106 protein-coding genes, 1 rRNA gene and 2 riboswitches (1 of these 109 running past the window's edge) are annotated in these 115,343 nt (G+C 38.6%); of the genes, 97 read left to right on the plus strand and 10 right to left on the minus strand.

Translation table 11 applies throughout. The features are described from left to right. The 47 genes from rrf to AC1ECF_RS08230 all read left to right on the plus strand — a co-directional run. Positions 1-76: ribosomal RNA gene (gene rrf / locus AC1ECF_RS08000) — 5S ribosomal RNA — on the plus strand; the annotation flags it as partial. 283 nt (positions 77-359) lie between these two features. Further along, the gene (locus AC1ECF_RS08005) at positions 360-908 is read left to right on the plus strand and encodes a histidine phosphatase family protein (RefSeq protein WP_480388882.1); all 549 of its coding nucleotides are present in this window, start codon (positions 360-362) and stop codon (positions 906-908) included. A 443-nt stretch (positions 909-1,351) separates the two neighbouring features. Then, entirely contained in the window at positions 1,352-1,897 is a 546-nt protein-coding gene (locus tag AC1ECF_RS08010) for a DUF2179 domain-containing protein (protein WP_480388883.1), read from the plus strand. Next, the gene (locus AC1ECF_RS08015; protein ID WP_480388884.1) at positions 1,894-2,085 is read left to right on the plus strand and encodes an NETI motif-containing protein; all 192 of its coding nucleotides are present in this window, start codon (positions 1,894-1,896) and stop codon (positions 2,083-2,085) included. The genes AC1ECF_RS08010 and AC1ECF_RS08015 overlap by 4 nt, the downstream gene beginning before the upstream one ends. 94 nt (positions 2,086-2,179) lie before the next feature. Continuing rightward, positions 2,180-2,280: riboswitch (purine riboswitch) on the plus strand. A 137-nt stretch (positions 2,281-2,417) separates the two neighbouring features. Beyond that, positions 2,418-2,909, plus strand: coding sequence for a 5-(carboxyamino)imidazole ribonucleotide mutase (purE, locus tag AC1ECF_RS08020; RefSeq protein WP_480388885.1), 492 nt, complete (start codon positions 2,418-2,420; stop codon positions 2,907-2,909). Continuing rightward, on the plus strand, positions 2,906-4,027 hold the full coding sequence (gene purK, locus AC1ECF_RS08025) for a 5-(carboxyamino)imidazole ribonucleotide synthase (protein ID WP_480388886.1): 1,122 nt from the start codon (positions 2,906-2,908) through the stop codon (positions 4,025-4,027). The genes purE and purK overlap by 4 nt, the downstream gene beginning before the upstream one ends. 16 nt (positions 4,028-4,043) lie before the next feature. Next, the gene (purB, locus tag AC1ECF_RS08030; protein ID WP_480388887.1) at positions 4,044-5,339 is read left to right on the plus strand and encodes an adenylosuccinate lyase; all 1,296 of its coding nucleotides are present in this window, start codon (positions 4,044-4,046) and stop codon (positions 5,337-5,339) included. A 72-nt stretch (positions 5,340-5,411) separates the two neighbouring features. Continuing rightward, positions 5,412-6,128 (plus strand): phosphoribosylaminoimidazolesuccinocarboxamide synthase, encoded by a 717-nt coding sequence (gene purC / locus AC1ECF_RS08035; protein ID WP_480388888.1) that lies wholly within the window; start codon positions 5,412-5,414, stop codon positions 6,126-6,128. Beyond that, the gene (gene purS / locus AC1ECF_RS08040) at positions 6,125-6,379 is read left to right on the plus strand and encodes a phosphoribosylformylglycinamidine synthase subunit PurS (RefSeq protein ID WP_480388889.1); all 255 of its coding nucleotides are present in this window, start codon (positions 6,125-6,127) and stop codon (positions 6,377-6,379) included. The genes purC and purS overlap by 4 nt, the downstream gene beginning before the upstream one ends. After that, the gene (gene purQ / locus AC1ECF_RS08045; RefSeq protein WP_480388890.1) at positions 6,376-7,059 is read left to right on the plus strand and encodes a phosphoribosylformylglycinamidine synthase subunit PurQ; all 684 of its coding nucleotides are present in this window, start codon (positions 6,376-6,378) and stop codon (positions 7,057-7,059) included. The genes purS and purQ overlap by 4 nt, the downstream gene beginning before the upstream one ends. Then, positions 7,043-9,274 carry a phosphoribosylformylglycinamidine synthase subunit PurL gene (gene purL / locus AC1ECF_RS08050; RefSeq protein ID WP_480388891.1) on the plus strand — a complete coding sequence of 744 codons (2,232 nt, stop codon included), beginning with the start codon at positions 7,043-7,045 and terminating at the stop codon, positions 9,272-9,274. The genes purQ and purL overlap by 17 nt, the downstream gene beginning before the upstream one ends. Next, positions 9,250-10,671, plus strand: a complete 1,422-nt coding sequence (gene purF, locus AC1ECF_RS08055) for an amidophosphoribosyltransferase (protein ID WP_480388892.1) — start codon at positions 9,250-9,252, stop codon at positions 10,669-10,671. Before purL ends, purF begins: the two co-directional genes overlap by 25 nt. A gap of 11 nt (positions 10,672-10,682) precedes the next feature. After that, positions 10,683-11,741 carry a phosphoribosylformylglycinamidine cyclo-ligase gene (gene purM / locus AC1ECF_RS08060; protein ID WP_480388893.1) on the plus strand — a complete coding sequence of 353 codons (1,059 nt, stop codon included), beginning with the start codon at positions 10,683-10,685 and terminating at the stop codon, positions 11,739-11,741. After that, positions 11,738-12,310: a phosphoribosylglycinamide formyltransferase gene (gene purN / locus AC1ECF_RS08065; protein ID WP_480388894.1), complete on the plus strand. Its 573-nt coding sequence runs from the start codon at positions 11,738-11,740 to the stop codon at positions 12,308-12,310. Before purM ends, purN begins: the two co-directional genes overlap by 4 nt. A gap of 115 nt (positions 12,311-12,425) precedes the next feature. Further along, a complete protein-coding gene (gene purH, locus AC1ECF_RS08070) occupies positions 12,426-13,961 on the plus strand; it encodes a bifunctional phosphoribosylaminoimidazolecarboxamide formyltransferase/IMP cyclohydrolase (protein WP_480388895.1) in 1,536 nt (511 codons plus the stop codon). 12 nt (positions 13,962-13,973) lie between these two features. Next, positions 13,974-15,227, plus strand: coding sequence for a phosphoribosylamine--glycine ligase (purD, locus tag AC1ECF_RS08075; protein ID WP_480388896.1), 1,254 nt, complete (start codon positions 13,974-13,976; stop codon positions 15,225-15,227). Between the two features lie 483 nt (positions 15,228-15,710). Then, entirely contained in the window at positions 15,711-16,469 is a 759-nt protein-coding gene (locus AC1ECF_RS08080) for a GNAT family N-acetyltransferase (protein ID WP_480388897.1), read from the plus strand. 172 nt (positions 16,470-16,641) lie between these two features. Next, the gene (locus AC1ECF_RS08085; RefSeq protein WP_480388898.1) at positions 16,642-18,372 is read left to right on the plus strand and encodes an adenine deaminase C-terminal domain-containing protein; all 1,731 of its coding nucleotides are present in this window, start codon (positions 16,642-16,644) and stop codon (positions 18,370-18,372) included. An 11-nt stretch (positions 18,373-18,383) separates the two neighbouring features. Continuing rightward, positions 18,384-19,433, plus strand: a complete 1,050-nt coding sequence (locus tag AC1ECF_RS08090; RefSeq protein WP_480388899.1) for a DUF3048 domain-containing protein — start codon at positions 18,384-18,386, stop codon at positions 19,431-19,433. A 15-nt stretch (positions 19,434-19,448) separates the two neighbouring features. Next, the gene (locus AC1ECF_RS08095) at positions 19,449-19,781 is read left to right on the plus strand and encodes a YerC/YecD family TrpR-related protein (RefSeq protein ID WP_480388900.1); all 333 of its coding nucleotides are present in this window, start codon (positions 19,449-19,451) and stop codon (positions 19,779-19,781) included. 82 nt (positions 19,782-19,863) lie between these two features. Continuing rightward, positions 19,864-20,547 (plus strand): heptaprenylglyceryl phosphate synthase, encoded by a 684-nt coding sequence (gene pcrB / locus AC1ECF_RS08100; RefSeq protein WP_480388901.1) that lies wholly within the window; start codon positions 19,864-19,866, stop codon positions 20,545-20,547. 65 nt (positions 20,548-20,612) lie between these two features. After that, complete coding sequence (pcrA, locus tag AC1ECF_RS08105) at positions 20,613-22,844, plus strand: DNA helicase PcrA (RefSeq protein ID WP_480388902.1); 2,232 nt, start codon at positions 20,613-20,615, stop codon at positions 22,842-22,844. Positions 22,845-22,874: 30 nt separating this feature from the next. Continuing rightward, positions 22,875-24,875 (plus strand): NAD-dependent DNA ligase LigA, encoded by a 2,001-nt coding sequence (ligA, locus tag AC1ECF_RS08110; RefSeq protein WP_480389067.1) that lies wholly within the window; start codon positions 22,875-22,877, stop codon positions 24,873-24,875. Positions 24,876-24,889: 14 nt separating this feature from the next. Continuing rightward, the gene (locus tag AC1ECF_RS08115; RefSeq protein WP_480388903.1) at positions 24,890-26,020 is read left to right on the plus strand and encodes a CamS family sex pheromone protein; all 1,131 of its coding nucleotides are present in this window, start codon (positions 24,890-24,892) and stop codon (positions 26,018-26,020) included. Between the two features lie 82 nt (positions 26,021-26,102). Next, positions 26,103-26,393 carry an Asp-tRNA(Asn)/Glu-tRNA(Gln) amidotransferase subunit GatC gene (gatC, locus tag AC1ECF_RS08120; protein ID WP_480388904.1) on the plus strand — a complete coding sequence of 97 codons (291 nt, stop codon included), beginning with the start codon at positions 26,103-26,105 and terminating at the stop codon, positions 26,391-26,393. A gap of 20 nt (positions 26,394-26,413) precedes the next feature. Then, positions 26,414-27,880 (plus strand): Asp-tRNA(Asn)/Glu-tRNA(Gln) amidotransferase subunit GatA, encoded by a 1,467-nt coding sequence (gene gatA, locus AC1ECF_RS08125; protein ID WP_480388905.1) that lies wholly within the window; start codon positions 26,414-26,416, stop codon positions 27,878-27,880. Further along, positions 27,877-29,307 carry an Asp-tRNA(Asn)/Glu-tRNA(Gln) amidotransferase subunit GatB gene (gene gatB, locus AC1ECF_RS08130; protein ID WP_480388906.1) on the plus strand — a complete coding sequence of 477 codons (1,431 nt, stop codon included), beginning with the start codon at positions 27,877-27,879 and terminating at the stop codon, positions 29,305-29,307. The genes gatA and gatB overlap by 4 nt, the downstream gene beginning before the upstream one ends. 1,130 nt (positions 29,308-30,437) lie before the next feature. Continuing rightward, positions 30,438-31,457 carry a TRAP transporter substrate-binding protein gene (locus AC1ECF_RS08135; RefSeq protein WP_480388907.1) on the plus strand — a complete coding sequence of 340 codons (1,020 nt, stop codon included), beginning with the start codon at positions 30,438-30,440 and terminating at the stop codon, positions 31,455-31,457. Positions 31,458-31,543: 86 nt separating this feature from the next. After that, entirely contained in the window at positions 31,544-32,056 is a 513-nt protein-coding gene (locus AC1ECF_RS08140) for a TRAP transporter small permease (RefSeq protein ID WP_480388908.1), read from the plus strand. Positions 32,057-32,067: 11 nt separating this feature from the next. Further along, positions 32,068-33,336 carry a TRAP transporter large permease gene (locus AC1ECF_RS08145; protein WP_480388909.1) on the plus strand — a complete coding sequence of 423 codons (1,269 nt, stop codon included), beginning with the start codon at positions 32,068-32,070 and terminating at the stop codon, positions 33,334-33,336. A gap of 16 nt (positions 33,337-33,352) precedes the next feature. After that, positions 33,353-35,506 (plus strand): dihydroxy-acid dehydratase domain-containing protein, encoded by a 2,154-nt coding sequence (locus tag AC1ECF_RS08150; protein ID WP_480388910.1) that lies wholly within the window; start codon positions 33,353-33,355, stop codon positions 35,504-35,506. A 30-nt stretch (positions 35,507-35,536) separates the two neighbouring features. Next, positions 35,537-36,310, plus strand: a complete 774-nt coding sequence (locus tag AC1ECF_RS08155; RefSeq protein WP_480388911.1) for an IclR family transcriptional regulator — start codon at positions 35,537-35,539, stop codon at positions 36,308-36,310. Then, positions 36,310-37,185, plus strand: a complete 876-nt coding sequence (locus tag AC1ECF_RS08160) for a fumarylacetoacetate hydrolase family protein (RefSeq protein ID WP_480388912.1) — start codon at positions 36,310-36,312, stop codon at positions 37,183-37,185. Before AC1ECF_RS08155 ends, AC1ECF_RS08160 begins: the two co-directional genes overlap by 1 nt. Positions 37,186-37,199: 14 nt before the next feature. Then, positions 37,200-38,645 (plus strand): alpha-ketoglutaric semialdehyde dehydrogenase GucD, encoded by a 1,446-nt coding sequence (gene gucD, locus AC1ECF_RS08165; protein WP_480388913.1) that lies wholly within the window; start codon positions 37,200-37,202, stop codon positions 38,643-38,645. Between the two features lie 11 nt (positions 38,646-38,656). After that, the gene (locus tag AC1ECF_RS08170; RefSeq protein WP_480388914.1) at positions 38,657-39,562 is read left to right on the plus strand and encodes a dihydrodipicolinate synthase family protein; all 906 of its coding nucleotides are present in this window, start codon (positions 38,657-38,659) and stop codon (positions 39,560-39,562) included. Next, positions 39,559-40,491, plus strand: coding sequence for a U32 family peptidase (locus tag AC1ECF_RS08175; RefSeq protein WP_480388915.1), 933 nt, complete (start codon positions 39,559-39,561; stop codon positions 40,489-40,491). The genes AC1ECF_RS08170 and AC1ECF_RS08175 overlap by 4 nt, the downstream gene beginning before the upstream one ends. A 12-nt stretch (positions 40,492-40,503) precedes the next feature. Then, positions 40,504-41,466, plus strand: coding sequence for a C-terminal binding protein (locus tag AC1ECF_RS08180; RefSeq protein ID WP_480388916.1), 963 nt, complete (start codon positions 40,504-40,506; stop codon positions 41,464-41,466). Between the two features lie 220 nt (positions 41,467-41,686). Beyond that, positions 41,687-42,250: a thioredoxin family protein gene (locus AC1ECF_RS08185; protein WP_480388917.1), complete on the plus strand. Its 564-nt coding sequence runs from the start codon at positions 41,687-41,689 to the stop codon at positions 42,248-42,250. Between the two features lie 100 nt (positions 42,251-42,350). After that, positions 42,351-43,262 (plus strand): diacylglycerol kinase, encoded by a 912-nt coding sequence (locus tag AC1ECF_RS08190; protein WP_480388918.1) that lies wholly within the window; start codon positions 42,351-42,353, stop codon positions 43,260-43,262. Positions 43,263-43,487: 225 nt separating this feature from the next. Then, a complete protein-coding gene (locus AC1ECF_RS08195) occupies positions 43,488-43,682 on the plus strand; it encodes a hypothetical protein (RefSeq protein WP_480388919.1) in 195 nt (64 codons plus the stop codon). Between the two features lie 95 nt (positions 43,683-43,777). After that, a complete protein-coding gene (gene rlmD, locus AC1ECF_RS08200) occupies positions 43,778-45,142 on the plus strand; it encodes a 23S rRNA (uracil(1939)-C(5))-methyltransferase RlmD (RefSeq protein WP_480388920.1) in 1,365 nt (454 codons plus the stop codon). Between the two features lie 68 nt (positions 45,143-45,210). After that, positions 45,211-45,501 carry a hypothetical protein gene (locus AC1ECF_RS08205; RefSeq protein ID WP_480388921.1) on the plus strand — a complete coding sequence of 97 codons (291 nt, stop codon included), beginning with the start codon at positions 45,211-45,213 and terminating at the stop codon, positions 45,499-45,501. A gap of 322 nt (positions 45,502-45,823) precedes the next feature. Continuing rightward, entirely contained in the window at positions 45,824-47,077 is a 1,254-nt protein-coding gene (locus tag AC1ECF_RS08210) for an S-layer homology domain-containing protein (RefSeq protein WP_480388922.1), read from the plus strand. Between the two features lie 447 nt (positions 47,078-47,524). Then, positions 47,525-47,626, plus strand: a riboswitch (purine riboswitch). 117 nt (positions 47,627-47,743) lie between these two features. Then, entirely contained in the window at positions 47,744-48,883 is a 1,140-nt protein-coding gene (locus AC1ECF_RS08215; RefSeq protein ID WP_480388923.1) for a BMP family lipoprotein, read from the plus strand. 114 nt (positions 48,884-48,997) lie between these two features. Beyond that, positions 48,998-50,530, plus strand: coding sequence for an ABC transporter ATP-binding protein (locus tag AC1ECF_RS08220; RefSeq protein WP_480388924.1), 1,533 nt, complete (start codon positions 48,998-49,000; stop codon positions 50,528-50,530). Continuing rightward, positions 50,523-51,674, plus strand: a complete 1,152-nt coding sequence (locus AC1ECF_RS08225) for an ABC transporter permease (protein ID WP_480388925.1) — start codon at positions 50,523-50,525, stop codon at positions 51,672-51,674. The genes AC1ECF_RS08220 and AC1ECF_RS08225 overlap by 8 nt, the downstream gene beginning before the upstream one ends. Beyond that, positions 51,671-52,633 (plus strand): ABC transporter permease, encoded by a 963-nt coding sequence (locus AC1ECF_RS08230; protein ID WP_480388926.1) that lies wholly within the window; start codon positions 51,671-51,673, stop codon positions 52,631-52,633. The genes AC1ECF_RS08225 and AC1ECF_RS08230 overlap by 4 nt, the downstream gene beginning before the upstream one ends. A gap of 124 nt (positions 52,634-52,757) precedes the next feature. On the opposite strand, the gene AC1ECF_RS08235 is transcribed toward AC1ECF_RS08230, so the two are convergent. Next, complete coding sequence (locus AC1ECF_RS08235) at positions 52,758-53,003, minus strand: hypothetical protein (protein WP_480388927.1); 246 nt, start codon at positions 53,001-53,003, stop codon at positions 52,758-52,760. Positions 53,004-53,157: 154 nt separating this feature from the next. Here AC1ECF_RS08235 and bsh point away from each other — a divergent pair, with 154 nt between their 5' ends. Next, positions 53,158-54,147, plus strand: a complete 990-nt coding sequence (gene bsh, locus AC1ECF_RS08240; protein WP_480389068.1) for a choloylglycine hydrolase — start codon at positions 53,158-53,160, stop codon at positions 54,145-54,147. Between the two features lie 85 nt (positions 54,148-54,232). Here bsh and AC1ECF_RS08245 read toward each other — a convergent pair whose 3' ends face one another. Continuing rightward, entirely contained in the window at positions 54,233-54,931 is a 699-nt protein-coding gene (locus AC1ECF_RS08245) for a GTP pyrophosphokinase (protein ID WP_480388928.1), read from the minus strand. Positions 54,932-55,215: 284 nt separating this feature from the next. Between AC1ECF_RS08245 and AC1ECF_RS08250 the strand changes: the two genes are divergently transcribed. Continuing rightward, on the plus strand, positions 55,216-57,336 hold the full coding sequence (locus AC1ECF_RS08250; protein ID WP_480388929.1) for a leucine-rich repeat domain-containing protein: 2,121 nt from the start codon (positions 55,216-55,218) through the stop codon (positions 57,334-57,336). A 136-nt stretch (positions 57,337-57,472) separates the two neighbouring features. Here the strand turns inward: AC1ECF_RS08250 and AC1ECF_RS08255 are convergent, their stop codons facing one another. Next, positions 57,473-57,892, minus strand: a complete 420-nt coding sequence (locus tag AC1ECF_RS08255; RefSeq protein WP_480388930.1) for a hypothetical protein — start codon at positions 57,890-57,892, stop codon at positions 57,473-57,475. A 67-nt stretch (positions 57,893-57,959) separates the two neighbouring features. Here AC1ECF_RS08255 and AC1ECF_RS08260 point away from each other — a divergent pair, with 67 nt between their 5' ends. The 17 genes from AC1ECF_RS08260 to AC1ECF_RS08340 all read left to right on the plus strand — a co-directional run bounded on the left by AC1ECF_RS08260 (position 57,960) and on the right by AC1ECF_RS08340 (position 72,007). Next, on the plus strand, positions 57,960-58,115 hold the full coding sequence (locus AC1ECF_RS08260; RefSeq protein ID WP_480388931.1) for a hypothetical protein: 156 nt from the start codon (positions 57,960-57,962) through the stop codon (positions 58,113-58,115). A 409-nt stretch (positions 58,116-58,524) separates the two neighbouring features. Then, a complete protein-coding gene (locus tag AC1ECF_RS08265; RefSeq protein ID WP_480388932.1) occupies positions 58,525-59,499 on the plus strand; it encodes a tRNA dihydrouridine synthase in 975 nt (324 codons plus the stop codon). Between the two features lie 770 nt (positions 59,500-60,269). Further along, positions 60,270-61,964: an FAD-dependent oxidoreductase gene (locus tag AC1ECF_RS08270; RefSeq protein ID WP_480388933.1), complete on the plus strand. Its 1,695-nt coding sequence runs from the start codon at positions 60,270-60,272 to the stop codon at positions 61,962-61,964. Positions 61,965-62,004: 40 nt separating this feature from the next. Then, entirely contained in the window at positions 62,005-63,048 is a 1,044-nt protein-coding gene (locus AC1ECF_RS08275; RefSeq protein WP_480388934.1) for a TlpA family protein disulfide reductase, read from the plus strand. A 510-nt stretch (positions 63,049-63,558) separates the two neighbouring features. Beyond that, a complete protein-coding gene (locus AC1ECF_RS08280; protein WP_480388935.1) occupies positions 63,559-63,819 on the plus strand; it encodes a metal-sensitive transcriptional regulator in 261 nt (86 codons plus the stop codon). 50 nt (positions 63,820-63,869) lie between these two features. Continuing rightward, a complete protein-coding gene (locus tag AC1ECF_RS08285) occupies positions 63,870-64,346 on the plus strand; it encodes a DsrE/DsrF/DrsH-like family protein (protein ID WP_480388936.1) in 477 nt (158 codons plus the stop codon). Positions 64,347-64,356: 10 nt separating this feature from the next. Beyond that, positions 64,357-64,698, plus strand: a complete 342-nt coding sequence (locus AC1ECF_RS08290) for a rhodanese-like domain-containing protein (protein WP_480388937.1) — start codon at positions 64,357-64,359, stop codon at positions 64,696-64,698. A gap of 12 nt (positions 64,699-64,710) precedes the next feature. Further along, positions 64,711-65,007, plus strand: a complete 297-nt coding sequence (locus AC1ECF_RS08295; protein ID WP_480388938.1) for a rhodanese-like domain-containing protein — start codon at positions 64,711-64,713, stop codon at positions 65,005-65,007. Positions 65,008-65,055: 48 nt separating this feature from the next. After that, complete coding sequence (locus tag AC1ECF_RS08300) at positions 65,056-65,613, plus strand: sulfurtransferase TusA family protein (RefSeq protein WP_480388939.1); 558 nt, start codon at positions 65,056-65,058, stop codon at positions 65,611-65,613. A gap of 89 nt (positions 65,614-65,702) precedes the next feature. Next, positions 65,703-66,830, plus strand: coding sequence for an MBL fold metallo-hydrolase (locus AC1ECF_RS08305; protein ID WP_480388940.1), 1,128 nt, complete (start codon positions 65,703-65,705; stop codon positions 66,828-66,830). Between the two features lie 68 nt (positions 66,831-66,898). Then, complete coding sequence (locus AC1ECF_RS08310) at positions 66,899-67,126, plus strand: sulfurtransferase TusA family protein (RefSeq protein WP_480388941.1); 228 nt, start codon at positions 66,899-66,901, stop codon at positions 67,124-67,126. 63 nt (positions 67,127-67,189) lie between these two features. Further along, positions 67,190-67,969, plus strand: a complete 780-nt coding sequence (locus tag AC1ECF_RS08315; RefSeq protein WP_480388942.1) for a sulfite exporter TauE/SafE family protein — start codon at positions 67,190-67,192, stop codon at positions 67,967-67,969. 118 nt (positions 67,970-68,087) lie between these two features. Further along, positions 68,088-68,717, plus strand: a complete 630-nt coding sequence (locus AC1ECF_RS08320; RefSeq protein ID WP_480388943.1) for a nitrous oxide reductase accessory protein NosL — start codon at positions 68,088-68,090, stop codon at positions 68,715-68,717. A gap of 8 nt (positions 68,718-68,725) precedes the next feature. Continuing rightward, positions 68,726-70,060: a right-handed parallel beta-helix repeat-containing protein gene (locus AC1ECF_RS08325; RefSeq protein WP_480388944.1), complete on the plus strand. Its 1,335-nt coding sequence runs from the start codon at positions 68,726-68,728 to the stop codon at positions 70,058-70,060. Continuing rightward, positions 70,057-70,512 (plus strand): nitrous oxide reductase accessory protein NosL, encoded by a 456-nt coding sequence (locus AC1ECF_RS08330; RefSeq protein ID WP_480388945.1) that lies wholly within the window; start codon positions 70,057-70,059, stop codon positions 70,510-70,512. The genes AC1ECF_RS08325 and AC1ECF_RS08330 overlap by 4 nt, the downstream gene beginning before the upstream one ends. Beyond that, entirely contained in the window at positions 70,512-71,324 is an 813-nt protein-coding gene (locus tag AC1ECF_RS08335) for an ABC transporter permease (RefSeq protein WP_480388946.1), read from the plus strand. Before AC1ECF_RS08330 ends, AC1ECF_RS08335 begins: the two co-directional genes overlap by 1 nt. Continuing rightward, entirely contained in the window at positions 71,321-72,007 is a 687-nt protein-coding gene (locus tag AC1ECF_RS08340; RefSeq protein ID WP_480388947.1) for an ABC transporter ATP-binding protein, read from the plus strand. Before AC1ECF_RS08335 ends, AC1ECF_RS08340 begins: the two co-directional genes overlap by 4 nt. 49 nt (positions 72,008-72,056) lie before the next feature. Here the strand turns inward: AC1ECF_RS08340 and AC1ECF_RS08345 are convergent, their stop codons facing one another. Further along, positions 72,057-74,126 (minus strand): S9 family peptidase, encoded by a 2,070-nt coding sequence (locus tag AC1ECF_RS08345; RefSeq protein ID WP_480388948.1) that lies wholly within the window; start codon positions 74,124-74,126, stop codon positions 72,057-72,059. Positions 74,127-74,382: 256 nt separating this feature from the next. Between AC1ECF_RS08345 and AC1ECF_RS08350 the strand changes: the two genes are divergently transcribed. The 14 genes from AC1ECF_RS08350 (at position 74,383) to AC1ECF_RS08415 (ending at position 91,546) form a co-directional block, all read left to right on the plus strand. After that, complete coding sequence (locus AC1ECF_RS08350) at positions 74,383-75,234, plus strand: DegV family protein (RefSeq protein WP_480388949.1); 852 nt, start codon at positions 74,383-74,385, stop codon at positions 75,232-75,234. 156 nt (positions 75,235-75,390) lie between these two features. Next, complete coding sequence (locus AC1ECF_RS08355; RefSeq protein ID WP_480388950.1) at positions 75,391-77,325, plus strand: sigma-70 family RNA polymerase sigma factor; 1,935 nt, start codon at positions 75,391-75,393, stop codon at positions 77,323-77,325. Positions 77,326-77,415: 90 nt separating this feature from the next. Continuing rightward, positions 77,416-77,565 carry a YpzG family protein gene (locus AC1ECF_RS08360; protein ID WP_480388951.1) on the plus strand — a complete coding sequence of 50 codons (150 nt, stop codon included), beginning with the start codon at positions 77,416-77,418 and terminating at the stop codon, positions 77,563-77,565. A 513-nt stretch (positions 77,566-78,078) separates the two neighbouring features. Continuing rightward, on the plus strand, positions 78,079-78,369 hold the full coding sequence (locus AC1ECF_RS08365) for a DNA-binding protein (protein WP_480388952.1): 291 nt from the start codon (positions 78,079-78,081) through the stop codon (positions 78,367-78,369). Positions 78,370-78,490: 121 nt separating this feature from the next. Next, complete coding sequence (locus AC1ECF_RS08370; protein ID WP_480388953.1) at positions 78,491-79,147, plus strand: DUF6944 family repetitive protein; 657 nt, start codon at positions 78,491-78,493, stop codon at positions 79,145-79,147. Between the two features lie 362 nt (positions 79,148-79,509). Next, positions 79,510-82,113 carry a cation-translocating P-type ATPase gene (locus AC1ECF_RS08375; RefSeq protein ID WP_480388954.1) on the plus strand — a complete coding sequence of 868 codons (2,604 nt, stop codon included), beginning with the start codon at positions 79,510-79,512 and terminating at the stop codon, positions 82,111-82,113. A gap of 239 nt (positions 82,114-82,352) precedes the next feature. Next, positions 82,353-83,807, plus strand: a complete 1,455-nt coding sequence (gene yfmT, locus AC1ECF_RS08380) for a benzaldehyde dehydrogenase (protein WP_480388955.1) — start codon at positions 82,353-82,355, stop codon at positions 83,805-83,807. A 21-nt stretch (positions 83,808-83,828) separates the two neighbouring features. After that, positions 83,829-84,677: a methyl-accepting chemotaxis protein gene (locus AC1ECF_RS08385; RefSeq protein ID WP_480388956.1), complete on the plus strand. Its 849-nt coding sequence runs from the start codon at positions 83,829-83,831 to the stop codon at positions 84,675-84,677. 105 nt (positions 84,678-84,782) lie between these two features. Then, the gene (gene tlp, locus AC1ECF_RS08390; protein WP_480388957.1) at positions 84,783-84,998 is read left to right on the plus strand and encodes a small acid-soluble spore protein Tlp; all 216 of its coding nucleotides are present in this window, start codon (positions 84,783-84,785) and stop codon (positions 84,996-84,998) included. A 109-nt stretch (positions 84,999-85,107) separates the two neighbouring features. Then, on the plus strand, positions 85,108-86,454 hold the full coding sequence (locus AC1ECF_RS08395) for a methyltransferase domain-containing protein (protein ID WP_480388958.1): 1,347 nt from the start codon (positions 85,108-85,110) through the stop codon (positions 86,452-86,454). Continuing rightward, positions 86,454-89,045 (plus strand): polynucleotide kinase-phosphatase, encoded by a 2,592-nt coding sequence (locus AC1ECF_RS08400; RefSeq protein ID WP_480388959.1) that lies wholly within the window; start codon positions 86,454-86,456, stop codon positions 89,043-89,045. The genes AC1ECF_RS08395 and AC1ECF_RS08400 overlap by 1 nt, the downstream gene beginning before the upstream one ends. Positions 89,046-89,188: 143 nt before the next feature. Further along, the gene (locus AC1ECF_RS08405; RefSeq protein WP_480388960.1) at positions 89,189-89,851 is read left to right on the plus strand and encodes a hypothetical protein; all 663 of its coding nucleotides are present in this window, start codon (positions 89,189-89,191) and stop codon (positions 89,849-89,851) included. Positions 89,852-89,921: 70 nt separating this feature from the next. Then, entirely contained in the window at positions 89,922-90,707 is a 786-nt protein-coding gene (locus AC1ECF_RS08410) for an SDR family oxidoreductase (RefSeq protein ID WP_480388961.1), read from the plus strand. Between the two features lie 143 nt (positions 90,708-90,850). Further along, positions 90,851-91,546: a YwaF family protein gene (locus AC1ECF_RS08415; protein ID WP_480388962.1), complete on the plus strand. Its 696-nt coding sequence runs from the start codon at positions 90,851-90,853 to the stop codon at positions 91,544-91,546. A gap of 8 nt (positions 91,547-91,554) precedes the next feature. Here AC1ECF_RS08415 and AC1ECF_RS08420 read toward each other — a convergent pair whose 3' ends face one another. Both AC1ECF_RS08420 and AC1ECF_RS08425 read right to left on the minus strand, forming a co-directional pair. Then, positions 91,555-92,085 (minus strand): DUF2812 domain-containing protein, encoded by a 531-nt coding sequence (locus AC1ECF_RS08420; RefSeq protein ID WP_480388963.1) that lies wholly within the window; start codon positions 92,083-92,085, stop codon positions 91,555-91,557. Beyond that, positions 92,082-92,411: a PadR family transcriptional regulator gene (locus AC1ECF_RS08425; protein WP_480388964.1), complete on the minus strand. Its 330-nt coding sequence runs from the start codon at positions 92,409-92,411 to the stop codon at positions 92,082-92,084. Before AC1ECF_RS08425 ends, AC1ECF_RS08420 begins: the two co-directional genes overlap by 4 nt. A gap of 184 nt (positions 92,412-92,595) precedes the next feature. Between AC1ECF_RS08425 and AC1ECF_RS08430 the strand changes: the two genes are divergently transcribed. Continuing rightward, complete coding sequence (locus tag AC1ECF_RS08430; protein WP_480388965.1) at positions 92,596-93,069, plus strand: hypothetical protein; 474 nt, start codon at positions 92,596-92,598, stop codon at positions 93,067-93,069. A gap of 529 nt (positions 93,070-93,598) precedes the next feature. On the opposite strand, the gene AC1ECF_RS08435 is transcribed toward AC1ECF_RS08430, so the two are convergent. Continuing rightward, positions 93,599-94,792: an MFS transporter gene (locus AC1ECF_RS08435; RefSeq protein WP_480388966.1), complete on the minus strand. Its 1,194-nt coding sequence runs from the start codon at positions 94,790-94,792 to the stop codon at positions 93,599-93,601. Positions 94,793-94,848: 56 nt separating this feature from the next. Further along, positions 94,849-95,292, minus strand: coding sequence for a MarR family winged helix-turn-helix transcriptional regulator (locus AC1ECF_RS08440; RefSeq protein ID WP_480388967.1), 444 nt, complete (start codon positions 95,290-95,292; stop codon positions 94,849-94,851). 490 nt (positions 95,293-95,782) lie between these two features. Here AC1ECF_RS08440 and AC1ECF_RS08445 point away from each other — a divergent pair, with 490 nt between their 5' ends. From AC1ECF_RS08445 to AC1ECF_RS08480, 8 genes are all read left to right on the plus strand, one after another. Then, complete coding sequence (locus tag AC1ECF_RS08445) at positions 95,783-96,769, plus strand: LacI family DNA-binding transcriptional regulator (RefSeq protein ID WP_480388968.1); 987 nt, start codon at positions 95,783-95,785, stop codon at positions 96,767-96,769. Next, entirely contained in the window at positions 96,766-97,653 is an 888-nt protein-coding gene (gene rbsK, locus AC1ECF_RS08450; protein WP_480388969.1) for a ribokinase, read from the plus strand. Before AC1ECF_RS08445 ends, rbsK begins: the two co-directional genes overlap by 4 nt. Further along, positions 97,650-98,039, plus strand: coding sequence for a D-ribose pyranase (rbsD, locus tag AC1ECF_RS08455; RefSeq protein WP_480388970.1), 390 nt, complete (start codon positions 97,650-97,652; stop codon positions 98,037-98,039). Before rbsK ends, rbsD begins: the two co-directional genes overlap by 4 nt. Before the next feature lie 15 nt (positions 98,040-98,054). Further along, positions 98,055-99,551, plus strand: a complete 1,497-nt coding sequence (locus AC1ECF_RS08460; RefSeq protein WP_480388971.1) for a sugar ABC transporter ATP-binding protein — start codon at positions 98,055-98,057, stop codon at positions 99,549-99,551. Next, complete coding sequence (gene rbsC, locus AC1ECF_RS08465) at positions 99,538-100,479, plus strand: ribose ABC transporter permease (RefSeq protein WP_480388972.1); 942 nt, start codon at positions 99,538-99,540, stop codon at positions 100,477-100,479. The genes AC1ECF_RS08460 and rbsC overlap by 14 nt, the downstream gene beginning before the upstream one ends. A 14-nt stretch (positions 100,480-100,493) precedes the next feature. After that, the gene (gene rbsB, locus AC1ECF_RS08470; RefSeq protein ID WP_480388973.1) at positions 100,494-101,408 is read left to right on the plus strand and encodes a ribose ABC transporter substrate-binding protein RbsB; all 915 of its coding nucleotides are present in this window, start codon (positions 100,494-100,496) and stop codon (positions 101,406-101,408) included. 237 nt (positions 101,409-101,645) lie between these two features. Continuing rightward, the gene (locus tag AC1ECF_RS08475) at positions 101,646-104,414 is read left to right on the plus strand and encodes an ATP-binding protein (protein WP_480388974.1); all 2,769 of its coding nucleotides are present in this window, start codon (positions 101,646-101,648) and stop codon (positions 104,412-104,414) included. Between the two features lie 12 nt (positions 104,415-104,426). Then, positions 104,427-105,296 carry a CheR family methyltransferase gene (locus AC1ECF_RS08480; protein ID WP_480388975.1) on the plus strand — a complete coding sequence of 290 codons (870 nt, stop codon included), beginning with the start codon at positions 104,427-104,429 and terminating at the stop codon, positions 105,294-105,296. A gap of 220 nt (positions 105,297-105,516) precedes the next feature. Here AC1ECF_RS08480 and AC1ECF_RS08485 read toward each other — a convergent pair whose 3' ends face one another. Next, positions 105,517-106,656, minus strand: coding sequence for a SpoIIE family protein phosphatase (locus tag AC1ECF_RS08485; RefSeq protein WP_480388976.1), 1,140 nt, complete (start codon positions 106,654-106,656; stop codon positions 105,517-105,519). A 262-nt stretch (positions 106,657-106,918) separates the two neighbouring features. Between AC1ECF_RS08485 and AC1ECF_RS08490 the strand changes: the two genes are divergently transcribed. Further along, positions 106,919-107,074: a DUF1540 domain-containing protein gene (locus AC1ECF_RS08490; protein ID WP_480388977.1), complete on the plus strand. Its 156-nt coding sequence runs from the start codon at positions 106,919-106,921 to the stop codon at positions 107,072-107,074. A gap of 288 nt (positions 107,075-107,362) precedes the next feature. Here the strand turns inward: AC1ECF_RS08490 and AC1ECF_RS08495 are convergent, their stop codons facing one another. Beyond that, positions 107,363-108,817: a phospholipase D family protein gene (locus AC1ECF_RS08495; protein WP_480388978.1), complete on the minus strand. Its 1,455-nt coding sequence runs from the start codon at positions 108,815-108,817 to the stop codon at positions 107,363-107,365. 212 nt (positions 108,818-109,029) lie between these two features. Between AC1ECF_RS08495 and AC1ECF_RS08500 the strand changes: the two genes are divergently transcribed. The 7 genes from AC1ECF_RS08500 to AC1ECF_RS08530 form a co-directional block, all read left to right on the plus strand. Then, the gene (locus tag AC1ECF_RS08500; RefSeq protein WP_480388979.1) at positions 109,030-109,998 is read left to right on the plus strand and encodes an ABC transporter substrate-binding protein; all 969 of its coding nucleotides are present in this window, start codon (positions 109,030-109,032) and stop codon (positions 109,996-109,998) included. 12 nt (positions 109,999-110,010) lie between these two features. After that, positions 110,011-111,018 (plus strand): FecCD family ABC transporter permease, encoded by a 1,008-nt coding sequence (locus AC1ECF_RS08505; RefSeq protein WP_480388980.1) that lies wholly within the window; start codon positions 110,011-110,013, stop codon positions 111,016-111,018. Beyond that, positions 111,011-112,030 carry a FecCD family ABC transporter permease gene (locus tag AC1ECF_RS08510; protein WP_480388981.1) on the plus strand — a complete coding sequence of 340 codons (1,020 nt, stop codon included), beginning with the start codon at positions 111,011-111,013 and terminating at the stop codon, positions 112,028-112,030. The genes AC1ECF_RS08505 and AC1ECF_RS08510 overlap by 8 nt, the downstream gene beginning before the upstream one ends. 12 nt (positions 112,031-112,042) lie before the next feature. Further along, positions 112,043-112,843, plus strand: coding sequence for an ABC transporter ATP-binding protein (locus tag AC1ECF_RS08515; RefSeq protein WP_480388982.1), 801 nt, complete (start codon positions 112,043-112,045; stop codon positions 112,841-112,843). After that, complete coding sequence (locus AC1ECF_RS08520; protein ID WP_480388983.1) at positions 112,844-113,611, plus strand: alpha/beta hydrolase; 768 nt, start codon at positions 112,844-112,846, stop codon at positions 113,609-113,611. It abuts the gene before it with no gap. A gap of 115 nt (positions 113,612-113,726) precedes the next feature. Then, entirely contained in the window at positions 113,727-114,011 is a 285-nt protein-coding gene (locus tag AC1ECF_RS08525; protein ID WP_480388984.1) for a hypothetical protein, read from the plus strand. A gap of 146 nt (positions 114,012-114,157) precedes the next feature. Beyond that, positions 114,158-115,343: the 5' portion of a long-chain-fatty-acid--CoA ligase gene (locus tag AC1ECF_RS08530; protein ID WP_480389069.1), read on the plus strand. It continues 404 nt past the right edge of the window; 1,186 of the gene's 1,590 nt are visible here — the first part of the coding sequence; the start codon lies at positions 114,158-114,160; the stop codon falls past the right edge of the window.

Below are 115,343 nucleotides of genomic sequence, written 5' to 3' on the forward strand. Positions count from 1 at the left end.
CGAACACGGAAGTTAAGCTCTTCAGCGCCGATGGTAGTTGGGGGTCTCCCCCTGTGAGAGTAGGACGTCGCTAGGCACTAAGTCGTCACCGATTTAATCGGTGGCGGCTTTGTTTTTTTCTAAAATAAAACTTATATGACTCGGCAATTACTTTAAAGACTGTAAATTTGCTTAATCATTTATTCTAAATAAAATATCTATTTCCAGTAAAGAGAACTCTTTTATAAAGGGTTCTCTTTTTTATTATCCGAAATATTGTTACTACTAGGTGTTCAACTAGAACACTTGTAGTATACCTCTATTTAGTCTTATAATTACATAATACATTCCATATTTAGGAATCTAGAGGAGGCTCGCTAATGATTTATGTAATTAGGCATGGTCAAACTGACTTAAATAAAGAGAGAAGAATGCAAGGTAGAATGGGTTTGCCTTTAAATGAACATGGATTAAAACAAGCATTCGCATTAAAAAATGAACTCGAAGGTATAAGCTTTGATTACATATTTTCTTCTCCTCAAGAGAGAGCTATCCAAACTGCCGAAATTGTATCTGGAGATAAACCTAACATTGATGAAAGGCTTGATGTATATGATCTAGGCGAAGCTGATCGAGTACTTATAAGCGATATAAAAATGTCAGGTATCCTTCCAGATAAGGAGATATATGCGGGTGTTGAAGAGCCAAGTAGTTTTATTCGAAGAGTCTTTGAGTTTATGAAGGAATTAGAAAATAATTTTCAAAATCAAGAGGTCCATATTCTGATATCTGGACATAGGTGTACAACCGGGTGTATTGGGGCATATTTCGAAGGAGTACCTACTGACGGAAACATTTTAAAATTCTCATCCGAAACTGGATCTTATAAAACGTATCATTTTACATCTAAAGAAGGGGCTTCCAAATGAAGTACTTTCTTTTTTATCCTTATTTTCTTTTGGTAGATAAATTTAATTACTCTAGTATTCGCTTATAAAACTAATTAGGTTAATCCAGAAATAATTCACCAAGTATCAAGTTCATTTAGGATAGGGTACCCCGATTTTAATTAGGAACCGCTTTCGCATAATCTTTAGAATTCAAAAGTGCTACAATCAGGGTCATTTTTGCTACAATCAAGCTCATTTTTACTACAATCCCTCCTCACACTATCTCTAGAATCTCAACTGCTATAATCAGCGTCACTCTTACTTCAATCCCCTCAACTAATCCCACTTCCTTACAACCACACTTTTTCCCTTCAGCGATATGATTGATTCCATTCATATCGGGTATACATTTACTATCGATTTAATAACCTATCCATTGATGATCAACAGGATTATACAACTAAAAGTAAGGAGCTGGTACTATGCTAGAAAATGCATTTCTCATGGTAGCAATTATATTTGCTATTAACATCGTGTATGTAACACTTTCCACTACTAGGATGATTCTTACCTTAAAAGGGTATCGATATGTTGCGGCATTCATGAGTATAATAGAAACAACTGTTTATATAGTTGGGCTTGGTCTGGTATTAGATAATTTAGGCTCGATTCAAAATCTAATTGCCTATGCACTTGGATTCGGGACTGGTATTATTGTTGGTTCCAAGCTTGAAGAGAAGCTTTCCCTTGGGTATATTATGGTTAACGCCATCTCCCAGCAAAGTGATGTAAATAACCTGTCTAAGGTATTGCGTCATGAAGGTTATGGTGTGACCGATTGGACCGCCAATGGACTAGAAGGACATCGACAAGCGTTACAGATTCTGACACCAAGGAAGCATGAGCTAAAGCTATATAATCGATTAAAAGAGCTAGACCCTGGAATTTTTATCATTGCATACGAGCCTAAGACAATTCATGGTGGATTCTGGGAGAAGCGAGTCAGAAAGGGTAAATTATTTTCATGAAGAAAGAGACGAAATGGTTTGAAGTACAGGAAGATGAAAGTATCGCCACCTGTATGGAAAGAATGGCTGGGTTAGGCTATCAGGTAATGGGAAGAAAGGAAGAGCCCATATTTACGGAGATTGACGGAAAGCCTGTACCAACTAGACAATTAATCCTGTTAAAAGGAATAAAAGAAGTAGATAAGTAATAATATCATTTAAAACACGAACAATTTATTTGTTCGAAAAAAATATCGTTCGTTTTTTTGCGTTGACGTTACATAGTTAACTTGTTAAAATGAAGCTAGTACTAAACAATATCCCCATATATGCTAAAGAATGGGCTTTAGCGTCTCTACCAAGTCACCGTAAATGACAGGACTATGAGGGAAAGCAACTTTTGGATAATGCTAATAGGACGTGTTTTGATATGAGTAATACATGCACTTCCTATTAAGTAAGCTATTCCTTGAGTAAATTGCTTTTCTTCCGTAGAGAGCAGTTTATTCGGGGAATTTTTTTGTTTAAAGGAGCGGAAGATATGGAGAACAAGAAAATTGGTGTCATTATGGGGAGTGCCAGTGACTGGGATACAATGAAATATAGCTGTGAAATATTAGATGAATTACATATTCCGTATGAAAAACAGGTGGTATCTGCGCATCGTACACCAGATTTAATGTTCTCTTATGCAGAGCAGGCTAGAAGTAGAGGTATACAGGTGATTATAGCTGGAGCTGGAGGAGCTGCCCACTTGCCCGGGATGATTGCAGCGAAAACAACTATACCTGTCATCGGGGTTCCTGTTCAATCAAAGGCATTGAATGGGTTAGATTCTCTCTTGTCTATTGTACAAATGCCAGGAGGAGTACCAGTAGCTACAGTAGCAATAGGAAAAGCAGGTGCAACAAATGCTGGCCTTTTGGCTGCTCAAATATTATCAATTGAAGATGAGGGAATTGCAAATCGTCTCGAGAAAAGAAGGAAAGAAATAGAGAAACAGGTATTAGAAAGCAGTGGTGAATTGCAATGAGTAAAGTTATTTATCCAGGTCAAACAATCGGTATAATTGGTGGGGGACAGCTAGGTAGAATGATGGCACTTGCAGCTAAGGAAGCTGGATTTAAGATAGCTGTATTAGAGCCGACAATGCTTTCACCTTGTGGGCAGGTAGCAGACATTCAAATTGTTGCTCCCTATGATGATGAGGCGGCGCTAGAAGAACTTGCAGAGGTTAGTGACGTAATTACATATGAATTTGAAAATATAGATTATGCAGGGTTAAAGAGACTAACGGAGATTGCCTATGTCCCACAGGGCGCAGAGCTTGTGAGAATCACGCAGGATCGCATCTTAGAAAAGCGGGAGATTCAAGCAGCAGGTGTACCGGTCGCAAAGTTCGTTGAAGCACAAAGCTATGAAGAATTAGAGCTTCAAATGGAGCAGATAGGATATCCATGTGTAGTAAAAACGACTAGAGGCGGCTATGATGGTAAGGGACAACAAATTATTCGTACAAGGGAAGAGATACTATTAGCTAAGCCATTATTTAAACATTCTCCCTGTATCATAGAAGCGTTTGTTCCTTTCACAAAAGAAATATCGGTCATTGTGCAAAGAAATGCAGACGGCCAGTCATATTGCTTGCCCATTGGGGAAAACATACATGTAAATCATATTTTGCATGAAACGATTGTACCTGCTAGAATAAGCAAGTCTTTGGAAAACAAAGCGGTTAAGGCTGCTAAACAAATTGCGGTTCATTTAAACCTTGTTGGTACACTTGCAGTAGAGATGTTCGTACTAAATGACCAGAATATTGTAATCAATGAATTGGCTCCTAGGCCTCATAACTCAGGTCACTATTCTATCGAGGCTTGCAATATTTCTCAATTTCACCAGCATATAAGAGCAATCTGTGGTTGGCCCCTAAGAGAGCCAAAGCTTTGGTCAAATGCTGTGATGGTCAATATTCTAGGACAGCATGTAGCACCCGTAATAAATTCTATTAGCAAGTATCCAGATTGGTCTGTGCATCTATATGGAAAAGCAGAGGCCAAGGAAAACCGTAAAATGGGCCATGTCACGATGTTAACCAAAGGGATAGAAAAAACCTTAGAAGAAATAGAAAGATCAAATATCTGGTCTTAAGATGGAGGAATAAAACATGATTGAACGCTATACACGCCCAGAAATGGGAGCAATTTGGACAGAACAAAACAAATACAATGCTTGGCTAGAGGTAGAGATTCTAGCATGTGAGGCTTGGGCAGAAATTGGAGATATACCGAAGGAAGATGTATTGGCACTTCGTAAAAATGCCTCCTTCTCCGTTGATCGTATTTTAGAAATTGAACAGGAAACAAGACATGATGTAGTAGCATTTACTCGTGCGGTATCCGAAACACTAGGAGAAGAGCGTAAATGGGTACATTATGGACTGACCTCTACAGACGTAGTAGATACAGCACTTTCTTATTTAATTAAGCAAGCGAACGTTATTCTTCGTAAGGATTTACACAACTTCATCGAAATTCTAGAGAACAAAGCGAAGGAGCATAAATATACGGTCATGATGGGGCGTACCCATGGTGTGCATGCAGAGCCTACCACCTTTGGTTTGAAGCTAGCGCTTTGGACAGAGGAAATGAAGCGTAATCTGGAACGCTTTGAAGCAGCTGCTAAAACGATTGAAACAGGAAAAATGTCTGGAGCAGTAGGAACCTATGCAAACATTGATCCTTTCGTAGAGAAATATGTATGTGAAAAGCTTGGGCTTGCAGCGTCACCAATTTCTACACAAACGTTACAGCGTGATCGTCATGCGCAATATATGAGCACATTAGCTTTAATTGCTACCTCCATCGAGAAATTTGCAACAGAGATTCGTGGACTTCAAAAATCAGAAACTCGTGAAGTCGAGGAGTTCTTTGCGAAAGGACAGAAGGGATCCTCTGCAATGCCTCATAAGCGTAACCCAATTGGATCTGAGAACATGGCGGGTCTTGCTCGTTTGATCCGTGGATATATGATGACGAGTTATGAAAATGTTTCCCTTTGGCATGAAAGAGATATCTCTCATTCATCCGCAGAGCGTGTAATCTTACCAGATGCAACGATTGTATTGAACTACATGTTAAATCGTTTCGGGAACATCGTGAAAAACCTAACTGTGTTCCCAGAGAATATGAAACGCAACATGGATTCTACGCTAGGCTTGATTTATTCACAGCGTGTCTTGCTGGCTCTAATCGATAAAGGACTTGCACGTGAAGAAGCGTATGATACAGTGCAACCGCTTGCGATGAAGGCTTGGGAAACACAAACTGCTTTCCGTAACTTTGTTGAAAGTGAAGAGAAGATTACTTCTTTATTAACAAAAGAAGAGCTTGATGATTGCTTTGATTATAACTATCACATTCAGCATGTGGACATGATTTTTGAACGCTTAGGATTGAACTAAATATTTCTTTGAATTGTGGCAGTCTAACTGGCTGCCCTATTCAAAGGTCTATCTGATTTGGGGGAATTCATTGTGGAAAAAGGTCGTCTATTATACGAGGGCAAGGCAAAGCAATTATTCGAAACAGCGGATGAGAACCTATTATTTGTTTCCTATAAGGATAGCGCAACAGCGTTCAATGGAGAGAAAAAAGAAGAGGTAGATGGTAAGGGAATTTTAAATAATAAAATTACTACGATTCTTTTTGAACAATTAAAGAAGCAAGGCATCAACTCTCATTTTGTGAAGCAATTATCAGAGAACGAGCAGCTGGTCCGCAAGGTGGACATTATTCCTTTAGAGGTTGTCGTTCGCAATATAGCAGCTGGCAGTCTATCAAAGAGATTAGGTTTGGAGGAAGGAACTCCGTTAAAGCATCCAATTGTGGAATTCTACTATAAGGATGATAAATTGGGAGATCCACTGCTGACAAATGCTCATCTTGCACTATTAGATATTGCCTCTCCTAAGGAATTAGCGACCTTAGAAGCAATGGGCCTAGAAATCAATCAAGTACTTCAACCAATCTTTCAAGAGATTGGTGTCACATTAGTAGATTTTAAACTGGAGTTTGGAAAAACGGCAGAGGGAGATATCATTCTTGCAGATGAAATTTCTCCTGATACTTGTCGATTATGGGATAGCGAGACAAACAAGAAGCTAGATAAAGACGTATTTCGCCGCAATTTAGGTAGCCTGACAGAAGTTTATGAAATCATACTTGCCCGCCTAGGAGGACTTACTCAATGAAAAAAGTAAAAGTTTATGTGACTCTTCGTGAGAGTGTACTTGACCCACAAGGATCCGCTGTGATGGGAGCTCTTCATTCCATGAATTACAACGAAGTGAAGGATGTTCGTATCGGAAAATATTTAGAGCTTCAGGTAGAGGAAGAATCTCGTGACTTAGATATAGTAGTAAGAGAAATGTGTGAAAAGCTTTTAGCCAATACGGTTATTGAAGACTACCGTTATGAGGTGGAGGAGGTTACCTTCCAATGAAGTTTGCGGTAATCGTTTTTCCAGGCTCTAACTGTGATTTAGATATGTATCATGCGATCAAGGATGAGCTTGGAGAAGAAGTGGAGTATGTATGGCATGATGAGAAGGACTTAAGCGACTATGATGCAATTTTACTCCCGGGCGGGTTCTCTTATGGTGATTATTTACGTTGTGGGGCTATTTCAAGGTTTTCAAATGTAATGTCGGAGGTAGTGAAGGCTGCAGAAGCAGGGATTCCGATTCTAGGTGTTTGTAATGGGTTTCAGGTTTTAACTGAGGCAGGGCTTCTACCTGGGGCATTGCTTCGGAACAAAAATCTTAAATTTATGTGCCGTACTGTTGGTCTGAAGGTAGCAAACAATGAAACGATCTTCACTGCTGGCTATGAAAAGGAGCAAGTAATCCAAATTCCAATAGCTCACGGAGAAGGAAATTACTACTGTGATGAAGAAACATTAGCGTCTTTGAAGGCAAACAATCAAATTGTATTTACTTATGCGGATAACCCGAATGGTAGTGTGGAAAATATCGCAGGTATTGTGAATGAAAGAGGAAATGTCCTTGGTATGATGCCTCACCCGGAGCGAGCGGTAAACGAATTGATGGGTGGAAATGATGGCTTAGCGTTATTTAAATCAATCGTCAAACAGTGGAGGGAATCTCATGTCAATCTTGCTTGAACCGAATCCGGAGCAAATAAAGGAACAAAAACTATATGCTCAAATGGGGATGTCTGATGCAGAATTTGAACTGGTAGAAAAAATTCTAGGCAGACTTCCAAATTACACGGAAACAGGATTATTTTCTGTGATGTGGTCCGAGCATTGCTCCTATAAAAATTCAAAGCCTGTTTTACGTAAGTTTCCAACAAAGGGTCCTCAGGTTCTACAAGGTCCTGGTGAAGGAGCAGGAATTGTTGATATTGGAGATGGTCAAGCGGTTGTTTTTAAAATGGAATCTCATAACCATCCCTCTGCTATCGAACCTTACCAAGGAGCAGCTACTGGAGTAGGAGGAATTATCCGAGATGTATTTTCCATGGGTGCTCGTCCTATTGCATTGTTGAACTCTCTGCGTTTTGGAGAGCTGAAAACTCCTAGAGTAAAGTATTTGTTTGAAGAGGTTGTCGCGGGAATTGCTGGCTATGGGAACTGTATAGGTATTCCTACGGTGGGTGGAGAAATTCAGTTTGATGACTGCTATGAAGGCAATCCATTGGTCAATGCTATGTGTGTTGGGTTGATCAATCATGAGGATATCCAAAGAGGCATAGCAACCGGTGAAGGGAATATCGTCATGTATGCTGGCGCGAAAACTGGTCGTGATGGAATTCATGGAGCAACATTTGCTTCTGAGGAATTAAATGAAGACTCCGAGCAAAAGCGTCCTGCTGTCCAAGTTGGAGACCCTTTTATGGAAAAGCTTTTATTAGAAGCCTGCCTAGAAGTAATTAAATCAGATGCTATTATTGGTATCCAGGATATGGGTGCTGCTGGTCTTACTTCCTCTTCAGCAGAAATGGCCTCAAAGGCTGGTTATGGAGTAGAGATGAATCTGGATCTGGTTCCACAGCGTGAAACTGGGATGACGCCATATGAAATGATGCTCTCTGAATCTCAGGAGCGTATGCTAATCGTCGTTAAAAAGGGACGTGAAGCTGAAATAGTCGAAATCTTTGAAAAGTACGGACTTGACTGTGTTGCAGTAGGGAAAGTAACAAACGATAAAATGCTTCGACTTTTTCATAAAGGAGATATTGTGGCAGAGGTACCAGCTGATGCCCTTGCTGAAGAGGCACCTGTTTACAACAAGCCAACGAAGGTACCAGCTTACTTTGAAGAATTCCAAGCGATGGAGAATGAAGAGCCTAAGGTCTCTAATTACAAAGAAGCATTACTACAGCTTCTTCAGCAGCCGACCATTGCATCAAAGGAATGGGTTTACGATCAATATGACTATCAAGTAAGAACTAGTACGGTAGTAACTCCAGGCTCTGATGCCGCAGTAGTACGTGTACGAGGTACAAATAAAGGCTTGGCTATGACAACAGACTGTAATTCTCGTTATATCTATTTAGACCCAGTAACTGGAGGAAAGATAGCAGTTGCTGAGGCCGCTCGTAACGTTGTCTGCTCTGGGGCAAAACCACTTGCTATCACTGATTGCTTAAACTTCGGGAACCCTGAGAATCCTGAAATCTTTTGGCAGTTAGATCAATCTGCAGAAGGAATTTCAGCAGCTTGTCTTGCTTTGGAGTCACCAGTAATCGGAGGAAATGTTTCCTTATACAATGAGCGAAGTGGCAGTGCCGTGTATCCAACTCCAACGATAGGTATGGTTGGACTTGTGGAGGATCTTGCTCATGTTACGACTCAAGTAGTTAAACAGCCTGGAGACGTTATCTACTTAGTTGGGGAAACCAAAACAGAATTCGGCGGCTCAGAGCTACAAAAGCTTCTGGAGAAAAGAATTTACGGAAAAGCTCCTTCCATCGATTTAGAGGTAGAGGCAGCTCGTCAACAAGCTATATTAAAAGCGATTCAAGCAGGAATCGTCCAGTCTGCTCATGACGTAGCAGAAGGTGGACTTGCTGTTGCCCTTGCCGAGAAAACGTTCGGGGCAAAAGGGCTTGGATTAGAAGTGACACTAGAGGGATCAGTAGTTACAGCTTTATTTAGTGAATCCCAATCTCGGTTCTTACTAACCGTGAAGCCGGAAGAGGCTATATTATTTGAAGAAATGGTGACGGATGCGGTGAAAATTGGTAGTGTCACTAATACGAGCGAGCTTGTTATTTCTACAACGGACGGGGCTGAATGGATACGTGGTTCTGTAGAAGAATTCCATGCTGCTTGGAAGGGAGCAATACCATGCTTGCTGAAATCAGAGGCTTAAATGAGGAATGTGGCGTTTTCGGTATTTGGGGACACCCCCAGCCTGGTGCCATGAGCTATTATGCATTACACGCTTTACAGCATAGAGGGCAAGAGGGTGCTGGTATTGTCGTGACAGATGGAAAGTACCTTCGTGCAGTAAAAGGAGAAGGGCTGGTCAATGATGTATTTTCTAATGGGAAGCTAGAGTTATTGGACGGCCATGCAGCTATTGCACATGTTCGTTATGCAACAGCAGGTGGTTCTGGTATAGAAAACGTACAGCCACTATTATTCAATTCAACTACCGGAAGCTTGGCGATTGCTCATAATGGCAATATCGTGAATGCTACACGCTTAAAGCGAAACCTAGAGCAACAGGGCAGTATTTTTCAAACGACCTCCGATACAGAGGTGTTAGCTCATTTATTAAAAAAGAGCAGACTGCCATCCTTTGAGGAACGTGCGAAGCAGGCACTTCGATTAATTGAAGGAGCATTTGCTTTCTTGATTCTCACAGAGGACGGCATGCTCGTTGCACAGGATCCACAAGGGATGAGACCGTTGTCGCTTGGCAAGCTGGGTGCTGCTTGGGTAGTAGCTTCTGAAACAAGCGCCTTCGATTTAATTGGTGCAGAGCTGATTCGCTCCATTGAACCTGGTGAACTACTAATTATCAATGATGAAGGTTGTCGCTCAGAGCGATATGTTGAGAAAAGGGATCGTGCAATTTGTACGATGGAATATGTCTATTTCTCACGACCAGATTCCGATATCGATGGAATCAATATTCATATGGCTAGAAAGCGTCTGGGAAAACAGCTTGCTAAGGAAATCCACATAGAAGCAGATGTCGTTACTGGAGTACCGGATTCCAGTATCTCAGCAGCCATTGGTTTCTCGGAGGCAACTGGCATTCCGTATGAATTAGGGTTAATTAAAAACCGCTATGTTGGTAGAACATTTATACAGCCTTCTCAGGATTTGCGTGAGAGAGGAGTAAAAATGAAGCTATCGCCAGTTCGTCAGGTAGTAAAAGGGAAGCGAGTGGTAATGGTCGATGACTCGATTGTTCGTGGTACTACTTCCAAACGTATAGTGAACATGCTGAAGGAAGCTGGAGCGAAGGAAGTTCATGTAGTCATAAGCTCGCCGCCTCTTAAAAACCCTTGCTTCTATGGTATCGACATTAGTACAGACTCTGAGTTAATCGCAGCAAACCATAATATTGAGGAAATGTGCGAGTTAATAGGAGCAGACTCTCTTTCCTTTCTTTCTGTAGAAGGAATGGTGGAGGCAATCGGAAGACCACAGGGAGAACGAAACTGTGGACATTGCTTGGCATGCTTCACGGGAGAGTATCCGACAGATATATTTCCAGATACAAAATTACCGCATGAAAAAGAGCTTGTTCGATAGGAGGAAGTACGGTGTCAAAGGCATATGAAAAGGCTGGAGTTAACATCGAGGCTGGCTATGAAGCAGTAGAAAGAATGAAAGTGCATGTCGAACGTACGGCAAGAAAAGGAATCATGGGGGCTTTCGGAGGCTTCGGAGGAATGTTTGATTTGTCCTCATTGAATTTTAAAGAACCTGTGTTGATTTCTGGGACAGACGGGGTTGGAACAAAGCTGAAGCTGGCCTTTATGACGGATAAGCATGATACGATAGGCATTGATTGTGTAGCGATGTGTGTGAACGATATTGTTGCCCAAGGAGCAGAGCCTTTATTCTTCTTAGACTATGTGGCAGTTGGGAAGGCTGTCCCTGCACGTATTGAACAAATCGTCAAAGGAGTTGCTGATGGCTGTGTACAATCGGGTGCTGCTTTGATTGGTGGAGAAACAGCTGAAATGCCAGGTCTTTATGAGGAAGATGAGTATGATTTAGCTGGTTTTGCAGTTGGCGCTTGTGAAAAATCAAATATCGTAACAGGTGACCGTATTCAAAAAGGAGATGTCTTGATAGGCCTAGCCTCTAGTGGCATTCACTCCAACGGTTATTCATTGGTTCGCAAAATAGTATTTGAAGAAAATGGCTTAGAAGTAAATTCCATAGTGGATGGATATGAAACATTAGGGGAAATTGGTCAAGCTTTATTAACCCCAACCAAGATCTATGCAAAGCCTGTCATGGCCATGCACCAGGAGCTAGATATACATGGGATGGCACATATCACCGGCGGAGGATTCTATGAAAACCTACCTCGTATGATGCCGGACGGCTTAGCGGTAGAAATAGAGCTAGGATCATGGGATGTACTACAGATTTTTCAGTTCTTAAAGGATAAGGGACAGCTGGCGGATAAAGACTTATATAATGTTTTTAATATGGGAATTGGCTTTGTAGTCGCTTTACCAGAAAAAGATGTAGAACGTGCATTAGCAATAGCAGAAGCTCATGGAGAAAAAGCCTATGAAATCGGTCGAGTGGTAGCTGGTAAGGGTGTATTGTTTAACGGCTCTCATGATGGGAGCTTAGTGAAATGAGTCAGGGACCAAGGTTTGCGGTGTTTGCCTCTGGGAGTGGCAGTAACTTTCAAGCAATAATAGAGGCCATGAATAAGGGAGAGCTAAGTGGGGAGCTAGTACTAGTAGTTTCTGATAAACCAGATGCCTATGTACTGGAACGGGCAAAAACGACTGGAGTAGAAGCGATAGCGATATCTCCGTCCTCCTTTCCTTCCAAGGAAGCATATGAGCAAGGTATCTTAGAACAGCTTCTCGAAAGGGACATTGAGTGGATTGTGCTCGCAGGGTACATGCGATTAATAGGGGAGGTTTTATTAACCACCTATGAAAATCGCATCGTCAATATCCATCCATCCTTGCTACCGGCTTTCCCTGGGAAGGATGCAATTGACCAAGCGCTGAAGCATGGAGTAAAGGTTACTGGGGTTACCGTTCATTTAGTGGATAGCGGGATGGATACAGGACCTATCTTAGCCCAGCAAGCTGTTGAGGTTGTGTTGGATAATAAAGAAGCAACAGAGAAAAGAATTCATGCGGTGGAGCATGAACTGTACGCAAAGACATTACAACATTTGTGGGGTCGTTAGAAAGAGAACATTCATGAGGGACTATGAGGACAAGTGTGTCTCATCTTTTCCCTTTTTTCATTCTTGACCATGTATATGTATTTTGTGTATTTCTAAATTAAAGGAGGAAACAATGGTGTCTAAACGTGCATTGGTTAGTGTGTCAGATAAATCAGGGATTCTTGAGTTTGCAAAAGAGCTGGAGACGCTTGGTTACGAAATATTATCTACAGGTGGGACTGCTTCTTATCTAGAACAGAATGGAGTAGCAATCACCCCTGTTGACCAGGTAACAAATTTTCCAGAGATTTTGGATGGTCGAGTAAAAACATTACACCCAATGATTCATGGGGGCTTACTTGCCAAGCATGGTGATCCGTCTCACCAGCAACAGCTTACGGAGCATAGCATCACTCCGATTCAACTTGTTTGTGTAAATTTATATCCTTTCCGTGAAACTATTTCAAAGCCAGGAGTTACCGTAGATGATGCAATCGAAAATATAGATATTGGTGGACCTTCTATGCTTCGCTCAGCTGCTAAAAATCATCAATACGTGACAGTTCTTACGGATAGTAAGGATTACGAGGAAGTTATTGCTCAACTAAAGGAAACAGGGGAAACAACCTTTGAAACTCGACGTAGACTAGCAGCAAAGGTTTTTAGACATACAGCCTCTTATGATGCACTCATAGCAGATTATATGAACAATTTGACTGGGGAAGACTTCCCGGAGCTTTTAACACTTACATATGAACGCAAGCAAGCACTACGCTATGGAGAAAACCCACATCAGCAGGCGGCATTCTACCAAAAGCCACTTGGCTCCGATTTTTCAATTGCCTCTGCTAAGCAGTTGCATGGGAAGGAGCTCTCCTATAACAATATTCAAGATGCAAACGCCGCTATTCAAATGGTGAAGGAATTTGAGTTACCTGCAGCCGTTGCGGTGAAGCATATGAATCCATGTGGAGTAGGGACAGGAGATTCCATCTCTGCCGCTTTCCAAAAGGCATACGAGGCTGACTCCACTTCTATTTTCGGAGGCATTGTGGCACTAAATCGAGAGGTTGATGCTTCAACAGCGAAACAATTAGCGGGCATCTTTTTAGAAATCATTATTGCTCCTTCCTTCTCAGACGAAGCAATTGCCATTCTTACTGCAAAGAAAAATATTCGTTTATTGACTATCTCTTACGAACAGTCCAAAAAGGATAAATGGAATACTGTTTCTGTGGAAGGTGGCCTGCTTATTCAATCTCCTGATAGTTATGGATTGCAGGAAGCTGAGCTTAAAGTGGTAACAGACCGTGAACCGACAGAGGAAGAGTGGAAAGCAATGACACTGGGATGGAATGTTGTAAAACACGTGAAATCTAATGCCATTGTGGTAGCGACAGAGGATATGACAATTGGCATTGGTGCGGGTCAGATGAACCGAGTTGGCTCTGCAAAGATTGCACTGGAGCAAGCTGGAGAGAAAGCAAAGGGAGCGGCACTAGCTTCAGATGCATTTTTCCCAATGAATGATACCGTAGAAGCAGCTGCAAAGGCAGGTATTACGGCAATTATTCAAACTGGTGGCTCTGTGAAGGATCAAGATTCTATCGACAAAGCAAATGAATATGGAATTGCAATGGTATTTACTGGGGTACGTCATTTTAAACACTAAGGGGGCAAATGTATGAAAGTGCTTGTAGTTGGTAGTGGTGGTCGTGAGCATGCGATTGCTAGGCAATTTAAACATGCTCCTTCTGTAACGGATGTCTATGTTGCCCCAGGAAATATAGGGATGAGGGATGTTGCAAATCTTGTGCCAATCGATGCATTGGCTTTTACAGAGCTAGCAGCCTTTGTGAAGGAGCATGCAATTGATATAACCTTTGTTGGTCCCGAGCAGCCGCTAGCGGAGGGCATTGTGGATTATTTTCAATCTCAGGGATTGACTATCTTTGGCCCAACAAAGGCTGCAGCACAAATTGAAGGCAGTAAATCCTTTGCGAAGGAACTAATGAAGAAATACGGTATACCAACAGCCTCCTACGAAACCTTTTCAGAGGTGGCAGTAGCCAAAGCATACATCGAACAGATCGGAGCACCAATAGTAATCAAGGCCGATGGATTAGCTGCTGGAAAGGGAGTGGTAGTTGCCACGACCAAAGAAGAGGCTTTCCATGCGGTAGACGAGATGATTGGTAATCAGCTATTTGGAAAATCCTCCTCTCGAGTGGTAATCGAAGAATTCTTAGACGGGGAAGAATTCTCTTATATGTCTTTCGTGCATCAAGGACAGATTTATCCAATGGTCATCGCACAAGACCACAAGCGCGCATACGACGGGGATTTAGGACCGAATACTGGGGGGATGGGAGCTTACTCCCCAGTGCCTCAAATTTCAGATGAAGTGGTGAAAGAAGCTTACGAAACGATTGTAGTCCCTTCTGTCCGAGCTATGGAGGAAGAAGGAATTCCATTCACGGGAATATTGTACGCAGGACTGATTCTAACTTCCGAGGGTCCTAAGGTTATTGAATTTAATGCTCGCTTTGGGGATCCTGAAACGCAAGTAGTATTGCCGCGTATGACAAGTGATTTTGGAGAGTTTATGAAAGCTCTCATGAACGGTGATTCCTTTCGACTTGAGTGGTCAGAGGAAGCAATGCTGGGAGTTGTAATTGCTGCAGAAGGCTATCCGCTGAACCCTAAGAAGGGAGCAGCTCTCCCTGATTTAAGCGGGCTAGACGAGCTAGACATTTTCCATGCAGGGACACAGCTCCAAGGTGAGCAATATATTGCCGACGGGGGGCGTGTCATTCTAGTTGCCGCAAAAAGTAAAACTCTACTAGAAGCGCAGCAACAAGTATATAAAGGCTTGACTACATTAAAATGGGATGGCCTTTTCTATCGTAAAGATATTGGCTGGCGAACGTTTCAATAATAGATTTAAAAAAGGCATCAGCGGTGATGCCTTTTTATATGGATACATAGATATTTCAAGCGGACCTAGGCTATGCCCTTCCACCAATTTGAATGAGAGTAAGATCTGGCTAACCGAGAATAAATATGGGCCGAACGAGAGTAAACCGGCTATTTGAGAGTAAATCCCGTCCGAACGAGAGTAAGTTCCCGTCGAACGAGAGTAAAGGAAAGCCAACCGAGAGTAATGCCACAACCGATTCAAAGCGGACCTAGGCCATGCCCTTTCACCAATTTAACCGAGAGTAAAGTTGGGCTATCCGAGAATAAAACCCAGCCGACCGAGAGTAAGTTCCCGTCGAACGAGAGTAACAGAAAGACAACCGAGAGTAACGCCAAAACCAAATTCAAACCTAGACCGATATACTTCGGAATGAGCACTTCTATACCCATATAATCATGTATAATAAATTTAGTGAATATTCTATAAGAGGTGAAAAGTATCGTGCTGGTTACAGACTTAGTTGAGCTAGAAGAATCCGGAGTAGACGGCAATGGTTGTTACTGCCTTCGCAGTAAAGCAAAATCTGTTGGATACCAAAACAAAAATAATTGGGTAAAAAGAATGTTTCAGGATGGCCTTAAATATGTAAAACTAATGGAAGATGGAAAACCTCTAGGTTTCATAGAATACATCCCTATTGAGCATTCCACCAGAGTGGTATTTGGAGAGAATTATATAGTTATCCATTGTCTTTGGGTGCAAGTAACAGGAAAAGGACATGCATCCAGACTGATTCAAAAATGTATTCAGGATGCAAAGGAACAAAAGAAGAATGGAATCGTTGTGGTAACAAATTCTACTACCTCTTGGACACCGAGTAAGGAAATTTTCCTGAAAAATGGGTTTCATCAAATAGACCATGCTCCTAGTGATTTTGAGCTGCTAATATATAAGTTCGGGGAGTCTGAAGATCCCTACTTTCCGACGGATTGGAAAGAGAGATTGCGTCGCTTTGAGGAATTGACGATTTTAAGGACACCGCAGTGCCCATTTTTAGACATAGCAACTGACAATGTCTTAGAAGGGGCTAAAAAACTAGGGATAACAGCGAGAATCATAGAGATAGAAGATAGAGAGGAATTGCTTAAGCTGTCTCCTACACCGTATGGAGTTTACGGAGTGATTTTTAAGAATAATCTCCTGACCTACCATCGATTAACGATTCACTCTGCCATGAAAAAGTTAAAGTTGCTGCTGTAAACCTTCGCGCTTTCCGTACAGAATAGTACTATCTAACAATTTTACAAATTTGTACATCTTTTGTCTGGTATTTTATCAGAATTTACTAAAAATACAATTCAGTGCTTTGCTTTGCTAAAGTACTATGCTACTATTATTTTTATGAATAATAGTAGAAAGGAGTAGAAGCCATATGCATTACCCGCTTTGGAAAATCGAAGAGATTCGAGACCAGCTTGAAGTTATCAATAAAACAAAAGCTCCGGATATCCTCATTAAAAATGCTACATACCTGCATAGCCATTTAAAAAAATGGATAAATGGAAACATATGGATTAAAAAGGATCGTATTGTATATGCAGGCTTAGAAATGCCACTTATAACCGAGCATACAGAAGTATATGATGCGGCAGGACAAAAGGTTGTACCTGGCTATATCGATCCTCATGTACACCCCTTTCAATTGTATAATCCACAAACTTTTTCTGACTATGCAGCTCAGTTAGGCACGACGACGTTTATTGCTGATAATTTATTTTTATTCTTAATGCTTGAAAACAAGAAAGCGTTTTCAATTATGGATCAGCTTCAACGGTTACCCTTTTCTTTTTACTGGTGGGCTCGCTTTGATTCCCAAACAGAGCTGGAGAACGAGGAACAGCTTTTTAACTCCAAGACAGTTGGAGACTGGATTGAGCGTCCTGATGTGATAATGGGGGGAGAACTGACAGGGTGGCCAAGGCTTCTTTCTGGTGATGACCAGATGCTTTATTGGATGCAACAGGCTAAGAGAAATGGCATGAAAATTGAAGGGCATTTTCCAGGTGCATCTGAAAAAACATTGGCAAAGATGAGATTACTTGGAGCTGATGGTGACCATGAATCGATGACAATCGAGGAAGTAGAAAGAAGAATTTTGCATGGATATGCTGTGACTCTTCGCCACTCTTCTATCAGACCAGATTTACCTAATCTATTGAAAGATATTTTAGAGAAGGATTTACGCATCTTCGATCATGTCATGATGACAACGGATGGTTCTACTCCTTCCTTCCATCAAGATGGCTTGATGGATAAGTGTATCCAAGTTGCATTAGATGCAGGGGTATCTCCAATAGATGCTTATTTGATGGCTTCCTTCAATCCTGCGAAGTATTATAATATATCTAATTTACACGGGGTAATAGCGACTGGTCGATTTGCTAATCTAAATTTCTTGGAAGATGAAAACAATCCTGTTCCAGTTAGTGTGTTGTCTAAAGGAGTTTGGGTAAGGAAGGACGGTAAGAAGCTGAAGTGCTTTGATGAAATAGATTGGTCACATATCCCAAGCTTAAATTTAGACTTTAGCCTAACAGAGGACGATTTTCAGTTTTCTATGCCGTTTGGAATTGAGATGGTGAATGACGTGATTACCAAACCATATTCCATAAACGTAGATACAACGGACAATGAATTATCTACTAATCATGATGAAAGCTTCCTGCTTTTAATAGATAGAAATGGGAAGTGGAAGGTTTCTACATTGATTAAGGGCTTTGCGACCTCCCTTCAAGGCTTTGCATCCTCTTATTCTAATACTGGTGATATATTGCTCATCGGAAAAAATAAGAAGTGTATGCTACATGCATTTGAAAAGATGAAAGAAATGCAAGGTGGAATTGTCATTGTGGAGAACGAACATGTTGTTTGCTCTATTAATCTGCCAATCGGGGGAAGCTTATCGGACAAGTCTATGGAAGATCTCATGCAACAAGAGCTAATATTAAAGAGAGAATTAGCTGCAAGAGGCTTTAAGCATGGAGATGCAATTTATACGCTGCTATTTTTACAATCGACGCACTTGCCATATGTCCGTATTACACAAAGAGGAATATTTGATGTAATGAAGAAACAAGTATTGTTTCCAGCAGTAATGAGGTAGGAGGAAAACCTGTGTTAAAAAAATGGGGAATTGTGTTTGCTGTGAGTCTGCTTTTAGTAGGCTGTTCAAAAGATAAAATAGAAGAAGAAGCTGTGGAAGATGAGTTGGAAGAAGAAATAATAGAAGAGATAGAGGAAGAGAAGCCAGTTGTTTTGCCATACACTGCTCCATTCACTGGGGAAGGCTCAGAGGTTAAATTAACCCTGCGTCCAATTTTAGTGACCATTAATAACCATCCATTGGCGCGTCCTCAATCAGGATTGGAAGAAGCAGATATCATTTATGAGATGCTGGCAGAAGGGAATGTCACTAGATTTCTAGCCCTTTACCAAAGTGAGCTTCCTGCAGAGATTGGTCCTGTAAGGAGTGCTAGAGATTATTTTATTAATATTGCAAAAGGTCTAGATGCCTTTTATGTAGCACATGGGTATAGTCCTGATGCAAAAAGCATGTTAGAGTCTCGTGTAGTTGATCATATAAATGGAATGCAATATGATGGTATTCTATTTAAGCGGTCCTCTGAACGAAAAGCTCCACATAATTCCTATATTACAGGGGAGGATGTACTGGCTGGTGCAGAAAAAGTAGGAGCTTCTATGGAAATCGATAAGATTCCTTCTCTTTCCTTCTATGAATCGCCAGAGGGAGCGAAAATTGGCACTCCTGCTTCTAGTGTGACCATTCGCTATGGTTCTGGTACAAGCTTTGAAAATGAATATATCTATCAAGAAAATGAAGGAATATACCAACGAAAGTCTAATGGTGTTGTAACGGCTGATAAGGATTCTGAAACGCCATTAAAAATATCGAATGTCATTTTTATGGAAATGCCTCATCGGGTAATTGATAATGCAGGAAGACAAGATGTTACCTTAACAGGAGAAGGAAAGGCTTATCTATTCCAAGCAGGTATTATGAAGGAAATTGAGTGGAAAAATATCGATGGTGTATTAATACCGATGGAAAATGGCGTACCAGCTAAGCTGGTGCAGGGGCAAACTTGGATAAGCTTCGTTCCAACCAGTCCTGGCCTTTCCACCATGGTTAAGTATTTGCCATAGAAAGGGATGAAAGAAATGCAGATTGATAAAATAAAGGGGCCTCAAACAGACCAGCTATTTAAAGCAATACTACAACTGAAGGATATAGATGAATGCTACAGATTCTTTGATGATCTCTGTACAATTAGCGAGATTCAATCATTAGCACAACGGTTAGAAGTTGCACACTTGCTTCGTTTGAAAAAAACGTATGAGTCTATAAAAAAAGAAACAGGAGCAAGTACCGCTACCATTTCTCGTGTTAGAAGAGCATTCGACTACGGAAACGAAGGCTATGATGAAATGTTAAGTCGTCTTTATCCAGAAGAGCAAACCTTCCTGTCTAATAAGGAAGAGGAAAGAAAATAATAGCAACTTACTGAACAGCCATGTCTGTTCAGTTTTTTTGTTATAATAAAGTGATATTACAATACTAGACGTAGGTGAAAAAATGGACTATAAAGAATGGCGACATATATTTAAGCTAGACCCAGCAAAGGATATATCTGCGGATGACTTAGAGAAGGTATGTGAATCAGGTACCGATGCCATTATAATTGGTGGCTCTGACGGAGTAACATTAGACAATGTCATTGAGCTACTTATGAGAATTAGACGATATGCAGTGCCGATTGCACTGGAGGTTTCTACAATAGAAAGTCTTACACCAGGTTTTGATTACTATTTTATTCCAAGTGTATTGAACAGCAATGATACAAATTGGGTGAAGGATCTGCATCATGAGGCGATGAAAGAATACGGCGAGCTGATGAACTGGGAGGAAATTATTCCAGAGGGTTATTGCATATTAAATCCTGCATGTAAAGCAGCGGCTTTAACAAGTGCTCAGCCTGTAAATGCTGTGGAAGACATTGTTGCGTATGCCCAAATGGTAGAGCATATGTTCAAATTTCCTATTTTTTATATGGAGTATAGCGGGAAATATGGGGACGTGGAAGCAGTGAAGGAAGTAAGGAAGCACCTGCAGCATACGAAGCTGTTTTATGGCGGAGGAATCTGTACAGAGGCACAGGCAAAAGAGATGGCAAAGTATGCAGATACGATCGTTGTAGGAAATCATGTTTATGATAACCTAACAGAGGCACTAAGAACAGTGCAAGCAGTAAAAGGATAATTGAGTTAGAAGCCATAGAGAGTTATAATGTTAAGAACAAATGTTCTGTAAAAGGAAGTGTTCGTATGGAGATAATTACCAAAAATCTCTTGCAAGGGATGAATCCGGAGCAAGAAAAGGCAATAAAGACAACAGATGGACCATTATTGATTATGGCTGGAGCAGGCTCTGGTAAAACAAGAGTCCTTACTCATCGGATTGCTTATTTGCTTGTTGAAAAGGAAGTTTATCCGTCTAAAATTTTAGCGATAACTTTTACTAACAAGGCTGCACGAGAGATGAGGGAGCGTATAGATAAAATCTTAGGTCCTGGCACGGGTGAAAGTATGTGGGTGTCTACCTTCCACTCTATGTGTGTTCGGATATTAAGAAGAGATATCGACCGCCTTGGTTTTTCTCGCAGCTTTTCTATTTTAGATACTTCAGATCAGCTAACGGTGATAAAAAATATATTAAAAGAACAAAATATAGACCCAAAACGCTATGATCCACGTTCTATGCTAAATGCTATCAGCAGCGCGAAGAACATTTGTATAGACGAGGAAACATATGAAGCCCAAATGAATGAGCATAATCCTTTTGAAAAGACTGTGGCTCAAGTATACAAGGCTTACCAAAAGCGTTTGCGTAAAAATCAATCGTTGGATTTCGACGATTTAATTATGACCACTCTTACTTTGTTTAAGCGTGTCCCAGATGTTTTAGAATACTATCAAAATCGTTTTCAGTACATTCATGTGGATGAGTATCAGGATACGAATAAGGCGCAGTATGAGCTAGTTCAACTATTGGCACAAAAGTTTAAAAACATTTGTGTAGTGGGTGATTCTGACCAATCGATCTATCGATGGCGTGGAGCAGACATTCAAAACATTCTTTCTTTTGAAAAGGATTATCCAGAGGCTGAGGTCATCATGCTAGAGCAAAATTACCGTTCCTCTCAGCGGATACTTCAAGCAGCAAATGATGTCATTTCAAACAACCAAAGTAGATACCCAAAGGTTCTGCGGACTGAAAATATGGAAGGCGAAAAGGTTGAGTTATTTAGAGCGACAGACGAGCAGCAAGAGGCTCAATTTGTAGTTCAAAAAATACAGGAACTAATGGAATTAGAGAATAGAACATTAAATGATTTTGCCATTCTCTATCGCACGAATGCCCAATCGCGTGTGATGGAGGAGGTATTGGTAAAATCTAATATTGCCTATACGATTGTAGGAGGCACGAAGTTCTATGATCGAAAGGAAATTAAGGATTTATTAGCATATCTTCGTTTAATCGCTAACAACGACGATGATCTTTCGCTATCCAGAATTATTAATGAACCTAAGAGAAATATCGGTGCTACATCCTTTGAGCGAATGGCAGTATATGCCTTGGAGCAGGATCGCTCTATATTAGATGCATTGAATGAAGTTGATTTTATGGGCTTGCCTCCAAGGGCTGTTAAATCAGTGGTAGAATTTCATTCTCTTATTAGAAATCTCACACAGATGCAGGAGTTTCTATCTGTAACAGAGATTGTGGAACAGGTGCTGGATAAAACGGGATATCGTGCAATGCTAAAAAATGAGAATACAATTGAAGCGGAAAGTCGATTAGAGAACATTGAGGAGTTTTTATCCGTTACCAAGGCCTTTGAAGAGAAGAGCGAGGATAAATCGCTTGTTGCCTTTTTAACCGACTTGGCTTTAATTTCGGACATCGATAAGCTTGATGAAGACCAGGATGTATCGCAAGGAAACATTATCCTAATGACGATGCATGCTGCTAAGGGTCTAGAATTCCCAGTAGTTTTTATTATCGGAATGGAGGAAAACATTTTCCCGCATTCACGCTCCATTGGAGACAACGAGGAAATGGAAGAGGAAAGACGACTTGCTTACGTGGGAATCACGAGAGCCGAGGAAAGATTATTCCTTACATGCGCACAAGCTCGTACTATCTTCGGGCGAGGAAGCTATAACAGTCCTTCCCGTTTTATAGGTGAAATTTCAGATGACATTATAGAAGTGGTTGGCTGGACAAGAGACTTCCGCAAAAACAAAACGAGAGAGGTCGAATCAGTTTCACCTACTACCTTAAGACGTGCAGTCTCTAGACCTGCTTATCAAACAACTGGTGGCGAGAAGATGGGCTGGAAGGTTGGAGACAAGGCGAAGCACAAGACTTGGGGAGAAGGTATGGTTGTTAGCGTTCGTGGGGAAGGTGAGAATACAGAAGTAGATATCGCTTTTCCGAGCCCTACTGGAATTAAGCGCCTGCTTGCTAAATTTGCACCAATTGAAAAAGTATAATCTTACTTAGCGGAGGAAAGCCCAATGGAGATGAATAAAATAGAACGTGTGAAGGAGCTTCACAAAATACTTCATGAATATGGATATGCTTATTACGTATTAGATGCACCTATCGTGCCTGATGCGGTGTATGACCAATATCTGCAAGAGCTTATTGCTTTAGAAAAGGAAAATCCTGATTTAATTTTCCCAGATTCTCCTACCCAGCGAGTAGGCTTGACCGTAAGTGAGGGTTTTAAAAAAGTAACCCACGCATATCCCATGCTAAGCCTAGCAAATGCCTTTGATGAGGAAGACCTCCGTGACTTTGATAAGCGAATTCACAATATAATTGGTAGGACTCCTACTTATATTTGTGAGCTGAAAATAGATGGCTTGGCTGTTTCTCTTCTTTATGAAAATGGACAGCTTATAAGAGGGGCAACTCGTGGAGATGGAACTACAGGAGAAGATATTACTAGTAATATTAAAACCATTCGAGCTGTTCCTTTACGATTGAAAGATGAGGTCACCATTGAGGCTAGAGGAGAGGCCTACATGCCAAAATCCTCTTTCCTCAAGCTCAATGAGGCTCGTGCAGAACGGGGAGAAGAGCTTTTTGCCAATCCTCGAAATGCAGCTGCTGGTTCCTTAAGACAGCTAGATCCAAAGATTGCTGCAAGCCGGAATCTTTCTGTCTTTATATACGGACTTGGTGGCAATGGAGAAGAGCTAGGCTTAGAAACACACCTAGAGGCTCTAGAATTTATGAAGACGTTAGGTCTACCAACTAATAAAGAAACGAGAAAATGTGAAACAATCGAAGAAGTTTTAGCGTTTATTGAAGAGTGGACTGAAAAGAGAAATGATATCCCGTATGAAATTGATGGTATCGTTATAAAGGTTAATAACTATGCGGAGCAGGAGGAGCTCGGCTTCACAGCGAAGAGCCCACGTTTTGCAATTGCCTATAAGTTTCCGGCTGAAGAAGTTGTCACAACTATATTAGGAGTAGATTTGACAGTAGGTAGAACTGGTGTGGTTACTCCTACTGCACTACTTGAGCCTGCGCAGGTGGCAGGAACTACCGTTCAGCGTGCATCCTTGCATAACGAGGATTACATTAAAGAAAAAGATATCCGGATAGGAGATCGTGTGGTTATTCGAAAGGCTGGCGATATAATTCCAGAGGTTGTGGAGGTTATCACTCAAGAACGTAAGGGCCATGAAGAGCCGTACATTATGCCGACACATTGTCCAGTCTGTGACAGTGAACTTGTCCGCATTGAGGAGGAAGTTGCATTACGCTGTGTGAATCCTCAATGTCCTGCTCAAATAACAGAGGGTATTTACCACTTTGCTTCACGTAATGCAATGAATATTGAAGGTCTGGGTGGAAAGGTCGTAGAGCAATTATATAGAGCGGAGCTTGTGAAGGATGTTTCTGATTTATATAAGCTGACGGTAGAAGATCTTATTCAATTAGAGCGAATGGGTACAAAATCTGCAACAAATCTTGTTACGGCAATTCAAGGATCAAAAGAAAACTCGATGGAGCGAGTATTGTTTGGTCTTGGGATTAGACACATTGGAGAAAAGGCAGCGAAAATTCTTGCTGAAAAGTTTCATAGCTTCGATGCTTTGATGGCTGCTAATCGGGAAGAAATTACGGCAATCCATGAAATCGGAGAGAAGATGGCAGATTCTTTAGTGACTTATTTTGAGCAGGAGGAGGTTCGGGAGTTAATAGAACGTCTAAAAGCTGCAGGATTACCATTAAGATACACAGGAAAAATTATTGATGTATCCGCATTAGAAAATAGCCCATTCGCCGGTAAGACAGTAGTGCTAACTGGAAAGCTGACTCAGCTGACGCGAAACGAGGCAAAGGAAAAAATAGAATCATTAGGTGGCAAGGTAGCGGGAAGTGTAAGTAAAAAGACAGATTTAGTAATTGCAGGAGAAGACGCTGGTTCAAAGCTTGAGAAAGCCACTAGCCTTGGAATTGAAATCTGGGATGAACAAAAGCTGCTTGACCACTTAGAGGAATAAAAGGAGTTTTTGACATGGTCAAAAAATTTATGGGGATGACATCCCTAGCAACTCTGCTATTCGTAACAGGTTGTACACCTTCTACGGATGAGGGGACAGAGGTGCTTCAAACAGAGGAAGAGTCTAGAAAATCAGTCATCATCTCTGATGTGCAAATAGACGATAACTATTACAAAACACTTTTGCCATATGAAGAAAGTGCAAGTAGAGGTTTGGTAGTTTCCAATATGGCAACAAAATATGACATGAAGGAAGTAGAGACCGGCTTACTACGTCTTTCTCAAAACCAGTTTTCTCCAGATAATTACTTCTTTCAAGAGGGTCAATATTTATCAAAGGAGACCATTTCTTCTTGGCTAGCAAGAAGTAACCAGACAAAGGACGGATTAAATCCAGATGATATGGGACTAACAGGAGAAGAAAAAGCAAAGAAAGCACCTGTATATGTTACCCATATAGTGGAGCAGAACTATTTAGAAAGAGTAGATGATACCGTTCGCCTTGCAGGGATATCTATTGGTGTTTCTCTAAATTCTATTTATTACTATACCAAGGAAGAATACGGTGCAACCTATGAGGAAAAGCTTTCAGATGAACAAATAAAAGAAAATGGCCAGAAAATTGCTAATGAGATTGTAAGCAGAATGAGAGCAATGGAAGGATTAGAGGATATTCCAATCGTTGTAGGACTCTTCAAACAAAATAGTCGAAATGCAATTGTTCCGGGTACTTATTTTTCTTACGGAGTAGCTACCGGCTCAGGAATCTCCGATTGGGAAGAGATAGATGAAGAATATGTGCTATTCCCTACTTCAGATGCGGAAGAAAAATATCGTGATATCAATACAATGTTTAAACACTTTAAGCAAGACATTGACGAATATTTTTCTAACTACACAAGTGTCATTGGAACAGGATTCTTTAAGGACCAAGGTCTTCAGGAGCTATCGATTAACATCCCGATACAGTTTTACGGAAGCTCAGAAGTAATTAGCTTTACACAATATGTAGCAGGTTTAATACCAGCTCATTTTAAAAATGAAATGAATGTAGAAGTTCAAATCAATTCCTTGGATGGAGCAGAGGCACTCCTTATTAAAAAGTCAGGAGAAGAGGAGCCATTCGTTCATATCTACACCCAGTAGGTATGAACAAGGGCGCTCTGTTCAATTAGTGCGAAAAATGATATGATATTTCTTATGTTTATCGAATTCGGAGGTGTAAAAAATGGCAAATATCTCAAAAGAGGAAGTTAAGCACGTAGCACACTTGGCAAGACTAGCAATTACAGAAGAAGAGGCAGAAATGTTTGCGGAGCAGCTTGCGGCGATTACAAAGTTTGCGGATGAATTAAACGAGCTTGACACTACGGACGTTCCACCTACAACTCATGTATTGCCACTAGTGAATGTTCTTCGTGAAGACACACCAGTACCAGGATTAGACAGAGAAAAAATGATGTTAAATGTAAAAGACCAAGAGAATGGTCACGTTAAGGTTCCGAAAATTATTGAATAAATGAGTAAGGAGGGTAACTGATGTCATTATTTAAACACTCAGCAAAAGAGCTTCAAGACTTAATTCAAAAGAAGGAAGTCTCCATTGAAGAGCTTACAGCTGAATCCTTTCAACGCATAGAAAAGCTTGATGGAGATGTACAAGCGTTTTTAGCGTTAAACGAAAATGCAATCGCACAAGCAAAAGAAATGGATCAAGTTCCATTAGAAGAGAGAGGTCCACTATTTGGTCTACCGATTGGTATTAAAGACAATCTAGTGACTGAAGGAATCGAAACAACTTGTGCTAGTAAAATCCTAGAAGGATTCAAACCGATTTATGATGCAACTGTTGTACATAAAGTGAAAGAAGCAGGGCTTATCAATATTGGGAAAATCAATATGGACGAGTTTGCAATGGGCTCATCCAATGAAAACTCTGCATTTAAAGCAACACGTAACCCATGGAATATCAATCATGTACCTGGAGGTTCTTCAGGTGGCTCGGCTGCTGCGGTAGCAGCTGGAGAAGTACCATTCTCCTTAGGCTCGGATACAGGTGGCTCCATTCGTCAGCCAGCTTCCTTCTGTGGAGTAGTGGGGATGAAGCCAACCTATGGCCGTGTTTCTCGCTATGGCTTGGTAGCTTTTGCGTCCTCATTAGACCAAGTTGGGCCAATTACTCGTAACGTAGAAGACAATGCATTATTATTAGAGGCTATTTCTGGCCTGGACCCTTATGATACTACCTCTGCTAATGTAGAAGTACCTAACTTCACAAAAGCATTAACTGGAGATATCAAAGGCTTACGCATTGCTGTTCCAAAAGAATATTTAGGAGAAGGAGTAGGAGAAGCTTCTAAGCAAGCAGTGCTTGATGCCTTAAAAGTTTTAGAATCCCTTGGTGCAGTTTGGGAAGAGGTATCCCTACCACATTCTAAATACGCTCTAGCGACGTATTACCTACTTTCTTCATCAGAGGCTTCTTCTAACCTTGCACGCTTTGATGGTATCCGTTATGGCTTCCGTGCGGAAAATGTGGAAAACTTGATGGAGCTATATAAGCAAACACGTTCGCAAGGCTTTGGAAATGAAGTGAAACGCCGTATAATGCTTGGAACATATTCTTTAAGTGCAGGCTCATATGATGCTTACTATAAAAAAGCGCAACAAGTACGTACGCTAATTAAACAAGATTTTGATAATGTCCTTGAAAAATACGATGTCATTATCGGACCTACTACACCAACACCAGCATTTAAAATTGGAGAGAATATTAAGGATCCATTAACGATGTATGCAAACGATATCCTGACTATCCCTGTGAACCTTGCAGGTGTACCTGGTATCTCTATTCCTTGCGGATTCTCTAATGGTTTACCATTAGGTCTTCAAATAATCGGTAATTACTTTGATGAGGCTACTATCTATCGAGTTGCGCATGCCTACGAGCAAGCGACTAGCTTCCATAAACAAACTCCTCAAATTTGGGAGGGAATCAAACGATGAATTTTGAAACAATTATTGGTTTAGAGGTTCACGTCGAGCTGAAAACAGAATCCAAAATGTTTTCTCCATCACCAGCTCATTTTGGTGCGGAGCCAAATACAAATACTCATGTAATCGACCTTGGTTACCCAGGTGTTCTGCCAGTTGTAAATAAAACAGCTGTAGAATGGGGAATGAGAGCAGCACTTGCATTAAATATGGACATTGCGCCAATTACGAAATTTGACCGTAAAAACTACTTCTATCCAGACAATCCGAAAGCATATCAAATCTCTCAGTTTGATAAACCAATTGGAGAAAATGGTTGGATTGAAATTGAAGTAGACGGCAAAAAGAAACGAATTGGTATTACACGCCTTCACTTAGAGGAGGATGCTGGTAAACTTTCTCATGCTGGCGACGGTTATTCATTGGTAGACTTCAACCGTCAAGGGACTCCACTTATTGAGATCGTTTCAGAGCCAGATATTCGTACACCTGAGGAAGCTTATGCTTACTTAGAAAAACTGAAATCCATTATCCAATACACAGGTGTATCTGATTGTAAAATGGAAGAGGGTTCATTACGCTGTGACGCAAATATTTCCCTACGTCCTTACGGTCAAGAAAAATTCGGTACTAAAACAGAATTGAAAAACCTTAATTCCTTTAACTATGTTCGCCGTGGATTAGAGCATGAACAAGTACGCCAAGCAGAGGTATTGCTTGCTGGCGGTGTTATTCCACAAGAAACTCGTCGTTTTGATGAGTCTACTGGTAAAACAGTTCTTATGCGTGTCAAAGAGGGTGCGGATGATTACCGCTACTTCCCAGAGCCAGACCTAGTACAAATTGTTATTGATGATGCGTGGAGAGAAAGAGTACGCGCTGAAATCCCTGAGCTGCCAGATGCTCGTAAGAAACGATACATCGAAGAGCTAGGATTGCCTGCTTACGATGCAATGGTCTTAACACTGACAAAAGAAATGTCTGATTTCTTTGAGGAAACAATTGCGTTAGGTGCAGATGTGAAATTAAGCTCTAACTGGTTAATGGGTGAGGTATCAGCCTACTTAAATGCGGAGCAAAAGGAATTAAAGGACATCCAGCTCACTCCAGAAAATCTTGCAGGCATGATCAAGCTAATCACAGATGGTACCATCTCCTCTAAGATTGCGAAAAAAGTATTTAAAGAGCTTGCTGATAATGGTGGAAACGCAGAGGAAGTAGTAAAAGCGAAAGGCCTTGTTCAAATTTCTGACGAAGGTGCACTTCGCGAAATCGTTATTTCTACATTGGATGCTAACCCACAGTCCATCGAGGATTTCAAAAACGGTAAAGACCGTGCAATTGGCTTCCTAGTGGGTCAAATCATGAAAGCAACCAAAGGACAAGCGAATCCACCGCTTGTAAACAAGCTGCTTCAAGAAGAAATCGTAAAAAGATAATAGGGTGAGACCATTCGTCTGAGGACGAATGGTCTTTTTTATGATGGAGGAGATGTCCAAGTCCACTTGGGATTGATTGAGGCGTTACTCTCGGATGGCGGGACGATACTCTCGGATAGTAGAGGTTTACTCTCGTTCAAACGGACGATACTCTCGCATAGACCACTTTTACTCTTGTTCAGGAAGTTTACTCTCGTTCGGTCAGAATTTATTCTCGGATGGGAGTATTTTACTCTCGGTTAGAAAGGTGGGGGCATGTCTAGTGACCACTTGGGATTGATGGTGGCGTTACTCTCGGATAGACTCTTTTACTCTCTTTAAGGCGGACGACACTCTCGGATAGACTTCTTTTATTCTCGTTCAGGTTGTTTACTCTCGTTCGCTTAGAATATATCCGGATAGGGGTATGTTGCTCTCAGATCGTTGGATATAAACATTTTTGCATAGTTTAAAAATACTTTGATAGATGTACTTATAAAGAGCGACATAAGTGCTAGGTAAAAAATCGCGCTCCAATAAGCAGGTGACACTCCGCTTGTAGAGAGGTGTAAGCCCTAATGAGTAGTTTAATTTAGCTATTTTTTACAATAAATATAGATTGAATATAAAGAAAATTCAATCAAGTTATTGACATTAAAATTTTTATAGATTATATTTTCCATACAGAATAATTTTCTTCCAAAAATTTACCTCTATTATAAAACCAGGTTTTATAATATAAAACGCAGATTTGTAAACTTAGCGTGATTTTTATTAAAATTTTTAATGGAGTCTTAGTTTTAAAAAAGAAAGCGATTTCATATTATACTGAAACCGCTTACAAATTAATTTTAATAATCAGCTCTAATTCTATAAGCCGTTAAGTAATTGTTAGAAATCAGCATATAATCGGGCATAATTGGAAGAGTCCAGTTTGGAGACACCAGGATGGATCTGTAGCGGAATGGTAATTATAACCTATCAAAAGTCTGAATATTCTATATTGATATTCTATTAGAGGTGGTGACGTGGATGAAGTAAGCCCAGTTCAAAACTAGAGCAGGACACCTTGAAAGGTCTCTATTGAGCCAATTTTTTTTTGAAGAATATAAAAATGGCATTTTATATTATAAAACAAAGGGGAGTTACAAATGAAAAAAATATGGTTTTTAGGCACAGTATTACTTACAGCTCTTTTACTAATGGCTTGTGGTAACTCAGATTCAGAAACAAAAGCAGATGCTAAAGGCGAAGCAAAGACTTTAAAAATTAGTTTAGGATTAAATGACAAAACACCACTTTATCAGAGTTCGGTTAAATTTAAAGAATTGGTAGAGGAAAGAACGGATTCTTTAAAGGTAGAGGTTTATCATTCTGGGACCATTGCCGATGATCGTTCTGCAATTGAAATGCTACAATTTGGGACATTAGATATTACAATCCCATCAACAGCACCTTTTACAACATTTGTGCCAGAGTATGGAGTATTCGATTTACCCTTCTTATTAACCGATACAGATGTTGTGGATTCTGTATTACAAGGGGATTTCGGAAAAGAATTAGCAGAAAAAGCATCTTCCCAACAAGTATTACAGTTGGCATGGTGGGAAAATGGCTTCCGTCAACTAACCAACAGTAAGAAAGCTATTAAATCAATGGAGGATATGAAAGGTTTAAAAATTCGTACAATGGAAAATGAGATACATTTAGCTGCTTGGAAGGAAATGGGTGCTAACCCTATGCCAATGGCGTTCACAGAGTTGTTTACCGCTATGCAACAAAAAACGATTGATGGACAAGAAAATCCATATCCTACGATTCTATTAGAAAAATATCCAGAAGTACAAAAATATTTAACAGAGACTAATCATATCTATTCCCCATTTATTTTCTTAATCAGCCAAAAAACTTGGGATAATTTAACAGAAGAAGAACAGAAAATTATTGAAGAGGCTGCTTTAGAAGCTGGTGAGCATAATAGAGAATTATCACGTAAAACAGCAACGGAAGCATTAGAAGAGTTAAAAGGACAGATGGAATATACGAAATTAAGCGACACTGAAATCGAAAAATTAAAAGAAACTGTACAACCAGTTATTGAAAAATTTAAATCAAAAATTGGAGAAGAATTTGTTCAAAAATATATCGATGCAATAGAAAGTGCAAAGTAGTTTTCAAAAATGAAAGCTAGTACAAGTTTACTAGCTTTCATTCACTTAAAATTTGTCTTTATACATAAAGAGAAAGAAGGGAAATAATGACGGTTATTAAATGGCTAGATGAAAATGTTGAACGCCTGTTATTACTTATCTTGCTGATAACTATGAGTGTTGTGACTATACTGCAAGTATTTATGAGGTATGTTCTAGAAAACTCTCTATCTTGGTCTGAGGAACTTGCTCGTTTTTCTTTTATATGGCTGGTATATATCGGAATCAGCTATGGAGTTAAAAAAGCAAGGCATATCCGAGTAGAAGCCTTGTTGGTAGTTTTAAAACCAAGAGGAAAATATGTTATTAATTTAATTGCTAATTTACTATTTTTATTTTTTGCAGTATTCGCTGTATATTACGGCTTTACAATCTTTGAGGCTATTCATCAAAGTGGGCAAAGAGCTCCTTCTTTAGGTATACCGATGTCGATCATGTATCTAGGAATGCCGATAGGAATGCTATTAACCAGCATACGGCTTATACAAAGAATAGTCCTAGAAACGAAAGCTTTCAGAGAAGGTTATGAGCTTGTCGATACTGATATTCCAAAAATATAGGGGTGATATGAATGGGAGTAATACTGTTTATTTCTTTTGCAATTCTATTAGTTTTAACTGTTCCTATTGGAATAGCCTTAGGTTTATCTTCCATAGTTGCATTATTGGCAAGTGGAACTATTCCACTTGAATTTATTATGAAGGAAATGACAACCTCAACAAATTCGTTTCCTTTACTTGCGATTCCATTCTTTATATTAGCTGGAGAAATAATGGGGAAAGGTGGTATATCTACTCGGCTTATTGCTGTTGCTGAATCTTTAGTTGGATCAGTGACGGGGGGATTAGCTCTTACTGCTATTGTTACATGTATGTTTTTTGCCGCAATATCCGGTTCTGGGCCAGCTACTGTTGCAGCAGTAGGGGGAATTATGATTCCAGCGATGGTGAAAAAAGGTTATGATATTAAATTTTCTACAGCAGTTGTTGCTTCTGCAGGTTCAATAGGTGTAATCATACCTCCCTCTATACCGATGGTTATGTATGGGGTCTCTGGTAGTGTATCGATAGGAGATATGTTTATTGCTGGTATTATACCTGGAATCCTGGTGGGAATTGGTCTTATGATTTACGCATATTATTACTCCAAAAAAGCTGGATATAAAGGTTCAACTGAGAAAGTTTCTTTTAAGAATATTATTAGACAAATTTGGAGAGCGAAATGGTCGTTACTTATTCCGGTAATCATACTTGGAGGTATATACGGTGGTATTTTTACACCTACTGAGGCAGCTGCGATTGCAGTATTTGTAGGGTTTATAATTGGAGCTTTTGTCTATCGAGAATTAAAGTTTAAAGATATTACTGGAGTATTTATAGATTCAGCATTAATGACTGCTACCATTTTGATAATAGTAGGAAGTGCTACTGCTTTTGGAAAATTGTTAGCAATGGAACAAATCCCAAATAAAATAGCTGAAGCAATGCTATCTGTTTCTTCAAACCAGACGGTTATCATTTTGCTAATTATCTTGTTGCTGTTAATAGTTGGATGTTTCATGGATACAATTGCAGCAATTATTATATTAACGCCAATTCTACTGCCAATAGCAGTTCAAGTAGGGTATGATCCAATTCACTTTGGAATAATTATGATTGTTGCTCTAGCTATAGGGTTTATCACTCCTCCAGTGGGTGTAAATCTATTTGTTGGGGCTAGTATTTCCGGACTCTCCCTAGAAGCTCTATCGAAGAAAATAGTTCCATTCATACTAGTGATGACTCTCGTCTTATTAATCATCACGTTTATACCTTATTTATCGTTAGCATTCTTGAATTAAAAAGGGGGAATAGAAAATGCTTTTTCCGTATATTAATAGTCGGATTAATCCTTATAAGACAAATGTTCAAGGCAAAGCGAATGAGCCGATTACAGTTGCAGGGTTACTAGACAATGCTAAAAAGATTTTAGGTCCTTTCTATGAAGGAGGAGCTCCTGATTGGGCATTGGATGAAATAGTCAATCGTCTAGAAAATGATGCTCCCAGAATTGCCATAATTGGTGGTTCGGCTGACCATCCTGCTCACATTATGGATTATATGACTTCGTCCAGAGCAGCTATAAGAATATGGCAAAATGGCGGGGTTCCGTTTTATTTTTCTACTCCTGTAATGTGTGATGGGACAGCTCAATCCAATCAAGGGATGAGTTACTCTCTTCAAAGTAGAAATGCCGTAGCACAAATGATAGTCAATCAATTAGAAGCTCATAGTTATCATGGTGCATTTGTTATTCAAGGATGTGATAAGCAACCACTGGGTGTTGTAAGTGGTTTAGCTCACCTCGATAGACTAAGAAAATTTAGAGGAGATCCTTCTTTTTTTGCTACATTCGCTCCAGCCCATGTCTTAAAAGGAGGAACAATTCCAGAGGATGTAGTAGTTGCATTAAATGAGGTTTATAATAGAGCAGCTTCGATGGGTCATCAAGACATAGGTGATGATCTTAAGGATACGATGAGTTATATTTTGCAATGTTCCTCTAATACCTCGTTCCAAGGAGTTTTTGAAAGAGCGGTAGAAAAAAAGGTAATTACTGAAACGGAGCATAAATATTTTGAAAAGCGTTTAGCTGCAGCAACATGTGACAGCCAGGGTGGAGTTTGTGCCTTTAATGGTACTGGTAACAGCTCAAGACATTTAGTAGCAGGTTTAGGATTAGTACATCCTGATTTAGAGTTATTAGTGGAACCACCTAATCAAAAGCAGATAAATAACGCTATTGATGCAATGGCTACCATGATGAACAAGGAAGAGTTTGGAGTTGCGAGCCTAGTAGAAGCAAATATTAAAAATGCTGTGAGGATACATAGCGCATCTGGTGGATCCACTAACCTCATGATGCATATGGTTGCTGCTATGATTTATGCAGGTTTTAACTTTACATTATTTGATGTAGAAAAAATCTTAAAATCTCAACCTATTCCAGACTTATTTAATTACTCTTTAACAGAGGGAAGAGATATTTTTGCTTTAGCTATGCAGTGCTGTAGTGGTTCAAGTAGAGGGATGGAGACACTATTTTACGAGTTGCTTAACAATGGCATTAATATGAATCAAGATGCATTAACAGTAACAGGAACAACATGGAGAGAAAGACTGAAATATAGTGATAGTTTACCTGCTAGTAATGTAGAGGATAATCCTGTGATTCTAAATAATCCTAGAAGACCCTTTAGCGGTGTCGATGTTTTAAGAGGTAACTTTTTTGAAAGTGCTGTGGTGAAAATTAGTGGTATGCCAACTCCTCAGCTAGATCAATTTGATGACAAGATGGCTTTTGTCCTTTATTTTGATAATGAAGACGAAGCAAATAATTCTCTATTAGATTCAAATTATATTAATAGAATCAAAGAACAGGGATTATTCGAACATTCAAAAATATTGAGCCTAGTAAAATACAATGCTCCCGAAGAATATGATAGCTTGCTAGATAATTCTTATAATGAATTATTCGATTATATTACGAAAAAAGGTATTTTAAAAATTGCTGTTGTAATTGCAGGTCAAGGTCCAGAATCTTTTGGTATGCCAGAAATGTTCACCCCTATGCAGCATATAAACGCAAATAGAACGTTAAAAAGAATATGTACGATTATAAGCGACGGAAGGTATTCAGGTGTTACGTATGGTGCTGCTATAGGGCACATGACTCCTGAGGCATACAAGGGGGGGGGGATTGGCTACTTAAAAACTGGCGACATTCTTCATTTAGAATTACGAAAGAAAGAAATAAATTTGGTGAAATCTCTGAAAGAAGAAGTTGAATATGAAGAAGATATCTTGAAGGATTCCAGCCGTGAAACCTTATTTCTAGAACGAAATGGAAAAATGAAGATGAGACAAAAGCTGGTTGCAGCAGTAAATAGGATGGTTGGTCATACGGATGCCTCTAAAGGAGTAGTTCCTATTCAAGTTTATGAGGAAGCCGATCTAGAATATCATCATTAATTTTTCTACTTAAAAAGGAAGGTAAGAACTATGCCAATAATACAAGCGGTTGCTAGGGCTTTAGAAATACTAGAGATTTTTGATGAAGTAAATAAAGAGGTCTCTATCAAAGAAATTAGCATGAAACTAGATTTAAACAAGAGTACCGTTCACTCTCTTTTGAAAACACTGAAGCAATATGGTTATATTACACAAAATGAAGAAACAAGCGAATATTCCTTAGGCTGGAAGTTGTATGAAAGAGGAAATCTACTAGTAAATCAGATTGATATAAGAAGTATTGCTTCTCGACATCTTGAAAAACTGAATGAACTAACCGGAGAGACTGTCCATTTAGTTACAAGAATGGGGAAAGAGGCAGTTTATATTGATAAAATAAGCGGGCGCAATACGTTAGTGATTTATTCGAGAATCGGTAAGCGTGTTCCTTTGCACTCAAGTGCGGTTGGAAAAGTATTAACCGCTTACCTTCCTCTTTCTAAGTTAGAACAATTAATGAATCAATACGATTTTGAAAAGAGAACGAGAAATACAATTACAAACTATAATGACTATCTAATGGAATTGGAGATTGTACGAGAACAGGGTTATTCCATGGATGTAGAGGAGAATGAAAGTGGGATAATCTGTGTAGCCATGCCGGTGTTTGACTATTCTGGGGAAGTGATCGCTGCCATAAGTGTTTCTACACCTAAAGCGAATTTTTCTAAAACAAAGAAAAAAGATAACCTGCAATATTTAACGGATTGCGTCTCGGCAGTATCTAAGGAATTAGGATATCAGAAATGGGAGGAACGTGTCTAATGCGATTTATTCGTTATATTAATGAAAACGAGGATGTAGTTTCAGCAATAGTAACATCTAATTCAGAAGTTTATAAAATACCATTTAATAATTATGTGGAGTTTTATTATAGTTTGAAAAATCTCAATATCTCGTTAGAAGATTATATAAAGAATGAAGGATTGGTAGCTTTAAAGGGCTCGAATTTTGAAGATCTGAAACTAACAGTACCAATAGAATCGGAAGAAGTTTGGGCTTCTGGAGTTACTTATTTGAAAAGTAAAGATGCTCGAAATTATGAGGCTACCCAAGGGAAGTTTGACGAGGAGACCTTCTACGATAAAGTATACGATGCAGAGAGACCGGAAATATTTCTAAAATCAACTGCTAGAAGACTTGTTGGTCCTGATGACGAAGTATATATAAGAAGAGATTCTAATTGGCAAATTCCAGAGCCTGAGTTGGCGTTAATCATAGGTGAGAACAGTGAGATAATTGGATATACATTGGGAAATGATATGAGTTGTCGTGATATTGAAGGCGAAAATCCTTTATATTTACCACAAGCAAAGATATGGAAGAATTCATGCTCTCTTGGACCTGCAATATTAATCCCGGAGTTCATTGAAGATCCGTATTCTCTAGATATAAACTGTAGAATTTACAGAGAACAAGAATTGCTTTTTGAAGGTTCCGCTTTTGTTAATCAACTAAAGCGGAAATTAGACGATTTAGTACGTTATTTAACATATGATAATGATATATTACCTGGTACTGCACTTATGACTGGAACATGTATTGTCCCACCAAATGAGTTTACTCTTAAAGTTGGAGATCGAATTGAAATTTTCAGTAACAAAATCGGAACGTTACGTAATACGGTGAGCCAGAACTAAAGGAGGATCATTAAATGACAGAATACTCAAATTATATTAATGGAGAGTGGAGAAAGAGTAGCAGTGGAAAAAAGATAGAAAGTATTAATCCAGCTACACGAAAGGTTGTTGGTTATGTTCAATCTTCTACTGCTGAGGAGCTAAATGAAGCTATCAATTCTGCACATAATGCGAAAAAACAGTGGGAAAGCTTAGGTCAATTTCAACGCGGGCAAATCTTGTATAAGGTTGCTGCAAAACTAGAAGAAAACTTAGAGGATATTGCCAAGACGTTGACAGAGGAAATGGGCAAAACCTTTCCTGAAGCTATGGGTGAAACCCAAAGAGGTATCGCAATTCTAAAATATTACGGAGCTGAAGGAAGCCGAAAAGAGGGCGATCTAATTCCAGCTTCTGATAACAAAGCGCTCATGTTCACCAAGAGAATCCCTTTAGGGGTTGTAGGTGTTATTACGCCATGGAACTTTCCAGTTGCAATACCTATTTGGAAGATTGCTCCAGCACTAGTTTATGGTAATACAGTTGTCTTTAAACCGGCATCTGAGGCGGCTGTAACTGCTGCTAAGGTAATCCGGTGTTTTGCAGATGCAGGCTTACCTGCTGGAGTATTAAACTTTATCACTGGAAGTGGGTCATCCATAGGTAATGAGCTAATAAATAGCTCTAGAATTAACGGAATTACTTTCACCGGCTCTAGTAACACAGGGAAATTGGTTGCTGAAGCAGCTGCAAAAAATCTTGTCAAAGTTCAACTAGAAATGGGAGGAAAAAATCCTGTCATCGTTCTTAAGGACGCAGACATTAACAATGCAGTAGAAGCAGTACTAAGTGGAGCTTTTAAATCTACAGGCCAAAAGTGTACAGCTACTAGTAGGGTATTTATAGAGGAAGACATCTACGAAAGTTTTAAAGACCGCTTACTCAGTGAATCAGCAAAAATTACAATTGGTCCTGGTGTAGACAGTAATAGCTGGATGGGGCCATGTGCTAGTGAAAGTCAATATAATACTGTTCTTGATTATATTGATATAGGGAAAAAAGAAGGAGCCGAATTAATATTTGGGGGGCAATCACTTCAATCCGAAGCCCTGCCAGGATATTATGTAGAGCCAACTATTTTTGACAATGTAAAACCTAGCATGAGAATTGCTCAAGAGGAAATCTTCGGACCTGTGATTGCCTTGATTAAAGTGAAATCTAGTAACGAAGCCATTGAGTTAGCGAATGATGTGGAATATGGATTAAGTGCCTCTATATTTACGAAAGACATAGGTGCGGCAATGGACTTTATTGATGGAATAGAAGCAGGATTAGTCCGTATAAATGCTGAAAGCGCAGGAGTAGAATTTCAAGCACCTTTTGGTGGCATGAAGTCCTCTAGTACCGGTAGTAGAGAACAAGGAGAAGCAGCAAAAGAATTTTACACTAGTACTAAAACAGTATTTATTAAACGCGGTTAGGAGTTACATATATGGACGGAATAATTCCACCGATAGTCACTTTATTTAATGAGAATGGTGATATTGATAGCGATTTAAATAAAAAGATGGTTGATCATATTATTGAAAGTGGAGTACATGGAATTCTTCTACTAGGTAGCTCTGGGGAGTTTCCTTTTCTATCATTTGATGAAAAGAAGGCATATATTGCTGAGATGATTTCATACATCAATAACAGAGTACCGGTTATGTGTGGTGTAGGTGGGACGGTTTTACAAGAGATTATAGATTTGGCCAATTATGCAACCAGGTTAGGTGCTAAAGGAGTCATGGTGGTAAACCAATACTATTGGAATATGACGAATGAACAAATGGTTAAATTTTATAGTGAAATATCTAATCATGTTTCCAACGATATTTATTTGTATAATATTCCCCAATTAACAGGGCAGGAAATTCCTGTTGAGGTAATTGCTGAACTAGTAGAAAATTGTCCAAACATAAAAGGGATTAAAGAAACGGTGCCAACAATTGGCCGCATAAGGACTGTGATTGAGCAAATCACAAAAAAGCATCCTGGATTTAAAGTGTACTCTGCTTTCGATGAGCACATGCTTGATACTCAGCTTCTTGGTGCTGCTGGTAGTATCAATGGAACATCGGTATTTCTACCTGAGTTGTCTGTTCAATTGTATAATGCCATTCAAGATAAGGAACTATCTAAAATTCAAGCTATTCATCTAAAAATCTCTAAACTAATGGATATGTACACTTGGCATCCTAGTTTCTTTTTGACTATGAAGGAAGCTGTTCACCTGCGCTGGTTTCCGAATAGAAAAGTGGGTTATCGTCAACCATTCTTTAATTCTAATGATTTAATAAGAAATAAAATGAAAGATTTACTGCAAAATATTTTGGAATCTGAGGAGATAAGATGAACAAATCACAAAAACTATTAGAGAAACTAGGTTATCCCGTAAATGATTACGCAGAATTACCAACATCGGAAAAGCGTTTTTCAGACGGTGCACAATATCGAATAGAACTTCCAAGTGTGGAGGGACCTCTAGCTTTAAAAGAGACACTAAAAGCAATCGATGAATATGGACTTACTATTCATCGAATCTCTCAGGGGAGTGGGATCATGCTACAAACGGATGAAGAAATAAAAGAAATGTGTAAGCTAACTGCTGAGCGAGGGATGGAATTAAGCTTGTTCGTAGGGCCGCGTGGTACTTGGGATATTAGTGCTGGGCCATTGACAACAGCAGGAAAGTCTCAAGCGTTAAGACATGAAGGTGTAAATCAATTGGTATATGCGATGGAAGATTTAATTCGAGGAGCAGATTTGGGGCTAAAAGGTGCATTAATAGCGGATGAAGGTTTGCTATATATGACGAAAAAGATGAAAGAAGAAGGCCTACTACCGAGTGATTTTGTCGTAAAGGTATCTGTTCAAATGGGAGCTTGTAATCCTGTCTCTGTAAAGATTATGGAGGAATTAGGAGCTGATACATATAATGTTCCTTCATCTTTGACGTTGCAAAAACTTGCAGCAATAAGACAAGCTATAGATATTCCTATCGATATTTACATTGAAGTACCTGATAATTTCGGAGGTTTCTTACGCTATTATGAAATACCTGAGATTATTCGAGTGCTCTCTCCGGTTTATATTAAGTTTGGGTTACGTAACCACCCAGATGTATATCCATCGGGGACACAATGGGAATCTACTAACTTGGCTTTGGTTCGAGAAAGAGTGCGTCGTGCATCTATAGGAGTTGAAATGATTAAGCGATATTACCCAGAAGCCAAGAGTTCTGAACTTGGTGCATCAGGTTTAGGGATTGCTGAACTTAGTTAGGAGGAGTGACTGTTGAAATGGAAAGTAGTAATTACAGATTATGAACTTAACCAATTGAACTTTGAAGAAGCTGTATTCGCTGAAAGTGGTTTAGATATTGAGACTATTAAAGCCCAATGTCGGACTGAGGAAGAGGTTATGGAAGCAACAAGGGAAGCAGATGCCATTATCAACCAATATGCCCCTCTTTCCGAAAAGGTGCTAAGAAACCTTAAGAATTGTAAAGTTATCTCTAGATATGGAGTTGGCGTTGACACTATTGATTTGAAGGTTGCAAGGGAACTAGGTATTACAGTGTGCAATGTTCCTGATTACGGAATAGAAGAGGTTTCTAACCATACTGTAGCCTTACTTTTGTCATGGACACGTAAAATTGTCGAGTTAAATAACGCAGTTAAAAATGGCGTTTGGGATTTTAGTGTTGGTACACCAATCTACAGGTTTCAAAATCAAGTACTTGGGATATTGGGCTTCGGAAAAATTCCTAAAAAGGTAGTAGAAAAAGTTTTACCATTGGGTTTTAAAGAAATTCTAGTTTATGATCCATTTATTTCTGCAGAAGAGATGCAAACCTACGGAGTTAGAAAAATGGAGTTAAAGGATATTCTTCAGAATGCTGACATAATATCCATTCACGTTCCTTTGACTGAAAATACCAAACATCTAATTAATTTCGAAGTGCTGGAACAATTAAAAAGTGGAGTGTTTATAATTAACACTGCTCGTGGTCCGATTATACAAACGGAAGCTTTAGTCCATGGAATTAGATCTGGTAAAATAGCGGGAGCTGCTTTAGATGTGATAGAGATAGAACCAATCCCCTTGGACAGTGAGTTGATAACCTTACCTAATCTATATATAACTCCTCATAGTGCTTTTTATTCAGAAGAAGCAGTAGTAGAGCTAAGAACAAAAGCAACTCAAAATGTAGTAGAGGTTCTGAAAGGAATAAAGCCAACATATCAAGTCCAGTAAAGGAAAAACTTTTCGTACTACTAATTTCTAAAGAAAACTAATAGAATTAAATACTAATAGAAATGCAAGTGAGCACTTATAATTATATTTATAAGTGCTTATTATTTTTGTATTACTTTTATGTATAGTTTTCAAGAGTAATGGACACCTATTAGTTTCATCAACTTATTTGAATAACATTTTGAAAGAAAGTATACTTGATAAAAAGGGGGTAGTCAGATTGCAAACAGAACATGCGTATTTTGAAACTGCAAAACCATTGGATCGTTACATGGAGGACATGACTACGAAGAAAGAAGAGTCATTTGCGGTGTACAATAATTTTGATGTGCCGGCTGATGATGAATTTATTGAGATATTAAAAGTGAAGTCACCACATATACTTGTCATAACAGAAGACTGGTGTGGAGATGCCATGATGAATAATGCTATCTTACGTAAGATTGCTGAAGCTGCCGATATCGAGGTTCGGACAGTGCTTCGTGATGAAAATCTTGAGCTGATGGATCGTTATTTGACAAATGGTGGACGCTCAATCCCTATGTATCTATTACTAGACAAGGATGGAGAAGTACTTGCTAAATGGGGACCAAGAGCGGATAGTGTGCAGAGCTTTGTAATGGAAGGAAGAGCATCACTCCCAGCAAAAGAGGATGCAGCCTTTGAGGAAGCTCAAAAGAAATTTTACGATAATTTAATGCTTGAGTTTGTAAAGAATAAAGAATTCCACTTGGCTGTTTATGAAAGTATCCGTAACAGCTGGATGCAGGTTCTACAAAAATAAGAGTCGGCTATCGTCGACTTTTTTGGAATGTTGGAAACCTTCTAGGTGGTTTTACGGTCTTATTAATAGAATGAAATTGTAAAGAAGAAAGGAAATCAGTATGAAGCGTGCGAGGATTATCTACAATCCGACCTCTGGAAGAGAGCTTTTTAAGAAACATTTGCCAGAAGTGTTGGAGGAATTAGAGATTGCAGGTTACGAAACTTCTTGTCATGCAACAATTGGAGAAGGCGATGCAATAAAAGCGGCTGAAAAAGCAGTTGAAAATGGCTTTGATATTATCATCGCAGCTGGCGGAGATGGCACCTTGAACGAAGTGGTTGCTGGGGTAAGTAAGTTTGAAAAAAGACCAAAGATTGGTCTGATTCCTATGGGGACTACAAACGATTTTGCCAGAGCGGTACATATTCCCCGAGATATTGAGGCTGCGGTGGATATAATCATTAAGGGAGACTCTATACCTGTAGATGTCGGTTTAGTAAACGATCGATACTTTATTAACATCGCAGGTGGAGGAAGAATTACGGAGCTTACGTATGAGGTACCAAGTAAGCTTAAAACGATGTTAGGTCAACTTGCATATTACCTAAAAGGAATTGAGATGCTTCCTTCGATTAAAGCCTCTAAGGTACGTATTGAGTATGATGGAGAAGTATTTGAAGATGAGGCAATGATGTTCTTAGTAGGACTCACTAACTCAGTTGGTGGCTTTGAAAAGCTTGCGCCAAATTCAAGTATTAATGATGGGAAGTTTTCTTTATTAATATTGAAAAAGGTTAATGTAGCGGAATTCATTCGATTGGCTACGCTTGCACTTCGAGGAGAGCATTTAGCGGATCCACATGTGATCTATAAAAAAGCAAGCCATATAAAAGTGACGGCAGAAGAAAAAGTCTTGCTTAACTTAGATGGCGAATATGGTGGAGAAATCCCTGCAACTTTTCAAAATCTACATCGACATATTGAGGTTTTTGTTCCAATCAATGATATCCGAGAACAAGATAGACCTTAATCATATTAGCATTTACGATTTTATTGCTAAAAGTCGTAGGTGCTTTTTCTTTTATGCTAGTAAGGTATTACCATGTAAATTAATCATGCTTCAGAATAATAGCTTAACGGAAAAAATATTACCATTTCGTTACAAATTTTTATTTCAATATACAAAATATCTGTTTTATGAGACAATATTTTTGTAACAATTTATGATTTTATGTCAAAAACTTGGAGTGGTCGAATGTTTATAATTATTCGAGTCATTAACGGAACTACCGAGACATTGAAGAATTCAAACAGCCACGAGATGAAGATTTTTGATAACCCATACTCGGCACAGGTGTTTGCAAATCGTTTGAATCAAAACATAGTGCCTACTATGCAGTGGAAGGTTTTAGAGAAGAAAAAACTTAAACAATTTATCCAAGCAGAATAGTCTGCTTGATTTTTTTTGCCTAAAAATCAACTTTCCCCCCCAATTGCCCTATTTTTGATATAATGAATCTCATCATAAGAGAACGGAGAAATTACGTGAATACACCAGTAAAAAAGAATGATCGACTAACAGTTAGAATAGAGGATTTGACACATGACGGTTCTGGCGTGGCAAAAGTAGACGGCTACCCACTATTTATTCATGGTGGCTTGCCGGAAGAAACGGCAGAAATACACGTTCTGAAGACATTAAAAAATTATGGCTTTGCCAAATTAATAAACATTATCGACCCATCTCCCAATCGTGTAGATGCTCCTTGTCCCGTCTTTTACGAATGTGGGGGCTGTCAGCTTCAACACCTATCCTATGAAGGGCAGCTGAAGTACAAGGAAAACATGGTTCGCAATGTCATGCAGCGTCTAGGCAAAATTACAGCTCCAGTACTACCTGTTAAGGGGATGGACAAGCCTTGGGAATACCGAAACAAATCACAGATTCCTTTTGGCATGAGAGACGGAGAAGTGATTGCAGGGTTTTACCAGGCTAAATCACATAAGATTGCCGACACACCAACCTGCCTAATTCAAACTGATGAGGCAGATCAGCTGATGCGAGCAATAAAAGCAAAGGCATTGGAGCTAGATTTAATCCCATATAATGAAGAAACCAAAAAAGGACAGCTTCGCCATCTGATGGTCCGTAAAGGAAGAGCTACGGGCGAAGTAATGGTAGTGCTTATCACTAAGCATCCTCGTCTCTCAAAGAAAGACGAAATCATTCAGCTGATTCGTGAAATCGAGCCCAAGGTGACTTCTATTATGCATAATATTAACCCGAAGAATACGAATGTCATCTTCGGAGATGAGACAAAACTTGTTTGGGGCAAGCCTACCATTGAGGATAAAATCGGAGATGTTCGCTTTGAAATCTCAGCACGTTCCTTTTATCAGGTGAATCCTGAGCAAACCGAGGTGCTGTATAAACAGGCGCTTGACTATGCGCAGCTCACTGGAGATGAAACAGTAATCGACGCATACTGTGGAATTGGCACAATCTCTTTATTCCTTGCACAAAAAGCGAAGCAGGTATTAGGAGTAGAAATCGTACCTCAAGCGATAGAGGATGCAAAACGTAACGCTGAGCTTAACGGCTTTACAAACACTTACTTTGAGGCAGGTCCAGCCGAAGAGGTCATCCCTCGTTGGTACAAGGAAGGAAAGCAGGCAGACGTTTTAGTAGTAGATCCACCACGCAAAGGCTGTGACGAAGCGTTGCTCACAACAATTATTGAGCAGCGGCCAAAACGGGTAGTTTACGTGTCCTGTAATCCAGCAACTCTAGCACGTGATTTACGTATCCTAGAGGATGGCGGATATGAAACGAAGGAAATACAGCCAGTGGACATGTTTCCTCAAAGCACGCACTGCGAAGCGGTAGCGAAACTCTTTTTAAAAGTGTAAAGCCAGAATAAAGTTGTGGTAGAAAGAATAAAGTCATGACGAATTGAAAATAAAGATGTGCAAAAGGCATGAAACCAATTCAGAGCCAGGCAAGAAATAGGAAGGATGGGAACCAAGTTCCCATCCTTTTTCGTGTAATAAAAGAGAAAAAGGAAGGAAGAAAAGCGAGAAAAAACGAGAGGGAGAAAGGCTTGAGGAAAAGCAAGACGGGTTCAAATGAACCCGAAAAAAGAAGGGGGAAAGGGAGGGGGAAGGCAAGAGAAGAGCAGGACTTTATTATGAATAATAATAATGTGATGGCGGAAAAAAGAGAGAAAAAAATCGAGAAAATGACCGATTTGTGCAGGACTTTATTATAATTGGGAACGAAAGAATGCGGGTTCAAGAAGGATTTTTTAGCAGTACATTATTATGCTTGTACAAAAAGCAGAGGCTTAATATTTTGAGTAACCATTTCTTACCTTTAAATAAAACAAAAAATATGATTATTAAATACAAAACTATCATTTGTCCTTACAGGATGAATGGTGGTTTTTTGTTTACTGGAATGAAGTGAGCTAATGTAAAGCTCGGAAATATAGCCATGAATTACTACCAAAAAAATAGGAGATTCCCCTCGAAAGTTATAAAAAAACTGCTATGATAATAGAGTTTGATTTTAATGAGAGAGGAGATCTGTAGTTGAAAAATACAAGAAAAGTAGTGATATTTCTTATAATTTTGTTACTTACCACAAATTTCAACTTGGTGGTATCAGGTGCATCAAACATTAACCCCTTACCATTTGAAGATGCAAAGCTAGGTAGAAATAGTAACGCTTATTTATCTACATATTCAAATATCTCTACCCAAATGAAAAAAGACTTTATTCATAAAATTTCTACTCCTGCAATAGATGCAAGTGAAAAATGGGGAATACCTGCTAGTGCAATTATGGGCATGGCAATTCTGGAGAGTGGTTATGGAACAACAAGAATCGCTATACATGCGAATAATTTTTTCGGGATAAAAGTATGGGGTTATAACCCGAAAAACGCTTGGCAACTGAAAGGGCAACCAGATGAAGATTATGAGCCTGTACCTATTTTGGTGGATTATGGATATGACCGAAAAATATTTGACGAAAGTAAAAGAAGAGATAACTGGTATCGAAAGTTCAATTCTCATAAAGAAGCGATTGATTATTTAGCAGGAAACTTACTATTAAACCAAAGATATAGTTTCGCAAAAACAAACTATCAAGAAAGACTTAAAAAAGGCTGGAGCTTGGATAAAGCAGCGAAAGAATATCTATACGATATTGCCGAAGCCGGATACAATCATTTGGGTGGTGAATACTATCGAAATAAAGTAGGCAAGGTAATAGACGAATGGAATTTAACGCAATATGATAATAAAAAATTCCGAGATGTAGTAGGACATTGGGCAGAAAAAGAAATAATGTTTTTAGCAGAAAAGGGTTGGATTTCTGGCTACCCTGATGGAACATTTAAGCCGAATAAGCCAGTAACAAGAGCCCATGCTGCTAAAATTATCAGTAATTATTTAGGGCTTACTCCAACAAATGAAAAAATTTCATTTAGTGATGTCAATGGCGATCATTGGGCTGTAGATGTAATTCATTTAGTTGCTCAACATAAAATAATGAATGGAACTGGCGATGATCGTTTCGCTCCTAATGCCAATTTAACAAGAGCACAAATAGCACAAATACTTTATAACGCAGGTTTGTATGGCTCTTCTATAAATACACAAATGAATTCATTTATAGATGTAGGTCACAATCATTGGGCATACATAGCAATTGAAACAATGAAACAAGAAGGAATTTTAAATGGCTACTCTGATGGACGATTTGGTCCTAATAATTCCACATCAAGAGCACATATAGCAGCCATTATCTATCGATTACATGAAAAAGGGTTAAGTAAATAAAGTGAAACTTTGCCTTGGTGGGGGGGCTTTCCTCCCCCCACCAAGCATTAGTTGAACCAATCGGGCTTTTAGGGACAGTTGATCTCCCACTTAGCTGTCTCAGTTCTTTTGCCATCTTGAAGTGGGAGTCTTACTGTCCCTTAATGCGGGATAAAAGTATGGTAGTTTAAGAGGCACTTAATGGTGTCTCTATTTTTATGGTAAAAATTAATACTAATTATTATTGAAAATATAATATTTTTAAAAGATTATAGGATATTTCAATTCGTTATTCATTCTTTTCGCTTTACTTTTTATAGCAAAAAAATTTAGTATTTTAACTTCGTTATAATTATATATCCACGTAATTTTATTTATTTTCTATAAATTAACGAACGTTTTATATATATTTTTGTTAAATGTACGTATGTTATTGACAGTGTTAAATCTCGATGTTAATATGACTTTGTAAAAATTAAATACTATTCTCGTATAATGTTGGGGATATGGCCCGAAAGTTTCTACCAAGCTACCATAAATAGCTTGACTACGAGGTTGAGTATATAATCGAGAGAAAACTAATCTTTTTTCGTTATTTACCTTCCTAAAGTCAAGCACCGGTATAACTCGGTGCTTTTTTTAATTTTTACAGAGGATATAAACGAGATTTTATTGGAGGTATAGGTTATGAAAAAACTTAAAAAAATAGCGGTGGTTTTGATCATTGCTTTACTGACTGCTGTAATGGCAGCATGCGGAAATAAGGAAAACGCTGCAGATTCCGAAGCAAGTGGAGATGGGCTAAAAATTGCTATAGTTACAAGTCCTTCTGGCGTTGATGATGGCAACTTTAATGAAGATAACTATAACGGTATTTTGAGCTTTATTGAAAATAACCCAACAGCAACAGTGAAAGCTATCAGAGAAGAAACTGGAGATCCTACTGCAGCTGTTCAAGCTGTTGCAGATATCGTGGCAGATTATGATGTTATCGTGACACCTGGTTTCCAATTTGCCGGAATCTCCAGCATAGCTGTAGAGAATCCAGATAAAGTATTTATCCTGAATGACTCTGAGCCAACACCCGTTGGCGATCAAAAAACATTCGATAATGTATACGCAATGAACTTTGCTGAACAAGAAAGCGGCTTTTTTGCAGGAATGGCTGCAGCGCTTGAAACAAAATCCAATAAGGTAGCGGTTGTAAATGGAATTGCTTATCCTTCCAATGTAAACTATCAATTCGGATTTGAATCTGGTGTAAATTATGTGAATAACGTTTATGGAAAAAATGTAGAAGTAGTTGAGTTATCAGGTTATGCAGGGACTGATGTAACAGGTGAAAATGTCGGAGGTAACTATGCAGGATCTTTTGCAGATGAAGCGACTGGCAAAGTAATTGGTAATGCGTTGATCAAACAAGGTGTAGACCGAATCTTTGTAGCTGCAGGTGGTACTGGCAATGGTGTATTCACAGCTGTTAAGGAAGCGAAAGGTGACGTAAAGGTAATTGGCGTTGATGTCGATCAATTTGATGACGGCGTAAACGGTTCTGAAAATATCGTGTTAACGTCCGCGGTAAAATTTATGAGCATGAATATTGAAAAGGCACTGAATAGCGTTGTTGACGGTAGCTTCAAAGGAGGAAACGTAGTCCTTTATGCTGATACAGATTCTACTGGTTTCATAAAAGAGGAGGGCCGTCACCAGTTATCAGAGGATACACTTACTAAAATGAATGAAGCTTACGAATTGGTGAAAGCTGGCACAATCGTACCAGCGTCTAACTTTAATGGTCATAAACCAGAAAAGTTCCCAGGGTTGTAACTTTCCATAATAATAAAACGAACAATTAGAAGTTTATTGCTCCTGAATTAATATCAGGAGCGGTAAGCTTCTAAATTTTTCCTTGCATATTAGCGGTGATAAAGGAGGAGAAAAATGTCTGATTATATTGTAGAAATGAAACATATAACCAAACGATTCCCTGGAATTGTTGCGAATGATGATGTATCCATCGGTATAAAAAAAGGAGAAGTTTTTGCTCTGCTTGGAGAAAATGGGGCAGGTAAGTCGACTTTGATGAGTATGCTTGGCGGCATGTATGAACCGGATGAAGGAGAGATATATATCCGGGGAGAAAAAGTGATTATTAGTTCACCTAACCATGCGGCGAAGCTAAACATAGGAATGGTTCATCAGCATTTTAAATTAGTCCCAGATTATACGATTACAGAAAATATTATTTTAGGTGTTGAACCAATGAAAAAATTTGCGGGTATCTTCCCATATGTAGATATCCGAAATGCCAATCGTAAAATTGAAGAATTGTCTAAAAAGTTTGCTTTGGAAGTTGATCCTACAAAAAAGATAACGGATTTAACTGTCTCTATGCAGCAACGGGTTGAAATTTTAAAGGTGCTTTATAAGGAAGCAGAAATCCTCATATTTGATGAACCAACTGCAGTTCTAACTCCTCAAGAAATTGAGTTCTTGCTCAACGTTATTCAAGGCTTAAGGGATGCTGGCAAAACAATTATTCTAATTACACATAAGCTTGAAGAAATCAAGAAAGTGGCTGACCGATGCGCAGTATTGAACAAGGGCAGATTAGTTGATGTGCTAGATGTCAAGCAAACATCAATTCATCATATGGCTCGTTTGATGGTGGGCAGAGAGGTAAGCTTTGAAGCGGAAAAAGCTCCTGCTCAGTTTAAAGAGGAAGTATTAAAGGTAGAGCATCTGACTGTTAAAAATGAAGATGGGTTTGAAGTGGTAAAAGACGTATCCTTTACCATACGCGGTGGTGAAATATTTGCCATTGCCGGAGTTGCAGATAATGGTCAAGTGGAAATAGCGGATGCCATAGCTGGATTAAAGAAGGTGAGTAGCGGAAGCATAATTCTTGGTGGCAAGGACATTACGAATGAAACCATCAGAAATAGAACAGAGGATGGAATCTCCTATATACCTGAAGATAGACAAAGTTATGGTCTGTTTTTGGATTTTGATTTATCAACCAATCTGGCTTTAAAGCAGTATTATAAGAATCCTTTTTCTGTTAAAGGTATCTTGAATAAAGAAGAATTTGAGCAATTTGGCTCTCAATTGATAGATAAATATGATATTAGAAGTGGACAAGGTATCAAGACCCAAGTCCGTTCCATGAGTGGAGGCAATCAGCAAAAAGCAATCATTGCTCGTGAAATTGAGCTGCAATCCCCTCTCATGATTTTCGTTCAGCCGACACGAGGTGTGGACATTGGTGCGATTGAAAACATTCACAAAATGATAATTCAGGAACGAGACCGTGGAAAAGCGATTTTACTTATTTCATTGGAGTTGGATGAAATTATGAATGTAGCGGATACCATAGGCGTTATTTACAATGGTCAACTTCAAAAGATTGCTAGTAGAGAATCATTAACGACGAATGAAGTCGGTGAATATATGATGGGGGCAAAGCATGAGTAAAGATAAAAAGAAAAAAAGTTTAAAATATAGTCTTATTCGGCCAATAAGCAATGAGAAATGGCAACATATTTCCATTCCGTTAATCGCCATACTCCTAAGCTTTATTGCTGCAGCTATTGTTATACTTTTGATCGGCAAAAATCCTTTGCAAGCATTTTACAATTTGCTTCAAGGTTCAGGAATCTTGCCTAAGCCTTCTTACGCTGGCTATAAGAGTATGATTACTGACTTTCTGAGCTTATTAAATGCCATGACACCTCTTGTGTTTGCAAGTTTGGCAGTTGCTGTTGCTTATAGAGCAGGTCTCTTCAATATTGGGGTCTCCGGTCAAATGCTCGTCTCTGGTTTTTTGGCTACCATACTTGTTGGCTACAGTGGTTTAGATGCCTACATTGCAAAGCCTCTTGTATTAGTAATCGGGGTAATTGCTGGGGGACTGATGGGAGGACTAGTAGGATGGCTTAAATATAGATTTAATATCAATGAAGTCGTATCTACTATTATGTTGAATTATACGGCCCAATATGTCATTAGCTTTTTTATTCAGATGTATTATATCGACCCTGTCTCCAGACAATCTCAATATATATCAGAAGCAGCTAGATTGACTCTAGTGAATGTCGAGGTAGGAAATTTAAAAATGGACATTCCATTAGGCTTTATTCTAGCAATCCTTACAGCTATTTTAATAAAGTTTGTGATGGACAAAACGGTGGTTGGCTTTGAATTGAAGGCGGTAGGTTCCAACCGAAAAGCTGCAAAATACGCAGGAATCAATGTGGGAAGAAATACAATCTTAGCCATGGTCATTTCAGGAGGACTGGCAGGTCTTGCAGGTGTAACTTATTATCTTGGTTATTATTCTTCCATACAGCCAAAAGTGTTATCAAGTATCGGTTTTGATTCGATTGCTGTATCACTGCTAGGAAATTCTCATCCGATTGGCGTTATTTTTTCATCCTTTTTAGTTTCTATCATTGATCAGGGAAGCACATACATGAGTTCACAGGCTGGAATCAGACAAGAAATATCTTCTGTGATTGTTGGATTGATCTTATTGTTCAGTGCATGTGGTGTGTATATGAAATATAAAGTTAGCCAATTGAAGGAAAAAGAAGTGGAGCGAAAGGAGAGTGAAGCATGATGGATACAATAATTATGGATGGTTTATCCTTTGCTCTTCCTCTTTTTATCATTGCAATAGGCGGTATATATAGTGAAAAGAGCGGGATTACTAATCTGGCGTTGGAAGGATTTCAAGGTTTTGGGGCATTCACTGGGTCACTGGCAGCTGTTTTAATAGCAAATTCTTTCGGCATGGATGTTCAAAATCTTTTTTATGTGGCATTACTATTTGCTATGCTTGGCGGGATGGCTTTTTCCGTTATTCATGCCGTTCTAAGTATTAAGTTTAAAGCAGATCAAGTAATCAGTGGTGTTGTGATAAATATTTTAGCGATGGCACTTACGACATTCTTAACGACACAGATTAATATGCTTGTCTTTGGAGCTGCTTCCGACAAATTTCAGCTAGGAGTATCGGAACGTTTCACGATTGAAGGGTTAGCCAATATACCGATAATAGGGGCTATTTTTACAAATGTATATCCATTTGAAGTAATTATCGTAGTGATTGCCATATTTGCCTGGTATCTTTTATATAAAACAAAGTATGGCATGCGCTTAAGAGCTTGTGGCGAAAACCCTCATTCTGTTGATGCCGCAGGTGTAGACGTATCGAAAATAAGGTTTTCGGCAGTTTTAGTATCTGGCCTATTATCAGGTCTGGGTGGTATATGTTTTGCCTATTCTATTTCGGCAAACTTTTCTTCAAGTATCTATATGGGATATGGATTCTTGGCAATTGCTGCATTAATTTTTGGTAATTGGAGGATTCTCCCTACTTTAGCGGCATGCCTTTTATTTGGATTTGCCAAATCAGGAGGAGCTTTTGTAGCTCAGTCAATGGCATTGCCAAGTAGTTTCACCGATCTATTCATGATTCTGCCTTATGTATTGACGTTACTGTTATTAATCTTCTTCTCTAAATCAAACCGTGCTCCAAGGGCATTAGGTGAAATTTATGATAAAGGAAAGAGGTAAATAGGAGTACTAGGCGGCATTTCCGAATAAGATGTAACGACAAAGAACGAATTTCCTATAGGGGAATTCGTTCTTTTCTCTATGACAGTACTTAAGTGAATAAAAGAATAAGGAATAGCAACTCTTATTGCTCTTGGATAAGAACCACTTTGTCATAGCCACATTCTTTACAAACCATGAGGTGTGGGCATATTTGATCTATAGCAGTATTGGGATAACCGTCCCCCATTTTGTTTGTTTCTTCATCATTATAATGACCATATGGATCTAAATAGTCAGACACTTTACCCCCGTCGTCTAAGAGTATATGACACTCTGGACAATCGATTTCCATTGTTTTTAGTGCATTACATAATGGACAAATAGCCATAAACACACCTCTTTTACATAGTAGCTTGCTCGAATATTTATAGAATATGCACTTATTGAATCTAAAGAGTTTGGATGATTTATGCCTGTATAAAAGAAAATAAATGAAACAAACTATCTAGAATTATATATACGATTAAATGAGGTGAACCAATATTTGCACAGGATTAAGTATTCAATCTCAAGAGGGTAAATGGTTTTTTGGAAGAAATATGGATTTAGCCTATTTTTTCAATCAAGCAGTGATGATAATACCAAGGAACTATAAACTTCAAGATAGAGTGTCTGGTAACAGCGTAACAAATAAGCGGGCTATCATTGGGATGGGGACGGTGATAGATAATCATCCCGTTCTAGCCGATGCTATGAATGAAGCTGGTTTAGCTGCTGCGGGATTAAATTTTGAAGGCTATGCGTATTTTGAGAAAGAACCCGTTGAAGGAAAGAATAATATTGCGCCATACGACTTTATCCAATGGGTATTATCAAATCATGAAACAGTGGAAGAAGTGAAACGTGCAATCGAGCAGCTAGAGCTGGTGGATCGTCCAATCAATGAAGACACACCAGTTCCAATGCTTCACTGGATTGTAGTAGATAAGACTGGGCAGTGCATTGTAGTAGAAAAGACAAAGGATGGATTAATTGTGCATGACAATCACCTGGGAGTTCTAACGAACAACCCTAGCTTTGACTGGCATGTAATAAACCTAAATGAATATCTACATGTAACCCCGGTATCTCCAAAAGAAGCAAAATGGGGTGATCAAAAACTAAAGGCGTTAGGCGTCGGAGCAGGAACATTAGGTATACCTGGGGACTTTGCTTCCGTTTCTAGATTTGTGCGAATTGCTTTTATTCGCTCGCATATGCCAAATGTTGAAGGAGACGAGCAAGCACTCACCCAATTTTTCCACATGCTTGACTATGTGAAAATGGTCAAAGGTGGAGTCCTCACGGATGAAGGAGAAGAGGATTCAACGACCTATTCCTCTTGTATGGATCAAGAAAAAGGTATTTATTATTACAGAACATATGAAAATAATCGCATCAGTGCGATAAATATGCACAAAGAACAGCTTGATGGGGGAGAACTTAAAATGTTTCAATACCTTACTAGCCAAGATATCAATCATCAGAACTAATAGATGTAATGAAAATCCGCCTTAGTTGGATAACCCTAACTAAGACGGATTTATTAATGATAATAGCAATTCTTTTTTGAACTGCTTAATGAGTTAAATTATAGGCAATGAACTGCTGGATATAATTACTCATATTTTCATTATCTGAATCCTCATCCTGCTCTTTTAGAAGATTAATCTCTTTATTTAAAGTAGCCATTCTAACATCTAACGCAGCAGCTTGCTCTGCTACTTCTTTTAATCCTTGTCTAATATTTGGTGGTACCGTTTTGTTATATTTATAGAAAATCTTATGCTCAAGACTAGCCCAAAAATCCATTGCAATTGTGCGCATTTGAACTTCAACAAATACTTCACGTACACAGTCTGTTAAATAAACAGGTATTTTAAAAATAAAATGCAAGCTTCGATACCCATTTTCTTTTGGATGTTTAATATAATCCTTTGTCTCGATTACCTTAATATCATGTTGATTGCACAATATATCTGCTATCCGATAAATATCCTCCTCGAACGAACAAATAATACGAATCCCAGCTATGTCACGAATTTTGTCTTCAATTTCTTGCATAGACCATGCTAACTGTTTCCGTTCAATTTTCTGTGCAATACTTCTAGGGGTTTTCAGTCGAGTTGCTATATGCTCTATTGGGCAATAATCATGAATTAATTGAAACTCTTCTAGCAGTATAGAGATTTTCGTTTTAATTTCTTCTAATGCAAACTTATAGCCTAGCATCATTTTAGCAATGTCTTTTCTCCCTGGATTTAGGATTCGCTCCATATGTCTACCTCCGAAAATACAACAAACCACATACAATCAGATGTTTGAATATCATCAGTCGCAAATGCTATTTCTCCCAGAATTATTATAACACTCTAAAACTGAATACTTATGTAATTGAAAAGTCCGCCTTTCCAGAATATTTAGTTGAGACAGGCTGCAGAAACCGGTGCAAGATAAAGTATGTAGAGGATGGTATAATATGGTTGTAATGTTAGATGGTGTTTCTAGCAAAGCAGGTTGCAACATCTTATTTTAACCGCATACAGAGAAGGGGATATAACATGAAGAAAATACTCATGATCATACTGATAATAGTACCACTGCATATGATATATTCAGCAGAGAAAGCTGACGCTCAAACAAAAACAAACTTCTACTATGAAATCTTTATAGGTCCAACCGGGTCAAAAGAAGTGGCAATTAATGGTGCAGATTATAAAAGAGATTTAATCATTCCTGAAACAATTGATGGTTTTCCTGTGACTGAAATATCCAGTGGTGCGTTTTATATCGATACTGAATGGTTTGATTATGACAGACCAGATGCTTATGAAAGAATCGTTTCCACTGTAAAACTCCCGTCTACTCTTCGCCATATTGGGGAACAAGCGTTTTTAGGAAATAGTATCAAGTCCGTTACATTACCCGAAAAATTAGAGTCTATTGGTGATGAAGCATTTGCAGAAAACCTGCTAGAAGAGCTTGTGATACCGGAGAGTGTGACTGCAATAGGTGAAGATATTGCGAGAGGGTACGGGAAAGAAGTTGTAGTCAAATACCCTGCACATCTCGACCGGACACCAGACGATCAAGACGGGGACTTTACTTTTAAAGTGATTGAGAGAAATGGTGTAAGAGAAGCGCAAATTACAGGTTATGAACCTGCTGAACCAACAAAGGTTTTAATAATTCCAAGTGTATTAAAAGGGTTGCCAGTAACAGCAATTGGTCCTTATGCATTTGCAAAAACGGAAAAAGAAGCTCAGGAGCGATTTACGGAGGTGCATTTCCCAGACAGTATTCGCTCAATCGGACCGTATGCATTTTCCTACGCTTTTGTAAAAGCTAGTGCACCGCTTCAGCTTCCTAGTAATCTAGAATACATTAGCAATAATGCGTTTCGCTATAACGGAGCAGCATTTGCCAACTATGCATTAGAGCTACCAGGAAAGCTGAAGAAAATTGATCACAAGGCATTTTTAGGAACACAAATGAAAAGTGTAACGATTCCTAATTCTGTGACTCAATTAGGCTATGAAGTGTTTTCGAGGTCGGAGCTAAAGAGACTCACACTAGGAAGTGGACTGCGCAGTATTCCAGCAAGAGCATTTTCGTCTAACCAATTAACGGAAATTGAGCTACCAGCACAGCTACTTTCAATAGAATTTGGATCATTTGAAAATAACAAATTAAAGAAGCTAATAATCCCAGCGAATATGCAGCAGATAAGGGACAATGCATTTAAAAATAACCAGCTGCAGAGCGTCACATTTCTGGGCAAAGATATACAGCTGTACCCTGGCTCCTTTAGCAACAATAAAATCTCCAAGCTTGTTTTACCTAAGTCTATTAAGAACATCCCAAACTGGGCGTTTGAACAAAATAATCTTACCAATGTTCAATTGCCAAACTCTATTACAAGAATTGGAGAAATGGCGTTTTATGGTAATCAGTTAACAGCTGTTAAGCTTCCTACAACTTTACAAACCGTGGAGTCTGGAGCATTTGCTATGAATAAAATAAGTAGCATCACGTTTCCTAAAAACTTGAAGACCATTGAGTCTGCAGCATTTGCGGATAATGAGTTGACAAAGTTAACCTTCCCAAAAACAGTACAGGAAATTGGCTCAGCTGCTTTTGCAGGTAATAAACTAACCTCTGTTTCGTTAAGATTTGGCTTAAAAAGCATTGGAAGAAATGCATTTGCAGATAACCGATTAGCAAGCATTATGATTCCGAACAGTGTGACGAATATCGAAGCAGAAGCGTTTAATAAAAATAGATTAACAAAGGTTCAGATGTCAAATAAGGTGACGGTTATAAAGCCTGGAACATTTGCGAATAATCGCTTAAAGACATTTACTGTCCCGTCGAACATCACCAAAATCGAAGAAGGTGCATTTTTTAATAATAAGCTTTCGTCATTTGTGATTCCTGCATCCGTCAGAAGCGTACCGTTTGATGCATTCCTTGTAAATCCTTTAAAAACGATTACCCTAAAAGGAAAAAATACAAAAATCATCAAATCAACGTCTATTAAGAACCTTGTATATGACTATCACCGCGGCATTAAACAAAATACATTAGTCAATTTGTATACAACTAAAAACTATTCAAAGGCATGGACAAATTGGAATAAGGTTGAAAAACAACCACGCACGCTTTATGTGAAGTGGAAATAAATAAAAAGAATGGGCGGGTTAGAAAGTGTGTGCTTTCTGACCTGCCCGTTTTATGGAAAACATATGTATAGCAGATAAGTTCGAGATACGAGAGGAGTTTTCAGGAGAACTAGAAGGATGTTGCTGGAGTTCTTATTTATCCTGCTGCTTTTAACCAAGCTTTGCGGATTGCAAAATATCTTCGAACTGCTTCATCCTCATCGATTATTCCACGTTCAAATTGAAGTAAGTCACTCTTTAATTCAATTTCTATATGTTCCAGTTTAATTTTCATTTGTGGCAAGTTAATGCGTTGATTAAAATAGGGCAGGTTATCTAGCAACATGTCTGCAAGCTCAGAAAAAATTAAAAGCAATGCCCAAATTTCTTTATGACCATGATATTTCAACCAAGATGCAATGGCAGAGACGGAAACAAGGGAAACAATGATCTTTAACCACACGGTAATTCTTAATGCTTTTTTAGCTTTTTTATCCGTTTCATGGATTAATGCCTTCATTTCTTCATCTGTTTCCGTGTACATTTTAATAATATCTATATTTGTAATGTCGCCCATTAAAGTCACCTCTGGTATATGTTCTACACATCAAATGTTTTTATACATATAATATAGTGGTGATAATATGAATATAGAGTTGATAGCAGTTGTTCTTGCAGTGGTTGCTTATGCCTTTTCGGAAATCGGAATTGACAATGACCTTCTCGTTATTATTTTGGTTGCAGTTTTACTCTTTGATTTAATTGATCTTGAAGAAACGCTCGAAGGAGAAGAAGGTTAACATGTCAAACTCGAAATCCATTCCTTGCTATACAAAAATTTATAAGTATAGTTTCGGGAATGCGGTGGCAGCTTGTCTTTTGGTTCAATCCTCATAAGCCAATACTAGTGAGGATGGAGAATGTTGAATGAGTGCAAACATCATTTAATATTCTTGCGATAGGGCTGAATAAATGGGAAATCCTTTATGATGGGTTTCCCATTTATTTATTTTAGATAAACCCGCACGTAGGAGATTATCCATCTATAATTAGTTGACGAGAAACATGTGTGAAGATAAATTAAAAAAGCTAGGTTATACTATGAGATGACATTATTTTATCTACTTAATATCCGGAACTTATTGTTTGGATGTTTCTAATAAATGAAACATGGAATTAATTGTTGAGAAGAGAGGACTTGAATAAAAGATGAAAGAAAATTTTTGGGCAGATTTGCCGAAGCCGTTTTTTGTGCTTGCACCAATGGAGGATGTTACAGATGTTGTATTTAGGCATGTTGTAGCAAAAGCGGGTAAACCGGATGTGTTTTTCACAGAGTTTACAAACACAGAGAGCTACTGTCATCCAGAAGGTCAAAAAAGCGTGCGAGGTCGTTTAATTTTCACAGAGGACGAACAACCGATTGTTGCACATATATGGGGGGACAAGCCTGAGTATTTCCGCCAAATGAGTATTGGTATGGCCGAGATGGGCTTTAAAGGAATCGATCTTAATATGGGTTGCCCAGTACCTAATGTAGCATCGAGAGGGAAAGGGAGCGGTCTCATCCTTCGTCCTGATGTAGCTGCTGAAATCATCCAAGCAGCCAAAGCAGGGGGATTGCCAGTAAGTGTAAAGACAAGACTTGGTTATTCGGAAATTGAAGAGTGGAAGGAATGGCTAGCCCATATTTTAAGACAAGATATCGCAAACCTTTCGATTCATTTACGTACAAGAAAAGAAATGAGCCAGGTAGACGCACATTGGGAGTTAATCCCGGAAATTAAAGAATTACGTGATCAAATTGCACCGCAAACATTGCTAACGATCAATGGAGATATTCCGGATAGACAAAAAGGTCTGGAACTTGCGGAGAAATATGGAGTAGACGGTATCATGATTGGTCGAGGTATATTCAAAAATCCTTTTGCCTTTGAAAAAGAACCGAGAGAGCATAGTAGTAAGGAACACTTAGATCTATTAAGATTGCAGCTGGACCTGCATGATCAGTACAAAGAAGAATTACCACGTCCTGTTACTGGCTTGCACCGCTTCTTCAAAATCTATGTAAAAGGATTCCGAGGTGCTGGTGAATTGAGAAATCAATTGATGAACACCAAAACAACGGATGAGGTAAGAGCATTGCTTGACGAATTTGAAGCAAACCATGATTTAAATGAATAGGCTTAACGAAAAGAACGGATTTCTATAAAATGAAATTCGTTTTTTTCTGTTTTATAAATTGTAATTCCGTATAACATTAATAGTACATATATCTAGCAGACAATTTAGGATGGTTAGTCCTAACTTGTCTGCTTTTTTATCATAGCAGGAGTGAACGATCCACTCACGACCGAGAGTAAAGCCGACCCTGGACGAATAGCGGATCTAGGCCATGCCCTCCTCCCAATTTGAATGAGAGTAAATAGTCCACGAATGAGAATAAATCCCGCTCGACCGAGAGTAAATCGGCTAAATGAGAGTAAAGGTGGTCTATCCGAGAATAAATCACTCGCGAACGAGAGTAACTCCCAGCCGACCGAGAATAAACTACCCACGACTGAGAATAAAGCCGACCCTGGAAGAATAGCGGATCCAGACCATGCCCTCCTCCCAATTTGAATGAGAGTAAATCAGCCATGAGTGAGAATAAATCCCGCTCGACCGAGAGTAAACCGGCTAAATGAGAGTAAAGGTGGTCTATCTGAAAGTAAATCATCCATGAGTGAGAGTAACTCCCAGCCAACCGAGAATAAACCACCCGCGACCGAGAGAAAAGCCGACCCTGGAAAGAGTAACCCGCTATCAAAGAAGGAATCCTTATAAACGAGACTATCTATCTCTAGTAAGCTCTTAGATATCAATCGTCTAGTATTTCTTCATTGACATTATACCCTATAGGGTATAATGTGATGGTAAAGATATATTTAACTCTAAATAAATTAGGAGGCTACATGATGAGAAAAGTAGTGATTATTGGAGGAGTTGCAGGAGGTGCTTCTGCAGCTGCACGAATCAGGCGTTTAGATGAGCAAGCAGAAATAGTGATGTTTGAAAAAGGACCACATGTGTCATTCTCCAATTGTTCCTTGCCATTTTATTTAAGTGGAGTCGTACAAGATAGTAAGCGACTATTAATGATGACCCCAGATTCGTTTGAAACGAAGTATAATATTGACGCAAGAGTAAATAGCGAAGTAATCGCGATTAATCGTGATGAAAAGACGGTGACAGTGAAGCATGTACTGACAGGCGAACAAACGACAGAATCATATGACAAGCTTATTTTATCGCCTGGCGCTAGCCCAATAGTGCCAAATCTTCCTGGAACGGATTTACCTCATGTTTTCACTGTTCGTAATGTAGTGGATATCGAGCGTTTACATAATGCTATTGTGGAAAGAAATGCAAAAAGCATAGCGGTGATCGGTGGCGGATTTATCGGTGTGGAAGTAGCGGAAAACTTACGTTTAGCTGGTCGTTCTGTATCATTAGTGGAATTTGCACCGCAAATTTTAACTCCTTTTGATGACGATATGGTGCAAATCTTACATAAGGAAATGGTCGACCAAGGTGTCCAGCTAGTGGTGGAAGACGGCCTAAAAGAAATAACACCAACAAATATCAAGTTAAACTCTGACAACATAATTGAAGCAGATATTGTCGTGTTAGCGATTGGGGTACGCCCTGAAACATCGTTAGCAGCCGAAGCAGGACTAGAGATTGGGGAAACTGGAGCAATAAAGGTCAACCAAAACTATCAAACAACGGACCCTCATATATATGCAGTAGGGGATGCCATTGAAGTGTATCATCGCTTGATGAATAAGCCTACACGTTTAGCTTTAGCTGGTCCAGCTCAGCGTCAAGCACGTGCAACAGCGGATCACATATATGGGATTCCGGCTATAAACAAAGGTGTTATTGGGTCCCTAAGTATTCAAGTGTTTGATTATGCAGCTGCCTCAACAGGCTTGAATGAAAGAACTGCAAAACAAATAGGATTGCCGGTCGATGCGGTGTATGTAATCGCACCAGATAAGGTAGGGTTAATGCCATCAAGTAATCCACTGCACCTCAAACTAATTTATGAAGTGCCAACTGGTCGGATTATTGGGGCACAAGCAATCGGTAAAGGAAATGCAGATAAACGTATTGATGTAATAGCGACACTCATTTCAATGAACGGAACAATAGAAGATTTAAAAGAACTTGAGCTTTCCTATTCACCAATGTTCTCCACTGCAAAAGATGTAGTCAATTTAGCTGCGTTAGTGGCAACAAATATTATGGCAGGACGATTTAAACAAGTACGAGTAAGTGAAGTTCGTTCGTTAGTAGAAGCAGGAGCATTTATTGTAGATGTTCGAGAGCCAAATGAGTTTGCAAATGGAGCGATAAAAGGAGCAGTAAACATTCCGTTAAGTCTGCTGCGCGACCGAATGCATGAGATTCCAAAAGACGTACCTATTTATGTACACTGTCGTTCAGCGCAACGCAGCTATAATGCTGTGATGGCTCTTGTTAATAGTGGCTATGAAAATGTTTATAATATCTCAGGCTCGTTTTTAGGTATTTCTTTATATGAATATTTCCGAGATCAATCATTAAAACGAGAGCCAATCGTGACGCAATATAATTTCAAGTAGTACTTGATGCTGGCAAATGCTCAGGGAAAAGGAGTTTAAGATGAATTATTTAACAATCGGACAACTAAACATTCCAGTAGCTTGGCTGGCATTTTTTATTGCTGTACTTTATAGCGATTTTCGGAGCAGGAAAGCAGATCCTTATACAAATAAAACAATCGAACAGCTGATTCTCCTTTATGTAATTGTCTGGAAGGTTAGTTATCTCCTCTTTTCCTGGTTCGATTTTGTCAAAGCTCCTTTATCACTCCTTTATTTTGATGGTGGTGATAAAGGACATCTATTAGCACTTGCATTGGTTGCGGTCACTTTGTATAAAAAATGGGACACACTTGATTGGCAAATGCTTTGGGAATATTGGGCTCGCTTTATAGCAGTTTACCAAGTAATCAATTATAGCTTTCAAGAACAGTGGATTGTTGCAGTCATATGGGCACTCCTATTCCTAATGGTCGAATGTAGATATAATGGCTGGCTATTATTAGCACAGTGGCTTCCGTTACTTTGGTTAGGTGGCTTCGAATCTGGCTCAACACAAATTCACGCAGGCGTTTTATTGACGATCATATTGAAAATAAAACAGGCACAGCACCTCGCGATTATTGGAGTGTTAAGTTTAGTTGCCGTCATGTTGACTGATATCCCAAAGAAATCGGACTTAAAGGAAAGAGTAGCATTAGAGTTACTTACGGCTACTGGGGATGAGTACCGTCTGGCAGAGCAAGAGCAAACAATAACGGTCGTTAACTTCTTTGCAACTTGGTGTCCTCCTTGTAAGGCAGAAATGCCACATTTACAAAGCTTTGCTGAAGATTTGCCGGGCAATGTTGAATTGATTGGAATTAACTTAGCTGCCCGCGACAATGGAGCGGAGGCATTAACTCAGTTTATGGAAACATATGAAGTCACTTATCCAATTTTATTAGACGAAAAGGATGAGGTAGGCACCGCATTTCAAGTGATGTCTATTCCAACAACTGTGCTCTTAAACGAGGACGGACAGGAGCTAGACAGGATTGTTGGTCCTATAAGTGAACATGCTTTACGTGACTTAGTTGAGCAGTATCAATCCTTGTTAAAATGATTAGGATCATAAGCAAAGTTGCTGTTATTTTAAACAGGCGTCTCTGTGACCATGCCAGGATTAATGCTACATGATATCTTTCAAAGAAAAAGCTGAAGCTCGGCCAAAAACATTCCTTTTTTGAATGGGTATATATCCTTTTTCGATTTACTTATTAAAATTTCAGGTTAGTAGGAAATACTATTGGTTCGTAGCAGCGTCGGCGACTCCAGCGAGAGCAGGGAGCTGGCTTACCTAGCGGAGGGAAAACTAAGAACGTCACATCGTGTGACAACGTTTTCCTGACCAACTTCCTATTGGCCTCCACTCCAAGCGTCCGACGCAGCGGAGAACCTAAGGTTCCATTAAATCTAAGAATCTTAAGTGTTTTTTCCCTAATTGCTCCCCCCTCCTCTTATCTTCAACAAATCTTTCATTTGACACATACCCATGGGGGTAGTAGTATTATAATCAAATAAATAACTACTAATTCACCATTAAGAAATGAATAGGTAGAAAAGAGGTGAGATAATGCAATACGATACAAAAATCACAACAAGGGTAAAAAAGATAGAAGGCCAACTTAGAGGCATCTTGCGTATGATGGAAGAAGAGAAGGATTGTAAAGAAGTCATTACGCAACTAAGTGCTGTTCGCTCTGCTGTTGATCGCACAATCGGTGTTATTGTCACAGATAACTTAGTCGAATGCTTATCAAAAGAAGATGCTAAATCACTGGATAAGAATGCGATGGTAAAGCAAGCAGTAGATCTATTAGTAAAGAGTCGATAAGACTTTTTATTTTTAAACAAAATAATACCCATGGGGGTAAGGAGAAGTTTATGGAGAAGAAAAGAACAACAATCGTTTTATTTAGTGGAGATTATGATAAGGCGATGGCAGCTTACATTATTGCAAATGGTGCAGCAGCTTACGACCATGAGGTAACAATCTTTCACACATTCTGGGGAATCAATGCGTTACGCAAACAAGAGCCAATTGAAGTGAATAAAGGATTTTTAGAAAAGATGTTTGGTAAAATGATGCCACGTGGAGCTGAAAAGCTTGGCTTATCCAAAATGCAAATGTTAGGGATGGGACCAAAGATGATTAAGCATGTGATGAAAAAGCATAATGCTTTAACTCTTACACAGTTAATTGAAATGGCTCAAGAACAAGACATTAAACTAGTAACTTGCACAATGACGATGGATTTGCTTGGAATACAAAATGAAGAGCTTTTAGACGGTGTAGAATATGCTGGCGTAGCTGCTTATTTAGCGGATGCAGAAGACGGCAACGTCAATTTATTCATATAAGAGGTGACATATGGAAACAGCAATTTTAATAGGTGTCCTACTTGCATTTATTGCTTGGCGGATGATTCCGGCAAAAGGTGTGAAACAAATATCAACGACACAGTTAAAAACAATAATAAATGACAAAGAAAAGGTGTTTATTGATGTGCGTACACCTGGGGAATATAAATCGCGTAACGTAAAGCAATTTAAAAATATACCACTCGGTTCTAATTTTTCAAAGCTACCGAGGGATAAAGAAATTGTCGTTATCTGTCAAAGTGGAATGCGTTCCAAACAAGCTTGCAAGCAACTGAAAAAATTAGGCTATGAAAAAGTCACAAATGTCCGTGGCGGTATGAGTGCTTATTAGGAGGAATAAATGATGAAAACAATCTCACCAACAGAAGTAAAGCAAAAATTAGAAGCTGGAGCTGATCTAAATTTAATCGATGTTCGTGAAGTGACAGAAGTGGAAGCGGGGCATATCCCAGGCGTTACAAACATCCCGCTTGGTTTACTTGAATATCGAATGCAAGAGTTGGATAAGAATACTCCGTATATAATGGTATGTCGTTCAGGTGGACGAAGTGGTCAAGCAACAGCTTTTTTAGAAGCACAAGGCTTTGATGTAACGAACATGACTGGCGGAATGCTAGAGTGGACTGGGGAAGTAGAATAATTTTTTTACAAACATTTATACCCCTGGTGGTATTGGAGGAGGAAACAGATGATTAAATCAGATGTACAATTAGACGCAAAAGGGCTGGCTTGTCCAATGCCAATAGTAAAAACTAAAAAAGCAATGAACAATCTTACTGAAGGACAAGTTTTAGAGGTTCAAGCAACAGATAAAGGTTCCATAGCAGATTTAGCTGCTTGGTCCAAAGTTGTTGGTCACCAATATATAGGCACAAGAGAAGAAGGTGGGGTACTGTTCCACTATATTCGAAAAAGTAACCAAGAAACAAAGGAAGCAGAAAAAACATTTGAGCATACCGTTTCCAATGAGGATGCCGTAAAAGGGGAAGGCTTGATTTTAGACGTAAGAGAAGCAGCAGAATATGCGTTTGGTCGTATTCCTGGAGCAAAATCGATTCCATTAGGCGAACTAACGGAGCGGCTAAACGAGCTTGATCAAGAAAAGCCTATTTATGTCATCTGCCGTACAGGTACAAGATCAGACCTAGCTGCGAGCCAATTAGTAGAAGCAGGTTTCAAGAATGTTAAAAACGTTTTACCGGGTATGAGTGAGTATAAAGGCGAGCTAGAAAAAGACATGGATTGATATACGAAAGAATTGTATTTATTGGTTCGGGTAGTTACACTATTCGAACCAAAAAAATGAACGAAATTATACCTATGGGGGTACAACAAATGACGGTTACAGCTTGGACTGCAGCTCAGGTTGCACGCAAAGTAATAGATGACAAAGAATTATTTATCTTAGATGTACGTAATACAGATGCATTTGAAGATTGGAAGATTGAAGGACATAGATTTGACTATTTAAATATCCCTTACTTTGATTTATTAGATGGTGTAGAAGAGATTCTACCAAAGATTCCGCCTGATAAAGATGTGCTGGTCGTTTGTGCAAAAGAAGGCTCATCCATTATGGTGGCAGAAATGCTGTCAGAGGCAGGGTACAAAGTAGGTTACCTAGAGGGTGGGATGAAGTCTTGGTCCATGTATCTTGAGCCTATTAAAGTAGGAGATCTTACTGGAGGCGGTGAATTGTATCAATTTGTCCGCTTGGGAAAAGGTTGTCTGTCTTATATGGCTATTAACGGTGATGAAGCAGCAATCATCGATGCTGGAAGGTTTTCAGGTATATTTATCCAATTTACAGAAGATAAAGGCGTAAAGATTAAGCATGTTTTTGATACACACTTACACGCAGATCATATTTCAGGTGGTCGTCATATTGCTAGCCAAACAGGTGCAACGTACTACTTACCACCGAAGGATGCAGAGGAAGTTGTTTTTGAATACACACCTCTAACGGATGGTTTAATCGTAAAACTAGGTGCTTCGCAGATTGAAGTAGGAGCGCTATATTCACCAGGTCATACGATAGGTTCTACCTCATTTGTTATCGATGAAAAGTACTTGCTGACTGGTGATATTTTGTTCGTTGATTCCATCGGCCGTCCTGATTTAGCGGGTCTGGCAGAAGATTGGGTGGGAGACTTGCGAGAGACATTATATAGCCGTTATCGCACATTGGCAGATGATTTAATCGTGCTGCCGGCCCACTTCATGATTATAGAAGAGCTAAATGAAGATGGAACTGTTGCAAAACGATTAGGAGATTTATTTGCTGAAAATCATGGATTGAATGTAGAGGACGAGGAAGTCTTCCGTTCGATGGTAACGGACAACTTACCACCGCAACCAAACGCATATCAAGAAATTCGACTCGTAAACATGGGAAAAGATACACCAAGTGATGAGGAACAAGTAGAAATGGAGATTGGTCCAAATCGCTGTGCGGTAAGGTAATTAATCTATCAGTTTGCTGAAGCTTATCACTCATTAAATGAACCTAAAACGGAAAAGAGGAAACAAATATGAATATCACAAAAACTTTAGATGCAAAGGGCTTAGCTTGTCCAATGCCAATCGTACGCACGAAAAAAACAATCGATTCCATGAATTCTGGGGAAGTGCTTGAAGTATTAGCAACGGACAAAGGAGCTTTAAATGACTTTGCAGCTTGGGCAAAATCTGGCGGTCATACCATCCTCGAACAAAAAGAGGAAGACGGAGTGCTTACCTTCTATATTCAAAAAGCATAATAGCGTAAATAGCGAGTGGAGTAGAGTCCTACTCGCTTTTTTATAAGAAAGAAGGGACACAATATGGATATTTCTATTACATTTATAACTGTTATTTTTGCTCTTGGGTTTATAGGATCCTTTATCTCCGGAATGCTAGGTGTTGGAGGGTCTATCATTAAATACCCAATGTTATTATACATCCCACCAATGTTTGGTTTGGTGGCATTCACTGCCCACGAGGTTTCTGGGATTAGTGCTATTCAAGTATTTTTCGCATCGATTGCAGGGGTGTGGGCATACCGAAAAAGTGGTCTCCTCCATAAAGAACTCATCCTTTATATGGGTGTTTCAATTTTAATAGGGAGTTTTATTGGTAGCTATGGTTCAGGATTTTTATCAGAAGAAGCCGTTAATATCGTATACGGTCTCCTTGCAGTAATTGCCGCGGTGATGATGTTCATCCCGCGTAAAACGGTAGAAGATACAACTGTCGTTACTTTTAATAAATTACTAGCAAGCATATTAGCTTTTATTGTGGGAATTGGTTCAGGTATTGTAGGAGCAGCAGGTGGCTTCTTATTGGTTCCGATTATGCTAACCGTATTAAAAGTTCCTACAAGGGTGACAATTGCTACAAGTTTAGCCATTACGTTTATTTCCTCCATTGGGGGAAGTATAGGGAAAATTATTACAGGTCAAATTGACTATTGGCCAGCATTTATCATGATCATTGCTAGCATCATTGCAGCGCCTCTTGGAGCTAAAGCTGGACAAAAAATGAATGTGAAAATATTGCAATGGCTACTTGCCATTATGATAGCAGCAACAGCAGTAAAAATATGGATAGATATATTATACTAACTAAATGTGAAGTCATTTTCACAATATAGGTGAATAATCGTCAAATATTTATCATTTTGAGCAAGCATTTAGCGTTTATAATGAAAACTGCAGATACTATCATTTTGGAGGAAATTCAATGAAAAAGTTATTGTTTGCAGTACCATTGTCGCTTATGTTATTTGCATGTGGAGATAATGCTGTGCAAGAAGAGTCTAAAGAGGAAGATACGTCTAAGGAAGTAACAGTAGAAAACAAAGATAACAAGTTATCAAAAGCTGAACAAACAGAGTGGACAGCTGATGAGCGCTTACAAGAACCGACAGAAGAAGTAACTTGTTTCATGTGTAACATGAAAGTGTATACGAAGAATCATGAACAAGGAATTTTTTCTGCCCAAGCAATTCGTGAAAATGGAGAGATTGTGTTCTATGATGACATAGGTTGTTTGTTAAATGATGAGTATGTGAATGGAGTAGAAAATGAAAAGTTTGTACGTGACTATCATACATTAAATTGGTTTAACGTAGAGGAAGCGTATGCAGTAAAAACAGATTTGAAATCTCCAATGAACTGGGGATATATATTCTTTAAATTTGAAGAAGATGCAAATACATATATAGCTCAAAACGAAAACGTTGAGATTGTGGCGATAGATGAAATCCGTACACAAGCAATCGAGCGTCATAAGAAAAAACAGATGAATAGTGAAGGGCATAATCATCATTCAGACAAAGATACGATGTCTTCCGATGGTTCACCTGAGTAGGGAAACAAATGAAAAAGTGGAGTATTGCAATTTTATTTGGCTTTCTATTAGGAGGAATTTCCGCTCCAATAATCTTTGAGGCAAGTACGGATCATCATCACGAAACACCAACTTTTGTACGTCCAGAAATAAAGAAGAATAACGGCAAAAGTCGGCTGCAAAAATTAATAGACCAGACTGAACCAGGAGGCACGCTTCTCTTAGAAGAGCGTGTGTATCGTGGTTCTATATCTATTACAAAGCCTATTACAATTAAAGGCGTTGATGGGACTGAAATTCATTCCCTAGCTACTGCTTTAACAGTTTCAGATACGAAGGATGTAGTTCTCGAGAATATCAAGTTTCAAGCTGAGGAAAGTGCAATTGTAGTCAACGATGTGAAAGATATAACTTTTAACAATGTGCAAATAGATGATGCAATGTCCGGTATGAAAATAAACAATAGTGAAAACATTCATCTACTAAATGTACAGGTGATGGGCAAAGAGGGTCATTTTTCTACGAAGGATCATGCTGTTGCTGTCTATAACTCAGAAAAAGTTACTGTTACTGACAGCAATATTGATAACACAATGGACGGTATTTATTTAGAGAGTGTAAACGACATTCGCTTGGAGAATAATCACGTTAAAAATAGCCGTTATGCTATGCATATGATGTATAGCAATAATATAGAGCTACTAAATAATGAATTAACGAACAATATGACAGGCTTTATGATTATGATAGCGAATAACGTGCAAATAGAAAGCAATGTAGTAGCTAAGAATAATACACTCAATAGTTTAGGTGTCTATGTCTATGATGTGGAAAGCCTGAAATTTATAAACAATGAGTTACGTGAAAACACGATTGCAATGGATATACAAAATGCGCGTGAAATGGTGGTAGAACAGAACTTGTTTTCAACGAATGGCACCGTCTTGCAAGTAAAGCGCTCAGGAGAATTACTCATCCAGAACAATGAATTTCACGGGAATATTTTAACCGCCCGTACAGACCATCATGGGGTCAAGCTGCAAAGGAATTATTATGATGACTATGATGGAAAGGACTACGATGGGGATTTAATTGGAGATACCAATTATTTAGCGACAAACTCATTTGGACAATGGATGGTGCGAAAGCCTGTCTACCAATATTTTATAGAGTCTCCTAGTGTCGTTACTTTAAACATGTTGGACACAGAAGTAACGGATAACCAAACAAACGTTATTGTAGACGATCAACCTCTCATTCTAAAAAAGCCGTTCGAAATGGATATAGATATTCATATTTGGCAGTTACTAATCAGCAGCGCCGTATTAACAGGTATGTTGACCGTAAGGAGAAGATTGACATGAGATTATATAAGTGGATTGTTTTAGTTGTATCAGTTTTCATTTTATCAGCATGTAGTGAGGAAACTTTTGAACCAAGAGATATTAACCCAGAGGTCGATGTTTGTCATATATGCAATATGAGCATCACGCATGTTGACTATGCCGCGCAAATTGTGTTGAAAAATGGGGATTACGTAGTTTTTGATGATATAGGCTGTTTAATGGAGTATGTGTTAGAGAATGGGGAAGAGAAAGTCGGCGCTGGTTATATACGAGACATGAATTCTTCCCAGTGGTTAAATATTGAAGATGCAGTCTATGTATACTCCAAAGATTATTGGACACCGATGAACTATGGGGTTGTGGCATTTAGCTCTTTAGAGGAAGCAAATGAATATATGGAAGAGCAGCCTGGAGAGCTTGTACCTTATGAAGAGCTACTTACTTTTAATTGGGGAGTACATGAGCACTAATGAACAGTCAAATGATTTTATTAGAATGTAAGCAGCTTTTACGCAGCAGGTGGATACAGATTGTAACGGTTTTATTTTCGGTAGTATTTACAGCGATCTTAATGATTCAGCATATGGCTCTACCAGAAACGAGTGGCTTTACGCGGCAAACTGCATCCTTGATCAATATTTTACTGTTTTTACTACCTTTATTTATGCTGACAATTGGAAGTATGAATATAGCAAGTGACAAAGAAACAGGCTGGTTAGGATTGCTGAGAACCTATCCACTTACAATGGGTCAATATGTGATAACAAAGTATATCTCTCTTTGTTTCGTTTTCGCAGGTATTATTTTGTTTGTATTTGCGGTCGCACTCTTTGTAGGTAGTTTTTTTGGAGGAGTTAAGCTTCCTTTATTTGCAATTGGCATTACGGCACTTATGCTGATCCTTTTTAATGGAGTAAGTATCCTTGTAGGAAGCATGGCGAAAAGTCGATTGCATGCATTAGCAATGGGACTTGGCGTTTGGTCAGTTGTTACGCTGTTATTTTCCTATATTGTGATGGCTATTGGGACAGTTACGTCAGAAAACTTTTTACAAAAGCTTGTTGTTGCCACTATTCATCTTAATCCACTTGAATGGGTACGTTTTGGATATTTTGTGTTCTCCAAGCAAACAGCGGTTTTAGGACCAGCTTTTTATGATATATCGAAGTTTTACTCCTCTGCACCTGGGGTAATCTTTTTTGTTCTTATCTCCATCCTCTGGGTTGTAGGTACGTTACTTGCGGCAACAATTATGTTAAAGATAAGAGGGAAAAAAGCATGACAGTACAATTAAAGCATGTGACAAAGGCGTTTAAAGGAGACAGAGGCGTATTTGATGTAAATATAACCCTAAAGCCAGGTCATATTACGGCGCTTGTAGGGTCCAATGGTGCAGGGAAAAGTACAATTATCAATATTCTAACCAATTCATTAAAACCAGATCATGGGGAGATTCTGCGAGACTCACACGAAGTGCGATTTATGCCAGATGATATTGAATTTCCTAGTACGTTAACAGCAGAGGAGATTATTCAATTTCTAGGAGATTTAAAAAATGTCTCAAGGGAGCAGCAGATTGCATTATTAGAAAAAGTAGGATTAATAGAGGCAAAAAAATTAAAAGTTGGCCAGTTTTCAAAAGGAATGCGACAACGATTAAATCTAGCACAAAGCTTAATGGGGGACAGTCAACTTTATATTTTAGATGAACCTACTAATGGGTTAGATCCTTATTGGATTGCCCGGCTAAAGGCGATGCTAAAGGAAGAACGTAACAACCAGCAGATTGTTCTTTTTTCCACACACTTACTAAGCTTCGCAGAAGAAATTGCCGATCAGGTGATTCTCATCCATCAAGGCCGTATAATAACGGCTGGGGAAATAAAACACTTATTGAAAGAGGGGAATTGTGAGACCCTCGAGGAGCTATGGCTACAAAAGACTGAACAAGAAACGAAAAAATAGCAGGTGAGCATATCGCTAACCTGCTGTTTTTATATAGAGAGAGTAGTTTTTACATTTTTACAGTGCCTTTATCCATGTGGACGCCAAGCTTATCTAAAATAAACGCATAACATTCCGCTTCTTCACGGAGTTGATTAAAGCGTCCTGATGAACCGAAGTGTCCAGCTCCCATATTGGTCTTCAGTACAATGGTGTTGTCATCCGTTTTCATGGAGCGTAATCGAGCCACCCATTTTGCCGGTTCCCAATAAGCAACACGTGGATCATTTAAGCCAGTGGTAATGTACAAATTTGGGTAGTTTTTTGCTTCTACATTATCGTAAGGGCTATAGGACTTCATATAATAATAGTAATCTTTCTCCTTTGGATTTCCCCATTCTTCCCATTCCAATGTAGTAAGAGGAATAGATTCATCCAGCATAGTGGTCACGACATCTACGAAAGGCACTTCAGGAACGATGACTTGAAATAGCTCTCCCGCCATATTTGCTACCGCACCCACAAGCAAGCCTCCCGCACTGCCCCCACGAGCAGCCATTTTGCTAGAAGAGGTATACCCCTGTGCAATCAAGTGCTTTGCTGCTGCAATAAAGTCAGTAAATGTATTGCGTTTTTGTAGCATTTTTCCGTCTTCATACCAGGTACGTCCCATTTCAGAGCCACCGCGCACCTGAGCGGTAACAAAGATAATTCCTTTTTCTAATAAAGGGAGGCGATACGGGCTAAAATATGGGTTACTACTGTAACCGTAAGAGCCGTATGCTGATAAAATGAGCGGTGCTGGACCAGAATCAAGTGCACCTTCTTTATACACAACCATTAAAGGAATGCTTGTCCCATCCTCAGCCTCTGCCCATATCTGTTCCTGCTTGTATTGGGAAGCATCATAATCGCCACTGACTGGAGCAACCTGTAGACGATTTTTCTCGCCAGTGAACAAATTTAGCCCAAAAATAGTTTTGGGAGTAAGTAACGATTCGTACTGGATTAATATCTCTTCTGCATCATAGCTCTGTCCATTTAAAAGAGACAGTGTGTAGAGGGGCTCCTCCCATTCTAATTGCTCCAGTTGACCGTTTCGTAACACCCAAGCCTGTGTTAAGCCGTTCTCTCTTCCCTCGATAAGAAGAGCATTTTTAAATGGATACATGGATTGAAGAAAATGGTTTTCATTATACTCCACCACATTTTCCCGCATAGAAAAATTATTGATTGGACAGCGCTGGAGCTGGAAATTCACAGCATCTTCATTTGTAAGGATAAGGAGATCATCTCCCCAATGCTCGAGGTCGTAAATAATGCCATGACGTCGCTCGTCAAAAAGCTGTATTGGTGATAACGGGGCATCGGCATGTATCAAGCGTACCTCTGTTGTTGTGCTTGAATTAGAATAGACAAATATAAACTTCTCGCTCAGTGATTTAAAGATAATCAAGGAAAACATCACATCTGTTTCCTCATACAGCAACTCATCACTAGCCGCATCACTTCCTATCCGATGACGCCAAAGTCTATATGGTCGTTGAAGCTCGTCCACGGTAACATAAAAAATATAGTCTCCACAGGAACTCCACTCTACACTGCTATACAAATAGACATTTGAAATGGTGTCTGGCAAAAGCTCACCAGACTCTAAGTCTTTTATGTATAACATATAGCGATCAGAGCCATCACGATTCTCTAAATAAGTTAGTTTAGTATGGCTTGTATGTAACCGCCGTTCGGTTACGTTGAGGTAATCATTACCACTAGCCAAATCGTTTACATCAAGAATTATTTCCTCTTCTACTTCTGGTAAAAGTGCTCGACTGCTGGCTTTTTTTCGAGCATAAATGGGATATTGCTTATCTTTGTCCAAACGAGAATAGTAGAAATATGGTCCATGCTGCACCGGAATTTTGGTTTCTGTTTCAGGTACTCGAGCTTTCATGCTCTCAAAAATTTCTTCCGTATGTTTTGCAAGTGGCTTCATCACTTCGTCATAATACTGATTCTCTTCCTCTAAATACTGGATAACCTCTTGATTTGTGCGATCCCTAAGCCAGTAATAATCATCCTCCCGAATATCTCCGTGTATCATATGGGAATAGGGAATACGCTTTGCTACAGGTATTTTCATGAACATTCTCCTTTCTCTAGGGATATTTTCGTGATAATGAAGTAGAAACCCTCTTTTATATCTACATTTATTGGTTCATAAATAAAATTATGGAATTAGACTTACAGCATCCCTTGTCATTGGTTATATGCTGTATGATCCCTATTTGTAAAAATTATCTTACTATTATAATGGATATTCTCTCTCTTTCGTGTATATTAAGAATAAATAACAGAATAGTACGCGATAAAGGCTCACTATTAGAAAGGGATGAACGATGAAAAAAATTATTTTGTCTACAGAGAGTGGAGCAGATTTACCGAAAGACCTAATGGAAAAACATCAAATAAAAGTTGTACCAATGCATGTTGTAATGAATGGGAAGGATTATTTAGATGGAGAGGTTTCTGTAGAGGAAGTTTTTGATTATCATAGTCGCACGAAGAAAATCCCATCAACCACTGCAACTAATGTGCATGAATACCAGGAGTTATTTTCTAGTATTAGAGCGGAGTTTCCCGAAAGTATTATTATTCATATTGGATATACTTCTAAAGCTTCTGCATCCTTTCAAAGCGCCGTAATTGCAGCAGAGGACTTTGACGACATCTATCTTATTGATACATTAAATGTTACGGGAGGTTTAGCTGCCGTTGTGTTGTATGCAGCCTCTATCTTGGAAGAAGAACCTTCTATTGATCACGTTCATTTAATAGAAAAAATAGAAGCTATTGTTCCAAAAACGAGGCTTGCTTTTATCCCAGGGAGTTTGGATTTCCTTAAAGCCGGTGGTCGGGTAAGCAATATTGCTTATATCGGAGGGGCATTGTTAAAAATAAAGCCTTGTATCGAATTAAAGGAAGGAAAATTAGTTTCTACTAAAAAATATCGAGGAAATATGAGTGTGGTTGCTGAAAAACTTTTGCAAGATTATTTAGACCAATACGATATTAATAGAAACCAACTGTATCTAATTTATTCTATCGGACTAGATGAACAAATTAAGAGAAAAATAGAGGAAATGGCTAAGAAGAGTGGTTTCGAAAACATACGATGGATGCAAGCTGGTGCAATGATTTCTACCCATGCTGGTCCTGGTGGGTTCGGAATAGCAGGAATAGAATATTAAAAGTTGTACAGTACAGCTAGGATTTAAATAGAAAAAGAACGTGTTCCTGTAGTCAGGAATACGTTTTTTCCTTTTGCTTTGCTAATAAAAAATAGTGAAATTTTGAAACCTTTTCATGGCAAATGATACTCTAAGTATGTAGAAGGAGGGGAGAAAATGGAGCAGCTTATTACAAAGGCGATACAAGGTGATATAGATGCATTTGATCAGCTATTACAGCTAGAGAAGCCACGACTCTTGGCAAAAGCTTTTAAGCTAACAGGAAACCGTACAGATGCTGAGGATATTGTACAAGAATCAATAATTAAGGCATTTGAATCTGTTCATCAGCTGCGACAGCCTCATTATTTTTCTACCTGGTTATTTAGAATTCTAATACATGAGAGCTATGCTTTCTTTAAAAAGCGAGAACGATCATTAGGAATTGAAGTTAAGCTAAGGAATAATGCAGTGGTAACAGCAAGACCAGACCTATCTTCATTTGACTCCTTATATGAAGCTTTGTCCTCCTTAAAAGATGAGTACCGTACGGCAATCGTTTTGCACTATTTTTATGACTTTTCGATTAGGGAAATTTCATCTATGCTTGATAAACCAAAGAATACTGTAAAGACATATTTATTCAGAGGACGGAGAGAGCTAAAGCAACAGCTACAGCAAAAACTAAATCTCTCGATAACGAGTAAGGAGATGGCAAGTATGCTAAAGGAAGATTTGTCCAAGTTAGCAATCAGCTTTGTAGAGGTTCCAAAGCATCTAGAATTAGTAGTGGAGGATTATCAGTCAGATAGAGCTACTTATATATGGGCAAACAACAATCTGGATGACGGAGCTTCGGTGACTTTGGATTCAAATGGTCGATTAATAGTATTAAATAAGATTCCTTCAAACAAACAAGAAGGAAAAGTAAGCTTTCAAGATCAACAAAATATTGCTGAACAATTTCTGATAGCTCAGCACCCAGAGGCTCTTTCCTATTTAAAGCTAACCTCCTTTATTGAAAAGAAAGAAAGTACCCTATTTTTTTACGGGCAGCTAGTTGGTGGGATTCTGTTAGGAAAATTTCAAACAAGTATTGAGGTGAGTGATAATGGTGAAGTGATATCCTTTTATTACAAAGGCTACACGAAAACACCTCCAAGTATGCCTGATACCTTTATAGAAAAGAATAAAGTTCTGGACCAGATTGTAAAAAAAGAAACATGGCAATTGAAGTCTTACTATTTATCGAAGGATACATATAACGTGGAGAAATCAGCGGTATTCAAAATATATACAAACAGTTCGCTTTCCCAGCTATTTAATGCTAATACTGGCAAGCCAAACTACCTCGAAGATGAATATGATGCTGAAGTGACAACAATTCCTATTTCCAATGTCCAACCAATGAAAATGTCTAAATCTATTAAAGAGATAGTAGGTATTCCTGATTTGATGGTGTTAAAACGTGAACAGGAAACGGACAATGAATATTGGCAGGTATGGGGGGATGAAGAAGAAAATGACACTTCAGACCGCTCGTTTGAAGGATTCTTTCGCAATCAAACAGAAAATACAGTAAAGCTTAAAATGGATAAAGAAACGAAGCGTCTAAAGGAGTTCGTTTGGTTTAAGAGGAGAGAGGGCAATCTCCAGCTAAGCTATGAGCAATGTAAGCAAGTAGCATGTGCTTTTATCGCAACGTATTTTGCGAAATTCTTACCATATGTACACTTACAGGTAGAAGAGCCATCCTTTAATAATTCAAATAGAGCATTTTTTAGATTTCCATTACATGATAGGAGTGGAATGCCAATAGAAGGAGAGAGCTTTTACATATCGGTGAACCGAACAACGGGTCTTATTGATATGTGCAATGGACCAGCTATACCAATCGAATGCTTGGAAGTCGACTGTAATCAACCAGTTTTACCAATAGAGGAGCTACAACAAGCCTTTAGAAAAATCGACGCCTGCTTAACTTGGTCTGTTAATTATGAAGCTGAAGAGCCCTTTGAAGAATTAAAATATATGGTTTGTCATGCTGAGTCTAAGAGAAGGATTGTAGGTATCAATGCTATTACAGGTGAATTAATTACTTATCAATTTTAAAAACGAATTTTTTTGTTTTTAATGGAATAAGTAATGAAAAGCTGTACATATTAATCAAGAGTTCACTTTGAACCATAGGAGGCGGAACGAATGAGCAAGATGGATTTAGATCCGAAATCTCAGAAAATCCACCATAACTGGACACGGTCGAAGCATCAAAAATCTCAAGTAAATGGGGAAACAGAGGTAACTCTTCATAACCAGTTACTAAGAATTGCTGCGAAAGCTAAACAGTTTTAACTATTGTCTTAAGTGAATCATACCTCCATAAAAGCTTAGACTTTTATGGAGGTATCAATTAGTTAAAGGTTCTACAATTTGTGTGGTATTCTATTGTTAGCAGTGACGAATTCCATTCTTATATAATAAAGCGAAAGTAAAAGATTAAGATCCTGTTCTTACTTTGAATGTTTCATTACATAGCCTAGAATCCAGATTGGGAAAGTGATAATCAAAAATAATGTATAAAGAATTACTCCAACATCGCTTTTTTGTTTTTTCATTAATGTACCGTCCTTTTTATCTACTTTAACTATTTCGATATAATAATATTCTTATAAATTGTCATAAAAGTCTATAGAATTAAGGAATATTATTTTTTTATTTTTATTAGTAAACTTTTGATTATCTTAAGTTGGGCTGTATAGAATTCCAATAACCCATTTCTTGCAGTTACTAAAAAGGAAGATTTTTATAGATTCTTATTTTCATATAGAAACAGTGATGGTATATAAAATGAAGGGAGAGAGAAACATGGATTTAGACTTTTTTTGGCTAGCGATTGGGATTGCTTTAGCCGGATATTTTATAGGTGAGGGCTTAAAGGGCTCAAAAAATCATAAAAGCATCCTAGAGGAGGGAGAGGAATACGATGCCCATGAGCTCATCAGGCAAAGCGATGTCCATTATTTTATGGGGATATCCAAGGAGGATGCAGCAAAACTGATTGAAGAGCACCCAGACATCCCACATATTTTGATAAATAACCATGTTTACTATCCAAAGGCAAAATTGCGAGAGTGGTTACTTGCTTTAAATAAATGAAACAAAGTATGAATTCTCTTAGTAGGATTCATGCTTTTTTATTGTCATAAAAACAGAAAGTCTAAATGCGGTGGTTATCCATTCATATACTACTATATGCGATAGATAGTAGGTGACGAATATGAATAACCGAGATCCAAATACAAGAAATGATAACCCGACAAACCAAAACAATGATCGTACAGAAGGGAGTTCTATGCCAAACTGGGATAATTTAATGTTCAGTGTAACTCCAAATAGTACGACATCATTTACCAGCTCCGGAAATTCAAGAATCGCTGCTATCGCAGGAGGGTGGATGGAGGCTGTTGGTACCATTATCGCTGCTATTGGAAATACTCCATCTTCTATTTTTTCTCAATCAACGTTAAATGGTTTTCGCTTAGTTGGAAATACATTACAGGCGAGTGGAAGCGCTCTAGTAGCAGAAAATCAAGACCTATTGCTCGATGTAGTAGGGGATCTGATACAGGCTGCAGGAAATATAACTGTTATAGCTTCTATATTGGATGAGAACGAGCAATCGAGCCAGGTTTTAGGTACACAGGGAAATCTTCTGCAAATATTAGGTGCAGGCATATCCCTTAATCTGCAGCCAAATCTATCCTTTCCGGAAGTTATGGATAATATCGGCAATATTATTCAAGTAATAGGGAATACGATACAGGTATTTTCGAACACTGACACGGAAGAAGGAGTAACGATGAATGCAGTAGGTTCTTGGGTGCAAGCAGTTGGGGCTGTAATTTCAGCTATTGCAGGTGACTATGAATACTAAAAATGCATAGATTTAAATTATTGTTTTTGCGGAGGACTTGCCTTTTTAAAAGTCTTTAGGGAGAAGTATTATTATTAATTGAGTTACTAAAATAACACTCTCTTTTTATATTGTCTTGATTCTATGATAAGTTTCATATTCCCATGGCTCGTCGTAAGTGGTCTGTCTTCAAATGATTTTGAGGCGGGCCCTTTTTTTCTCTGGAATATTGAATCTCTCATTCACATATCTTAATTGTATGGAAAAAGAGATTTGCATGGAAGGGTGTGAGATTACTAGAAGGAATAAATATTAATTTCCTAGCCAAAAGAGTTAGAACACTACGAATATCTCTCTAAACTCTCGATAATGGAGGATTACTAATGAATGCTACTAAACACAAACAACATGTACAAGCAATAAAGAAAGAACTAGATGCGAAGCCTAGAGGGTTGACAGAGGATGAGGTAAGAGAAAGACAGCGGAAAGACGGATTTAACGAGCTTCAGGATGGAAACAAGAAAAGTGTTGGGCAGATTTTTCTAGAGCAATTTAATGATTTTTTAGTCATCATTTTAATTGTAGCAGCGGTTATTTCAACCTTTTTAGGGGAGATTATGAGCTCCTTTGTCATTCTAATTGTCATTCTCTTAAATGCAGTCTTAGGGACAGTACAGTTTATGAAGGCAGAAAAATCATTAAATAGTCTAAAAGCGATGGCTGCACCTGTTGCGAAGGTAATTAGGGAGGGAGTCATGAAGGAAATTCCTGCTAGAGAGGTAGTAGTAGGAGATATTCTTCAATTAGATACTGGTGACTTTGTGAGTGCAGACGGTGTTCTCATAGAGTCTCATGGCTTGCAAGTAAATGAAAGTCATTTAACAGGTGAATCTGATGCAGTAGATAAGATCACGGATATGAAGGGGGAAAAGATTCACTCTCTTGGTGACCAGAAAAACAAAGTATTCTCAGGTAGCTTTGTGACAAGTGGGCGTGGACGAGCTATTGTAACCTCCATAGGGATGAAAACGGAAATAGGGAAAATTGCAAATCTATTAGAAACTGCCCAAGAAAAGAAGACTCCTCTTCAGTTAAGTCTTGATGATTTCGGGAAAAAGTTGGCGATTGGAATCATCCTTATTTGTGCGTTTATATTCATCTTAGATATAATCCGTGGCAGAGAGCTTGGAGATTCTTTTATGTTTGCGGTATCCTTAGCCGTCGCTGCTATTCCAGAGGCCTTAAGCTCTATCGTAACCATCGTTCTTGCTTTTGGTACACAAAAGATGGCAGAAGAGAATGCAATTGTTCGTAAGCTTCATGCGGTGGAAAGCCTAGGAAGTATTTCTGTGATTTGTTCTGACAAAACCGGAACACTTACGCAAAATAAAATGACTGTCCAAAAAATATTCCTTAATGAGGCTGTTATTTCTCAAGAGGACTGGAAGCTTGGTAATGAACTGCAAAAGACATTTATGCATATGTCATTACTCTGTAATAACTCCATCAAAAACGGAGATAAGGAGATTGGAAGTCCGACTGAGCTTGCATTAGTAAATTGGGGAAGAAAATCTGGAATGGACGAGGAACAGGTAAGAGGAACATTTCCAAGAGTAAAGGAAGTCCCTTTTGATTCTACCCGAAAACTAATGAGTACTGTAAATAAGATCGGTCATCGTTATTTGATGATTACCAAAGGAGCAGTTGATGTATTACTCCCTCGTATAGATAAACTGGAGACTGGACAAGGAGTAGCTTTCATAAGTCAGCAGCAACGCAATCATATTAATCGAGTGAATGACGAATTATCAAGTAAAGGATTACGAGTGTTAGCACTTTCATATAAGGAAGTTAGAGACGGTGAAATAAGCGAGGAAGATGAGAAGGATTTAACCTTTATAGGTCTGATTGCGATGATAGATCCACCTAAAGAAGAGACAAAGCAAGCAGTAGAAGATTGTATTCAAGCAGGAATTCGACCAGTGATGATTACAGGTGATCATAAGATAACTGCAATGGCAATTGCAGAGCAAATAGGAATATTAAAGGATCCTTCTGAAGCGATAGAAGGAAAGGATATTGAAGGATTATCCGATAAGGAATTACGGGAGCTTGTTGGTCGTGTTTCTGTATACGCACGAGTTACACCCGAGCATAAAATTAGAATAGTGAGGGCTTGGCAGGAGAAAGGAAATATTGTAGCGATGACAGGTGATGGTGTAAATGATGCACCAGCGCTGAAGCAAGCTGATGTCGGAGTCGCTATGGGAATTACAGGTACTGAAGTTGCGAAGGATTCCTCATCCATGATTTTAACAGATGATAATTTCTCTACTATTGTTCGAGCAGTTTCGAACGGTAGAAGTATTTATACAAATATAAAAAATGCTATTTTGTTCCTTCTCTCTGGAAATGCAGGGGGGATGTTAGTGGTGCTTTATGCTACTTTATTTGCATTACCAGCACCATTTGCACCGGTACATTTATTGTTTATTAATCTATTAACAGATAGCTTACCTGCTATAGCGATTGGCTTAGAACCGCATAATAAAAAAATAATGAAAGAAAAGCCGAGGAAAATGAATGAACCCTTACTCAACAAGCAGCTTGCTTTACGAGTTGGTTGGGAAGGGCTCGTTATCGCAGCCGTAACTATTCTTGCCTTTCAAATTGGTTTACAAAGTGGAGATGCATTAGTAGCTAGCACCATGGCTTTTGCAACGTTATGTTTATCTAGGCTTCTTCATGGATTCAGTTGTAGAGCGAGAGAATCCGTTTTTGAATTAGGTCTCTTCTCCAATATTGCTGTCATCGGTGCCTTTTTGATTGGTTTCATTTTGTTAAACGTGGTGTTAAGCTTCGAGCTGTTAGAGGTAGCGAGAATTAGCCAATCTCAATTAGTAGTCATTTATGGTCTAGCCATCTTATCCTTTGGTATCATTCAGCTAGAGAAAGTTCTAATAAAAAGAAGAGAAATAAGTGAATAGACTTTAAACAAAGTTGGATGTGGCTTAGCCGTATCCAACTTTTTAACTAGGGTAAATAAAGTGTAGTAGTAAAAAATGGGTATAAAGTATTTGTTGAACAACAAAAATCATATAAATATCTTTTTGTTTACATATATAGCTCTATAAACACAAAATTTTTTTGATACTTTGTGATTATTTGAACATTCTTTCTTGTGTCGATATTCATATTGTGAAAGAAAATATATAGGAGGTAAGACATGAAAATAGCAAACTTAGATAAACAGTTTATAGGTGGAGAATGGGTTGATGGTGGAAGCAGCAATGTACTAAAAAATATTAATCCATATAACGATGAAGTTATCAATACATATAAGCTAGCCAATGTACAAGATATAGACAGTGCTTATCAGTCAGCTCAACAAGCCAAGTTAGAATGGGATAAGGTAAACCCTTATAAAAAGCGTGACATACTGGAAAATGCAGTTCGCTATATTGAGGACAATGAGGAAGAAATTGTCTCCATTATTATGGCTGAATTAGGCGGTACAAGATTAAAAGCAGCATTTGAAATTGGATTAGTCAAAAATATCATCAAAGAAGCTGCAACCTTCCCACTAAGAATGGAAGGAAAAATTCTCCCATCTACCATTGATGACGTGGAGAATAGACTTTACCGTATTCCAGCAGGAGTAGTGGGAGTCATCAGTCCGTTTAACTTCCCATTCTTCCTTTCTATGAAATCTGTTGCACCAGCTTTAGGAGCAGGAAATGGAGTAGTGTTAAAGCCGCATGAGGATACACCGATCATGGGTGGAACTCTAATTGGGAAAATCTTCGAAGAAGCTGGAGTACCAAAGGGTTTAATAAATGTAGTGGTAACTGATATTAAGGAAATTGGGGATGCGTTTGTAGAGCATCCAATTCCAAGAATTATTTCGTTCACTGGCTCCACACAAGTCGGAAGCTATATTGGACAGCTGGCAGTGAAAAACTTCAAAAAGCCATTATTAGAGCTTGGCGGAAACAGTGCATTCATCGTATTAGAGGATGCTGATATTGATTATGCAGTGAACGCAGCTACGTTTAGTAGATTTACTCATCAAGGTCAAATTTGTATGTCCGCAAATAGAATTCTTGTCCAGAAGTCTATTTACAAAGAGTTCCTTGATAAGTATGCGAAAAAGGTTTCTTCTCTAAAAGTAGGAGATCCAAAAGATCCAGAGACAATCATTGGTCCAGTAATCAACGATCGTCAAGCGAAAAATCTATCAGCATTAATTGAAAAAGGAATCGAGGAAGGTGCGACACCTCTTGTAAAAGGTAACATTAAGGGAAGACTTTTTGAGCCAACTATTCTAGCAGACGTGACGACAGATATGACAGTTGCACAGGACGAGTTATTTGGACCAGTTGTTTGTGTTATTCCCTTTGAAACGGAAGAAGAGGCGATCGACATTGCGAACAATACTCGCTTTGGCTTAAGTGGTGCTGTTCACACATCTAATCTTGAGCGCGGAGTGGAATTAGCGAAAAAAGTTCATACAGGTATGATTCATGTAAATGACTTAACAATAAATGACGAGCCAATCGTTGCATTTGGTGGAGAAAAACAATCTGGTCTGGGGCGCTTGAATGGTGAATGGAGTTTAGAGGAATTTACAACGTTAAAGTGGATCTCCGTGAACTATGGGAAAAGAATCTTACCTTATTAAGAGGAAACGAGGGGAATCACTATGTCCGAGCATGAAGTAATCAATGCGTTTGTGAAGGTTGCTCCACTTCTAAATAGTCTAATTCAAGATGATATTACTATCGGAATTTATGATACAGAAAAGTTGATTATTAATATTCCTGCAAAAACCTTTGCTTTAAATGTAACCCCAGGAGATCCGCTGATGGAAGGGGATATTGTCACTAACGCTATCCGAACAAACAGTCAGCTATCTGCGATTCTACCAAAGGAACTGTTTGGGTTCCCGCTCATTGCGCGTGCGATTCCTTTGCATGATGAGGAAGGAAATGTGATAGGTGGGGTAGGAATCGGTACTAGCTTAGAAAGAGCAAATAAGCTATTTGAAATGGCTGAGAGTTTTTCTGCCATTGTAGAGCAAACAGCAGCATCTATTGAAGATATTAGTGACTCGGTTACACGGTTAGCTGACAAAGTAACAGATGTCACTGGACAAATGAAGGATGTTAGCTCTAGCGCAGAGGAAATTAGTGAAATATCTACAGTCGTAAAGGGAATTTCTGAGCAGAGTAACCTGCTTGGTTTAAACGCTGCCATCGAGGCTGCACGTGCAGGTGATGTAGGTAAGGGATTCTCCGTTGTTGCGAATGAAATACGGAAGCTTGCGACGAATTCGAAAGAAAATGTAAATCAAATAAACGGTATTACGAAAAATATTCATGGTCTTCTATTAACGTTAAATGAAGCCTTCTTAGAGATTAACACCTTAACGGATACACAATCTGGCTCTATTCAAGAATTTTCTGCTACCATCCAAGAAATAAGCTATAAAGCACAGGAATTAGCACAGCTAGCAGAAGAATCTCTCTTTGGGGATAAAGGAAAAGAGTAAATGTGGGCTGGATACAAGATTGACGGTTTTATTATATTGTGCATAGAACCTTCTAAGTAATCCACACTAAAGTTGCTTTTTAAACTTATCTTTAGGAGGATTCATATGCCAAACAGAAAACCAAATCCAGATGACAGATCAGATAACGCTCAAAAAATAAAAAAAATCATCAAAAATACGGAAGAAAATTTACATGAGGCAGAAATTAGCATGGAGTTTTCCAATCCATCTGAACGCCAGATGATTGAAGAAAAAAATGAGCGACGCAAACAATCGATGGATTCGTTAAAAGCAGAAATGAAGGATGAGCTTAATAAGTAAGGATACTGCCTAGAGGCTTTCGAGCTTCTAGGCTTTTCTTTTTGTTCTTTTTCTAAAAAATCAGGTGTGTTACAATTTTTTAAATACAATGAACAGTGGAGGTGGTATTATGCAATTGACAATCCGTGCAACCGGGCAAGATGTGCAAATTATTTCATATCTACTTGCAAAGAACCCTAATAATATATATGAGCGAAGCAATAATGGACATTTGGTCAGAATGTTTTTTAGCAAGTTTTTAGAGGAAGAAGTGGAGGTAACTTTTTTTGTGACACCGGATCCTATTGAGCTTTCAAGAAATAACTCTCAAGCTTATGATATTACTTCTTACATCAATGATAGAGAATTTGTGGTGAGCAGTATTTTTTGCACTTTCATACGCTCGGCAATAGGAACAGCTCTAAATGGGAAACCAAAAGAGGAATACGCACAGTGGGTAGGACATTCATTCCCATTAGAATTCGGCTTTGGCCCACTTGCTTCCAACCTCTCTGATCAGCAAATAAAAGATTTGTTTGAGCCACTAGGATACGAGGTTGGAATAACATATGGGAATACAAACTATCAGGTAAATTTAAGAGAAAAAAGCTCAGCAAGATACATTTCTATAAAAGGATTCACCACATTGCAAGATGGGGTAAGGCAGTTATTTGTCTTAATTCCCGTCTTAGATGACTACAAGCACTATTATATTGATGAGAAGGAAGTAGAGAAGATCGAGAGGTATGGAGAAGGCTGGCTTGAAAAACATCCGCTTAGAGAATTTATACTTCGGAAGTCGCTTCGTTTCCAGGAACTATACAACCTTATATCGTTAAATGATTCTAAATCAGTAGAGGAAGAAAATCCGAAAGTCCGCTTGAACGAGCTTCGTTATCAGAAAATAATTGAATGCATTCATGATTTGGATAATAAAGCAACGGTAGTCGACTTGGGAGCTGGCGAAGGGAAGCTATCTGTGCTTTTAGGCTTCGTACCAGGCGTGAAGGAAATCCTTGCTGTGGAGCCTTCCGAATCGGAGAGAATCAAAGCATTAAAACGTTTTGAGGAAGTAAAGGAGATGGAAAATTTCCTTTCTCCAAATGCAATCATGGGTTCTTTATTTTATTATGATGAAAGACTGGTAAATAAAGATGTTATCGTCCTTTGTGAGGTAATCGAGCACATTGACGAGGAGCGCCTTCCGAAGGTTATGAGCACCATATTAAATGAGTATCAGCCAAAGGCATTGATTATCACAACACCAAATAGGGAGTATAACCAGGTGTATGAAATGGAAACAGAGCATCGACATGATGATCATCGTTTTGAATGGAATCGAGAAGAATTCCAATCATGGTGTAACAAACAAAATCTAGGTGCTTATGAATTATCATTTGAAGGAATAGGTCAAGAGCATAACTTATACGGTCACCCAACACAGCTTTGCTTATTTAAGAGAAAGGAGTGTGAATAATGGATATCAACATACCTTACGCTGGGATTGTTTTATTAATAGGACCATCTAATAGCGGAAAAACCACGCTTTTGAAACGCTTGGTAAAAAAGAGCCAGATACTGCCGTCAGAGATCGTTAGTTCAGATGACTTTAGAGTCTTGGTTAGTGATAAAGACTTTATTGACTATAACCAACGATCAAAGGAAGAAGCAGATAGTCTTTATGATGAATACTTGCAAATCTCTAAGGAAGCTTTCATGTTAATGGATGATGTAATTGAAAAGAGAGCTAAACTAAATAAAGTCACCTTTGTCGATGCAACTCATCTACATCTTGATGATCGAAAAAGATATAGAGAAATCGCTCGCCGCCAGCATGTACCGATTACAGCTATTATGTTTGATGTAGAGCAAGAGACTTTGCTGCAACGAGATGAAATGCGTGAGAATCCAAGAGGGAAGCGTAGAATCAAACAGCAGTTCCAGACATTTAAGAGAGAAAAGCGCTTTATCAAGAAGGAAGGGTATAGAGCGATTTATATAGCTCGTGAGGAAGAGATAAATCTCAAAAGGGTTAGTCAAAATCCATTATATATAGACGTCACAAATGGGATTGATATTATTGGCGATATCCATGCTTGTTACGATGAAATGATTCAGCTTCTTGATAAGTTAGGATATGAACAGAATGAAGAAAACTTATATATTCATCCAGAGGGAAGAAGATTTTTATCTCTTGGAGATATTATGAGTCGTGGTCCAAAATCATTAGAAACGATGCAGTTCTTTTTGCGTCATATTCAAGCGGGGCTAGCCTACATGATTGATAGTAACCATGGGTGGAAAATAGCTAGATGGTTAGATGGCAAGAAGGTTACGTTGAGTCATGGAGATGAGAAGGTTGCAGAGGAATTAAAACGATATGAGGAGAGCGTTGGGGGAGAACAAGCTTCCGAATTGAAGCATCAGCTAAAAACTCTTCTGTTAAATGCTCCATCTCATTATGTGTTAACGAAAAACAATGTTCCGACATTGGTATGTACGCATGCGGGAATCAAAGATGAGTTCATAGGGAAGCAATCACATGATATCAGTGATTTTTGTCGATACGGGGATACAGCGGGACTTGATGCTAACGGGAAACCGATTCGAAAGGATTGGACTACCAATCATCAAACTTGTGTAATGATTGTTTGGGGTCATGATCCGAAGTTAAAGCCTCTTGTGATAAATAATACGGTGAATATTGACCAAGGTGTAGTATTTGGTGGAGAGCTGACTGCATACCGTTACCCTGAAAAAGAATTTGCGTCAGTGAAGGCCCGCATGGATTACTCGAATACAAAGGACAATCCTTTAGTGGAAATGAAACAGAAACGGCTGAACCCGCCCAACATTGCAAAGTTCATAAATGGATTTACTGTGATGACAGAAGGATACGGGGAAATTAAAGTGCAGAAGGAATATGCGATTCCGGCTCTTGATACAATATCACACTATACGATTCCTATAGAAGAACTAGTATATATCCCACCAACGATGAGTCCAAGCCCAAAACCTTCCGTTTTAGAGGATTATCTAGAGCATCCTCGAGAAGTCATTGACTATTATCGTAGCATGGGTGTCGAGCAGATGGTTGCTGAAAAAAAGCATATGGGTAGCCGTGGGATTCTCCTGCTATTTAAGGATATGCAAGCTGGGCTTCATACTATCGGAAAAGAAACACTTGGCGTCATTTATACAAGAGCTGGTAGAAGGTTTTTCTCTTCGGAAGTTGAAAAGGAAATTTTACACAGATTAAATGCAGCTTTGGTAGCCAGTGGCTATTTTGAAAAACATCAGACGGAATTCATTCTAATAGATGCAGAAATTATGCCATGGAACTTGAAAGCAAAGGAACTAATTAGCAGCCAGTATGCTCATGTGGCGGAGAATGCTATATTGGACCGAACGATTTTAACGGAGAAGCTTAAAAAAGCGGTTGCTGGAAATGAAAGCTTGAAGGGCTGGTTAGAAGAATATGAAGATAAGCTAGACAATGCACATATTTTTAAGGAGGTCTTCCAAAAATATTGTTGGGATGTCGAAGATATAAATAAAATTCAAATAGCGCCTTTTCATATTTTGGCACATAGTAATCAAACCTTTTTTCACAAGCCGCATACTTGGCATATGCAGATGAATAAAGAGTTAGCCACGCTGGAAGATTTGTTCGTAGAGACAGAATATATGGTAATCGATGATGAGGCAAGTGAAGAAAAAGTGATTAAGTGGTGGAAGGATATAACGAGTGACGGACATGAAGGAGTAGTAATCAAGCCAGAGAATTATATAACAACTTATAAAGGGAAGCTAGTGCAGCCTGCTATAAAGGTGAGAGGGAAAAAATATTTACACATTATATATGGGATGGATTATCTATTACCCGATAATCTTGCTAGGTTAAAAAATCGAAACACTACCAAGAAACAAAGGCATGCTTTGAAAGAATTTTCGTTAGGGTTAGAAGGGATTAAGCGTTTTGTAAATGAAGAATCTATTGAAAGAGTACATGAATGTGTGCTTGCTACTATTGCAATGGAAGCTGATCCGGTAGATCCGAGATTATAAGGTTACAGAAAACTCGTTCAAGTTGAGCGAGTTTTTTGGTGTGTTCCTCACCCTAAAATAAATTTATTCATTCCACTTAAAAGCATAACTCTTAAATCTCTCGAATAGTTTAAGAGAACATATAAAATAGGTGGAATGATAATATGAAAACAATCGTTATTTACTCGTTGAGCCTTATTTATCTTTTATTGTCCTTAAGAATAGATTCGATAGGCATAATGGGAATCTATATTGTCGTTTCTATCTCTCTTTTCTTTTGGGGAAATTATGAAAGGCTTAAGGTAGTGAAGAAAAGAAAAGAGGAAGTAGAGCGGGAAAAAGAAGAAATGCTTAGTGATATTGTACACACACATAGTGTTGTTTCAGGAGACTCTTTACAGGCTTTAATGCTAGATGAAAATTTACATTTATTTTTTTATGCAGAAAAGGAAGAAGATGATGAGCCTTTTCAAGTTAAGAAGTTTACTTTTCCACAGGTATTAGAGGTGGCCATTTTTGAGGACGGAGAGCTTCTAGCTATTCACCCGAAGGATGGAGTTATTTCAGGTGAAATAGAGATGGATGAAGAAATGGATAAGGAATTGGATGAAGAGTATGAAGAAATAGAGGATGAAGAGGATTCTCCAATACTTAGCCTGCGTATAGCAGTGGATGACTTATCTACGCCAATACTTGAATTTATTTTTGTCGAAGATGATCCACCAACAGAGGAAGAATACGAAGAAAAGTTAGAAGAATGCAGAGCATGGTACCAAAAGATGAATGTAATTATTCGGAGGAACGAGCGACTTCGGAAAAAATCATAGCTCAAAAATTGTTTTATATGAAACTCTTAGGGAAGTAGAACAAGGAGAACACTTTACTAGGAGGGATTACGTGAGTAAAACAATCTTCATAACAGGGGCAGGCAGTGGACTTGGAAGAGGAGCAGCAATTGGTTTAGCGAAGAAAGGCCATCGATTGATTGCCACTACAGAAACGACATCCCAAAAGACAAGCCTTTTAAGGGAAGCCGACGAGTTAGGCTTAGATATGGAAATATTTAAGCTGGATATACAAAATGCTCGTGATCGAGCTCAAATAGATGAATATAATTTTGATATATTTGTTGCAAACGCTGCTATCAATGAAGGTGGGCCATTAGCTGAGGTCCCGATGGACAGAGTTCGAGAATTATTTGACGTAAATGTATTTTCTACACTTGAAACAGTCCAACACGCAGCACGTAAATTAGTGGAAAAGGGCAAAGGGAAAATCATTTTCATGAGCTCAATGGCTGGGATATCATCAACACCATATGTTGGTCCCTACACAGCGACAAAACATGCAATTGAGGGCATCGCCAAGACATTGCAAGCAGAATTAGAAAAACACGGGGTACAAGTAGCTACGATTAATCCAGGGGCATATAATACTGGCTTTAATGATAGAAGCTCGGAGGAAATATACAAATGGTATGATGAGGGGAAACATTTTACAAGACTTCAGGATATGAAGGAGCAAGAGAAAATGTTGGAGGACCAATACGATCCTCAGGATATGATTGAAAAAATGATTGAAATCATTCCGCTTGATCACCATAAGTTCCGAACTGTATGGCCGGAGGAAATGATTGATCAGCTGAAAGACGCAGAAAAAGAGCGTTGGGACATGGATATATAATAAAGGTTGGAGAATTTCATATACTTTTTATGCCAAACCGTTCATTGTCGAGGACAGTGGACGGTTTGGCATTTTTTATGTGAGCTTAGATAAAAGGAATTTTTTTGTAGCTATCGAATAATGATAGAGAAAGGGGTGGAAAGATGGAACCGAGATTTGAAATGTTTTCAGAGGTACATTTGATGATGATTCTCTTACTAGTAATATTAGGTCTATTATTATTTATTTTCAGAGGGAAATTATCTGTTTTCTCAGCTAAGCGACAATTACTCGAACGCTTGGTTGCAGTTTCCTTACTTTTCATAGACATCCTCTATCATGTTTGGCTTATCCAATCAGATAGGTGGCAGCTAAGCAGTGCTTTACCACTGGAGCTCTGCAGCTTAAGTCTGTTATTAACGATTGTATTGCTATGGACAGGTAACCATAAAATCTACCCATTTGTTTTCTTTGCTGGCATTGGAGGAGCTCTCCAGGCGGTTGCTACCCCTGTTTTAGATATGGGATATCCACATTTTCGTTTTTTCCATTTCTTTTATACGCATTTCGGTATCATTCTAACAGCTCTATATTTTACCTGGGTGAGAGGCTATCGCCCGACCTTTAAAGGGGTCCTGAACACTTTGCTTGTTCTAAACTTACTCCTACCAGTAATTATATGGATCAATAAACTGGTAGGCGGAAATTATATGTTTTTACAACGAAAGCCATCCTCAGGGAGTATTCTAGATTTTCTCGGCCCCTATCCTTGGTATCTTCTTTCTCTAGAAATTATAGCGTTACTAATCTTTACGATACTTTGGTTAATATTTCGGACATATAAAAAAGATCCTGTATAAGGATCTTTTTATTCTAAAATTTTTTGTTCTTTTTCTAGATGATTGATTTTTTTCGTTAACGGAAGTGCTGCAGAGATGAGTAATAATCCTACTATTAGGTTAAGTGGAGAAATCCAAGCTGATATGTGAGAAAAACCTTGGATGACTAATATTAAGCCAATTAGAATATTTGGGGCTGCGAGACAAAGATATAAAGTACGTAGCCTTGAATAGTGTAAAATCTTCGATTGGATATCGGAGTATATCGTGAAACTGCCGTCCTTTGATTTTTTGCGGAAATAAACCCATTGCTGTAAAGAAGTTGCAACCACTTCTGCACCAGTTTCTTTCATGAACTCTAGGTACTCTTGGCTTCTTTTGTCCTTTATCGGATGCTCCAAATACTCCAAACGATAAATGTATTCCCCTTTAGGTGCTTCTTCAAAAGTATATCGACAAAACTTGAAAGAGGTTAGCGCCCAGCCTTTATCAGACATCTCGTTCAAAAATTTTTCCTCTTTCTCATGATCTACGAACACTTTCCAAACAACCTTTTTCATATAATTTCCCCCTTGTCTAATGTTTGTTTTCCATTTGTTAAAAGCTCGTTTAAACGCTCCATTTCTGAAACGACAATTTCCTTGCCTAATTCCGTAATTTCATAAACTTTCTTTCTGGAGTTTTCCTCTGTTTCTACCGGAACAATCCATTCCTTTTCCAGTAGGGTGTTAATCGCCCCATAGAGTGTTCCGGCTCCCAAGTTTACTCTTCCGTTGCTGAGTTCTGCTATATTTTGAATAATCCCATACCCATGCATGGGCTGATACAAGGATAGCAGTATATAGTAAACTGCTTCTGTTAATGCGGGTTGTTCATTTTTTGACATGTCATTTCACTCTTTTCTATATCGTTTGTTGATGTATCGTATATCGTTATATCGTCTACCGATATAAATAGTATATGCTGGAATTATTAGGAGGTCAATTAAAAAATAAAAAAATTTTAAAAAATGAAAACCTTTTTGTTGGAATTATGGTCTAATATATATGAAAGAAAGGATGAGACAATTTATGAAGAAAACCAATAAAGGAATTTCGGCTAAGATATCCCTTTTTATACTGGCCCTTGTGGTTTCTACTTTAGTGTTAGGAGCTTGCTCAGATGACGCTAAAACAGAAGAAGTGAACGACTCGGGAGAAATGATGGTGATGGTGAAACAGTTTGATCTTCAGTCAAATAGTTTAATTGTGGACGAAGTAGAGTGGATTGAGGAAAATGACAAAGATAGAATAAAAGAACTAGGCTTGGATGTAGAAAAAGATCTACCGACAGGTTATGTTGTTTATAATGAAACAGACAAAGCGGAAAATTTACAGTTGTCAGAAGAAGCAGAGTATTTTTTAGTTGACTATGAGAACTTATCTTCCCCGAAAAAAGTAGAGGAAAAAGAATTTGTTTCTCACGTAATGGCTGTTCCAGGTCCCTATGAGGTAACAATGAAAGACGGGAAGATCATAAAGATAGTAGAAAAATATCTTCCTTGATCTTTAATCAAATTTTTAATTTTAGTAGTAAACAACAATTGGTTCGTAGCATCGTCGGCGACTCCTGCGGGAGCAGGGTGGTAGGCAAGACAGCACAGCCGTACGCGCAAGCGTTGGGTGCTGGCTTGCCTAGGGGAGGGAAAACTAAGAACGTCACATCGTGTGACAAAGTTTTCCTGACCAACATCCTGTTGGCCTCCACTCCAAGCGTCCGACGCAGCGGAGAACCCACTTCTCAAAATAAGAAAGAGCCTGGGACAAAACTTTCTTCTAATATTCGATAATGAGGTCAGGATAAAACTTTTCATGAAGGTTTATATTCTCATTTAAATTTATTGACTAGACTTTAAATTTGGCAGGAAACAATATTGGTTCGTAGCAGCGTCGGCGACTCCTACAGGATGAGGGAGTTTGGCAAGACATAGCAACGGCACGAGTAGCGTTCGGCTACACGTAAAAAATAAGAAAGCCCTTATAATTCTTATTATGTTTAAGAATCATAAGGGCATTTCTTTTATATGACCTGCTTTTATTTCCAATCAAATTTTATGGATTTCGCTTTTAAGATGTAGGTCCAAACAAGGATTGTTATGGAAATAAAAATCAACATAGTAATAGCTAAACCACTTGTATAACTACTCCATGCTAAAGAACCGATAATCATACCGATACTACCTAAAACGGCAAATCCAAAATTCATTACGGATGATGCTGCTCCGACATCTGTCTTCGTAGCAGATAATAATAAATCTGAAATCAATGGTCGGAAATAAGAGGTTACGATAGAGTAAATGACGTAGGACGACAAGAAGATAACTGGGCCAGTTTTTCCTACTGTTAAAATCAATACAGCAGAAATAAGTGACAATATAATTCCTCCATTAATAACCTTCTTCACAGAACTTGCCCCAAATCGCATGTACATAATCGGTCCCAGAATAGAGGCAGCGGCATTCATAGCGAAAAACAGACTGAATGTTGTTTCTGTCACACCAAAGCCATCTATATAAATATAAGAGGCTAGCGCTAAGTATGCCATGAATGGTGCAGCTATAAATGCCCCTACTAATAACAAACTTAAAAAGTTAGGGTTTTTTGCCACTTTTCTTAATCCTAAAATAGATTGAATGGTACCACCTTGGTTACGTTCTTTCACTGGTAACGTTTCCTGTAATAAGATTGCCCCTACAAGCGAAATTCCTGTTAAAATTGCTAAAGCAATAAATGTCATTTTCCAATCAGCCACATTCAAAATCAATGCTCCTAAAAGAGGCGCAAGCATAGGTGCAGTTAAAGCAAGGGCTTGTGTAATAGACAGTGCCTTTGACATTGCTTTTCCTTCAAAGCTATCTTTTATCAATGCTGTTGCTATCGCTACCATCCCACCAGAACCAAATGCAGAGACGGCACGTGCAAGAATGAGTAATGTGATATTTGGAGCGAATGCACAAGCAGCACTAAAAACTAAGGAGATAGAAATACTAGTGATCAATATCGGTTTGCGACCATATTTATCACTCATCGGTCCTAAAAAAAGAATACCGATTGCCATGAATATAAAGAATACGGTCATCGTAAAGCTCATTAAAGTGGATGTTGTATGAAAATAAGACGTCATTTCTGGTAACGCAGGCATATATAAATCAGTCGATAATGGGGGAATCATCGAAAGAATGGAAATTAATGCGATTAAACCAGCATTTTTTAAATATTTTTGTTGCATAACTTTACTCCTTTTAATAATATAGCTAGCTATATAAGTGAAGAAAAAAACGTGCATTACACATGACGTAATGCATTTTTTGCCATTCGAGACATCATTGGTATTAGTATGTCCATCTCTTCTTTTGAAAACCCTTCAAATATCATTTTTTCAGTTTGACGAATACTATGATAAATTTCTTCTAGTGCAGCTAAGGCAACATCCGTCAATTTAATAATACGAGCCCTTGAATCATTAGGGTCTACCTCACGAACAATAAAATTCTTTTGCTCCAACCGATTTAATAAGCCTGTTACGGTAGGATTCGTATAATTTAACGCACGTTCAATATCACGTTGATGAAAAACTCGATCCTGTTCATGGGCAAGCAATATAATTACATCTGCTTGGCTTTGCGTCAAGCCAATTTGCTTTAAGTGTTCATCGCCGATACGTTTAGCCAGATGCTCAACCATTTTTAGATGTGTTAATACAGCGGGTTCCTGATAAGACTTTACCATTTTTATACCTCACTTATAGTTATCTACAATATAGCTAGCTATTTATTTTGTCAATATGATAATCCTTACTATCTTTTCTGACAATCTTTTGAAATATTAAATTACCACTTAAATGCTGGTTTAGAAGCAAAAACTTCATCTCTAGTTTCAGAAAAACCAGACTAACCACATTATAGTTCATTGATTCGCCAACCTACTAACTAGACTTCTAACAGTAGGATAATTCTTTTAATAAGTTACCAACGGTTGAATTATTTTAATATTAACATAATGTTCTTCTACTTAAAATAGTCAACTAATCTCTACAGAATAATGAAAGATCCAGTAAAGGGGTACTTCTAAAGAGAAAAATAGGAAGAGAAGTAATGCTGCTCATTTTATATTATTGTTTCTCACTTTTGAATTTTGTTAAACATTTGACAAATAAAAAAGGAGAGGGTTATAGTATGTGTAACCGGTTACACATATTTAAGGGGGAGAAGGATAGCGGATGTCAGCGAATATTAGAGATGTTGCAAAGGAAGCTGGTGTTTCAGTTGCTACTGTATCCCGTTACTTAAATAAAAAAGGATATGTTGGTTCTGAAGCTAAGCAAAAGATCCATGATGCGATTGAAAAGCTAGGCTATAGACCAAACCAAGTAGCACGTTCATTAAGCACGAAACAAACAAACTTTATAGGACTAATTGTGCCAGATATTATGAATCCCTTCTTTCCTGAATTGGCAAGAGCAGTGGAGGATGTTGCATTATCCTATGGTTATACAGTTGTCTTGTGTAATTCAGACGAAAAACCCAAAAAAGAAATTCATTACATGGATACCTTAAAACAAAAATATGCAGCGGGGTTTATTGTAACTACCAATCACCTTCACGCTAGTCATTATAAGAATTTAGATATCCCAATAGTTGCGTTAGACCGAATGATTCATGAGTCTATTCCCACTGTTTCATCTAACAATATAGAAGGAGCATGGCTAGGCACTACCCATCTACTAGAGCAGGGGTGCAAGAATATTGTTTTTTTGAGAGGTCCATCAGGGCTTGTGCCCGCAGATGATCGGTATGCTGGTTTTTTAAAAGCAGTCAAAGGTAAAAATATTCAAACTCATATTGTAGAATGTCCTTTTCATTTTGAAGAGTCTGAACAAATCGTAAGGGAAGTTCTAACAAATATACCGGATATAGATGGTATATTTGCTAGTTCGGATATATCAGCAGCAGGGGCATTGAAGGCAGCTTATAATTTGGGAATCCGTGTGCCAGGCGAGCTTCAAATAATGGGGTTTGATGGAATATCGATGGGATCAATGCTAACTCCAGGACTTACTACGGTAGCACAGGATATATACAAAATGGGTGCAATAGCAACTCGAATGCTTATCAAAACGATTGAAGAATTAGAGTTAACCGAACGAGTAATTCAACTGCCTGTTGAGTTAGTTGTGAGAGGGACAACAAGGAGTGAACAACAATGATTACGGTAATCGGTAGTATGAATATGGATATCGTCGTGCAAACCGATAATTTCCCCATTCAAGGGGAAACAGTTCTTGGACAGCTGTTTACGACTGTTCCAGGGGGGAAAGGCGCTAATCAGGCGGTTGCTGCAGCACGCTTAGGCAGTAATGTTAGGATGATAGCCAGTGTCGGAAATGACAGCTTTGGAAATGACCTGGTAGCAGACTTGCAGAGTAATGGTGTGGATACTACAGCGGTACAATATCAAGATGAAGTAGCTACAGGAATTGCCAACATCCTTATTTCGGATGGAGATAATCGAATTATTGTCGTTCCAGGTGCAAACTATGCATTGACGGAAGATACCATAAAGAGCCAGGAAAAGATTATTAAGAACAGTAAATTTGTCATAATGCAATTAGAGATTCCTATCTCTGTTGTTTCTTATACTCTTAAGCTCTGCAAGGAGTCTAACATTCCGGTTTTATTAAACCCGGCTCCAGCGAGCGGCTTCTTAAAAGAGTTTATGGATGATGTAACTTATCTCACGCCAAACGAAACGGAATGTGCTGCTATCTTTGGCGAGGATATAGAGACGGTTTTAGAAAAATACCCAAATAAGTTGATAGTGACACTAGGCAGCAATGGCGCTAGATTTTTTGACGGGAAAAAGCATGTAATCGTCGATGGGTTTACAAGCTCCGTGATAGATACTACGGGAGCCGGAGATACCTTCAACGGTGCTTTAGCCCATGCTGTGTCAAATGGAATGGGATTAGAAGAGGCAGTTCGGTTTGCAAATGCTGCTGCGTCTCTTTCGGTAGAAAAGTTTGGAGCACAAGGTGGCATGCCATCAGCCGAAGAGGTGGCTAAGAGACTAGAGGTGCAAAAGAATCTATGAAAAAACATGGCATACTAAACCGTGAATTAGCAGGTATTTTTGCGAAGCTTGGTCATACAGATCAAATTACGATTGCAGATTGTGGTCTGCCGATTCCAAAGGGAGTGCCTTGCATCGATCTTTCTTATAAGTTAGGAAAGCCTTCTTTTTTAGAGGTATTGGAAGCAGTCCTGGAGGATATGGAAGTTGAAAAGGTCTTTATTGCTACAGAAATGAAAATCCAAAATAAGAGTCTCTTTAAAGAAATAGAGCCAAGCTTCTCTAATGTAGAGGAAGTTTCACATGAAAAGTTAAAAACGCTTACATATGATTCAAAGGTGATTATTCGAACTGGTGAGGCAACTCCTTACGCCAATGTAATTTTACAATCTGGAGTTATATTCTAAAGGTAGGTGAGCATGATGATTGAAATGACTGGGATATCAAAGGCCTTTAGTGGAAACGTAGTCTTAAAAGACGTACAGTTTGAGGTGAAAAAAGGAGAAATACATGCACTGATGGGTGAAAATGGTGCAGGGAAATCTACCTTGATGAAGATTTTGACAGGTATTTATACAAGAGATGCTGGTGAAATAAAGGTAAATGGCCAGCCTGTAGAGTTCCAAAATCCAAAAGAAGCTGAGAAAGCTGGAATTGCTGTCATACACCAAGAGTTAAATATTTTACCCGACTTAACGGTTGCGGAAAACTTTTACCTTGGGAATGAAAAAACGTTTGGTAAGACCGGTATATTAAAAACTAGTCAGATGAATAAGGAAGCAAAGGAAATTCTTAAGGGACTGGGTTTGGATGTTGATGTGACAACACTAGCAGGGAAGCTGTCAGTGGGGAAGCAGCAAATAATTGAGATTGCTAAAGCAATTTCTTCAAACGCAGAGCTCATCATAATGGATGAACCAACCGCGGCTTTGACTGATCGTGAAATTGAAACGCTTTTTAAGACAATCAAAGCATTACAGGCGAAAGGTGTTGCCTTTGTATATATTTCTCATAGGATGGAGGAAATTTTCTCAATCTGTGATCGTATTACTATTTTACGAGATGGAAACTATGTTGGTGTTCGAAAGATAAAAGAAACGACCTTTGAAGAAATTGTCCAAATGATGGTTGGCCGTGAATTAGGTGAACGTTTCCCAGAAAGAAACTCTCAAATCGGGGAAGTAAAGCTGGTTGCAAAGAACCTTACAAGTAACGGACTTTTCGAGGATGTCTCCTTTGAGCTTCGCAAGGGAGAGGTATTAGGAATAGCAGGTCTTATGGGAGCAGGGCGTACAGAGGTTGTACAATCTATATTTGGCTATAAAACTCTTACAAGTGGAGAGCTTCATTTAAATGGAAAACAGGTAAAAATAAAAAAACCAGAGGATGCTATAAAGCTAGGGTTTGGATATGTGACAGAGGATCGTAAGTGTGAGGGATTAGTGCTAGATTTCTCCGTAAGTGAAAATCTCAGTTTAACGAATCTTTCTACTATTTCTAGTAATGGAATAATCAAAGCAGAGAAGGAAAACAGCTTATATAACACCATGGTAAAACGTCTAGGCGTGAGAACATCTGGACCGGCACAAACAGTCAAATCACTTAGCGGTGGGAACCAGCAAAAAATCGTTATCGCGAAATGGTTGGGGATCAATCCTGATATTTTAATATTAGACGAGCCTACTCGAGGCGTGGATATTGGAGCAAAGAAAGAAATCTATTCGATTATTAATTCACTTGCAGAAAAGGGAGTCTCCATCATCATGATTTCATCAGAGCTCCCAGAAATTATCGGCATGGTTGACCGAGTGTTAATTATGCATGAAGGTAAGCTAACTGGTGAACTAAATAAAGACGAAATGACGCAAGAAAAAATTATGCATTATGCTACCGGGGGTGACAAAGTTGCTAAAATCTAAATCTACTAGCATCTTTCAAAAATTAGGGCCACTTATTGGTTTGCTTCTTATAGTCGTAATTATTAGTATTATGAGTCCAAACTTTTTGACGCTTAACAATCTATTAAATGTACTACGCCAAGTATCTATCAATGCACTGATAGCATTCGGGATGACTTTCGTTATTTTAACTGGAGGTATCGATTTATCGGTTGGATCTATTCTTGCTCTTACGGGTGCAATTACCGCCGGCATGATGGCTTCTGGTATGGATCCGATCCTTGCTATGCTATTGGGTCTATTGTTAGGAGCAGTATTAGGTGCTATTAATGGAATCATTATTTCTAAAGGAAAAGTAGCACCGTTTATTGCAACTTTGGCTACTATGACCATATATCGTGGGTTGACGCTTGTATATACCGAAGGTCGTCCTGTATCAGGTTTAGGAGATTCTGAGGTATTTACGCTAATTGGGAAAGGATATTTCTTTGGTATTCCAGTACCAGTAATCACAATGGCTATTGCTTTTGGAGTTCTGTATTTCATTCTGAAAAAGACAACTTTTGGTCGCCGTGTATACGCAGTAGGTGGCAATGAAGAGGCTTCTAAATTATCTGGTATTAAGGTAGATCGTATTAAAATTTATGTGTATTCGTTAACGGGATTGCTTTCTGCCTTGGCAGCAATTATTTTGACTTCTCGTCTAAACTCAGCTCAGCCCACTGCGGGAGATATGTTCGAGCTTGATGCGATTGCTGCAGTAGTTTTGGGTGGTACAAGCCTAACAGGCGGTCGAGGCTGGATTGTTGGTACATTGATCGGTGCGCTAATTATTGGTGTACTGAATAATGGTCTAAACCTAATTGGTGTATCCTCCTTCTTCCAACAAGTGGTGAAGGGTGCAGTTATATTATTTGCGGTTCTTTTGGATCGTAAAAAAACAGCTTAAAAGGAGTAGTTAACATGAAAAAACTTTATTTTGGCTTAGTAGTAATGGCTGTATTATTTCTAGCGGCATGTTCAACTGAGGCACCAGGCTCTTCAAAAGAAAATTCAGAATCTAAAGAGGGAGAGCTGACAATCGGTTTATCTGTATCTACTTTAAATAATCCTTTCTTTGTTACATTAAGTGAAGGTGCTGAAGCAAAGGCAAAAGAACTTGGCGCTGAGATTACAATAGTAGACGCACAGGATAATGCTTCCAAACAAGCGAATGATGTAGAGGATTTAATTCAAAGAGGTGTTGATTTAATTATTATCAACCCTACTGACTCATCTGCTGTAGTTCCTACTGTTGAATCTGCAAATGCAGCGGGTATTCCTGTTATCACGGTAGACCGTACTTCAGACGGTGGAGAAGTAGTAACACATATTGCATCCGATAATGCTGCTGGTGGAGAAATGGCTGGCGAGTACTTACTAGAATTGGTTGGAGAAGGCGCAAAAGTAGTAGAGCTTGAAGGAATTGCTGGGTCTTCTGCTGCACGTGAGCGTGGAGAAGGTTTTAACAAAGTAGCAGCTGATAAATTAGATATCGTAGCCAAGCAAACTGCTAACTTTAACCGTACAGAAGGATTAACTGTTATGGAAAATATTCTACAAGCTAATTCTGATGTCGTAGGAGTGTTTGCACATAACGATGAAATGGCTTTAGGTGCTCTTGAAGCAATCGAAGCAGCGGGTAAAGATATTGTCGTAATTGGCTTTGATGCTACAGATGATGCAGTAAAAGCTGTAGAAGAAGGGAAGCTTGCAGCTACGATTGCTCAAAAGCCAGAGTTAATAGGTGAAGAAGCAATGGAAGCAGCAATCAAATATCTAAATGGAGAAGAAGTAGAGGCTTCTATCCCAGTAGATTTGGAATTAATTAAAGAATAATAAATGAGGAAATTCGCTCTATACAAGGAGAAGTGTTGAGTAATCAGCGCTTCTTTTTTTATTTGAATCACAGAAGACCTATCGCTAGGTGAAATGGTCTAAATGTGTGAAAATAAATATATTACTTTATGTATGAAAAATTCAATAGAAAGAATTTAATAGCAATAAACACTGTTCTTTAAATAATACTTGATTTAAAATAGTATTTATAAATCTTTTAAAAAGGTAGGAATTGGAATGAAGAACAAGTACAGATTTGGAATACGTTCCAAAATTACTATCGGATACGTAGTAATCATTATTTGCTTACTAACAGCAGTATTGGTGTTAAATAGTCAGATACGTTCCTTACAGAAGGAACGAAATGATTTGATTGAATATAATACAAGCATGCAAACCTTAACGAATACGATTGAGAAGCATATAATGGACATGCAAGCAGGGCAACGTGGATACATAATTACTGGAAATGAATCTTACTTAGAACCATACAATCGAGCTTCCGAAGAATGGGAGAAACGATATCAAGAGCTTTATGCACTCATTGAAAATGAACCTGCCCAACTTAAACAGTTAGAGAAAGCGAAAGAATCTATTGAGGTTTGGATATCAGAGGCTGGAGAGAGAGCAATCAGTTTAAAAAGAGAAAACAACACGGAAGGCATCCAAGCTTTTTATGCGAATGATCTTGGGCGAGAATATATGAATTCCATTCGAGCACAATTTGATAGCTTCCGAAGTTCACAAATTGAGCTAACTCAAGCAAGAGCAGATGAGTTAGATGAAAGAAATAATTTATTAACAGTTGCGTTATTCGGTATATTAGTTTCCGTATCTGTTATTGCTATTATTATGGCAAGTCAGGTTTCAAAAGCAATTGTAAGAACTATTTCAGATGTAACGGATTCGATTACGAATATTACGACGGATTCAGCAAATCGTAAAGAAAGAATCATAGTTAAAACGAATGATGAAATTCGAGAACTTGCAATTGCCACAAATAATCTTCTGGATAAAATGGATAATCGGGAGTGGCTTCAGTCTAACATTGCAGAAATTGTAACTAATTACCAAGGTATTTCTTCTATTAATGCTCTTTCTAACATTTTTCTTTCTCAATTGGCAAAAATGACGGATTCCTCTTATGGAGCCTTTTATATTAGAGAAGCAAATGACCAGGATGTTTATTTCTACAAGAAAGCAGCTTATGCTGATAGCAGCTCAGAAGATGGTCTTGGACGAGATAGTTTCCGTCTGGGGCAAGGATTAATTGGACAATGCGCTAAGGATAAAAAAATCCTGCTATTCCATGATGTTCCTACTGACTATACTTTTGTATCAACAGGTTTGGGGCAGGTTCCCCCTTCTAGTATTTTAATAGTGCCAGTCTTATTCGAGGATGAGGTAATAGCAGTCGTAGAACTAGCAACGTTGAAGGAATATAGTGAGCTACACCAAGATTTAGTGAAGCAGGTAGTGGAAACTTTCGGTCTTTCAGTGAATAGTGTATTAGGCAGAATGGAAGTTGTTCGTCTGTTAAATGAGTCTAGAGCAATGACTGAAGAGCTTCAAGCGCAATCGGAAGAGCTTCAAACACAGTCGGAAGAACTACAAACGCAATCCGAAGAGCTTCAAATGCAAACAGAGGAATTAACACAGATTAATGAACAGCTTGAGGAAAGAACAAAGGATGCAGAAACTAAAACCGCTGAGCTAGAAATAATTCGCAAAGAATTAGAAGAAAAAGCAGAACAACTACTGCTTCACTCGAATTATAAATCAGAATTCCTTGCAAATATGTCTCATGAGCTAAGAACACCTTTAAACAGTATATTAATATTATCAGAAATGCTTTCTGAAAACGGAAAAGGTCGTTTAACAGAAGAAGAGATGGAATTTGCGAAGGTTATTCATTCATCTGGTGAGGATTTATTGTCGCTGATCAATGACATACTCGATCTTTCTAAGGTGGAGGCAGGGAAACTGGAGGTTTTATTCGAGGAGGTAAATCTCAATGAGCTACCTAATAATATGGAACGAACCTTCCAACCTGTTGCTCAAAGCAAAAGCTTAGAATTTAAAGTATGGAAAGATGATAATGTTCCAGATTTATTCTATACAGACGAAAAGAGATTCCAGCAAATCCTTAAAAACTTATTATCCAATGCCTTTAAATTTACGGAGGCAGGATTTGTGGAGCTAGTGATTAAAAGGGTAGATAAAGAAAAACAAACTAGAGAAATGAAGAAAACAAGTGAGGAATGGATTCAATTCTCTGTAAAAGATACAGGAATCGGTATTCCTCCTGAAAAGCATGAATTTATCTTCGAATCCTTCCAGCAGGCTGATGGGGCGACAGTTCGGAAGTATGGTGGAACAGGTTTAGGATTGTCTATCTGTAGGGAATTTGCTAAGCTGCTCGGCGGATGGATTACACTGGAGAGTACTGTTGGAGAGGGAAGTATCTTCACATTAGTAATTCCTAGTCTTCCAGACGGGCTTGATATTGAGCAACACTTAGAAATTCCAGAGGTTGCAGTCACTACAGTAGAAGAGGATTTAATCGTTACAAAAATTCCTACTTCTGAAAAGCTGGAGGATATACAGCTTCACCCAGAGGATACAGATGTTTTTGAAAATAAAAATATATTAATTGTCGATGATGACCATCGTAATATTTATGCATTGAAAACTGCTCTTGAAAGAAGAGGGATGAACATCCTTGTAGCAAGAGACGGACTAGAATGCTTAGATGTTATGCAGAGCAATGAGGAGATAGATATAGTTCTAATGGATATTATGATGCCGAACATGGATGGCTTCGAAACAATGTCTAAGATTAGAAATGACTTGCAAATGACAGACATACCAATCGTTGCACTTACTGCGAAGGCAATGAAAAATGACCGAGATAAATGCTTAGAGGCTGGAGCGTCTGATTACATTAGTAAACCACTAAATTTAGATCAATTATTCTCAGTTCTTCGAGTTTGGTTAGTCTCATAAGGGAGTTAAGAAATGGATAATCAATTTGAATATGAAAGTATAGAGTTCGAAGAGAAAGATATAAAGAGTCCCCATGAAAATATTGAAGTTGAATTATTGCTGGAAGCAGTATATCGACTATCAGGGTATGACTTTCGGCAATATAATCGTTCCTCTATATCTCGTCGAATATACAATCGTATGAAAATGAATGGTATTCCAACTATAACCCTTCTTTTAGATAAGGTAATTCATGAAGAAGGATTTCTGGATCTGCTTTTAAACGATTTTTCTATAAATGTGACGGAAATGTTCCGGAATCCTTCTTTTTTTAAAGCGTTTAGAGAGGAAATAATACCGCTTATACGCGACTATCCAGAAATTCGAATTTGGCATGCTGGCTGTGCTACTGGAGAAGAAGTATACTCCATGGCTATTATTCTTGAGGAAGAAGGTTTAAAGGATAAGTCAGTCATATACGCAACCGATATGAATGAGCAGGTGCTGGAGAAGGCTAGCAAAGGAGCGTTTCCTATCCAAAAGATGCAGGCATATACCAAGAATTATATGCTAGCAGGTGGAAATAAAGCTTTTTCTGAGTATTATAATACGGATAATCAGTATGCTTATTTTCATTCTGATTTATTGGAGAATATCATTTTTGCCCAGCATAATTTAGTTACTGACCAATCATTTAATGAATTTCACGTAATTATATGTCGGAATGTCCTGATCTACTTTACTACTGACCTGCAGGATCACGTACAAAAACTATTCTACGAGAGTCTTTGTCCAGGTGGTTTTCTTGGACTGGGAGATAAAGAAACGTTAAGATTTGCAGAAGTAATGCCTTTCTATAAAGAAGTAGTTGGAAAAGAAAGAATTTATCAGAAGGTAAAATAAAAGCGGCTTATCATAATGCCTGGTATAAAAAAGAGGAGAAAAGTTTTTACTTTCTCCTCTTTTTTACATGATAAATTATCACCGTCTATTTTTTTATTTCTGGTAACCTGTTCACCCGATTTCATAGCATTGCAAAAGCAAGCACTTCGATATTAATATCGTAAGTGCTTGCTTTTGTTTTCGGTATTTCATTGATACGATTAGGTTCAATGAAAAATGCTTATCCTTTACATTGAACCATTAGGACACACATGTCATCTGGTTGATTTACTTGTTTATCTATCGTAAGTAGGTTATCAATTAACGCTCGAGAATGTCCCCATTTTTTAGAGGCGAGCTCTCCAAGATGCTTTTCAGATTCGATTTCGCAGGGACCCATTGCCTCTAAGACACCATCTGTATAAAGGACAATTTGAATATCCTTTTCATAACGAATTATTTCCTTTTTTACTTCGATATCATCAAAGAAGCCTACTGCGCAGCAGCCCTGATCTAGTGGTACGGTTTTTTCTTCATCTATTAGAGCAAAGCCTTGTGGATGACCGGCATTTACATACTCTATGGTTTTGTTTTCCGTATCAATCACCATATAGACTGCAGTAAAGTAATAGGGAATCCCTACTTTCTCATGATGTAATAGCAGCATATATCTATTTAATTCCTTGATCACAAGCTCCGGTTCAACAAGTTGTTTAATAGATTCTCTTAATACAGAAGAGATGAACATACAAACAAGAGAGGCGGATATGCCATGCCCCATCATATCAAGTAGTATAACTGCATAACGTTTCTCGCTTATTTTATGCCAATAATACATATCTCCTGCTAGGTTGAAGGAAGGTAGATAGGAAACCTCGATTTGTATATCTTGCTCGTGTAAGGGGGGACTTAAAAGGCTTCTCTGAACATGGGTGGCAAGATCCAACTCATATTGAATTTTCTTTTCATGCTGGGTATGCCAGTCAAGCTCTGCTTTTAAACGTAATGCCGCCCGTATTCTAGCTAATAGCTCTACTTTATTGATAGGCTTTGTAATATAATCATTTCCACCAACATCTAATGCTTCAGCCAGCTTATTCTTATCTTCAAGCGCTGTTACAAAAATAATTTGGGTATCTTTAAATCGCTCGTTCTCCTTGACCAGTCTGCAGGCCTCTAGCCCATCTATTGATGGCATCATAATATCCAGCAAGATGAGATCAATCGCTTTATTGCTAGCATTTGGATTGTCCAGCTCTATGTAATCAAAAAGCTCTTGGGCGGATTGTAACGAAACTGTATCTTTGTATCCTGCACTATGCAGAATTTTTTCTATAACGAATAGATTGACGGTATTGTCATCTACCAGTAGGATAGTCATCGATATTTCCCCCTGTAGGTAATTTAAAATATTATTATGTAAATAATTACTCTAGTACTATTATACAAAAGATTAAAAGATATAGATATTTTAAAGCCTATCTACTATGTAATTTAAAAAAAGTAATAGGAAAAGGGAAGAAAAATTAGACGTTTTTGCCGTCAGAGATTCAGTATATATTTGAAATAAAATAAGAGAGTCACTCCTGGAGTATGATTTTTTCAGCATCCATTCATACTGTGAAAGAGGAGGTGTGAAACCTATGGCAAAAGACGTTCTTTGTGAAGTGAACAGCTGTAAGTTCTGGAGAGCAGGTAATAAGTGTAATGCAAAAGCGATTTATGTAGTAAGTCATAGTAGCAACAAAGCATCCACTAGCCAAGAAACAGATTGTAAAACTTTTGAACCGAAAGAGTAAATATAGGTTTCGGACTCTTCTTAGCAAAAGTAGACAAGTCACTTATGTGATCTTGTCTACTTTTCTTTTTATCAATTATGAATGCCTAGTCTCTATGTTGGCAGAGAAACTCTCGTTATTCCCCATTTGCTAGACGGGGCAGAACAGGCGCTTGCGCATTTATTTAGTATCCAGCTCCAGCGCCTTGCCCCTCGAGGTCAAATGTATCCCGGCTGTGGTGGCTGAGAAACTGCCTCCTCGCCGGGCTCCATTTGCTAGTCGGGACATAACAGGCGCTTGCGCATTTATTTAGTATGTGGTTACCTTGATGAAACTCTGGAAAGCTACTATCCATCTTTGCCACCAGGTAAAAGTATTCTGATACTCAGAAGCATCTAACGTATACATGGCATCTTCGTTGTTCCACAGTCTTTCAAAATATTGTTCCATCTCCAAAGCCAACTCACTATCGTTAGGAGCAATTACTCGGATATTACTTTCTAGGTTGTAATCATTTAAAGCTCTTTCCGTAAAATTTGCAGCCCCGTTTGAAATAATTGTATGGTCCTTTGTTTGAATCCAAATAGCTTTTGTATGGTATTGACCGATAACTGTGTTATACCAGCGGATATTCATTTTATTTTCTGTGTCCTCTAGGAGTTCCTGTACAACTGGTCTATTTGGAATACCAGATTTTTGTCTACCAAAGGAGTTTTCGTTTGGGTCAAGAATAAGGTTCACCTCAACTCCGCGGTTTGTAGCGTTTATTAGTTCGTCCATAATGGCTCTCTCCGAGAGGAAGAACATCCCTAGCCAGATTGTATCTCCTTGCTCTGCTTCCGATAAGTCACTTAAAAGGGCATCTAAGATTTTCTTTTCCGTTAGATATTGAACGGTATATTTTCCGTCCTCTTGTTTCGTTTCCACTCTAGGTAGTTTAGGTCCACCAGACATAAGAGATACAGCCTCTTCAGCCTTTAACATATCGTTTAGAACAGGACCTCCTAGCTTTAATGCGATGTTTCCGTGAAATCCGCTGGCATCATGGGGGTTAGCGGAACTGACAATCGCTGACTTTTCTGTTATAAGCACCTTCCGATGGTTTGCCTTAACATTTAAAAGTGTCATATAAGAGGCAATCGTCATTTTCGGAGCGTCACTTGCCATTGCATTGGCAATCCAGCCCTTTCCACCAAAATCAAACCATTGAAAAAATAATCGATAGATGCCAGAATAGATAGGCGTAGAATCCCTTAACGGATCTAAATCTGTATAGACTATTTCAACCCCTGCATCTCTCATTTTCTTAAACCACTCATTTTCATAGGAGCCATAGCCACGGTTTAATGGATCTGTTATGAAAACAATCGGCATATCTGGATTCTGCTTCTTTTTATTTGCAACAGTGGTAGATAATGTTTCAACTATAGGTGGAAAATCTTCCTCTTCATCGTAATAGCCATCTACAAGAAAAAAATCTAACACGACAAATTCCTCTGCCTCATTAATCGTTTTATAAATTTCTTCGAAAATATTATTCTCATGAACCATACCATTCCCTTGTTTATCCTGGGCATAGGTTAAATCCGTTAGAAATTGAATACTGTCGGTTTTGTGTAAATCTCCTGCATAGGAAATTCCATTGGGGAGCGGTTTATAGGTATGCCATAATATAAGTGCTATGTAACAAATGAAAAAAATTCCTATAAGAACCCAAGTAATTTTCCTTCGTCTACTCCATGGACTTTTCTGCTTACGAGCCATCATCTTTCCTCCTATTGTTCTCTTCAAAGAATATTCCCTTTATCCTATTAGGGCAAACCATATATAAATATTTTTGCTCAATCTTCTTTATGTCGTAGGTAAGTACTCTGAAATATTTTCTAAATAGTATTGAAATATAGTAAATTATCAATTAACATGATATTGATAATCATTATCATTCAATTGATATTAATTAAAAGGAGAGAGTAAAGGTGAAAGGTAAATACCGGTTGTTTGGAGTTTCGGTTTTATTGACCATCCTTCTTGCTGCATGTGGGGAAGAAGAAATGGCAGAAGTAGAAGTAAATACGGAAGCATCAGATATACAAAAACAAGAGGCAACAGAACAAACAATTACTTATTTAGGGACAGAGTATGTGTTACCAGCTGAGGTAAATAACATAGTAGCTGCAAGCTTGGAATCTATGGAGGACGCCGCAATTTTAGGGGTTAAGCCTGTCGGAGTTCTAGCGATTGCGGATGCGATTCCAGCTTATCTAGCGGAAGAATTAGAGGGTGCTTCTCTAGTAGGAGATAAATTCGCACCAAACAATGAGGCTATTTTAAAGCTGGATCCTGATGTAATTTTAGGCTCTTCGAAACATGGTGAAGAGGTAGTAACATCACTAAATAAAATACAGACGATGATTCCTTATTCACATGTATCTACGAACTGGAAAGAGAACTTATTGCTACTAGGCCAATTATCTGGTAAAGAAGCAGACGCAAATACTATTATTAATGATTACGAGACAAAGGCTTCAGAGGCAAAGGAACAGCTTAGTGAACAATTAAAGGATAAGACGGTGCTTGTATTACGGATGAGACAAGGAAGCCTCAATGTATATCCAGAAAACATCTATCTAAATCCAGTTTTGTATGAGGACCTGGGTTTAGCTGTACCAGATGTGGTAGCAAAAGCAGAGGCTCAATCTGAATTAGCATTAGAAGGGTTAGCGGATATAAACCCAGATTATATTTTCCTTCAGTACGAAACAACGGAGAATAAAGATAACCCAACAGCGTTAGATGAATTATTAGAAAATCCTATTTTTAAAAGTATTGAGGCTGCAAAAAATGACCATGTGTTTGTGAATGCAGTAGACCCACTAGCTCAGGGAGGAACAGCTTGGTCAAAGGTTAAATTCTTAGATGCTACAATTACAAATTTAACGAAGTAAAAGGTGCATACTATGGGTAAAAAAATTTCTGTCCCAGCAGTTATATTATGGTCCTCACCACTATTTATCATGCTGGTAATCATCTTATCTATTTTATATGGGGCAAAGGATATTAGTTTTATAACTGCTTGGCAGGCAATTTCCCAATTTGATGAGACAAATGTAGATCACCAAATAATTCGAACGTCCAGATTGCCGCGAGTAATCGCGGCTTTATTGGTTGGAGCATTTCTTGCGGTAGCTGGAGCAATGATGCAAGGAATCACACGTAATTATCTTGCCTCTCCATCTATCATGGGGGTCAATGATGGTTCTGCGTTTGTCATTACCCTTGCATTGGTATTCTTCCCTGGACTGCCAAACTCACAATTGATCATGCTATCTATGCTAGGCTCTGCAATAGGAGCAGGCTTAGTTTTTGGGTTTGGCTCTCTCATAAAGGGAGGACTGTCACCAGTTAAGTTAGCCATCATCGGCACAGTAATTGGTACGTTTCTTAGCAGTATTGCTTCTGCGATTGCCATGTACTATCAGGTTTCCCAAACAATTAGCATTTGGTATAACGCAAAAATACATAGTGTAAATCCGGATATGGTTCTTCTTGCTATTCCATTCGGAGGAATTGGTTTGGTTATCGCTCTTTTTCTTTCTAAATCTATCACCATTTCATCTCTTGGAGAGGATATTGCAGTTGGACTAGGACAAAAGACAAAATGGGTGAAGGCTGCAAGTATATTGGCAGTTGTCATGCTTACTGGAACTGCTGTAGCACTGGTCGGGAAGATAGCTTTCGTCGGATTGGTTATTCCCCACATTACTCGGTTTATCGTGGGGGTAGATTATCGTTTTATTATCCCATGCTCTGCGGTAATAGGTGCGGTGTTTCTTGCACTATGTGATGTCGCAAGTAGATTTATTAATTTTCCATTTGAAACACCGGTTGGGGTTGTAACTGCACTTATTGGTGTTCCTTTCTTTCTTTATTTGATTAGGACGAGAGGAGGGGCTAGTCGTGCATAACACACACACGCTGCGTTTTTGGACAGTATTCTTTTCTTTTATAGCTCTCTCTTTTCTTGCCTTTTATTTGCATATTACAAATGGTGCCTTTGATATGACGGTCTGGGAAGTAGTAAAAACATTATTGCGAATCGATCCTAATGACAAATTCGATTTAGTGATATTTGATTTTCGGTTACCAAGAATTGTGCTAGCTGGCTTGGTTGGAATTGGCTTAGGGATAGCGGGGGCAGTGATTCAGGGAGTAACGAGAAATGGCCTTGCCGATCCTGGGATTTTAGGAATCAACGCAGGAGCAGGGGCGGCAATCGTGATTTTTATGTTCTTTTTTCAAATGTCACCAAGCAGTACAAGTTATTCTGTCATGCTCATGCCGTTATTTGGTTTTGTAGGAGGATCACTGGCTGCTGCGATTATCTATCTGTTTGCTTGGCGAAATGGGATCTTAGATATGCAGCGTCTTATTCTCACAGGTATTGCAATCAGTAGTGGATTTGGAGCATTATCCCTATATATTTCACTAAAGATGAACGCCAATGATTATGAGATGGCAGCAGTCTGGCTTTCAGGAAGCATTTATAGCGCTAACTGGAATTATGTAATGACCATATTTCCTTGGGTATTTTTCTTAGGAGCTTTTATTTACCGAAAAGCACATCTCTTAGATTATCTACAGCTAGAGGAGATAACCGTCAAAAGCTTAGGGATTTCTATTGAAAAGGAGAAATCCATTCTTTTATTGTGTAGTGTAGGTATTGTGAGTGCGTGTGTATCGGTATCTGGTAGCATCGCGTTTATTGGATTAATGGCACCCCACATAGGGAAGCGATTAGTCGGTATCAGCCATCGATTTGTCATTCCGATTAGTGCAGTGGTTGGAATGTTTCTGCTGATTGTTTCGGATTATATAGCGAAAACTGTCTTTGAGCCATCTGAGCTGCCAATTGGAATTGTCGTATCCATTATTGGGATACCTTACTTTTTATATTTATTGATTAAATCAAAGGCGTAGGAGGGACACCTAATGGACGCACCTGTTTTAAGAGTAGAGCGGGTAAGCTCTGGATATGAAAATCATGTTGTTCTTCATGAGCTAAGTGTCTCTATTCAAAGAGGGAAAATAACGACGATAATTGGCCCAAATGGTTGTGGAAAGTCAACCTTACTAAAGACAATCGGGAGAATCCTTAAGCAAAGTAGCGGGAAGGTCTTTTTACAGGATCAGGATATGAAGCATATCTCCACGAAAGAAATAGCAAAGCAATTGGCCCTTCTGGCGCAAAGCTCAGAGGCACCTGGACAGCTAAAGGTTGAAGAGCTGATATCCTATGGAAGGTTTCCGCATCGTAAGAATATGGGGACTCTTTCTAAAAAGGATCAAGAGGTTATCGATTGGGCAATGGAGCTGACAAAAACAACTGCTTTCAAAAATAGAGAAATCAGTCAGCTATCAGGAGGACAAAGACAAAAGGTGTGGCTCGCAATGGCTCTAGCCCAAGAAACCGATATCCTGTTATTAGATGAGCCTACCACGTATTTAGATATGGCTCATCAGCTAGATGTGCTATCAATTGTAGAAGACTTGAATAGAAAACATGGCTGTACAGTAGTGATGGTTCTCCATGATATTAATCACGCGTCAAGATTTTCTCATGAGCTGATTGCAATGAAGGATGGTGTTATTGCGGCAATAGGTACCCCTCATGAAATACTATCAAAAGAAGTAATGAGACAAGTCTTTCATATTGATGCAAAAATCATGACGGATGAAGAATTAGGGGTCCCAGTTTGCTATGGCTATAATATGTTGAAGGGAGAACGCTAAATGGAGAACATTTTCTTAGAGAACACCGTTCAATGGAGCTATCCTTCCATTACAAATGGTTACGTATATGAGATAAAGATATCTTATCCCACGGGACAGGTACCAGAGGATGGTTATCCTGTCTATTACATACTTGATGGCTCGATGTATTTTCATCTAGCTAGAGAGGTAGTGAGACTCCAATCCAAAAATACGTTAAAAACCTCTATTTCCCAAGCTATTATCATAGGAGTTTGCCATCAAGGAAACGAACAAGAGATAGCTAGGAAAAGATTTTTTGATTTTACTCCCCCTGCTGACAGCTATGTCTATCCTGATAGATTAATGGGGAGAGATTTGGGACCTCATGGTGGAGCGGAAGGATTTTTAACCTTTCTTTTGGAGGAGCTCATGCCTAAAATAGAATCGATGTATCCTATCAATAAGAAAAAGAAGGCATTGTTCGGTCACTCTTTAAGTGGATTGTTTACTGTCTGGGCTATGTTGACGAAGCCAAATCTCTTTAGACATTACCTAGCCATCAGTCCGTCTATCTGGTGGAACAATAGAGAATTATTACGATTTGCACAGTCATATGGGGGTAGTATGACGAATCTGTTTATGGCAGTGGGTAGTGAAGAATATTATATTCTGGATGATGCGAAAGAATTAAATTTCATTCTAAAAAATAAACACAATGTGGAATTACATATTGCTGAAGATGAAAACCATGCTTCCGTTGTACCTACAACACTAAGTAGAGCGTTTCGTTTTATAGGAAAGAATTAAGGCAGAGATATCTCTGCTTTTTTATTTTCAAAGGCTGTTTTCTAAAATAATGTTGTTATTTAACAAACAAGGAAAATATATATTATGATTATAATAAATGGTAAGAAGGTGTATTATGGAATTTATCGAGTCGATAGACCCCTTTTTAATGCAGTTGTTCATTGTCCCACTTATAGTAATTGGATTAGGTCTTTTAGCATCTATTCTTACTAAAAAGGTGTTTATTGCACCTTTGATAACATTATTATTAAATATTTTATTTGAAACTTGGCGTTCGAAATACTATTTTCAAATAAACGAAATCAATTACTCATCTTGGAATATTATTTTCCCAGTAATCTCATTAGTGTTTTCTTGGATAGTAGTGTCCTTTCTGAAACAGGAAAGCAAACAAAATTAGACAGATCGAGACCGTTTTGATAATTGAAAATATTCGGTTATTTATTTAGAATGAATTAAAGCGCTTCCAATGAGCTAGGAGTCTTTGGGCAAGTGAGCATAAGAACGTTTCTACCGGAATATATACATGGAAAAGGAGCTGGTCAAATGTTTTCACCGTTAACGCCGCTAGATTGGAAAAGAAGAGCCATTAAGTATTATCCAGATAAGCTTGCTGTAATTGATGAAGAAAAGAGATTCACGTATAAGGAATTTGGGGAGCGGGCAGACAGGCTTTCCTATGCATTAGCTGCAGCAGGTATTCAGGAAGGGGATCACGTTGCTGTAATGCTACCAAACACGCATTATATGCTGGAGTGCTTTTATGGAATATGTCAGCTTGGCGCGGTGATGGTACCTTTAAATTACCGATTATCTGCAGATGACTTAGAATATATTATCAAGCATAGTGACTCCAAGATGCTTATAGTGGATGAAGAATTTAGTAAGCCAATCGAGAAAATTAAGGACAATCTTCCGTTTAGTCAACTAGTAGTAGTGGAGGTAGAAGGTTGTACCAATAACCTGAACGGAGTAGCTTATGAGGGATTTGTTGGTGCAGAGAACGAGGCAGTTCCCTTTCCTGAAATAGATGAAAATCAATTAATAACGATAAATTATACAAGCGGTACTACTTCCAAGCCAAAGGGAGTTATGCTAACTCATCGAGGTAATTATTTAAATGCCGCTAATATTATGCACCATTTAAGCATCCAACATGATGATGTCTACCTACATACTCTACCAATGTTCCATGCGAATGGATGGGGTGGCGTTTGGGCCATTACTGCAGCCGGTGCAACCCATGTATGCTTACGGAAGGTAGACCCACCACTTATCATCGATCTGTTTGATAAGCATAAGATTACCCTGTTATGTGGTGCGCCAACAGTTGTGAATATGCTCGTAAATGAACCAAAGGCGAAGGAAGTAAAAATTACAACGAATCCACGTATGGCTACAGCAGGAGCACCTCCAGCGGCAGCTTTAATTGCCAAAGCACAGTCTGTCCTTGGTTTAAAAATGATGCACGTATACGGACTAACCGAAACTTCTCCGTTTATCTTATATTGTGAGTGGAAGCAAGAGTTTGATAGTCTCTCACCAGAAGAGCAAGCTACTATCAAGGCAAGACAAGGAATCGAGCTTGCCTTCAACGGGGAAACAAAGGTAGTTAGCCAAGAGGATGGAAAAGAAGTTGCTTGGAATGGGAAGGAGCTTGGAGAAATTATCACTCGTGGAAACGTGGTTATGAAGGGCTATTATAAGGATCCGGAAAAAACAGCAGAGGCAA

It is taken from the genome of Psychrobacillus sp. Z3-81 (assembly GCF_056620325.1).

What these genes read in the sequence shown, in the direction of transcription:
- AC1ECF_RS08395 (WP_480388958.1), top strand. Translation starts at nt 85,108, where the DNA reads ATGCAATTGACAATCCGTGCAACCGGGCAAGATGTGCAAATTATTTCA.
- AC1ECF_RS08255 (WP_480388930.1), bottom strand. Translation starts at nt 57,892, where the DNA reads ATGGGCGACATTACAAATATAGATATTATTAAAATGTACACGGAAACA.
- AC1ECF_RS08400 (WP_480388959.1), top strand. Translation starts at nt 86,454, where the DNA reads ATGGATATCAACATACCTTACGCTGGGATTGTTTTATTAATAGGACCA.
- AC1ECF_RS08385 (WP_480388956.1), top strand. Translation starts at nt 83,829, where the DNA reads ATGTCCGAGCATGAAGTAATCAATGCGTTTGTGAAGGTTGCTCCACTT.
- AC1ECF_RS08170 (WP_480388914.1), top strand. Translation starts at nt 38,657, where the DNA reads ATGGACGGAATAATTCCACCGATAGTCACTTTATTTAATGAGAATGGT.
- purL (WP_480388891.1), top strand. Translation starts at nt 7,043, where the DNA reads ATGTCAATCTTGCTTGAACCGAATCCGGAGCAAATAAAGGAACAAAAA.
- AC1ECF_RS08135 (WP_480388907.1), top strand. Translation starts at nt 30,438, where the DNA reads ATGAAAAAAATATGGTTTTTAGGCACAGTATTACTTACAGCTCTTTTA.
- AC1ECF_RS08275 (WP_480388934.1), top strand. Translation starts at nt 62,005, where the DNA reads ATGAATTATTTAACAATCGGACAACTAAACATTCCAGTAGCTTGGCTG.
- AC1ECF_RS08505 (WP_480388980.1), top strand. Translation starts at nt 110,011, where the DNA reads ATGGGTAAAAAAATTTCTGTCCCAGCAGTTATATTATGGTCCTCACCA.
- AC1ECF_RS08220 (WP_480388924.1), top strand. Translation starts at nt 48,998, where the DNA reads ATGTCTGATTATATTGTAGAAATGAAACATATAACCAAACGATTCCCT.
- AC1ECF_RS08290 (WP_480388937.1), top strand. Translation starts at nt 64,357, where the DNA reads ATGGAAACAGCAATTTTAATAGGTGTCCTACTTGCATTTATTGCTTGG.
- AC1ECF_RS08370 (WP_480388953.1), top strand. Translation starts at nt 78,491, where the DNA reads ATGAATAACCGAGATCCAAATACAAGAAATGATAACCCGACAAACCAA.
- AC1ECF_RS08420 (WP_480388963.1), bottom strand. Translation starts at nt 92,085, where the DNA reads ATGAAAAAGGTTGTTTGGAAAGTGTTCGTAGATCATGAGAAAGAGGAA.
- AC1ECF_RS08005 (WP_480388882.1), top strand. Translation starts at nt 360, where the DNA reads ATGATTTATGTAATTAGGCATGGTCAAACTGACTTAAATAAAGAGAGA.
- AC1ECF_RS08495 (WP_480388978.1), bottom strand. Translation starts at nt 108,817, where the DNA reads ATGGCTCGTAAGCAGAAAAGTCCATGGAGTAGACGAAGGAAAATTACT.
- ligA (WP_480389067.1), top strand. Translation starts at nt 22,875, where the DNA reads ATGAATAAAATAGAACGTGTGAAGGAGCTTCACAAAATACTTCATGAA.
- AC1ECF_RS08460 (WP_480388971.1), top strand. Translation starts at nt 98,055, where the DNA reads ATGATTGAAATGACTGGGATATCAAAGGCCTTTAGTGGAAACGTAGTC.
- AC1ECF_RS08175 (WP_480388915.1), top strand. Translation starts at nt 39,559, where the DNA reads ATGAACAAATCACAAAAACTATTAGAGAAACTAGGTTATCCCGTAAAT.
- pcrB (WP_480388901.1), top strand. Translation starts at nt 19,864, where the DNA reads ATGGACTATAAAGAATGGCGACATATATTTAAGCTAGACCCAGCAAAG.
- AC1ECF_RS08375 (WP_480388954.1), top strand. Translation starts at nt 79,510, where the DNA reads ATGAATGCTACTAAACACAAACAACATGTACAAGCAATAAAGAAAGAA.
- AC1ECF_RS08235 (WP_480388927.1), bottom strand. Translation starts at nt 53,003, where the DNA reads ATGGCTATTTGTCCATTATGTAATGCACTAAAAACAATGGAAATCGAT.
- gucD (WP_480388913.1), top strand. Translation starts at nt 37,200, where the DNA reads ATGACAGAATACTCAAATTATATTAATGGAGAGTGGAGAAAGAGTAGC.
- AC1ECF_RS08195 (WP_480388919.1), top strand. Translation starts at nt 43,488, where the DNA reads ATGTTTATAATTATTCGAGTCATTAACGGAACTACCGAGACATTGAAG.
- AC1ECF_RS08520 (WP_480388983.1), top strand. Translation starts at nt 112,844, where the DNA reads ATGGAGAACATTTTCTTAGAGAACACCGTTCAATGGAGCTATCCTTCC.
- rbsK (WP_480388969.1), top strand. Translation starts at nt 96,766, where the DNA reads ATGATTACGGTAATCGGTAGTATGAATATGGATATCGTCGTGCAAACC.
- AC1ECF_RS08340 (WP_480388947.1), top strand. Translation starts at nt 71,321, where the DNA reads ATGACAGTACAATTAAAGCATGTGACAAAGGCGTTTAAAGGAGACAGA.
- AC1ECF_RS08215 (WP_480388923.1), top strand. Translation starts at nt 47,744, where the DNA reads ATGAAAAAACTTAAAAAAATAGCGGTGGTTTTGATCATTGCTTTACTG.
- rbsD (WP_480388970.1), top strand. Translation starts at nt 97,650, where the DNA reads ATGAAAAAACATGGCATACTAAACCGTGAATTAGCAGGTATTTTTGCG.
- AC1ECF_RS08010 (WP_480388883.1), top strand. Translation starts at nt 1,352, where the DNA reads ATGCTAGAAAATGCATTTCTCATGGTAGCAATTATATTTGCTATTAAC.
- purE (WP_480388885.1), top strand. Translation starts at nt 2,418, where the DNA reads ATGGAGAACAAGAAAATTGGTGTCATTATGGGGAGTGCCAGTGACTGG.
- AC1ECF_RS08145 (WP_480388909.1), top strand. Translation starts at nt 32,068, where the DNA reads ATGGGAGTAATACTGTTTATTTCTTTTGCAATTCTATTAGTTTTAACT.
- AC1ECF_RS08295 (WP_480388938.1), top strand. Translation starts at nt 64,711, where the DNA reads ATGAAAACAATCTCACCAACAGAAGTAAAGCAAAAATTAGAAGCTGGA.
- AC1ECF_RS08480 (WP_480388975.1), top strand. Translation starts at nt 104,427, where the DNA reads ATGGATAATCAATTTGAATATGAAAGTATAGAGTTCGAAGAGAAAGAT.
- AC1ECF_RS08245 (WP_480388928.1), bottom strand. Translation starts at nt 54,931, where the DNA reads ATGGAGCGAATCCTAAATCCAGGGAGAAAAGACATTGCTAAAATGATG.
- purK (WP_480388886.1), top strand. Translation starts at nt 2,906, where the DNA reads ATGAGTAAAGTTATTTATCCAGGTCAAACAATCGGTATAATTGGTGGG.
- AC1ECF_RS08265 (WP_480388932.1), top strand. Translation starts at nt 58,525, where the DNA reads ATGAAAGAAAATTTTTGGGCAGATTTGCCGAAGCCGTTTTTTGTGCTT.
- AC1ECF_RS08190 (WP_480388918.1), top strand. Translation starts at nt 42,351, where the DNA reads ATGAAGCGTGCGAGGATTATCTACAATCCGACCTCTGGAAGAGAGCTT.
- AC1ECF_RS08320 (WP_480388943.1), top strand. Translation starts at nt 68,088, where the DNA reads ATGAAAAAGTTATTGTTTGCAGTACCATTGTCGCTTATGTTATTTGCA.
- AC1ECF_RS08345 (WP_480388948.1), bottom strand. Translation starts at nt 74,126, where the DNA reads ATGAAAATACCTGTAGCAAAGCGTATTCCCTATTCCCATATGATACAC.
- purD (WP_480388896.1), top strand. Translation starts at nt 13,974, where the DNA reads ATGAAAGTGCTTGTAGTTGGTAGTGGTGGTCGTGAGCATGCGATTGCT.
- purQ (WP_480388890.1), top strand. Translation starts at nt 6,376, where the DNA reads ATGAAGTTTGCGGTAATCGTTTTTCCAGGCTCTAACTGTGATTTAGAT.
- yfmT (WP_480388955.1), top strand. Translation starts at nt 82,353, where the DNA reads ATGAAAATAGCAAACTTAGATAAACAGTTTATAGGTGGAGAATGGGTT.
- purS (WP_480388889.1), top strand. Translation starts at nt 6,125, where the DNA reads ATGAAAAAAGTAAAAGTTTATGTGACTCTTCGTGAGAGTGTACTTGAC.
- AC1ECF_RS08350 (WP_480388949.1), top strand. Translation starts at nt 74,383, where the DNA reads ATGAAAAAAATTATTTTGTCTACAGAGAGTGGAGCAGATTTACCGAAA.
- tlp (WP_480388957.1), top strand. Translation starts at nt 84,783, where the DNA reads ATGCCAAACAGAAAACCAAATCCAGATGACAGATCAGATAACGCTCAA.
- AC1ECF_RS08305 (WP_480388940.1), top strand. Translation starts at nt 65,703, where the DNA reads ATGACGGTTACAGCTTGGACTGCAGCTCAGGTTGCACGCAAAGTAATA.
- AC1ECF_RS08325 (WP_480388944.1), top strand. Translation starts at nt 68,726, where the DNA reads ATGAAAAAGTGGAGTATTGCAATTTTATTTGGCTTTCTATTAGGAGGA.
- AC1ECF_RS08205 (WP_480388921.1), top strand. Translation starts at nt 45,211, where the DNA reads ATGAAACCAATTCAGAGCCAGGCAAGAAATAGGAAGGATGGGAACCAA.
- AC1ECF_RS08405 (WP_480388960.1), top strand. Translation starts at nt 89,189, where the DNA reads ATGAAAACAATCGTTATTTACTCGTTGAGCCTTATTTATCTTTTATTG.
- AC1ECF_RS08250 (WP_480388929.1), top strand. Translation starts at nt 55,216, where the DNA reads ATGAAGAAAATACTCATGATCATACTGATAATAGTACCACTGCATATG.
- AC1ECF_RS08085 (WP_480388898.1), top strand. Translation starts at nt 16,642, where the DNA reads ATGCATTACCCGCTTTGGAAAATCGAAGAGATTCGAGACCAGCTTGAA.
- AC1ECF_RS08475 (WP_480388974.1), top strand. Translation starts at nt 101,646, where the DNA reads ATGAAGAACAAGTACAGATTTGGAATACGTTCCAAAATTACTATCGGA.
- rbsB (WP_480388973.1), top strand. Translation starts at nt 100,494, where the DNA reads ATGAAAAAACTTTATTTTGGCTTAGTAGTAATGGCTGTATTATTTCTA.
- AC1ECF_RS08430 (WP_480388965.1), top strand. Translation starts at nt 92,596, where the DNA reads ATGAAGAAAACCAATAAAGGAATTTCGGCTAAGATATCCCTTTTTATA.
- AC1ECF_RS08115 (WP_480388903.1), top strand. Translation starts at nt 24,890, where the DNA reads ATGGTCAAAAAATTTATGGGGATGACATCCCTAGCAACTCTGCTATTC.
- gatA (WP_480388905.1), top strand. Translation starts at nt 26,414, where the DNA reads ATGTCATTATTTAAACACTCAGCAAAAGAGCTTCAAGACTTAATTCAA.
- AC1ECF_RS08155 (WP_480388911.1), top strand. Translation starts at nt 35,537, where the DNA reads ATGCCAATAATACAAGCGGTTGCTAGGGCTTTAGAAATACTAGAGATT.
- AC1ECF_RS08230 (WP_480388926.1), top strand. Translation starts at nt 51,671, where the DNA reads ATGATGGATACAATAATTATGGATGGTTTATCCTTTGCTCTTCCTCTT.
- AC1ECF_RS08330 (WP_480388945.1), top strand. Translation starts at nt 70,057, where the DNA reads ATGAGATTATATAAGTGGATTGTTTTAGTTGTATCAGTTTTCATTTTA.
- gatC (WP_480388904.1), top strand. Translation starts at nt 26,103, where the DNA reads ATGGCAAATATCTCAAAAGAGGAAGTTAAGCACGTAGCACACTTGGCA.
- gatB (WP_480388906.1), top strand. Translation starts at nt 27,877, where the DNA reads ATGAATTTTGAAACAATTATTGGTTTAGAGGTTCACGTCGAGCTGAAA.
- purF (WP_480388892.1), top strand. Translation starts at nt 9,250, where the DNA reads ATGCTTGCTGAAATCAGAGGCTTAAATGAGGAATGTGGCGTTTTCGGT.
- AC1ECF_RS08310 (WP_480388941.1), top strand. Translation starts at nt 66,899, where the DNA reads ATGAATATCACAAAAACTTTAGATGCAAAGGGCTTAGCTTGTCCAATG.
- pcrA (WP_480388902.1), top strand. Translation starts at nt 20,613, where the DNA reads ATGGAGATAATTACCAAAAATCTCTTGCAAGGGATGAATCCGGAGCAA.
- AC1ECF_RS08280 (WP_480388935.1), top strand. Translation starts at nt 63,559, where the DNA reads ATGCAATACGATACAAAAATCACAACAAGGGTAAAAAAGATAGAAGGC.
- AC1ECF_RS08225 (WP_480388925.1), top strand. Translation starts at nt 50,523, where the DNA reads ATGAGTAAAGATAAAAAGAAAAAAAGTTTAAAATATAGTCTTATTCGG.
- AC1ECF_RS08515 (WP_480388982.1), top strand. Translation starts at nt 112,043, where the DNA reads ATGGACGCACCTGTTTTAAGAGTAGAGCGGGTAAGCTCTGGATATGAA.
- AC1ECF_RS08015 (WP_480388884.1), top strand. Translation starts at nt 1,894, where the DNA reads ATGAAGAAAGAGACGAAATGGTTTGAAGTACAGGAAGATGAAAGTATC.
- AC1ECF_RS08365 (WP_480388952.1), top strand. Translation starts at nt 78,079, where the DNA reads ATGGATTTAGACTTTTTTTGGCTAGCGATTGGGATTGCTTTAGCCGGA.
- AC1ECF_RS08355 (WP_480388950.1), top strand. Translation starts at nt 75,391, where the DNA reads ATGGAGCAGCTTATTACAAAGGCGATACAAGGTGATATAGATGCATTT.
- AC1ECF_RS08140 (WP_480388908.1), top strand. Translation starts at nt 31,544, where the DNA reads ATGACGGTTATTAAATGGCTAGATGAAAATGTTGAACGCCTGTTATTA.
- AC1ECF_RS08425 (WP_480388964.1), bottom strand. Translation starts at nt 92,411, where the DNA reads ATGTCAAAAAATGAACAACCCGCATTAACAGAAGCAGTTTACTATATA.
- AC1ECF_RS08095 (WP_480388900.1), top strand. Translation starts at nt 19,449, where the DNA reads ATGCAGATTGATAAAATAAAGGGGCCTCAAACAGACCAGCTATTTAAA.
- AC1ECF_RS08160 (WP_480388912.1), top strand. Translation starts at nt 36,310, where the DNA reads ATGCGATTTATTCGTTATATTAATGAAAACGAGGATGTAGTTTCAGCA.
- AC1ECF_RS08150 (WP_480388910.1), top strand. Translation starts at nt 33,353, where the DNA reads ATGCTTTTTCCGTATATTAATAGTCGGATTAATCCTTATAAGACAAAT.
- AC1ECF_RS08300 (WP_480388939.1), top strand. Translation starts at nt 65,056, where the DNA reads ATGATTAAATCAGATGTACAATTAGACGCAAAAGGGCTGGCTTGTCCA.
- purB (WP_480388887.1), top strand. Translation starts at nt 4,044, where the DNA reads ATGATTGAACGCTATACACGCCCAGAAATGGGAGCAATTTGGACAGAA.
- AC1ECF_RS08285 (WP_480388936.1), top strand. Translation starts at nt 63,870, where the DNA reads ATGGAGAAGAAAAGAACAACAATCGTTTTATTTAGTGGAGATTATGAT.
- AC1ECF_RS08435 (WP_480388966.1), bottom strand. Translation starts at nt 94,792, where the DNA reads ATGCAACAAAAATATTTAAAAAATGCTGGTTTAATCGCATTAATTTCC.
- AC1ECF_RS08270 (WP_480388933.1), top strand. Translation starts at nt 60,270, where the DNA reads ATGATGAGAAAAGTAGTGATTATTGGAGGAGTTGCAGGAGGTGCTTCT.
- AC1ECF_RS08490 (WP_480388977.1), top strand. Translation starts at nt 106,919, where the DNA reads ATGGCAAAAGACGTTCTTTGTGAAGTGAACAGCTGTAAGTTCTGGAGA.
- AC1ECF_RS08525 (WP_480388984.1), top strand. Translation starts at nt 113,727, where the DNA reads ATGGAATTTATCGAGTCGATAGACCCCTTTTTAATGCAGTTGTTCATT.
- AC1ECF_RS08440 (WP_480388967.1), bottom strand. Translation starts at nt 95,292, where the DNA reads ATGGTAAAGTCTTATCAGGAACCCGCTGTATTAACACATCTAAAAATG.
- AC1ECF_RS08315 (WP_480388942.1), top strand. Translation starts at nt 67,190, where the DNA reads ATGGATATTTCTATTACATTTATAACTGTTATTTTTGCTCTTGGGTTT.
- AC1ECF_RS08445 (WP_480388968.1), top strand. Translation starts at nt 95,783, where the DNA reads ATGTCAGCGAATATTAGAGATGTTGCAAAGGAAGCTGGTGTTTCAGTT.
- purN (WP_480388894.1), top strand. Translation starts at nt 11,738, where the DNA reads ATGAGTCAGGGACCAAGGTTTGCGGTGTTTGCCTCTGGGAGTGGCAGT.
- AC1ECF_RS08335 (WP_480388946.1), top strand. Translation starts at nt 70,512, where the DNA reads ATGAACAGTCAAATGATTTTATTAGAATGTAAGCAGCTTTTACGCAGC.
- AC1ECF_RS08415 (WP_480388962.1), top strand. Translation starts at nt 90,851, where the DNA reads ATGGAACCGAGATTTGAAATGTTTTCAGAGGTACATTTGATGATGATT.
- AC1ECF_RS08260 (WP_480388931.1), top strand. Translation starts at nt 57,960, where the DNA reads ATGAATATAGAGTTGATAGCAGTTGTTCTTGCAGTGGTTGCTTATGCC.
- AC1ECF_RS08485 (WP_480388976.1), bottom strand. Translation starts at nt 106,656, where the DNA reads ATGACTATCCTACTGGTAGATGACAATACCGTCAATCTATTCGTTATA.
- AC1ECF_RS08360 (WP_480388951.1), top strand. Translation starts at nt 77,416, where the DNA reads ATGAGCAAGATGGATTTAGATCCGAAATCTCAGAAAATCCACCATAAC.